This window comes from Shouchella phoenicis (assembly GCF_047238345.1).
Taxonomy (GTDB): domain Bacteria; phylum Bacillota; class Bacilli; order Bacillales; family Bacillaceae_D; genus Shouchella.
Window position 1 is genome coordinate 1,831,824 of sequence record NZ_JBDFMQ010000001.1, and the last position, 115,343, is coordinate 1,947,166.

At 40.0% G+C, this 115,343-nt stretch carries 121 protein-coding genes, 1 other RNA gene and 1 riboswitch (1 of these 123 only partly in view); of the genes, 30 read left to right on the forward strand and 92 right to left on the reverse strand.

The features are described 5' to 3' along the window. Window positions 1–181: 181 nt before the first annotated feature. Window positions 182–601, reverse strand: coding sequence for a hypothetical protein (locus ABC361_RS09885; protein WP_375078528.1), 420 nt, complete (start codon window positions 599–601; stop codon window positions 182–184). 54 nt (window positions 602–655) lie between these two features. Next, on the reverse strand, window positions 656–949 hold the full coding sequence (locus tag ABC361_RS09890; RefSeq protein ID WP_413073827.1) for a hypothetical protein: 294 nt from the start codon (window positions 947–949) through the stop codon (window positions 656–658). 53 nt (window positions 950–1,002) lie between these two features. Here ABC361_RS09890 and ABC361_RS09895 point away from each other — a divergent pair, with 53 nt between their 5' ends. Continuing rightward, window positions 1,003–3,075, forward strand: coding sequence for an autotransporter outer membrane beta-barrel domain-containing protein (locus ABC361_RS09895; RefSeq protein ID WP_413073828.1), 2,073 nt, complete (start codon window positions 1,003–1,005; stop codon window positions 3,073–3,075). Between the two features lie 21 nt (window positions 3,076–3,096). Here ABC361_RS09895 and ABC361_RS09900 read toward each other — a convergent pair whose 3' ends face one another. From ABC361_RS09900 to ABC361_RS09920, 5 genes are all read right to left on the reverse strand, one after another. Beyond that, on the reverse strand, window positions 3,097–3,519 hold the full coding sequence (locus tag ABC361_RS09900) for a hypothetical protein (RefSeq protein ID WP_413073829.1): 423 nt from the start codon (window positions 3,517–3,519) through the stop codon (window positions 3,097–3,099). Between the two features lie 129 nt (window positions 3,520–3,648). Continuing rightward, window positions 3,649–4,476 carry a tubby C-terminal domain-like protein gene (locus tag ABC361_RS09905; RefSeq protein WP_413073830.1) on the reverse strand — a complete coding sequence of 276 codons (828 nt, stop codon included), beginning with the start codon at window positions 4,474–4,476 and terminating at the stop codon, window positions 3,649–3,651. Window positions 4,477–6,156: 1,680 nt separating this feature from the next. Further along, entirely contained in the window at window positions 6,157–6,657 is a 501-nt protein-coding gene (locus ABC361_RS09910; RefSeq protein WP_375078522.1) for a tubby C-terminal domain-like protein, read from the reverse strand. An 877-nt stretch (window positions 6,658–7,534) separates the two neighbouring features. Continuing rightward, the gene (locus ABC361_RS09915; RefSeq protein WP_413073831.1) at window positions 7,535–7,750 is read right to left on the reverse strand and encodes a hypothetical protein; all 216 of its coding nucleotides are present in this window, start codon (window positions 7,748–7,750) and stop codon (window positions 7,535–7,537) included. 596 nt (window positions 7,751–8,346) lie between these two features. Beyond that, a complete protein-coding gene (locus ABC361_RS09920; RefSeq protein ID WP_413073832.1) occupies window positions 8,347–8,556 on the reverse strand; it encodes a hypothetical protein in 210 nt (69 codons plus the stop codon). A 383-nt stretch (window positions 8,557–8,939) separates the two neighbouring features. On the opposite strand from ABC361_RS09920, the gene ABC361_RS09925 reads away from it, so the two are divergent. Together ABC361_RS09925 and ABC361_RS09930 are read left to right on the forward strand one after the other, a co-directional pair. Further along, window positions 8,940–10,118 carry a pyridoxal phosphate-dependent aminotransferase gene (locus ABC361_RS09925; protein ID WP_413073833.1) on the forward strand — a complete coding sequence of 393 codons (1,179 nt, stop codon included), beginning with the start codon at window positions 8,940–8,942 and terminating at the stop codon, window positions 10,116–10,118. A gap of 43 nt (window positions 10,119–10,161) precedes the next feature. After that, window positions 10,162–10,827: a nucleotidyltransferase family protein gene (locus ABC361_RS09930; RefSeq protein WP_413073834.1), complete on the forward strand. Its 666-nt coding sequence runs from the start codon at window positions 10,162–10,164 to the stop codon at window positions 10,825–10,827. A 15-nt stretch (window positions 10,828–10,842) separates the two neighbouring features. Here ABC361_RS09930 and ABC361_RS09935 read toward each other — a convergent pair whose 3' ends face one another. Next, window positions 10,843–10,977 carry a hypothetical protein gene (locus tag ABC361_RS09935; protein ID WP_413073835.1) on the reverse strand — a complete coding sequence of 45 codons (135 nt, stop codon included), beginning with the start codon at window positions 10,975–10,977 and terminating at the stop codon, window positions 10,843–10,845. A 115-nt stretch (window positions 10,978–11,092) separates the two neighbouring features. Further along, entirely contained in the window at window positions 11,093–11,488 is a 396-nt protein-coding gene (locus ABC361_RS09940) for a hypothetical protein (RefSeq protein WP_413073836.1), read from the reverse strand. Window positions 11,489–11,763: 275 nt separating this feature from the next. On the opposite strand from ABC361_RS09940, the gene ABC361_RS09945 reads away from it, so the two are divergent. Then, complete coding sequence (locus ABC361_RS09945; RefSeq protein WP_413073837.1) at window positions 11,764–13,872, forward strand: alpha-amylase family glycosyl hydrolase; 2,109 nt, start codon at window positions 11,764–11,766, stop codon at window positions 13,870–13,872. Window positions 13,873–13,950: 78 nt separating this feature from the next. On the opposite strand, the gene ABC361_RS09950 is transcribed toward ABC361_RS09945, so the two are convergent. Beyond that, entirely contained in the window at window positions 13,951–15,249 is a 1,299-nt protein-coding gene (locus ABC361_RS09950) for a homoserine dehydrogenase (RefSeq protein ID WP_413073838.1), read from the reverse strand. Between the two features lie 189 nt (window positions 15,250–15,438). Here ABC361_RS09950 and ABC361_RS09955 point away from each other — a divergent pair, with 189 nt between their 5' ends. Beyond that, window positions 15,439–15,678, forward strand: coding sequence for a hypothetical protein (locus ABC361_RS09955; protein WP_413073839.1), 240 nt, complete (start codon window positions 15,439–15,441; stop codon window positions 15,676–15,678). 273 nt (window positions 15,679–15,951) lie between these two features. Here ABC361_RS09955 and ABC361_RS09960 read toward each other — a convergent pair whose 3' ends face one another. The 4 genes from ABC361_RS09960 to ABC361_RS09975 all read right to left on the reverse strand — a co-directional run bounded on the left by ABC361_RS09960 (window position 15,952) and on the right by ABC361_RS09975 (window position 18,597). Continuing rightward, the gene (locus ABC361_RS09960) at window positions 15,952–16,389 is read right to left on the reverse strand and encodes a PH domain-containing protein (protein WP_413073840.1); all 438 of its coding nucleotides are present in this window, start codon (window positions 16,387–16,389) and stop codon (window positions 15,952–15,954) included. A 123-nt stretch (window positions 16,390–16,512) separates the two neighbouring features. Beyond that, window positions 16,513–16,809 carry a hypothetical protein gene (locus tag ABC361_RS09965; RefSeq protein ID WP_413073841.1) on the reverse strand — a complete coding sequence of 99 codons (297 nt, stop codon included), beginning with the start codon at window positions 16,807–16,809 and terminating at the stop codon, window positions 16,513–16,515. Then, window positions 16,802–17,095 (reverse strand): hypothetical protein, encoded by a 294-nt coding sequence (locus tag ABC361_RS09970; RefSeq protein ID WP_413073842.1) that lies wholly within the window; start codon window positions 17,093–17,095, stop codon window positions 16,802–16,804. The genes ABC361_RS09965 and ABC361_RS09970 overlap by 8 nt, the downstream gene beginning before the upstream one ends. A gap of 68 nt (window positions 17,096–17,163) precedes the next feature. Next, on the reverse strand, window positions 17,164–18,597 hold the full coding sequence (locus tag ABC361_RS09975) for a DEAD/DEAH box helicase (protein WP_413073843.1): 1,434 nt from the start codon (window positions 18,595–18,597) through the stop codon (window positions 17,164–17,166). 146 nt (window positions 18,598–18,743) lie between these two features. Between ABC361_RS09975 and ABC361_RS09980 the strand changes: the two genes are divergently transcribed. The 4 genes from ABC361_RS09980 to ABC361_RS09995 all read left to right on the forward strand — a co-directional run bounded on the left by ABC361_RS09980 (window position 18,744) and on the right by ABC361_RS09995 (window position 21,265). After that, entirely contained in the window at window positions 18,744–18,893 is a 150-nt protein-coding gene (locus ABC361_RS09980; protein WP_413073844.1) for a hypothetical protein, read from the forward strand. A 67-nt stretch (window positions 18,894–18,960) separates the two neighbouring features. After that, window positions 18,961–19,500, forward strand: a complete 540-nt coding sequence (locus ABC361_RS09985; RefSeq protein ID WP_413073845.1) for a ClbS/DfsB family four-helix bundle protein — start codon at window positions 18,961–18,963, stop codon at window positions 19,498–19,500. Further along, on the forward strand, window positions 19,490–20,302 hold the full coding sequence (locus tag ABC361_RS09990; RefSeq protein ID WP_413073846.1) for a GNAT family N-acetyltransferase: 813 nt from the start codon (window positions 19,490–19,492) through the stop codon (window positions 20,300–20,302). Before ABC361_RS09985 ends, ABC361_RS09990 begins: the two co-directional genes overlap by 11 nt. Window positions 20,303–20,485: 183 nt before the next feature. Further along, complete coding sequence (locus tag ABC361_RS09995; protein ID WP_413073847.1) at window positions 20,486–21,265, forward strand: 3-hydroxybutyrate dehydrogenase; 780 nt, start codon at window positions 20,486–20,488, stop codon at window positions 21,263–21,265. A gap of 270 nt (window positions 21,266–21,535) precedes the next feature. Here ABC361_RS09995 and ABC361_RS10000 read toward each other — a convergent pair whose 3' ends face one another. After that, window positions 21,536–22,006 (reverse strand): peptide-methionine (S)-S-oxide reductase, encoded by a 471-nt coding sequence (locus tag ABC361_RS10000; protein WP_413073848.1) that lies wholly within the window; start codon window positions 22,004–22,006, stop codon window positions 21,536–21,538. Between the two features lie 164 nt (window positions 22,007–22,170). Here ABC361_RS10000 and ABC361_RS10005 point away from each other — a divergent pair, with 164 nt between their 5' ends. Next, window positions 22,171–23,385, forward strand: coding sequence for an MFS transporter (locus ABC361_RS10005; protein WP_413073849.1), 1,215 nt, complete (start codon window positions 22,171–22,173; stop codon window positions 23,383–23,385). A 39-nt stretch (window positions 23,386–23,424) separates the two neighbouring features. Here ABC361_RS10005 and ABC361_RS10010 read toward each other — a convergent pair whose 3' ends face one another. Both ABC361_RS10010 and ABC361_RS10015 read right to left on the reverse strand, forming a co-directional pair. Then, a complete protein-coding gene (locus tag ABC361_RS10010) occupies window positions 23,425–24,012 on the reverse strand; it encodes a YdhK family protein (RefSeq protein ID WP_413073850.1) in 588 nt (195 codons plus the stop codon). Window positions 24,013–24,152: 140 nt separating this feature from the next. Continuing rightward, window positions 24,153–25,034: a YitT family protein gene (locus ABC361_RS10015; RefSeq protein ID WP_413073851.1), complete on the reverse strand. Its 882-nt coding sequence runs from the start codon at window positions 25,032–25,034 to the stop codon at window positions 24,153–24,155. Window positions 25,035–25,195: 161 nt separating this feature from the next. On the opposite strand from ABC361_RS10015, the gene motA reads away from it, so the two are divergent. The 3 genes from motA to ytvI all read left to right on the forward strand — a co-directional run bounded on the left by motA (window position 25,196) and on the right by ytvI (window position 28,019). Further along, window positions 25,196–26,002, forward strand: coding sequence for a flagellar motor stator protein MotA (gene motA / locus ABC361_RS10020; protein WP_099300768.1), 807 nt, complete (start codon window positions 25,196–25,198; stop codon window positions 26,000–26,002). Beyond that, entirely contained in the window at window positions 25,980–26,750 is a 771-nt protein-coding gene (locus ABC361_RS10025; protein ID WP_099300769.1) for an OmpA family protein, read from the forward strand. The genes motA and ABC361_RS10025 overlap by 23 nt, the downstream gene beginning before the upstream one ends. A 138-nt stretch (window positions 26,751–26,888) precedes the next feature. Then, entirely contained in the window at window positions 26,889–28,019 is a 1,131-nt protein-coding gene (gene ytvI / locus ABC361_RS10030) for a sporulation integral membrane protein YtvI (RefSeq protein WP_413073852.1), read from the forward strand. Window positions 28,020–28,059: 40 nt separating this feature from the next. On the opposite strand, the gene ABC361_RS10035 is transcribed toward ytvI, so the two are convergent. The 9 genes from ABC361_RS10035 to fadH all read right to left on the reverse strand — a co-directional run bounded on the left by ABC361_RS10035 (window position 28,060) and on the right by fadH (window position 39,085). After that, a complete protein-coding gene (locus tag ABC361_RS10035) occupies window positions 28,060–28,596 on the reverse strand; it encodes a TraR/DksA family transcriptional regulator (RefSeq protein ID WP_413073853.1) in 537 nt (178 codons plus the stop codon). Between the two features lie 82 nt (window positions 28,597–28,678). Beyond that, window positions 28,679–29,443: an ABC transporter permease gene (locus tag ABC361_RS10040; protein WP_413073854.1), complete on the reverse strand. Its 765-nt coding sequence runs from the start codon at window positions 29,441–29,443 to the stop codon at window positions 28,679–28,681. Further along, window positions 29,440–30,363, reverse strand: coding sequence for an ABC transporter ATP-binding protein (locus tag ABC361_RS10045; protein ID WP_413075750.1), 924 nt, complete (start codon window positions 30,361–30,363; stop codon window positions 29,440–29,442). Before ABC361_RS10045 ends, ABC361_RS10040 begins: the two co-directional genes overlap by 4 nt. 134 nt (window positions 30,364–30,497) lie before the next feature. After that, the gene (gene parC, locus ABC361_RS10050) at window positions 30,498–32,930 is read right to left on the reverse strand and encodes a DNA topoisomerase IV subunit A (RefSeq protein WP_413073855.1); all 2,433 of its coding nucleotides are present in this window, start codon (window positions 32,928–32,930) and stop codon (window positions 30,498–30,500) included. Further along, the gene (gene parE / locus ABC361_RS10055) at window positions 32,931–34,898 is read right to left on the reverse strand and encodes a DNA topoisomerase IV subunit B (protein ID WP_413073856.1); all 1,968 of its coding nucleotides are present in this window, start codon (window positions 34,896–34,898) and stop codon (window positions 32,931–32,933) included. Window positions 34,899–35,095: 197 nt separating this feature from the next. Further along, window positions 35,096–35,503 (reverse strand): CoA-binding protein, encoded by a 408-nt coding sequence (locus ABC361_RS10060; RefSeq protein WP_413073857.1) that lies wholly within the window; start codon window positions 35,501–35,503, stop codon window positions 35,096–35,098. 15 nt (window positions 35,504–35,518) lie between these two features. Further along, the gene (locus ABC361_RS10065) at window positions 35,519–37,072 is read right to left on the reverse strand and encodes an ABC transporter permease/substrate-binding protein (protein WP_413073858.1); all 1,554 of its coding nucleotides are present in this window, start codon (window positions 37,070–37,072) and stop codon (window positions 35,519–35,521) included. Between the two features lie 71 nt (window positions 37,073–37,143). Continuing rightward, window positions 37,144–38,190: an ABC transporter ATP-binding protein gene (locus ABC361_RS10070; protein ID WP_413073859.1), complete on the reverse strand. Its 1,047-nt coding sequence runs from the start codon at window positions 38,188–38,190 to the stop codon at window positions 37,144–37,146. A 103-nt stretch (window positions 38,191–38,293) separates the two neighbouring features. Further along, window positions 38,294–39,085 (reverse strand): 2,4-dienoyl-CoA reductase, encoded by a 792-nt coding sequence (gene fadH, locus ABC361_RS10075; protein ID WP_413075751.1) that lies wholly within the window; start codon window positions 39,083–39,085, stop codon window positions 38,294–38,296. Window positions 39,086–39,333: 248 nt separating this feature from the next. On the opposite strand from fadH, the gene ABC361_RS10080 reads away from it, so the two are divergent. Next, window positions 39,334–40,401: a tyrosine-type recombinase/integrase gene (locus ABC361_RS10080; RefSeq protein ID WP_413073860.1), complete on the forward strand. Its 1,068-nt coding sequence runs from the start codon at window positions 39,334–39,336 to the stop codon at window positions 40,399–40,401. A gap of 432 nt (window positions 40,402–40,833) precedes the next feature. After that, a complete protein-coding gene (locus ABC361_RS10085; protein WP_413073861.1) occupies window positions 40,834–41,430 on the forward strand; it encodes a sulfite exporter TauE/SafE family protein in 597 nt (198 codons plus the stop codon). A 34-nt stretch (window positions 41,431–41,464) separates the two neighbouring features. On the opposite strand, the gene ABC361_RS10090 is transcribed toward ABC361_RS10085, so the two are convergent. Then, window positions 41,465–42,961, reverse strand: coding sequence for a carboxypeptidase M32 (locus ABC361_RS10090; RefSeq protein WP_413073862.1), 1,497 nt, complete (start codon window positions 42,959–42,961; stop codon window positions 41,465–41,467). 105 nt (window positions 42,962–43,066) lie between these two features. On the opposite strand from ABC361_RS10090, the gene ABC361_RS10095 reads away from it, so the two are divergent. Continuing rightward, window positions 43,067–43,384 (forward strand): iron-sulfur cluster biosynthesis family protein, encoded by a 318-nt coding sequence (locus tag ABC361_RS10095; protein WP_413073863.1) that lies wholly within the window; start codon window positions 43,067–43,069, stop codon window positions 43,382–43,384. 25 nt (window positions 43,385–43,409) lie between these two features. On the opposite strand, the gene ABC361_RS10100 is transcribed toward ABC361_RS10095, so the two are convergent. The 12 genes from ABC361_RS10100 to ABC361_RS10155 all read right to left on the reverse strand — a co-directional run bounded on the left by ABC361_RS10100 (window position 43,410) and on the right by ABC361_RS10155 (window position 53,211). Next, window positions 43,410–43,688: a DUF2564 family protein gene (locus tag ABC361_RS10100; RefSeq protein WP_413073864.1), complete on the reverse strand. Its 279-nt coding sequence runs from the start codon at window positions 43,686–43,688 to the stop codon at window positions 43,410–43,412. 77 nt (window positions 43,689–43,765) lie between these two features. Next, complete coding sequence (locus tag ABC361_RS10105) at window positions 43,766–45,232, reverse strand: gluconokinase (RefSeq protein WP_413073865.1); 1,467 nt, start codon at window positions 45,230–45,232, stop codon at window positions 43,766–43,768. A 17-nt stretch (window positions 45,233–45,249) separates the two neighbouring features. Next, window positions 45,250–45,534, reverse strand: coding sequence for a hypothetical protein (locus ABC361_RS10110; protein ID WP_413073866.1), 285 nt, complete (start codon window positions 45,532–45,534; stop codon window positions 45,250–45,252). Window positions 45,535–45,669: 135 nt separating this feature from the next. After that, window positions 45,670–46,806, reverse strand: a complete 1,137-nt coding sequence (locus ABC361_RS10115; RefSeq protein ID WP_413073867.1) for a THUMP domain-containing class I SAM-dependent RNA methyltransferase — start codon at window positions 46,804–46,806, stop codon at window positions 45,670–45,672. A gap of 12 nt (window positions 46,807–46,818) precedes the next feature. After that, window positions 46,819–47,082, reverse strand: a complete 264-nt coding sequence (locus tag ABC361_RS10120; protein WP_413073868.1) for a hypothetical protein — start codon at window positions 47,080–47,082, stop codon at window positions 46,819–46,821. Between the two features lie 99 nt (window positions 47,083–47,181). Then, window positions 47,182–47,555, reverse strand: an RNA gene (gene rnpB / locus ABC361_RS10125) — RNase P RNA component class B. A gap of 54 nt (window positions 47,556–47,609) precedes the next feature. Then, window positions 47,610–48,017 (reverse strand): ribonuclease HI family protein, encoded by a 408-nt coding sequence (locus ABC361_RS10130; protein WP_413073869.1) that lies wholly within the window; start codon window positions 48,015–48,017, stop codon window positions 47,610–47,612. Continuing rightward, window positions 48,014–48,340 (reverse strand): cell division regulator GpsB, encoded by a 327-nt coding sequence (gene gpsB, locus ABC361_RS10135; RefSeq protein ID WP_413073870.1) that lies wholly within the window; start codon window positions 48,338–48,340, stop codon window positions 48,014–48,016. Before gpsB ends, ABC361_RS10130 begins: the two co-directional genes overlap by 4 nt. Window positions 48,341–48,442: 102 nt before the next feature. Then, window positions 48,443–48,982, reverse strand: coding sequence for an SLOG family protein (locus ABC361_RS10140; protein ID WP_413073871.1), 540 nt, complete (start codon window positions 48,980–48,982; stop codon window positions 48,443–48,445). A 50-nt stretch (window positions 48,983–49,032) separates the two neighbouring features. Next, window positions 49,033–49,509, reverse strand: coding sequence for a spore coat protein (locus ABC361_RS10145; RefSeq protein ID WP_413073872.1), 477 nt, complete (start codon window positions 49,507–49,509; stop codon window positions 49,033–49,035). 193 nt (window positions 49,510–49,702) lie between these two features. Continuing rightward, window positions 49,703–50,881 (reverse strand): ribonuclease H-like domain-containing protein, encoded by a 1,179-nt coding sequence (locus ABC361_RS10150; protein WP_413073873.1) that lies wholly within the window; start codon window positions 50,879–50,881, stop codon window positions 49,703–49,705. Between the two features lie 77 nt (window positions 50,882–50,958). After that, the gene (locus ABC361_RS10155) at window positions 50,959–53,211 is read right to left on the reverse strand and encodes a DEAD/DEAH box helicase (RefSeq protein WP_413073874.1); all 2,253 of its coding nucleotides are present in this window, start codon (window positions 53,209–53,211) and stop codon (window positions 50,959–50,961) included. Window positions 53,212–53,371: 160 nt separating this feature from the next. Between ABC361_RS10155 and pepF the strand changes: the two genes are divergently transcribed. Then, entirely contained in the window at window positions 53,372–55,171 is a 1,800-nt protein-coding gene (gene pepF, locus ABC361_RS10160) for an oligoendopeptidase F (RefSeq protein ID WP_413073875.1), read from the forward strand. 26 nt (window positions 55,172–55,197) lie between these two features. On the opposite strand, the gene ABC361_RS10165 is transcribed toward pepF, so the two are convergent. From ABC361_RS10165 to ABC361_RS10175, 3 genes are all read right to left on the reverse strand, one after another. Continuing rightward, window positions 55,198–55,890: a hypothetical protein gene (locus ABC361_RS10165; RefSeq protein ID WP_413073876.1), complete on the reverse strand. Its 693-nt coding sequence runs from the start codon at window positions 55,888–55,890 to the stop codon at window positions 55,198–55,200. A 97-nt stretch (window positions 55,891–55,987) separates the two neighbouring features. Beyond that, window positions 55,988–56,602, reverse strand: coding sequence for an alpha/beta hydrolase (locus ABC361_RS10170; protein WP_413073877.1), 615 nt, complete (start codon window positions 56,600–56,602; stop codon window positions 55,988–55,990). A gap of 105 nt (window positions 56,603–56,707) precedes the next feature. After that, complete coding sequence (locus ABC361_RS10175; protein WP_176554230.1) at window positions 56,708–56,869, reverse strand: hypothetical protein; 162 nt, start codon at window positions 56,867–56,869, stop codon at window positions 56,708–56,710. A 694-nt stretch (window positions 56,870–57,563) separates the two neighbouring features. Between ABC361_RS10175 and ABC361_RS10180 the strand changes: the two genes are divergently transcribed. From ABC361_RS10180 to dapA, 3 genes are all read left to right on the forward strand, one after another. Continuing rightward, the gene (locus ABC361_RS10180) at window positions 57,564–58,094 is read left to right on the forward strand and encodes a hypothetical protein (protein WP_413073878.1); all 531 of its coding nucleotides are present in this window, start codon (window positions 57,564–57,566) and stop codon (window positions 58,092–58,094) included. A gap of 97 nt (window positions 58,095–58,191) precedes the next feature. Beyond that, window positions 58,192–58,344 (forward strand): aspartyl-phosphate phosphatase Spo0E family protein, encoded by a 153-nt coding sequence (locus ABC361_RS10185; protein WP_413073879.1) that lies wholly within the window; start codon window positions 58,192–58,194, stop codon window positions 58,342–58,344. A gap of 52 nt (window positions 58,345–58,396) precedes the next feature. Then, window positions 58,397–58,572: riboswitch (Lysine riboswitch) on the forward strand. A gap of 80 nt (window positions 58,573–58,652) precedes the next feature. Further along, window positions 58,653–59,552: a 4-hydroxy-tetrahydrodipicolinate synthase gene (gene dapA / locus ABC361_RS10190; protein WP_413073880.1), complete on the forward strand. Its 900-nt coding sequence runs from the start codon at window positions 58,653–58,655 to the stop codon at window positions 59,550–59,552. Between the two features lie 89 nt (window positions 59,553–59,641). On the opposite strand, the gene kapB is transcribed toward dapA, so the two are convergent. The 6 genes from kapB to gltB all read right to left on the reverse strand — a co-directional run bounded on the left by kapB (window position 59,642) and on the right by gltB (window position 67,429). After that, window positions 59,642–60,034, reverse strand: coding sequence for a sporulation phosphorelay system protein KapB (gene kapB / locus ABC361_RS10195; protein WP_413073881.1), 393 nt, complete (start codon window positions 60,032–60,034; stop codon window positions 59,642–59,644). Window positions 60,035–60,048: 14 nt separating this feature from the next. Further along, the gene (locus ABC361_RS10200; RefSeq protein WP_413073882.1) at window positions 60,049–60,234 is read right to left on the reverse strand and encodes a hypothetical protein; all 186 of its coding nucleotides are present in this window, start codon (window positions 60,232–60,234) and stop codon (window positions 60,049–60,051) included. A 6-nt stretch (window positions 60,235–60,240) separates the two neighbouring features. Further along, window positions 60,241–60,495 carry a hypothetical protein gene (locus ABC361_RS10205; protein WP_413073883.1) on the reverse strand — a complete coding sequence of 85 codons (255 nt, stop codon included), beginning with the start codon at window positions 60,493–60,495 and terminating at the stop codon, window positions 60,241–60,243. Between the two features lie 106 nt (window positions 60,496–60,601). Next, window positions 60,602–61,243: a YpjP family protein gene (locus ABC361_RS10210; protein ID WP_413073884.1), complete on the reverse strand. Its 642-nt coding sequence runs from the start codon at window positions 61,241–61,243 to the stop codon at window positions 60,602–60,604. Between the two features lie 83 nt (window positions 61,244–61,326). Then, entirely contained in the window at window positions 61,327–62,811 is a 1,485-nt protein-coding gene (locus ABC361_RS10215; RefSeq protein WP_413073885.1) for a glutamate synthase subunit beta, read from the reverse strand. Window positions 62,812–62,878: 67 nt separating this feature from the next. Further along, complete coding sequence (gene gltB, locus ABC361_RS10220) at window positions 62,879–67,429, reverse strand: glutamate synthase large subunit (RefSeq protein ID WP_413073886.1); 4,551 nt, start codon at window positions 67,427–67,429, stop codon at window positions 62,879–62,881. Between the two features lie 524 nt (window positions 67,430–67,953). Between gltB and ABC361_RS10225 the strand changes: the two genes are divergently transcribed. The 3 genes from ABC361_RS10225 (at window position 67,954) to ABC361_RS10235 (ending at window position 70,943) form a co-directional block, all read left to right on the forward strand. Continuing rightward, complete coding sequence (locus ABC361_RS10225) at window positions 67,954–68,901, forward strand: toxic anion resistance protein (RefSeq protein ID WP_255225363.1); 948 nt, start codon at window positions 67,954–67,956, stop codon at window positions 68,899–68,901. 20 nt (window positions 68,902–68,921) lie between these two features. Next, window positions 68,922–69,845 (forward strand): hypothetical protein, encoded by a 924-nt coding sequence (locus tag ABC361_RS10230; protein ID WP_413073887.1) that lies wholly within the window; start codon window positions 68,922–68,924, stop codon window positions 69,843–69,845. A gap of 81 nt (window positions 69,846–69,926) precedes the next feature. Further along, on the forward strand, window positions 69,927–70,943 hold the full coding sequence (locus ABC361_RS10235) for a DUF2777 family protein (RefSeq protein ID WP_413073888.1): 1,017 nt from the start codon (window positions 69,927–69,929) through the stop codon (window positions 70,941–70,943). Window positions 70,944–70,966: 23 nt separating this feature from the next. On the opposite strand, the gene ABC361_RS10240 is transcribed toward ABC361_RS10235, so the two are convergent. From ABC361_RS10240 to ABC361_RS10255, 4 genes are read right to left on the reverse strand one after another with little or no spacing between them, the layout of a single operon-like run. Then, window positions 70,967–72,454 carry a PH domain-containing protein gene (locus ABC361_RS10240; protein ID WP_413073889.1) on the reverse strand — a complete coding sequence of 496 codons (1,488 nt, stop codon included), beginning with the start codon at window positions 72,452–72,454 and terminating at the stop codon, window positions 70,967–70,969. Next, entirely contained in the window at window positions 72,447–72,929 is a 483-nt protein-coding gene (locus ABC361_RS10245; protein WP_413073890.1) for a PH domain-containing protein, read from the reverse strand. Before ABC361_RS10245 ends, ABC361_RS10240 begins: the two co-directional genes overlap by 8 nt. A gap of 49 nt (window positions 72,930–72,978) precedes the next feature. Next, on the reverse strand, window positions 72,979–73,194 hold the full coding sequence (locus ABC361_RS10250; RefSeq protein ID WP_413073891.1) for a hypothetical protein: 216 nt from the start codon (window positions 73,192–73,194) through the stop codon (window positions 72,979–72,981). A gap of 13 nt (window positions 73,195–73,207) precedes the next feature. Next, window positions 73,208–74,323 carry a conserved virulence factor C family protein gene (locus ABC361_RS10255; protein WP_413073892.1) on the reverse strand — a complete coding sequence of 372 codons (1,116 nt, stop codon included), beginning with the start codon at window positions 74,321–74,323 and terminating at the stop codon, window positions 73,208–73,210. 143 nt (window positions 74,324–74,466) lie between these two features. Between ABC361_RS10255 and ABC361_RS10260 the strand changes: the two genes are divergently transcribed. Continuing rightward, window positions 74,467–75,192 (forward strand): metallophosphoesterase family protein, encoded by a 726-nt coding sequence (locus ABC361_RS10260; RefSeq protein WP_413073893.1) that lies wholly within the window; start codon window positions 74,467–74,469, stop codon window positions 75,190–75,192. Between the two features lie 42 nt (window positions 75,193–75,234). Here the strand turns inward: ABC361_RS10260 and ABC361_RS10265 are convergent, their stop codons facing one another. From ABC361_RS10265 to ilvA, 6 genes are read right to left on the reverse strand one after another with little or no spacing between them, the layout of a single operon-like run. Further along, window positions 75,235–75,642, reverse strand: a complete 408-nt coding sequence (locus ABC361_RS10265; protein WP_413073894.1) for a TlpA disulfide reductase family protein — start codon at window positions 75,640–75,642, stop codon at window positions 75,235–75,237. Between the two features lie 41 nt (window positions 75,643–75,683). Continuing rightward, window positions 75,684–76,115, reverse strand: a complete 432-nt coding sequence (locus ABC361_RS10270; protein ID WP_413073895.1) for a BrxA/BrxB family bacilliredoxin — start codon at window positions 76,113–76,115, stop codon at window positions 75,684–75,686. After that, the gene (locus ABC361_RS10275) at window positions 76,099–76,425 is read right to left on the reverse strand and encodes a thioredoxin family protein (protein ID WP_413073896.1); all 327 of its coding nucleotides are present in this window, start codon (window positions 76,423–76,425) and stop codon (window positions 76,099–76,101) included. Before ABC361_RS10275 ends, ABC361_RS10270 begins: the two co-directional genes overlap by 17 nt. Further along, a complete protein-coding gene (rnz, locus tag ABC361_RS10280) occupies window positions 76,418–77,359 on the reverse strand; it encodes a ribonuclease Z (RefSeq protein ID WP_413073897.1) in 942 nt (313 codons plus the stop codon). Before rnz ends, ABC361_RS10275 begins: the two co-directional genes overlap by 8 nt. A 1-nt stretch (window position 77,360) precedes the next feature. Further along, window positions 77,361–77,885 carry a type 1 glutamine amidotransferase domain-containing protein gene (locus tag ABC361_RS10285; protein ID WP_413073898.1) on the reverse strand — a complete coding sequence of 175 codons (525 nt, stop codon included), beginning with the start codon at window positions 77,883–77,885 and terminating at the stop codon, window positions 77,361–77,363. A 20-nt stretch (window positions 77,886–77,905) separates the two neighbouring features. Then, on the reverse strand, window positions 77,906–79,150 hold the full coding sequence (gene ilvA / locus ABC361_RS10290) for a threonine ammonia-lyase IlvA (protein WP_413073899.1): 1,245 nt from the start codon (window positions 79,148–79,150) through the stop codon (window positions 77,906–77,908). Between the two features lie 198 nt (window positions 79,151–79,348). Here ilvA and ABC361_RS10295 point away from each other — a divergent pair, with 198 nt between their 5' ends. Beyond that, a complete protein-coding gene (locus ABC361_RS10295; protein WP_413073900.1) occupies window positions 79,349–79,546 on the forward strand; it encodes a hypothetical protein in 198 nt (65 codons plus the stop codon). A gap of 88 nt (window positions 79,547–79,634) precedes the next feature. Here ABC361_RS10295 and ABC361_RS10300 read toward each other — a convergent pair whose 3' ends face one another. Both ABC361_RS10300 and racA read right to left on the reverse strand, forming a co-directional pair. Next, window positions 79,635–80,006 carry a DUF1798 family protein gene (locus ABC361_RS10300; RefSeq protein WP_413073901.1) on the reverse strand — a complete coding sequence of 124 codons (372 nt, stop codon included), beginning with the start codon at window positions 80,004–80,006 and terminating at the stop codon, window positions 79,635–79,637. Between the two features lie 42 nt (window positions 80,007–80,048). Continuing rightward, window positions 80,049–80,567, reverse strand: coding sequence for a chromosome-anchoring protein RacA (racA, locus tag ABC361_RS10305; RefSeq protein WP_413073902.1), 519 nt, complete (start codon window positions 80,565–80,567; stop codon window positions 80,049–80,051). 183 nt (window positions 80,568–80,750) lie between these two features. Here racA and ABC361_RS10310 point away from each other — a divergent pair, with 183 nt between their 5' ends. Then, complete coding sequence (locus ABC361_RS10310; RefSeq protein WP_413073903.1) at window positions 80,751–80,861, forward strand: spore protein; 111 nt, start codon at window positions 80,751–80,753, stop codon at window positions 80,859–80,861. A 65-nt stretch (window positions 80,862–80,926) separates the two neighbouring features. On the opposite strand, the gene ABC361_RS10315 is transcribed toward ABC361_RS10310, so the two are convergent. Continuing rightward, a complete protein-coding gene (locus ABC361_RS10315) occupies window positions 80,927–81,865 on the reverse strand; it encodes a DUF2515 family protein (RefSeq protein ID WP_413073904.1) in 939 nt (312 codons plus the stop codon). 162 nt (window positions 81,866–82,027) lie between these two features. Here ABC361_RS10315 and recU point away from each other — a divergent pair, with 162 nt between their 5' ends. Further along, window positions 82,028–82,621, forward strand: coding sequence for a Holliday junction resolvase RecU (gene recU, locus ABC361_RS10320; protein WP_413073905.1), 594 nt, complete (start codon window positions 82,028–82,030; stop codon window positions 82,619–82,621). A gap of 20 nt (window positions 82,622–82,641) precedes the next feature. Beyond that, complete coding sequence (locus tag ABC361_RS10325) at window positions 82,642–85,359, forward strand: PBP1A family penicillin-binding protein (protein WP_413073906.1); 2,718 nt, start codon at window positions 82,642–82,644, stop codon at window positions 85,357–85,359. Between the two features lie 39 nt (window positions 85,360–85,398). Here the strand turns inward: ABC361_RS10325 and ABC361_RS10330 are convergent, their stop codons facing one another. The 7 genes from ABC361_RS10330 to ABC361_RS10360 all read right to left on the reverse strand — a co-directional run bounded on the left by ABC361_RS10330 (window position 85,399) and on the right by ABC361_RS10360 (window position 93,023). Further along, the gene (locus ABC361_RS10330) at window positions 85,399–88,950 is read right to left on the reverse strand and encodes a dynamin family protein (RefSeq protein ID WP_413073907.1); all 3,552 of its coding nucleotides are present in this window, start codon (window positions 88,948–88,950) and stop codon (window positions 85,399–85,401) included. Next, on the reverse strand, window positions 88,947–89,450 hold the full coding sequence (locus tag ABC361_RS10335; RefSeq protein ID WP_413073908.1) for a YpoC family protein: 504 nt from the start codon (window positions 89,448–89,450) through the stop codon (window positions 88,947–88,949). The genes ABC361_RS10330 and ABC361_RS10335 overlap by 4 nt, the downstream gene beginning before the upstream one ends. Continuing rightward, the gene (gene nth, locus ABC361_RS10340; protein WP_413073909.1) at window positions 89,443–90,102 is read right to left on the reverse strand and encodes an endonuclease III; all 660 of its coding nucleotides are present in this window, start codon (window positions 90,100–90,102) and stop codon (window positions 89,443–89,445) included. Before nth ends, ABC361_RS10335 begins: the two co-directional genes overlap by 8 nt. Before the next feature lie 10 nt (window positions 90,103–90,112). After that, complete coding sequence (locus ABC361_RS10345) at window positions 90,113–90,823, reverse strand: DnaD domain-containing protein (RefSeq protein WP_413075752.1); 711 nt, start codon at window positions 90,821–90,823, stop codon at window positions 90,113–90,115. A 134-nt stretch (window positions 90,824–90,957) separates the two neighbouring features. Further along, the gene (gene asnS / locus ABC361_RS10350) at window positions 90,958–92,259 is read right to left on the reverse strand and encodes an asparagine--tRNA ligase (RefSeq protein WP_413073910.1); all 1,302 of its coding nucleotides are present in this window, start codon (window positions 92,257–92,259) and stop codon (window positions 90,958–90,960) included. An 81-nt stretch (window positions 92,260–92,340) separates the two neighbouring features. Continuing rightward, entirely contained in the window at window positions 92,341–92,835 is a 495-nt protein-coding gene (locus ABC361_RS10355) for a cell wall elongation regulator TseB-like domain-containing protein (protein WP_413073911.1), read from the reverse strand. Between the two features lie 8 nt (window positions 92,836–92,843). After that, a complete protein-coding gene (locus ABC361_RS10360) occupies window positions 92,844–93,023 on the reverse strand; it encodes a YpmA family protein (RefSeq protein WP_413073912.1) in 180 nt (59 codons plus the stop codon). A gap of 130 nt (window positions 93,024–93,153) precedes the next feature. Between ABC361_RS10360 and ABC361_RS10365 the strand changes: the two genes are divergently transcribed. Next, entirely contained in the window at window positions 93,154–93,333 is a 180-nt protein-coding gene (locus tag ABC361_RS10365) for a hypothetical protein (protein WP_413073913.1), read from the forward strand. Between the two features lie 138 nt (window positions 93,334–93,471). On the opposite strand, the gene ABC361_RS10370 is transcribed toward ABC361_RS10365, so the two are convergent. The 14 genes from ABC361_RS10370 to ABC361_RS10435 all read right to left on the reverse strand — a co-directional run bounded on the left by ABC361_RS10370 (window position 93,472) and on the right by ABC361_RS10435 (window position 106,943). Continuing rightward, window positions 93,472–94,776 carry an amidohydrolase gene (locus tag ABC361_RS10370; protein ID WP_413073914.1) on the reverse strand — a complete coding sequence of 435 codons (1,305 nt, stop codon included), beginning with the start codon at window positions 94,774–94,776 and terminating at the stop codon, window positions 93,472–93,474. Continuing rightward, a complete protein-coding gene (dinG, locus tag ABC361_RS10375; protein ID WP_413073915.1) occupies window positions 94,776–97,571 on the reverse strand; it encodes an ATP-dependent DNA helicase DinG in 2,796 nt (931 codons plus the stop codon). Before dinG ends, ABC361_RS10370 begins: the two co-directional genes overlap by 1 nt. A gap of 27 nt (window positions 97,572–97,598) precedes the next feature. Next, the gene (locus ABC361_RS10380; RefSeq protein ID WP_413073916.1) at window positions 97,599–98,525 is read right to left on the reverse strand and encodes a tetratricopeptide repeat protein; all 927 of its coding nucleotides are present in this window, start codon (window positions 98,523–98,525) and stop codon (window positions 97,599–97,601) included. Window positions 98,526–98,590: 65 nt separating this feature from the next. Further along, window positions 98,591–98,974 carry an aspartate 1-decarboxylase gene (gene panD, locus ABC361_RS10385; protein WP_413073917.1) on the reverse strand — a complete coding sequence of 128 codons (384 nt, stop codon included), beginning with the start codon at window positions 98,972–98,974 and terminating at the stop codon, window positions 98,591–98,593. Next, entirely contained in the window at window positions 98,974–99,828 is an 855-nt protein-coding gene (panC, locus tag ABC361_RS10390) for a pantoate--beta-alanine ligase (protein ID WP_413073918.1), read from the reverse strand. The genes panD and panC overlap by 1 nt, the downstream gene beginning before the upstream one ends. Further along, a complete protein-coding gene (panB, locus tag ABC361_RS10395) occupies window positions 99,825–100,664 on the reverse strand; it encodes a 3-methyl-2-oxobutanoate hydroxymethyltransferase (RefSeq protein ID WP_413073919.1) in 840 nt (279 codons plus the stop codon). Before panB ends, panC begins: the two co-directional genes overlap by 4 nt. A 206-nt stretch (window positions 100,665–100,870) precedes the next feature. Next, a complete protein-coding gene (locus ABC361_RS10400; RefSeq protein WP_413073920.1) occupies window positions 100,871–101,842 on the reverse strand; it encodes a biotin--[acetyl-CoA-carboxylase] ligase in 972 nt (323 codons plus the stop codon). A 17-nt stretch (window positions 101,843–101,859) separates the two neighbouring features. Then, entirely contained in the window at window positions 101,860–102,966 is a 1,107-nt protein-coding gene (locus ABC361_RS10405) for a CCA tRNA nucleotidyltransferase (RefSeq protein WP_413073921.1), read from the reverse strand. Next, window positions 102,956–104,107 (reverse strand): N-acetyl-alpha-D-glucosaminyl L-malate synthase BshA, encoded by a 1,152-nt coding sequence (gene bshA, locus ABC361_RS10410; RefSeq protein ID WP_413073922.1) that lies wholly within the window; start codon window positions 104,105–104,107, stop codon window positions 102,956–102,958. Before bshA ends, ABC361_RS10405 begins: the two co-directional genes overlap by 11 nt. A gap of 7 nt (window positions 104,108–104,114) precedes the next feature. Then, entirely contained in the window at window positions 104,115–104,813 is a 699-nt protein-coding gene (bshB1, locus tag ABC361_RS10415) for a bacillithiol biosynthesis deacetylase BshB1 (protein ID WP_413075753.1), read from the reverse strand. Window positions 104,814–104,838: 25 nt separating this feature from the next. Then, complete coding sequence (locus ABC361_RS10420; RefSeq protein WP_413073923.1) at window positions 104,839–105,327, reverse strand: GNAT family N-acetyltransferase; 489 nt, start codon at window positions 105,325–105,327, stop codon at window positions 104,839–104,841. A 52-nt stretch (window positions 105,328–105,379) separates the two neighbouring features. Continuing rightward, a complete protein-coding gene (locus ABC361_RS10425) occupies window positions 105,380–105,793 on the reverse strand; it encodes a methylglyoxal synthase (protein ID WP_413073924.1) in 414 nt (137 codons plus the stop codon). A gap of 12 nt (window positions 105,794–105,805) precedes the next feature. Beyond that, on the reverse strand, window positions 105,806–106,600 hold the full coding sequence (gene dapB, locus ABC361_RS10430; RefSeq protein WP_413073925.1) for a 4-hydroxy-tetrahydrodipicolinate reductase: 795 nt from the start codon (window positions 106,598–106,600) through the stop codon (window positions 105,806–105,808). After that, a complete protein-coding gene (locus ABC361_RS10435; protein WP_413073926.1) occupies window positions 106,593–106,943 on the reverse strand; it encodes a nucleotide pyrophosphohydrolase in 351 nt (116 codons plus the stop codon). The genes dapB and ABC361_RS10435 overlap by 8 nt, the downstream gene beginning before the upstream one ends. A gap of 133 nt (window positions 106,944–107,076) precedes the next feature. Between ABC361_RS10435 and ABC361_RS10440 the strand changes: the two genes are divergently transcribed. Beyond that, window positions 107,077–107,946, forward strand: coding sequence for a YitT family protein (locus ABC361_RS10440; protein WP_413073927.1), 870 nt, complete (start codon window positions 107,077–107,079; stop codon window positions 107,944–107,946). Window positions 107,947–107,979: 33 nt separating this feature from the next. Here the strand turns inward: ABC361_RS10440 and ABC361_RS10445 are convergent, their stop codons facing one another. From ABC361_RS10445 to ABC361_RS10490, 10 genes are all read right to left on the reverse strand, one after another. Then, complete coding sequence (locus ABC361_RS10445) at window positions 107,980–108,675, reverse strand: zinc metallopeptidase (RefSeq protein ID WP_413073928.1); 696 nt, start codon at window positions 108,673–108,675, stop codon at window positions 107,980–107,982. A gap of 75 nt (window positions 108,676–108,750) precedes the next feature. After that, on the reverse strand, window positions 108,751–109,530 hold the full coding sequence (locus tag ABC361_RS10450) for a sporulation protein YpjB (protein ID WP_413073929.1): 780 nt from the start codon (window positions 109,528–109,530) through the stop codon (window positions 108,751–108,753). A gap of 55 nt (window positions 109,531–109,585) precedes the next feature. Then, window positions 109,586–110,188 carry a DUF1405 domain-containing protein gene (locus tag ABC361_RS10455; RefSeq protein ID WP_413073930.1) on the reverse strand — a complete coding sequence of 201 codons (603 nt, stop codon included), beginning with the start codon at window positions 110,186–110,188 and terminating at the stop codon, window positions 109,586–109,588. A 54-nt stretch (window positions 110,189–110,242) separates the two neighbouring features. Continuing rightward, complete coding sequence (locus tag ABC361_RS10460) at window positions 110,243–111,028, reverse strand: menaquinol-cytochrome c reductase cytochrome b/c subunit (RefSeq protein ID WP_413073931.1); 786 nt, start codon at window positions 111,026–111,028, stop codon at window positions 110,243–110,245. Between the two features lie 34 nt (window positions 111,029–111,062). Further along, window positions 111,063–111,734 carry a menaquinol-cytochrome c reductase cytochrome b subunit gene (gene qcrB, locus ABC361_RS10465; protein ID WP_035398380.1) on the reverse strand — a complete coding sequence of 224 codons (672 nt, stop codon included), beginning with the start codon at window positions 111,732–111,734 and terminating at the stop codon, window positions 111,063–111,065. 14 nt (window positions 111,735–111,748) lie between these two features. Beyond that, window positions 111,749–112,240 carry a Rieske (2Fe-2S) protein gene (locus ABC361_RS10470; protein WP_375078484.1) on the reverse strand — a complete coding sequence of 164 codons (492 nt, stop codon included), beginning with the start codon at window positions 112,238–112,240 and terminating at the stop codon, window positions 111,749–111,751. Between the two features lie 123 nt (window positions 112,241–112,363). Continuing rightward, window positions 112,364–112,831: a YpiF family protein gene (locus tag ABC361_RS10475; RefSeq protein WP_413073932.1), complete on the reverse strand. Its 468-nt coding sequence runs from the start codon at window positions 112,829–112,831 to the stop codon at window positions 112,364–112,366. A 58-nt stretch (window positions 112,832–112,889) separates the two neighbouring features. After that, window positions 112,890–113,438, reverse strand: coding sequence for a ReoY family proteolytic degradation factor (locus ABC361_RS10480; RefSeq protein WP_413073933.1), 549 nt, complete (start codon window positions 113,436–113,438; stop codon window positions 112,890–112,892). 114 nt (window positions 113,439–113,552) lie between these two features. Continuing rightward, window positions 113,553–114,806, reverse strand: coding sequence for a tetratricopeptide repeat protein (locus ABC361_RS10485; RefSeq protein WP_413073934.1), 1,254 nt, complete (start codon window positions 114,804–114,806; stop codon window positions 113,553–113,555). Between the two features lie 299 nt (window positions 114,807–115,105). Then, window positions 115,106–115,343, reverse strand: the end of a protein-coding gene (locus tag ABC361_RS10490; RefSeq protein WP_413073935.1) for a prephenate dehydrogenase. Its footprint extends 854 nt past the window's final position; the window shows 238 of its 1,092 coding nt (coding positions 855–1,092); its start codon lies off the right edge, out of view — the gene reads right to left on this strand; its stop codon occupies window positions 115,106–115,108.

Consider the following 115,343-nt stretch of genomic DNA (forward strand, 5'->3'; position numbering starts at 1 on the left):
AGCTAAGCCAGAATAAAACTCTCGTTATGCTAACGATTAACCTGATAAAACCCTGTTCTGCTTCACCAATGTTCAAGACAATATCAACTAAAACAATAACGAAGCTTATGCCAGCCACAACAAATGCTAAAAATACCATGTTAGATCGTTCCTCACTTGTTGACGAAGAATATCGGAGTTGTTAAACGTTACATTTTGATTGAACTTCAATAATACTTGAGTTAAAGCCTGCTTTAATTCCTTGTGAGAATCCGCCCTGGTACGTGGACTCATCACTGTTTATCTTAGCTTCTTGTAAAGAACGATGACTTTTCATGCTATGTACCAATTGATGAATAACCGTTTCATTAATAAGATTCGACGTTTCCATTACTAGCTGACAGTAATTAGCCACTTGTTCATGCGAAAATGCCAACCCATCAAACAGCCCTTTTTGGAAATCGGGAGACAGGGTCTTTAATTCATCCAATGCTTCATGAGGAATGTCTTCTTTATAAAAGCTTTCGTTTACGGTTTGGTATAAATCTTTTTTGCTTTGTTCTCGATTGTTTTCAGCCAATCTCCTAAAGCTTTTTTCTAATTCTTTAAGGCGTTCTTTCAAAAGTAATTTCTCCTTCTTATAATCGAAATCTCTTACCATCCGATTGACAACGAATCAATAAGCGCTATTCATTCCTTTAGCAAAAAGCTGCTGATTATTATCATTATCGCTCAATTGCTTATTTGATGTCTTTTCCATCTCAATAAAGTCAAAGATACAATCTTCAATCTTAGAACCTCTGAACATTCGCTTACGGTAATCTGCCAACGGTACACCTCCTAATGTTGATACTCTTAAATTATCAAATGTGTTTACATATGTAAAAACAAATCTTAATTTTCTTATTTTTATTATTGCCGACTTCAATGACATCAGAAGCTTGATCTCGCTCTCCACCCATACAAGCATTCCTCCCCTCCCAAGCATAAAATGAATGGAAAAAATAATGAAAGGAGTTTTTTATGGCTACAGTAACGACTTTTGCAGAACTGCAAGCGGCTGTCACTGCACTAGACCCTGATATTACGATTGCTGAAAACCTTGCCTTCCCTGCGACGATTTTTCTTAATTACCAAACCATTATCCGTGGCAGTAGTTCGGCTATTACGTTAACCCGCGCTCTCGGCTTTGTCGGGCCATTATTTGCAATTCAGCCCGCCGGCATTGTCACACTTGATTCGTTAACGATTGACGGTCAGGGAGCAACCGCCTCCCCGTTAGTAACATCAACCGGGAATTTAACCATTTCTAATTCGATTCTACAAAACAATAACGCTACTTCAGTTGGTGGCGCGGTCTTTGCCGATATTGGAACAACACTAACTTGTACCAATTCAGTTTTTACGACAAATTCATCAAGTGCTCAAGGTGGTTCCATTTTTGTCAACGCAAACGGAACAGCGACACTTACGGATTGCACAGTCGCAAACAGCACAGCACTTGAAGGCGGCGGTATATATGTAAATGCCAATGCGAGCATGACAGCTACTGGTTGCTCGATTTTAAACAACACTTCTCAACAGAATGGTGCTGGTCTTTTCTTAAATACGTCGGTCGTTGGAAACATAACAGACTGTACGTTCACAGGGAATAACGCTGTAAACGGGTTTGGAGGCGGTTTGTTTTCAAATAATAATGTCTCAACAACTCTTACAGGATCATCCTTCGTCGGAAATCACTGCGCCGTTGATGGTGGTGGCTGTTATCTAAACGGCGGTGGTATCGCAAGCGTCGCTAACACGACGTTTCGCGAAAATTCAGGAGGCGGTGATGGCGGCGGTCTCTATTTGAACCAATTAATTGGCAACACCTCAATCACAGGTTGTGCGTTTGAAAGTAATTCCTCTACTAATGGTGGTGGATTATTTATTAACGGCAGCGATACAACGCTTACTGACAGCTCGTTTATAACAAATACAGCAAGCCAAGCTGGTGGCGGCTTGTTCATCAACATTGACTCTAATTTTAGTGGAAACAACAACATTTACCAAGGGAATCAAGCAGGAGATGGTGGTGGCGGTGGGGTTTTCCAGAATGCCAACACGGTAGCAAAATTTAGCAACTCTTCTTTGACGAACAATTCCACAACCGGTGGAGGGGGCGGCTTATTCATTAACGAAGGTGCCACCGCAACCACAACTTCCTCTTTACTCGCCCAAAATCAATCCGCTGTTGGAGGCGCCATTTTTATCAACAATGGCGCTACACTAAACAGTTCTAACAATACTCAATTTATCGGCAATACAAGTACAGGGGATGCTGGTGCGGTGCAAATTAATCCAACTGGCACATTTAATGAGCAAGATGGCACATTTTCTGGTAATTCGGCCGCTCAAACAGGAGGCGCGATAAACAACCTCGGGACGTTGACTATTTCTGGAACAACATCAATTGGTGTACCCGTCAACAATACTGCTGCAATTGCACCAGGTATTTTTAATGGTGGTACTTTGAATGCACAAGATACAACAAATGCGACAAGTGGCGTGTTTATTCCTAGTATTGATAACGTTGTCCAGGTTACACAGCCACTCTTACCTGGATCAACCATTCAGCTTGATCAAACCGACTATGTTTTTCCAGACCCGGCTAAAAGTCCGATTGTTGTTGGTGTTCCGACACCTCAGTATCCGGTATTAGCGCAAAGCGACGCCGATCAATTCGCGAAACCAGTAACGGGATTTGACGATTGGGTTGTTCGCTTGCTGAACAATCAAGTCGTGCTCGTATTTGATCCAGCCTTTCGCATCACCTATTTAAATTTAATGGGCGCATCTAATCCAAATCCAACAAGTTATCGACCAGAAGATTTACCAATCGTCCTGCAAAACCCAGGCAGAGTACCAGGGTTCCGCTTCGTCGGCTGGTTTGATCAGGCCGGCAACCAAGTAACAGTCATTCCAGCAGGTACAACGGGAGACCTTGTCTTTATCGCTCGCTTCGTCCGTGTCGCGCCACCTTACTCCCCTCAGTTTTTCGCCAGGTGTCGGCAACTGAAGCGCTGCAAGTGTTGTTGCAGATGTAAGTGCCATTAATCATCCGAAAAACCGCAATCCTCAAGGAGATTGCGGTTTTTTGATTCGTTTCCAGATGGATTCAGTCAAAAGATAAACATGAAAATAAAAAATAGCAGCGACAGATCCTATAACAAAGACTGCGATGTAATCCATTAATGACTGGGGCTGACCGAATAGAAGGACCACGATGATCCCCGCCATTCCGCCTGTCAAAGCATAAAAAAATAAGTTCACTGAGTAAGTATTGAAGTCTGGCCATTTGCTTAATAGTTTACGAATGATGTAGGATGCTGGGGCTCCAAGCACAACATAAGCTGGCAAAAAATAGATCGCGACAAAGAAAAACCGTTCAGAGAAATCAAATTGATACACACCGGGTTCGGGTGTGGCAAACAAAGATGGACTCGCAACCAAAAGCCCTATTACGAGGACGGTTACAAAAGCTGCGACAAAATGAATCATAGAAAACTCCTTATAACGAGATAAACGAACCTGGTCCTTTGGCAATATGATAAAAGAGCTTTCCTTTAAAAGAGGAAAGCTCTCGATCGTTAATTAGAATATTATAACCTAATAATGTTTGAAAAGGTTTTATCGACTATTCTCAACTTTAACAATTGCTTGTTGATAGATGCCTACTTTTTCGATAAAAGAAAGGCGTTCAGGTAACTGGTCGTCTAACTCGTGCTTCCGACCACGGTTGCCCTCTCTCCCTTTTCCTTTTATCTCAAGTAACGTACGGTTTGCCATTAAAATTACAGGACCATCATTTATTTCTTTCACCTTAGTTTCTCTGCTAAGTCTTGGGCTTATCACCTCGTACTGAGTCCCATCTTCTGGTTTATAAGAGAATAACATTTGATTTTCCAATTGTTTTCGTGATAGTTTTGCCACTTCGAAGCTTCCATGCTTGTTATTATTTTTGTAGACAATCCACTTGTCGCGCCAAAGCGATTTTCTCATAGGTATATGTTCAAAATAAACGATATCTCCTGAGAGGTGATCTTTGACTTCTACGTTACGATAGTCAATAAAGCCTAATAATGATACCCATTTTTCATAGCGGTTTCTAAACCGAAATTGAAAACTTGCAATGGCTTGCTTACTCTCATTATAAATTTGTACAGGGTGGTTATGCATCATCCAATACGGTTCTTGATACGCATATTCCCCTTGATTCAGCGTCTCAGTTGTTAATTGTTCTAATTGATCTTCCTTATGTGCTCGTTCAAGTGCTTGTTTTCGAGACCGGAATCTAAAGTAAAAACTGATAGCTGTAATAACAATAATGACACCTAATAGGGAGATAACTGTTAGATAAATATCCGAGAGGGGTTCATTTTGTATGAAGGCACGTATTGGCTCTGCTACTATAAATAGGATAGCAGCTATGAATATTGCTAACATTCGTGGGCTCATAAACGACAACTCCTTGTAAATTTTTCCTTCCTCTAAACTATCCCTTTAAATGACCTAGCTCAAACTTCATAATGAAAGGTAATGTGCTATTATAGTGAATCTCAAGGTAATGGTTTTTATTTAAAATGTAAATCAAATTACGCTTTCAACCAGTTTGAAGCCTTCTTGTCTCACTAACGTGTACGATTAGCGACATAAAATAAGGCGAACTTCGCAGTATCCATAAAATGCATGAAAAATAAGACATCTTATATAAATGCCTTTTAGTTCTTGGAAACGTATCCTTTTAACTATGATCATTGGTTCAGAGACTGGAAAGTCCAAGGATGGAGCCTGCTATCCCCAAGAAACATACTGTAGTTAAAAGAGTATTGTTACTTAATGAGGAGAAAATTGAAGAAAAAAATAACATTATAACACTAAGACTGACTGTGAAAACTCCTGAAACTAAGAGTATATTCTTTTTCATACTTACGCCACCTTCTTTTACGATCATTGAGTTTAAAAAGATATGTTACCTATAAGTTGACTAGGTACAAAGAAAGTTATTATCCTGAAAGCTAGCATAAAAAGTTCTGAGAATACGATAAGCCTACTCATCTGCTCTATTTTTAGTTTTCTTTTTACTCATGACGTAATGCAGTAAATAACATATAGATAGTCCAATAAATTGGATATAGATTAAAGGATTAGGATTAAATATTATTATCGTACTACTTAGTAATAGAAAAATGATTAATGCAATTAAATAAGTCTTCCTCATTTGATTGCTCCTTCTGCAAGTTTACCTGATAAATTGATTCTTTTACTTCAGCTTTATTGCTGAACATTAAAAGAATGGTCGGTATTATCCATAGTGATCGTTAAATAAACTGGGTAATCTGAAATAATATGAGCGTTAATTAGTGGTATAGCGTTGTACTTCGACATCTAAACCATCCTTTTAATCATCGTTTTAATAAACAGATTAAGGATATTCTTACTCTACAGGCTGCTTCTGTTTTCATTACTTCCATTCTAAAAAATCGACAAGTTTCTAAATAGTAAGATGTTTATAATTAGTGTCGTAACAGACCCCGCTAATAATAGGAGCATTAATTTTTGCCAGTTTATATCTTTAGATGACTCCATCGCCTCTCTGGATACAAAATACCATACAACAGCTGAAGTTAGAGCTATTAAAGCGATTATACCTTTGGACATAATTTACAACTCCTTAATTAACGAAGTTTTGATATTTTTAATATCCACCATTTTAAGTGATTGGATACAGACGATTCCAGTCCATAAACCGAGCGGTAAAGTTAATCTGTACTAAACCGCTCAAACTGATTGAAGGTACTCTAGTTATTTAAAGAACAAATTAGAACTAGAATAAACTAGGAGAACAACACCAATACCCATGTTGACAGATATCAGATCTGCTCCAAATTTTAGTTTGTAGAGTAAATTCAAACTTATAATTCCTATGCTCAAGAAAAAAACTACATAGAGTAATAAGCTGTTCAATCGGTAGTGGTTTCCAAAGATACTCAACATAAAAGCAACTCCTATGTATATGTTGTTATTTACAATAACATCTTAATGTGGTCCTACCGTACAGTTAATCCCAAAGAAGTCCATAAACTGCGAAGAATATTATATTTATTCTGGCTTTATATTTAAAGTGACTAGCGTTTGCTAATAAGCAATAATAAAAGTATGTAAGCATGCTATCACTAGCTCGATGTCAATCTCTTGATTATAGATTTTGATGTAATGATTTAATGAGAGCCCTTTTCTTTTTATCCTTGATTCTAGTACCTTTTGATTGTCTTTGTATACGATTCTAATGCTATCGTCACTTTTTACAATACTGTAGGTTTCTCTGCCGAATCTCACCTCAAATAGTTGAGGGTTAGCCTTTGCAGAGATTGGTTCAGTAGTAGCCTGAGACTTAATATTGAATTTCCGTTTGAAACTCCAGGATTCTGTAACAGTGACTTGGGATTTACCCAATTCGTCCCTTAATAAGATATTTACACAAGATTTTGGCTCTCTATAAGCCAAGAGCTTATCAATAATATTGTCATTAAACCGTCTGAGGGTATATATTTTTTCAAGACTATCGTTAAAAACAACTTGCTCTGTTTTTGAATTAACATTGACCAACATTTCATAATAATAATCAAAGTCTTCCAACCTAATCACACCTAATTCAAGATTTGCAACAATGTAAGTTGTGCGATAGTCATTCTACAATAAAGTTAGCAAAACTAAAACCTTTCGGACTAAGAATCAGGTTTCACGTATTCATAACACTAGCAAATAAAAAAGCCCCCTATTGGAAGCTTTAAGGTGAAGCCTTTCTACGAAACTTTCGCTGATATTCTCCTGAAACAACTAGCCAATAAAGAAAACTTGCAGTGATGAAAAATGACCAGTCATAGGCTGGAGCAGCGTACTCAAGCATAAAAAAAATGAAAGAACAGAGTAAATATGTAATGAAAGAGATTTTGATATATCCTTTCGGGTTATTCATTTAAAAACGTCCTTTTTGAACAGTTTTGATATTTCGAATAATACCATCTATTAAAAATAAATACCAGTCAATCTATGCGAACGCATCTATTATACCATTTAAATTATTTGTTGCTCTTAAATCTTGAATAATGATAACCAACAGTAGATATTGAAATTATCATTATGAAGAAAAAAATAATTTCAATAAATCGTTCTGAAGACCAGACATCGATGTAGTGCAAAAATACCCATGTAATAAAAATTATGGTTGCTCCTGAGTAAATCGTTAATCGTATGGCATTCATTTTACCCCACCCTTATTGTTAACCTATATTAAATTAAGGTTAACATAACCGTAAGGGTTTTACGAAAAATTTATGGAATTTATAATCAGGACGGCAATAATTACCTTGAAATTGTACCGTTAACATGTCGTTCATTTTTAATAAAAGAGAGATCTGTACGCACGAATGCTATCCCCTCATTACTTATGAATTTGTTTCATGTTCCTTTCTTTTGCGCTGTGAATTGGGTTACTACTTATTGATACTCTTATCTACTTTTTCTGAGAGCGGTTTGCTTTTTTTCTCCTCATAAACAAAGAATAGAAAATCAAAAACACGAGGGCTGAACCAACGCCATATAAAGCGTGTTGAAGCCAGTTGTCAGTAAAACTGTAGTCTCTCCCTTCAATGATTAACATACCTAAATAACTCCCCATCGATACTGCCATGAATGCAATTAGTGCATCAAATAATCGACTCTTTGTCATAGTGAAACCTCCAAACGTGCTCTACGTTTTCAATAACCTTGGAAACGGAAATATAATGCTACCATAAAGGTAAGATGGATTCCGCGCATGATTAAATCGATATTGATTGAAAACAACGAAAAAGTAAGACAACCATCGCTCTCGAGAACTTATTTTTGAACCGATCGCATATAGATTGAATCACGCAAAAAAGGGAGTATTACAAAAGCCAATTTCGTGAGGATTAATGCATCTTGAAAGTAATACTGATTCATTTGTCTGTTCTCCACACCAATTGATCCTTATATAACCGAAGTTACTACATGTCTAAATTTGCAACAGTGATGTAGTGAGAGTCCTGAAAAACTAGCACTTCACGATGGCATACTTTATGTTATTGTAAGTATGAGGTGAAATAAATGTCCGGAAACCAGAAAGCCCTTTTCGTAATTGCTATTGGAGTTATTATAGGTATTTTAGGTTATTTTCTTGTAATAAGAGTATGCTTACCTAATATGATGGGGCCAGTTGAACTGAATTTTTCTTCTTTCCTACATTAAAAATTGCTTGTGATGATTTATAAACTGGGTTGAGAATCAGCTTATAGCTTTTTAACTTTAATTGCTTGTACTCCGTTTTATCTCTTCTTCTAATTCATGTATTTCTATAGTCCAACTATCTTTAGTGCTGTAAAGAATATCTCGTACAAGCTTTGTATACTCTTTGTTTTGCATTAACTCTTCACCCAATTCTTGAAGATCTTTCTTTAACTCGGCAACGACCTTTATTTTTTGTTCAATAGATAGATAATCATAAATTCGTCTCATTAAAACCAACTCCCCCTTTACTTTCATGATACAGCATTACGTTTTTGTTAAGTGCTTATACATAAAGTAAAAACCGATGATCGCTAAAAAACTTCCGGCAATTACCATCATCACAAGTTGAATATCCATCTTTTTAATCCCCTTTACTCATAATGGTATCTATCATTCATTGTATTTACGTTACATTTACGATGAGGTTTCATTAATATGGTAATATTGGAACTAAACAGAATTCTTACCACGTTTACACTTAAAATGAGCAATTCATTTTGAGAAGATTAATAAAAGTTCAAGCGTTCGTTATCAGAATATGCGATACTAACAGGAAGTTGTACATATGCTTTCCGTTTCTAAAATCCTTGTACTATTGGAGGAACTTACATATGACGAAATTTGAACAATCCAAACTTTTGCAAGGATTACCTGACCAATTTTTTGCGAAATTAACAGCAAAAGTGCGAGATCAAATTGCAAAAGGACATGATATCATTAATCTTGGGCAAGGAAACCCTGACTTACCTACTCCCTCTTTCATCGTAAAAGCTTTGCAAGAGGCAGCGTCTGACCCTCTTTATCATCAGTATGGTCCTTTTAGTGGACATTTGTTTCTAAAAGAAGCGGTAGCGACATTCTATAAACGTGAATACAACGTAACCCTCGATCCAGAAACGGAAGTAGCGGTTTTGTTTGGCGCGAAAACAGGACTTGTGGAGGTTAGTCAATGCCTTTTAAATCCTGGTGATGTCGCGTTGCTTCCTGATCCTGGTTATCCAGATTACGCATCAGGTATTGCTTTAGCTCAAGCGCAAAGTGCACTCTTCCCTCTTCTTGCTGAAAATGAGTTTCTCCCTAATTATTCGGCCATCCCCCCAGAAGATGTTGAAAAGGCGAAGCTCTTATTTTTAAATTACCCAAACAACCCTACAGCAGGTGTTGCCACTCATGAATTTTTTGAGGAAACGGTTCAATTTGCTAGCGAAAATCAAATTTGTGTTGTGCATGATCTTGCTTATGGAGCAATTGGCTTTGACGGCGTCAAACCACCGAGTTTTTTACAAGCAAAAGATGCAAAGGAAACAGGTGTAGAGATGTACACCCTTTCAAAAACGTATAATATGGCAGGCTGGCGTGTAGGTTTTGCAGTAGGAAATGCGTCCGTGATCAATGCGATGAACTTGCTTCAAGATCATCTTTACGTTAGTTTATTTGGTGGCATTCAGCATGCTGCTGCAACGGCACTTTTATCCGATCAAAAAGAAACGAAAGAGCTTGCGGCTCGTTATGAGAAACGCCGAAATGTATTTATTAATGGATTAAAACGGATTGGATTAGAAGTGGAAGCGCCAAAAGGATCGTTTTTCGTGTGGATGCCTGTTCCATTTGGGTTTACATCGGAACCCTTTGCAGATTACTTACTAACGAAGGCACATCTTGTCGTTGCACCTGGAAACGGATTTGGAGAACAAGGTGAAGGATATGTGCGAATCGGTTTATTAGCTGATGAAGATCGCTTAGAAGAGGCAATTAAAAGAATGGAGAAACTAGAGTTAAATGCATGTTAACTATAAATATAGTCAGCAAGAATTTAACTACTGAGGTGAAAAAATGGGGAAAATTGCGGCGTTTATTTTGGCAGCTGGGTTTTCAAGGCGTATGAATGAAGATAAATTGATGCTTCCACTTGGTGAAGAACCTTTAGGCTTACGTTCAATAAAAACAGCATTGCAAAGCGATGTTGACTATGTGTATGTCCTTGTGAAAGATAAGGAAATTCCGTTTTACACTCAGGTAAATCATACAGGTCGCTTACAATTCATTACGAATCCTGTTGCGAAGGAAGGACAGTCTGCATCGATAAAATTAAGCGCAAAAATGGCGATGGATTCTCAGTTCGATGGGTTAATTGTTCTACTCGCTGATCAACCTTTATTAACACCTAAACACATTAATCGCTTGATCAAGGCGTTTCATCGTGAGGAAGAACGTGACACGATTGATTTTGTCGTAAGCGAGCATAATGGTGTCATTCAACCACCTATTTTTTGTCACAAACGAAGATTTATCGATTTACTATCGTTAGTTGGAGAAGAAGGGGCCAAAAAGATAATCGTTCAAACGGAAGAAAACAGGGTTACGCGGATTCAATATGAAGATGATGTTGCGTTTCAAGATGTTGATACACCTGAAGATTATGAGAATGTGGTAAACGTGTTAAGAAGACAAGATCTTGAAGTGAATGAAGGAAAAAGAAATGGAACAGATAAGAGATAGCGAAGTGGCTATGCGCTATTGAAGAGATTTCGGTTCTTTACGAAAAACAGATTTAAGTAAAGTAATCTCTGCCCTCTTTAAAGGTCTGCTGAGTTTATTCTCACAATCACGAATGAGGAGAATTAACATCTCATCTTTTGTCTGTTCCATACTTCCCTCCTTTACGAAGGCTTCTTTTATCATAATCATAAGAACGGTTAATTTCAAGTATTATCCATAGGATTTGATCCATCGTTAAAAATGAACATGTACGTAGCGAAAAAGTTTAATAACGGTCTAAAATGATTAATTTCTCCAAATACTCGGCTGGTGAGCTCACGTTTGTTGCTGAAATTTTACTCATTAACTTAGCCACGTGCATTAACTGAAATTTTAATGTCACTTCATTTAAGCTGCATGGTTCGTCCCTTAATTGGAGCCAGTCATAAACCATAACAGAGTGTTTAATGAGAGTATGTAAAGAATAAGTCTCTTCCATTCGCTGCTGATTCATAAATGTTGCACCAATATAATATTCCATGAAGAGTGTTACATCGTTCTTACAGAGATATGTAATAATATCATTTTCAAATACTGTGGCCTGTCCACTTTCATTTAAATGAAAAGGAAGATCATTTAATAACCGAACTTTTCTACTAATAAGAGCCCCCTCCTCCCTCATACATATTCCTTATTTCTCCCTTCCCAACTTTTATTTAATATAAACGTTGCTCGATCTTTTATTTTTGCAATTATGGATAAATTTATGATCCGATTTTGAATTCTAGTTCTAATTACCCATTTACGAACAAATTGTCCATCAACTAAAACTAAAAGAACAACTTTTCTCATTCATAAGGGCAATGCTTTTGGTTACACCCAAACAACCCCGTCTTTTATTCATTTAAAGGGCGGGGTTTGTTTTATTACTTACATTCTTTTAGAGGGGGAACATCTTTGAAAGGTTCTACTATGATTATAAGAGTGGCATCAATCAGCATTTTATTCTTCTTTCTACTTTCTTCACCTACTATTGTTCAGGCTGACGTAACAAACAAAGTCAATTATTCTCAAGATGTAATCTATCAAATTGTCACCGATCGGTTCTCTGATGGAAATTCAGCGAATAATCCTTCTGGAGCAATCTTCAGTCAAACGTGTAGCGATTTGCACAAATATTGTGGAGGGGACTGGCAAGGAATTATTAATAAAATGAATGATGGCTATTTAACAGAGTTAGGCATTACAGCCATTTGGATTTCGCAGCCAGTTGAGAATGTATATGCCCTTCATCCGAGTGGCTATACATCGTACCACGGCTACTGGGCACGTGACTATAAAAAAACAAACCCGTATTATGGAAGCTTTGCTGATTTTGATCGATTAATTCAAACAGCACATAGCAAAGGGATTAAAATCATTATGGACTTCACACCCAATCATTCATCACCAGCTCTTGAAACGAATCCTAATTATGCTGAAAATGGAGCCATCTATAATAATGGCGTACGGTTAGGCACGTATTCAAATGATCCGAACAGGTTATTTCATCATAACGGCGGAACGGATTTTTCATCGTATGAAGACGGCATTTACCGCAATTTATATGATTTAGCCGACTATAATTTAACGAACAAAGTCATGGATCAATACTTAAAAGAATCAATTAAGCTATGGCTAGATAAAGGGATTGACGGCATTCGTGTAGATGCTGTTAAACATATGTCAGAAGGCTGGCAGACGTCCTTGATGAGCGACATCTATACGCATAAACCGGTTTTTACATTTGGCGAATGGTTTTTAGGAGCTGGAGAAGTCGATCCTCAAAATCATCATTTTGCGAATGAAAGCGGCATGAGCTTGTTAGACTTTCGATTTGGTCAAACCATTCGAAGCGTGTTGAAAGATCGAAGCAGCAACTGGTATGATTTTCACGCGATGATTGAGAGCACGGAAAACGATTACGACGAAGTGATCGATCAAGTCACGTTTATCGACAATCATGACATGAGTCGTTTCACTGTGGAGCAATCAAAACGCCAAACCGATATGGCGTTAGCGGTTATGCTTACATCTCGAGGTGTTCCGACGATTTATTATGGAACAGAACAATATTTAACAGGTGGAAATGATCCTGAGAATCGCAAGCCGATGAAGACGTTTGATCGTTCGACGAATTCCTATCAGCTGATTAAAAAGCTGGCTTCTTTAAAACAAACAAATTTGGCTTTAGGCTATGGAGAAACAACTGAACGATGGATTAACGCAGATGTCTATATCTATGAAAGAACATTTGGCAATCATGTTGTGCTAACGGCTGTGAACAGTAGTAGTAAGAGCTACTCCATTAATAGTCTCAACACGTCTTTGCCTCAAGGGAACTATGCCGATGAGCTTCAACAGCGTTTGGATGGTCATGCTATTTCTGTTCAAGCAAATGGATCCGTGAATGCTTTTCAACTACGTCCAAACAGTGTATCTGTTTGGCAGGTCACAAAACCGCAATCCTCCCCTTTAATCGGTCATGTTGGCCCAATGATGGGGAAAGCTGGAAACACGATCACGATAAGCGGCGAAGGTTTTGGAGATAAAAAAGGCAGCGTTCTATTTGGCTCTTCTCCCTCTGAAGTGGTGTCTTGGTCAAATACAAAAATCGAAGCCAAGATTCCCAATGTGACAGCTGGGCACTTCGACCTTTCCGTTGTGAGTGCGACAAACGTGAAAAGTCCTGTTTATAGCAAATTTGACGTGTTAACTGGTGATCAAGTTAGCGTTCGCTTTGCAGTGAACAACGCAACAACAAATGCAGGAACCAATCTTTACATCGTTGGAAATGTTAGCGAGCTTGGGAATTGGGACACAAATAAAGCAATTGGTCCAATGTTTAATCAAGTGATGTATAAATACCCGACTTGGTACTATGACATTAGTGTCCCTGCAGGAAAAAAAGTGGAGTATAAATATATTAAAAAAGATCAAAATGGCAACGTTGTTTGGCAAAGCGGCAATAATCAAATTTTTACAACGCCTCATGCAGGAACCGATACCGTTATAACAGATTGGTAATAAAAAAGTAACCTATCTCCAGTTTCGGAAATAGGTTTCTTTTTTATCGTCCTTTTATGCTAAACAAAACAATGAACATTAGCCTTTTTGTTCAACTCGATAGTAACTTGCAACGTTTGCAACAGCTTCGAGCTGTTTTAATTTCGTTACTAGTTCTTTTACAACAGCTACCGTGGTCGTATGTGTGATTAAAACAACTTCCGCTTGCTCGTGCTGATCTTCTAGAGGTAGCTGAATTAACCGTTCAAAACTAACATCATGTTGAGCGAAAAGAGTGGTAATCGCAGCAAACGTTCCGGCCCTGTCGTATACATGTAAGCGAATAAAATAAGGTGATTGAATGTCATTCTCTTGTTTAAATGCCGTTTGAAACATCGGGGTTTGATAAGACATACCGTGGACACGTCGCTGAATATTTTTTGCTACAGTCACAAGATCACTGACAACCGCTGTCGCTGTAGGTAATGATCCTGCGCCTGGTCCATAATACATCGATTCCCCCATCGCTTCACCTTCTACAAGCACCGCATTAAATTCATTGTGAACATTGGCTAATGGATGAGCATTTGGCAAAAGCGTTGGTTCTACTCGGACTTCTAGTTGGCCCTCGTCTTTTCGAGCTAAACCAATTAATTTCATTGTATAACCGAACTGCTCACAAAACGATAGATCGATATCAGAAACATGTCGAATCCCTTTAACGGATACATCAGAGATATGAACCGGTGTAGAAAAAGCGAGTGTCGCAAGGATGGCCATTTTTCGTGCTGCATCAAGTCCATCAACATCTGAAGTTGGATCTGCTTCCGCATAACCAAGTGTTTGCGCTTCATCTAACACATCATCAAACGTTCGCTTTTCCTCCGTCATCTTAGTCAGCATGTAGTTTGTTGTCCCATTTACAATACCCATTACTTTTGTAAGCTTATCTGCTGATAAGCCATCAGTAATTGTACGAATGATTGGAATCCCACCCGCGACACTCGCTTCATAGAATAGATCGCAATGGTGCTCATTCGCTTTATGTAAAAGGGTTGCTCCATACTCGGCCATTAAATCTTTATTTGCCGTTATGACATGTTTCTTTTGCTTTAAGGCACGCTCAATGAATTCGCGGGTTTCTTCTATCCCACCCATTACTTCAATAATAACGTCAATGGAAGGATCATCAATAACATCATTTGCATTTTCAGTTAGCTCTAGTGATGAGAGCCAAGATTCCCGTGATTTGCTTATGTTTTTAACAAACGCGCGCTTAATTTCAATATGCCGTCCAATTTGATGGGATAATGTTTCTTGATGCTGTTTAATGATCGATGCGACTCCTGTACCAACCGTTCCTAACCCTAACAATCCAATCTGTATCGCTCTCTCCATGACCAAACCACCTTTTGTTCTCTCTATAAATACAAATGTCTATTTATAAAGGACATTATAGCGGGTATTTTCCTCCGTATCAAGGCTTTTTTCCATTAGAGAGCTCAATTATGCAAATGAATTTGTTTAGCTCTTACTAAACAAGGTTATATAAGACTTGTAATATCAATCATGTAAGGAGTGAAGAGCATGGATAAATTGGCTAGTTTAAAGAATGAAAGCTTCGCACAAAAAAAGCTTTTTCAAGACAAGAATTCTCCTGATTTAAATTGGTCTGACCCTGTTTTAGACTCTGAAAACGTAGTCTCAACTTTTGAAGGTATTAATCATGAAGGTTTAGTTGTAAAACGAATTGAAGTCTACCCCTTTAAAAACCTAAATGGGAAAACCACATACGTCGTTAAAGAAACTGAAGTTACTCCCGCATAAGTAGATGCGGGTTTTTCTTGTCTGACACATACTTTCACTATTAATCTTTCTTTAATACGTAGAGTAATAAAATTTTAAATAGAACGATTGTAAACAACACTGGAATCACACCAAACGATAGCAATATCGGTGCCATCATGCCCCAAGGGCCATACAGACCTCCTAAAATCACGCCACTTATAAAGCCGATTCCTATTGGTGCTCTTACGAATCCCTTCTTACGTCCATTCATATTGCCAATGGAAAATGGAAAGGCATTTTTTACGTATTCTTTTAGTGGTTATGAAATCGAATACGACTGTTATAGTTTTGGATTTCATTAATAAACACGTCTATATGTTCCGGTGCAATTCGAACAGTTTTATTCGGCCTATAGTGAACAATGAAGTTCTCTGCAGAAAGCGTCGTATTGTTCACTAGCGGTTGTGAACTTTTCTCTATCACTTCAATATCATGAAGCTCAATGGCTTTACGGATGGGTCCTTGTTTAACGATTAGCTTTTCTTCAGTTAGTATGTATGATGTTCCAAACCACGTCCAAATGGTGTAAATTCCTAGTGGGAGTACGAAACCATATATGAGTAAGACCGTTAAGTCGTCATTATGGTGTCTTGTATGTATAAACGGATAATAGATACTAATGTACAGGCAAATGATTCCGATTAAAAGGATTAACACACTATACCAGTCTTTCCTTGCCTTAAATTTCAATTAAATCGCTCCTCCGACTATATGCGTGTTTATTTTACTACGATGTGTGTGCTAGTAAACATTTAATAATTCTAAGAATGTAGGGATCTTATTTGATTCGTAACTTGTGACAGTACATTATGGTTAAAGATCTTTTTTCAACACGTATAAGAAAAAACTTTTTATAATGACGATTACAATCAATACTGGGACAACGCCGAAAGAAAGCAGTATTGGTGCCATCATCCCCCAAGGGCCATACAGACCACCTAAAATCACGCCACTTAAAAAGCCAATTCCTAGTAAAAGCAAGAAGAATGTGATCCACTCAGGTTTCCAACCTACCTCAAACGATTTCTTTTTCACAACAACAGAGACCACGGTATAGACAATTAGCACTAGCCCTATTCCTAAAATGATTCCAAGCGTATCATCAGACATCGTAGCCCTCATCTTCTACCTCAAAATGGATTAAATACGAAAAATAGGTCGATATGAGTAAACCTATAAGCAACGTAACCCGCCAAACCATTTGCTCAACATATATGAACGTGAAGACCATACTTATAAACCACACACTCGATAAAGCAATGTTTTTCTTTTTGCAGCGCTTACTTAGCTCGTTTCTTTTATGACAATGAGGGCATGTTACTTGGGTAAATTCTCCTTTTAAAACATTCAGCACCGCGATTTCTTCCCTACAATGGTTACATTCTCTATTTTTCATTGACTTCCACCTCTCTCCTTTCCAATTAATGAAGCAAAGAACCGTTCCCCACGAAACGGTTCTTTCTTTTATTTCTTTGCTTGATGAACTTTGAGTTGTTTTCCTTTGACCGTAGATTTACGTAAATGTTCGAGCACATGTGAGCCTTTATCGTTTAAAATTTCCACAAAGCTTGCATTTTGCTCAACTGTAATAATGCCAATATCGTTTGCGTCTACATTTGGAATTGACGTAATCGTTCCGACCAAATCACCAGCGCGAATTTTCTTTTGTTTACCTCCGTTTAAATAAAGCTTCATAATGCCTTCATTAATTTTTTTCTTTTCTTCTGTTGCATGTGTAACGGTTTTATCTCGATAAAAATGCTTTTTTTGTTGAGTCGAAACATGTGGAATGTCTTGAAAAAGAAAGGTAAACCCTAGTTCTTGTTCAAATTCAGTCAAAGCTTCTTGGTCGTCTGTTGTAACAAGTAAAATCGATTTTCCAACTGCGCCATTACGCCCGGTTCGCCCTGTTCGATGAATATAATGTTCAATCGATTGCGGGAAACTTGCGTGAATGACGAGGGCTAGATTATGAACATCAATTCCTCTCGCTGCAAGGTTAGTTGATAGCAAATATCGGATTTGGCCAGATTTAAATTGATTCATTACTTGTAAACGCTCTTCCTGTCTCATTCCGCCATGAAGCTTGCCGAGTGATGGCGTCGTTGCTTTCATTTTTTGAAAAAGGTGGTCAACATCTCGTTGGGTTTCGCAAAAAATGAGCGCATTGTCAGCTCCTTCCTTATGGAGCACATTGAGGATTAAATCGCTTAACGGCTGTGTCACTTGAACTGCCATATGCTGAATGGCAGGGGTGTCCATTATTTCTTCGTTTTTCAAATAGACTGGGTGGTCCATAATGTTTTCTATGAGAGCTTCCACTTCTTCTGGAAATGTAGCAGAAAACAATAAATGGGTTCGTTCTTTCGGCAGTTGTTGAAAAATAGCCTCGACTTGTTCGAAAAACCCTTTATTAAAAAGCTCGTCCGCTTCATCAATGACGACATATTGAAGCTTCGATACATCCAGTGTCCCTTTTTGTAAATGGTCAAGAACCCGACCTGGCGTGCCAACAACAACATGAGTTTTTTGCTTTAGGCTTAATTTTTGTTTTTCATAAGACTGTTTTCCGTAAATGGCTTTAATATGGAGCCGTTTGAAACGTCCGATTGCAGTCAGATCCTCTTTCACTTGATCTGCTAGCTCGCGGGTTGGGGTTAAAATTAAGGAATGTACTTTATTCTCATCCCAATCTATTTTTTCACATAAAGGAATGCCATAGGCTGCTGTTTTGCCGCTTCCTGTTTGCGATTGGGCAACAAGATCCTGTTTTTCTTTATGAAGCAGCAATGGAATCACCATTTGCTGAATAGAAGTTGGACTAGTATAGTGTAAGAAAGATAGAGCACGTTTAATTTCGTTACTTAGTGGATACTTGGAAAATAATTTTTTATTCATATAACACCTCACACCCTTAAGCATACTCTATTTCTGACAAAATAGAAAAGCCAACTTGTCAATTTTAAAATAGTCATGAACAAGATTGGCTTCACGATTTACGTGCGCGAATGACAACGACGTTACAAAAGGTTAGGTGATGTTTAATGGAAGGCATACAATTAGGGCTCTCCTTGCTAGTAGCGATTGCCTTTATCGTTTTAATGTTTGCGCTTCTCCGTATCATTGTTCGAGTCGTTTTTGCTATATTTAAAAAACTAATTCAGTTGTATCAACAATCTCGATCAAACGAATAGTGCAACTTTGTGCATATGTATTTCTTTCCGAATAGTTAAAATTAAATGATGAAAGGTGAGCTTTCAATTGAATGAAGGCATGTTAAAAGAAAAACTACTAGCGGATAATGAAATGCAGTTCGAAGCTCTTCTAAACCTTATAAAATCTGTACCCGCTCGAAAAAGAACGTTATCTGTGGACATCAGTGATCGTGATAAAAATTTTCGCGACGTCATCATGCACGTATATGAATGGCAGGCTATGCTGGAGCGCTGGTATCGTGAAGGTATGGATGGCGATTCCCCTTTCATGCCCGCACCTGGTTACAAGTGGCGCAATCTACACTCTCTCAATCAACGGATTCGGGAGGCGTATCAAGATGTGATGTTGAACCAAGCGCTCAAAAAAGCAACATTAAGCCATGAGAGATTGACGGCTTTAATCAAACGCCACACTGAAGAAGAACTCATGACAAAAAAGTATTACAAGTGGACAAAAACAAGTAATTTGCATACATATTTTGCCGCGAATACGTCGATTCACTATAAATGGGCGTTAAAGAAGTGTGAGCACATCGCGGTGAACATTCAACATCAAGCAGTAGGAGCTGGACGGAATGATTCATGAGTTACAGCGGAATGAATTTTATAAGTGTTATGAACTGATTGATAAGGAAACCTTGCTTGAAGCAGCCGCAGTAATAAATGGGATAAACTCTGGTCGCATTTTTGTCGATTCTTTAGACTGCCCTGCAACTGCAATCGTTTGGCTTGGTAATAACGACGGTTTTCTTTTTATAGGCAAAGCGGAGAATCCTACGTTGGTAAAAGAATTAAACGAATGGATTGATCAATTTTTAAAAAAAGAAGTTTCCCAATTAGGCTTAACGTGGTTTGAAGCAATTGCCACACATGAAAGTTGGTATACCTTTTTCGAGAACGCGTTTACGCACCGTAAAACTGAAAGCTGGCATCAGGAAGTATATAAAATCGATCAAAAGAAAACACATTTCTCTCTAAAGAAGGGATATCATTTGCTTCCTCTTGATCATTCTTTGTTTAACCTTCCAAATGTGTTTCAGAATGTTGCTGAGATTGAGAAGAAAATAAACGAATGCTGGGATACAACGGAGGCCTTTTGTAATCAAGGAATAGGCTATGGGATTGTTTACAAAAATGAAATCGTTAGCATTTGCTATTCGGGTTTTGTGTATAAAGGCGCTCATAATATAAGCATTGAGACAAAAGCATCTCATCGCGGACAAGGTTTAGCTGAGTCATGTGCACGCGCTTATGTGAACGAATGCGTTAGTCGAAACGTCCTTCCGTACTGGGATTGTATGATAGAGAATAAGCCTTCTATTGCATTGGCAAGAAAGTTAGGCTGTCAGAAGGTTCAGCAATACACTGGATATACCTTTCCTTTTTAGTAATTATTCTATTATTGTTACCAAAACATTGTTCAGAGTTTCTTTTTTAGATAGATGCATTCCTACTAATTAATACAATCCCGAAAAACCGTTATGAGCTGAATAGCACAGAACATGATCGACATCACTTTCTACATTTATTTGTTCTACATTCTATGGTAGATGAATCTGGAGGATCTCTCTATGACACGTTCAAATCAAGTTGCCTTAATAACAGGTGCTGCAAGTGGAATTGGTTTTGAAATTGGAAAACGCTTTGCCTCCAATGGTGCAAAGGTGATGTTAGCTGACCGCGATGAAGCTGGATTAGCACGTGCCAAAGCCTTTTTTGATGAGCAAGGCTACACAGCAAGCGTTGTTCTTGCTGATATGACAAAAGAAAAAGACGTACAAAAAATGATTGAAAAGACAGTGAGTCAATTCGGGCGGTTGGACGTTTTAATAAACAACGCTGGTATGCAGCACGTTGCTCCAATTGAAGAATTTGAAGTAGACCGGTACCGTTTGCTCATTGATATTATGCTTATAGGTCCGTTTTTAGCGATTAAATTTGCCTTACCCGTAATGAAAGAGCAAGGTTATGGACGCATTATCAATATGTCTTCCATTAATGGGTTAATAGGTTTTGCAGGAAAAGCCGCCTATAACAGTGCAAAGCACGGTGTGATTGGCTTGTCTAAGGTAGCTGCTTTAGAATGTGCTGAGTCAAACATTACGGTGAACTGCATTGCACCAGGGTATATCGATACCCCTCTCGTGCGTAATCAGATGAAGGATTTGGCACGTGCGCGTGGCGTGGATGAAAAAACGGTGTTAGAAGATGTTATCTACCCGCTTGTTCCCCAAAAACGTTTAATCACCGTTGAAGAAGTTTCAAGTATGGCGGTTTATTTATCAACAGAAGAAGCACGAGGCATTACCGGACAAACGATGGTCATTGACGGTGGGTATACGGTGCAATAAAAATGGAGTAACAGCAAGCATTTGCTGTTACTCGTGTTAATTATAGATGGATTTAAGTTTGTAGCCATGACTTTCTTCTAAACACACCTTCCCATAAGAATACGTCGATTGTCTCCATCTAAACATGTATGCGCTGCTTAAAAATCGTGCCCATAATCAAGCTCTTGAAAGTTGCCGCTTTACACGTACAGCATGAGCTTTTAACTGATGTACTTGATTCATCTGTATGGTACTTCCTACATTCTCATTAATCGTATTAATAAAATTTTCTTACAGATACTTTTTCAAAAGCGTCTCAGGGATATGGCAATAATCGTCTGGACATCGAGTCAATCGATCTTGGTGTTCATCTGCGCTGCGTATGTAATGTGTAAGTGGTAAAACCTCCACTACGATCGAATCTTTATCCTCTCTTGCATCTATAAACGCTTTCGCTTGATCAAGATGAGCAATCTTTTCACTGTAAACCCCAGTGCGGTATTTCCTTCCGACATCCTGGCCTTGTTTGTTAAGGCTATAAGGATCAATGATTTCAAAAAAATCGTGCATTAATTCGTGAACGGTTACTATACAGGGATCAAATGTTGTTCTGACACATTCTGCATAACCATCATAAGGTCCTGCCAACATCTGCGTTGTACCATTCGCTCTGCCTGCTTCAGTTGATGTGACACCAGGTAATGTTTTTATGAATGCTTGCACGCCCCATAAACATCCTCCGGCAAAATAAATGACTTCCATGTTTCTTCCTCCAGAGTTTTCCAAGAATAATACGTCTACTATACATCGTAGAGGATTATTCAGCTACCCTTCATTTGAAATTAATTCCTGTAAAAAAGACTTGCGTGTGACTTTACGTCACACCCTATGCTTAGATATATCTTCTTGTTGAAAGGACGAATAAAATGAATCAATCACTCTTTAAAAATCGCCCCTTTATCTTTTTATTTATGGCAAGTTTTTTAGCGATTATTGGCTATAGCATGTTCTTTATGACAACGACATGGTTTGTGATTTCAGATCTTGGGTCAGCACGTTCATTAGGGATCATTTTAATTGCCATGACGGTGCCAAGAATTGTCATGATGGCGTTTGGTGGGGTCATTGCAGATAAATTTAAGAAAACGACTATTATGTTTAGCACAAGTTTCATTCAAGGGATATCTGTATTAATCGTGTTTTTCTTTCATCAATCAGGTGAATTACGATTTGAATATCTTCTCGGTTTAGGACTCATTTTCGGTACGCTGGACGCTTTCTCAGGACCTGCAGGTACATCGCTTATACCGAAAATGGTTCTAAAAAGCCAAATTAAGCAAGCAAACGCCATCATTCAAGGGCTTGGTCAAATTGGTTTTGTCGTTGGTCCTATCATTGCAGGAAGTGTGATGGAATTTGGTGGGGTAACAACAGGCTATCTTGTTGCTGCAATCATTGTATTATTATCGGCTTTCTTCATGTTTCCTCCCTTCTTAAAAGAGGGACCAGTTGATAATACGGTCAAACAAACACCGCTTAAAGATTTACTAGAAGGGTTTTCTTATGTAAAAGCGAGTAAATTTTTAGTAACGGGTATTCTAATTCTAATTACGCTAAACTTTTTTGCTTTTGGAGCGATTTCCATTGCAATTCCCATTCTTGTAGAAACATATGGTGGAACGCCTATTAATTTGAGTTATATTGAAGCAGGTTTAGGGATTGGTATGCTCGTCAGTACGGCTATTATTGGCACAGTTAAAATCCGGCGTCGAGGATTAACTTCCATTCTTGGCTTAATCGCAACACTTATTGTAGCGATCGCTTTTAGCCAAATTCCAAACTTAACCATTCTTACTGTGCTGGCATTTTTAATTGGGTTTACGATGACATTTGTTTCCATTCCTTTTTTCACGTCAGCTCAAGAAGACACAGATCCACGCATTATGGGTAGGGTCATGAGTATTGTCTTTCTCGCCATGAATGGATTTGATCCCCTGGCTTATGCAGGTGTAACGTTCCTTGTATCAAGAGGGATTGATATTCAATCGATTATTCTGAGCTTTTCACTTATTGGATTATTCATTGCGTTTCTCCTTTTATGGAAAGGCAAAACCTATCGAAAACATAAATCAATCTATTAAAAAAAGTGAGCTTTTGCTCACTTTTTTCTACATCTATCCTTAATCGACAGCCATTAATTCATCTTCAACGACCCATTTGTGATTCTGGACTTCTTCTCCATCTGTTGTGGTAAAATCAACCATATACACCGTTGTACTCTGTGCCGAATCGATTTCCGCTACAGCGCCTTCCATTCCTGGCATATGAGAGGCATTCATCGTTGCTTCCTCACCGATTTCAAGCGGTTCTTCCCCAACTTCAACAAATTCTTCATGTACGACCCATTCATGATCTTCCACTTGCTGCCCACCATCTGCTGGTTCATAAGAAACTGTATAGACGGTCGTATCAAACGCTCCTGTTATTACCACTTCAACACCGTTCATTTCAGGCATATGCCCCTCTTCAATATAGGCTGTAGTTCCTACCGGAAACAACGGATCATCTTCATCTTCTAACCCTTCAGGTATCTCGCCTGAGCTTGACAAATCCATCTCATGCCCTGCATGTTCGTCACCAGCTTCATCATGCATGTCATGATTCTCATCTGATGAAGAGGTATCGTCTGTTTCTCCATTTCCACATGCAACCAGTGTAAAGGCTAGTCCGATAAGTGTTGCCGTTAATAGATGATTTTTTTTACGCATATGTAACACTCCTTTAGTATGTTATTCTCAACCAATATACCATACCCTCGTATAGTATAACAGGGATAGGTTGTGACAACCATCAAAACCATTAAAAATGAGGATTTATCACTAGTACATACAGTCACAAAGAATGTCAGTTAATGATCGTCTTTTCGTTTAAATGTCGATCCTCTGGATTCATGTGCATTAATAATGGTGAAAAAGGCATGCTTATCTACCGCATAGATGGCTTTTTTGAGCTGCATAATTTCCATTCGCTTCACGACAACATAAAGCACGTCTTTTTCGTCACCCTCGTAACCGCCCTGTCCTTTTAACCGTGTAACCCCTTTTCCTAACCGCTGCGTAAGAATTTTTGTTAGTTCATCGTAGTGACTTGACACGATCATGACCGCTTTTGTTGAATCTAACCCTTCTACAACGGTATCAATCGCTTTCGCAGCAACATAGTACGTCAGCACGGAGTACATCGCATTCTCAATGCCAAATACAAAAACTGCCCATGCAAAGACAAAAATATTAAAAACGAGTACGCATTCGCCTACGGTAAACGGCAATCGTTTTGTGATAAGTAAGGATAAAATTTCTGTTCCATCCATGGCACCGCCATTACGAATGACGATTCCCACTCCAATTCCTAGTAGTAGCCCACCAAAAATCGTGGCTAATAAAGGGGTATCTGTAATTGGCGCAAAATGAAACTGATGCAAGATCGCTTCAGTTGCGGCTAATCCAATGATTCCAAGAAGAGAGTAAACGAAGAAAGATTTTCCTAAATGTTTATAGCCTATGTATAAGAAAGGAATGTTCAAGAGAAAGACGAGTAATCCAAAATTAATTGACGTTATGCGGTTTAAGATTAAAGATATCCCGATAATCCCACCGTCGATAATGTTATTTGGTAATAAAAATAATTCAATCGCGACAGCAGCAAAAATAGCACCTACAATGACAAGTAGCCATCGAACTGAAGAGTAAGATCTCAACGTAAACGCCTCCCTCTCTTTTACTATGGTCAATTGGAGAATTATTATGCAATATTACCCATGTATGGATCATCCTTTAGACTCAATTCATGTGAACAATTGATGAAATTCGTGTTCTTACTTCAATGTCGAATGGAATGAACCGATTTAATTAGTAAGGCAAGGTCTTATATTTTTAACTAAAGGAGACATTCATGGATAAGTCGTCGTACATTGGTATATTTTTAGGTTTTTGCACAATCGTACTTGGCATCCTTTTAAAAGGATCAAGTCTTGAAGTATTACTAAATCCTGCAGCAATTGTCATCATCTTATTAGGAACGTTTGCTTGTGTGTTTATTGCGTTTCCTTTTGACGATATTAAACGAATTCCAAAGCTCTTCCGCGTTCTTTTTTCAAATAGAAAAGATGAAACCCAAGAGGAAATCATTGAACATTTTGTTGAGTATGCATCCATATCTAGACGAGATGGCATGCTTGCGTTGGAAGGCAAAATTGACGAGATTGAAGATCCTTTTTTTAGACAAGCGATTCGCATGATGATCGATGGCCAGGACCCTGATTTTATTCGTCATGCGATGCACGAGCGCATTGATGCGATGCAAGAACGACATGCTTCAGGAGCCGCTATCTTTAGTCAAGCAGGCACATACTCCCCAAGCTTAGGTGTTTTAGGAGCAGTGCTCGGTTTAATTGCTGCTTTAGGGAATCTAGACGATATTACCATGCTAGGGGAATCGATTGCTGCTGCTTTCGTTGCTACCCTGCTCGGGATTTTCTTTGGTTACGTACTTTGGCACCCTTTTGCAAATAAATTAAAACGAAAGTCAAAGGTTGAGGTTTTACACCAACACATGATTATTGAAGGTACCATTGCCATTATTAACGGAAGCTCTCCTCGTTCGATCGAAGAATACTTAAGTGTGTATCTAGAAGAGAAGAAACAACATCGCGTAAAGGGAGGAGTCGAGAGCAAAAATGTTGCAGAAGCGGAGATCTAGATCGCGATCTGAAGATGAGCATGTGGATGAATCGTGGCTTCTACCTTATGCCGATATGCTAACGTTATTAGTCGCGTTGTTTATTGTGTTGTTTGCCATGGGTCAAGTCGATCAAGCAAAATATGATGAATTGCGCGTTGTCCTTTCTGAAACCCTCGGTGGCAAAGGCATTCTTGATTATCAAGATTCGATTGTTGAAGACGAAAGCCCTACCGAAGATTCGACCATCTCGACAGAGTTATTAAGCGAAGCAGCGAAAGTTGAGAAATCCGAACTGGAGCAACTGCAATCCCAGCTTAACGGGTACATAGAAGAAAAAGCACTGGCTGACCGTTTGCAAACGGAGCTTGGTGCATCGGGGTTACTCATTACGATTAACGACGGTATTTTGTTTGATTCTGGAAGCGCCGAGTTAAGACAAAACTCTCATGAGCTAATGGAACAACTGTCTGCAATGCTTGCGTCTGACCCCCCTCGCTATATTCAAGTATCTGGACATACCGATAATGTTCCGATGGCTGGAGCAACATTTGAATCTAATTGGGATTTAAGTGGCGCTCGTGCATATAATGTAATGAAGCTATTCTTAGAATCGAATTATTTAGAAGCGCATCAACTCTCTTATACAGGATACGGTGAGTACCATCCAGTAGCGTCAAATGATACGACAGAAGGAAGAGAACAAAATCGCCGCGTCGAGATTTTAGTCCTTCCACTGGAAAACTTAACTGAAGTTGAATCATCGTAATGTAAAACACCTAGATCTCGCTACGTGATAGGATACGTTCGATGTCTAGGTGTTCTTGTATAGATTTGACAGTAAAATAAGCGCTCTTATACAATAAGATAAAAGAAAGCTTACTTGTCGTTGGAAGAAGGTGTGTCTTTGTCTAAAGAAGTTGGTTGGATGGTTTTACGCACATTCATAATCATTCTTTCTCTTATTTTGTTTGGCTGGCTCGTTGCCAGAGTGTTTTCCCTTACATATCCATTCTGGTTTGCGGCATTATTTGCATGGATGCTTCAACCGGTTGCCCGTTTTTTTCAATATAAATTGAAATTTAACAAAGGATTTGCAAGTTTATTTGGTTTATTAGGTGGCATCTTAGCAATAAGTGCCGTTTTAACAGGGATTGTGTTTCTTGTGTACTTTAGTTTGCGCGAGTTTTTCGAACAAGTCCCGACTTGGATTGAAGAAGGTGCTGAAAAGATTCAAATCTTCTTTAATGAAACGATTTTGCCGCTGTGGCACCAATTCCTTCAAACGTTCGATCAGTTCGATGCAGGTGGCACCAGTCCGCTCTCAGAAGGGATTAATCAATTAGGGACTTCGATAAGTAATCTTGTCGGTGATCTTGGACAGGCTGCGTTAGATCTTATTGGAAATATCCTTATTGGCCTTCCAAGTTTTCTAGTTGCCTTTCTGTTTATTATCTTAAGTATTTATTTTATGGGAAAAAGCTGGAGTTTTTACCAATCGGTATACGATCGCCACATTCCCCGTAAAGTTCGTTCTAAAGGAAAAGAGTTTGTACAAGCAACGCGGATTCGTTTATTTGGATTCATTCGCGCTCAGATCATTCTCATGATGGTTACAGCAATCATTGTGTTTGTAGGGTTGCTTATCCTTAACGTTGAAAACGCCTGGATGCTAGCAATTGTTGTTGGGATTGCTGAACTGCTGCCTTATTTAGGAACTGGGACCATATTAATTCCGTGGTTTGTCTATCTTTTTGTAACAGGAGATATTTCAGGGGGATTAGGGATCGCCATTCTCTATGTCATCATCGTGATTATTAGGCAAATGCTTGAACCGAAGATATTGTCGACAAATATGAATTTAAATCCAGTAGCGGTTTTAATTTCACTGTTTGCTGGACTACAGTTGTTTGGTGCTTTTGGGCTTTTCTTAGGTCCGGTTTTACTCGTGCTTATCGTCATCCTCAACGATATCGGCTTTTTTCGAACGGTTATTCGCTTTATTCGTTTCGGTTTTGATGATACAAAAACAAATTAAAAAGAAGCCACTCATTAACCTGAGTGGCTTCTTTCTTTTGTTATTGATTGCTTTGCTCATCTGTCTTATCATCATAATGGTGATCGGCATCTGCTTCACCGGAGTGCTGGTCTGCATCTTGTTCGCGCTCTAATTCTCTTGTTGTTTCTGTATCACGGTCAAGTTGTGCATGATGCAATCCTACTGCTCGATCTTCTTCGCTACTATCTGCGAATGGCTCTTCCGCTTGTTCTTGAGCTTCCGTTGTTCGTTTTGCATAAGGAAGTGCCTCTAGTCGTTCATACGGAATTTCTTTACCAGTATCCACACAGATTCCGTAAGTTCCTTCTTCCATACGCTCTAAGGCTTCATTAATTTCTGAAAGACGTTGTTCATCGGCTTCATTAATCGTCTGCGACTTTACACGGTCTTCATATTCTGAAGCAGTTTCAGCTAAATGATTATCCACACCTCTGGCAATATCACCACGAATTTCAGACATTTCTCCTTCAGGAGTAGAGGTCCGATTTTCTATTGATGCTTTCATTGATTCTAATTCTTTTTTCAAAAATTTAAATTGATCATTCGTTAATGACATAAGCCATCCTCCTATCGTATATAGTCTACTGTTCCCTTATCATTCTTTGTTCAAACAAATAGACATTGGAAGACGACAGACATTAAATGACATCACGCTTTTTGAAAAGCATATGCCCGAGAATGAGGAAAAGGATGCTATGTCCTAGTATAAAGAGAACTGATTGCCATAAACCATCAAACGGCGCTGAGAACATTTGCAGTTCAAAAATGTTAATTAAATCAACATGGGTTAATACAATCCATTTCGGCCATTCAAAAAACTCGTTTAGAGTCGTAAATATTCCACCGAAAAAATAAGGGATAAGCGCAACGACAATTGTAATAGCTGTGTTTCGAGTCAGTGTCGCAATTAAAAGGGCAAGTGTAAAATAAAAGGTCATCCCAGGTAAAGAATACAACATAAACCGAAGTGTTGTGAGAAACCCTTCTCCCCACGATAAGCTAGAATCACCGTTAAAGAGAATCATATGAATTGGGTAGATGACGAGACTCATAGCGATATAGAGTCCTAAACCAATTAAAAGGGTGGTAACCCATTTTGCAAATAATAAAGTGTGACGGGAAACAGGACGAATTAGTAATTGCTTAATCGTTCCAGAGCGAAACTCACCTGCAACAGCACCTGTCATTTGTATTACAACGTATATGTTAATCATTTGGGCAAGCGTCGTAAAACCAAGAACGAGAAAAAGCTGACCTAGTAAAACACTCCCAGCAAATGAGTCTGCCAGTAGCGTAAGGCCGGTTCCTAGCAATAGACTTCCAAAGAGGACGATAAGAAAGATCCATATTTTCCGTCCATACCATGCTTTTTTAAATTCGTTTTTCATTAGCGAAAGCATCATTTTGGCGTCCCTCCTTTTTCTTCTGTTAAGGAGAAGTACGCATCTTCTAAGCGTTTTTTATACGATAAGCTATAGACCGATAAAGATGCTTGACTGAGTTTATGAATAACGTTTGGAATTTCTTGAAACGATACATTCTTAATCTCTAAATGTTGCTCGATCTGTGCCACGTTCCACTCTTCTTTTAAGAGCTGTTCGGCCTCGAATAGTGGCTCTACTTCAATTGATACCGTGACCGTTTCCGATTGTTCTTTCATTGCCTTCACACTTACTTCATCGACGAGCTGGCCATTTTTAATAATGACAGCACGGTCACACAACATCTCAATTTCACTTAGTTGGTGACTTGAAACAAGTAATGTTACTTCATCTTTTGTGGCAAGCTGCCGTAAATAGTCCCTGAGATCTCGTATCCCTTGAGGGTCTAATCCATTCGTTGGTTCGTCTAAAAGCAAGACACTTGGACGATGCAAAATTGAAATAGCAATGCCTAGACGTTGCTTCATTCCTAATGAATATGACTTTACTTTTTTATGTATCGCATGTTCTAAATCTACAAGTTTCACGACTTCTTCCATTCGTTCTTTCGTGATAGGCCGTGGACTCATATCTGCAAAATGCTGTAAATTTTGCATACCTGTTAAGTAGGTATATAAATCTGGGTTTTCAACAATGGCACCTACATGTTCTAGCGCTTGCTCGCGATTTAAAGATAGGCTGTTTCCTTCAATATAAACCTCCCCGTCATCTGGTTTAATGAGTGAAACCATCATCCGAATTGTCGTTGTTTTTCCAGATCCATTCGGTCCTAAGAACCCATAAATTTTACCCCGTTCCAGCGAAAAGGATAAGTCTTGAATCACCGGCTTTCCGCCGAGCGACTTACTTAAATGTTCAACGACTAAAGGGTACGCGTTCATTTCCATCATGTACACTCCTTTCACTTCCAATTAGAGTCATTATACGCACACTTTTCACTTAACGTACAGAGAGACGGCTCAAAAAAGCACGACTGCAGCTTGTCACTACAATCGTGCTTTCTGTATATTTATTCTTACTCTGTCGTATCAATGACGATTTTTAAATGTTGTGCTTTTCCACGCTCATTCTCATCATATGCGTATGAACCGTTCGAATAGCGATCGGCTCGACGATACGTACTCGGGTCAACAAGCACACGCTCGTCTCGATCGGTTTGAATGATAAATTGTTTTGTTTCTGATGTAATCTTTTTAAAGCCGACTAAGCGGTGTGGGTTTGATTTTAATTCTCGCAGTAAAACAGAACCGCGTTTGTTTCGACTTGATTTTTCAAATTCAGTAATCGGCATGCGTTTAACGGACCCTCTTTGCGTGACACAAAGGAATTCAACTGAATCTTCAAGTTCAAACGTTTCAAAGCCAACAATGAAATCATCAGGTTTGACGTTCATCCCCTTCACACCAGCTGCTCGCTGTCCAACGAGAGATACATCGGTTTCTGAGAACCATAAGCCATAGCCTAAATGTGTTGCTGCAAAAAGTTCTTTCTTGCCATTTGTTTTTTCTACAGATGCTAACGCGTCATCTTCTTTTAGTTTAAGCGCCATAAGTGGCTTTGAGTGGCGTTGAGCTTGATATAACTTTAATTCTGATCGTTTAATCATCCCATTGCGAGTCATAAACAGCAACGACTCTCCTGTATCAAACGATGAAACGATCATCGATTCAACCAGTTCGTCATCGGAATCGATCGGAATTAAATTGGCAATGTGCTGACCGTCATCTTTCCAGCGTATATCCGGGAGCTGGTGAATCGGCAAATAGAGATAGTTGCCTTTTTTCGTAAAGAGAAGCAGGACATCTGTCGTGGATGCGACTTGGGATTGCAGCACCGTATCACCTGTTTTCATACCAGGTGCATCCTTGCTTGATGCTGTATGAGATCGAAGGCTTGTCCGTTTCACGTACCCTGAATGAGTAATTGTGACGCGAACATCCTCTGTTGCAACGAGCTGATCCATATCAATCTTTATTTCTTCAATTTCTTCTTTAATAACGGTTCGACGCTCAGAATGAAATTGTTTCTTTACTTGTAGCAGCTCTTTTTTAATGACGCTAATTAATTTTTTCTCACTTGCAAGAATCGCTTCCAGTTCAGCGATTCGCTTTTTTAATTCATCTGCTTCTTGCTCAAGCGTTGTAATATCTGTATTTGTTAAACGATAAAGTTGCAAATTCACGATCGCTTCGGATTGCGGTTCGGTAAAGGCAAACTGATCTTGAAGGTTTTGTTTTGCATCTTTTTTATCTTTTGATGCGCGAATGACCGCAATGACTTCATCTAAAATGGAAACAGCTTTGATGAGGCCTTCGACAATGTGGGCACGCTCTTGTGCTTTTTTTAATTCAAATTGCGATTTTCTTGTGAACACATCTTTTTGGTGGTCAATATATGCTTGCAACAGTGCTTTAAGGCCCATAAGTTGTGGCGTCTTTTTGTAAATCGCAACCATATTGAAATGATACATCACTTGCAAGTCGGTATGCTTAAACAAGTAGTTTAAGATGGCGTTTGGTTCCGCTTCTTTTTTCAATTCCACGACAATCTTCATGCCTGTTCGATCGGTATCGTCTCGTACTTCGGCGATGCCATCTACTTTTTTATCAAACCGAATTTCGTCCATTTTCTTAACAAGGTTGGCTTTTACGACTTCATAAGGGAGTTCGGTTATCACGATTTGCGTGCGACCGCCTCGTACTTCTTCAAAAGCAGTTTTCGCACGGACAACGACTTTTCCTTTTCCGGTTTCATACGCTTTGCGAATACCATCCAAGCCTTGGACGATTCCGCCTGTTGGAAAATCAGGCCCTTTAATAATTGTGAGAAGATCATCAATTGTTGTTTCTGGCTTTTCCATTAAGCGAACAGCGCCATCAATGATTTCTGGTAGATGATGAGGTGGGATATCCGTTGCGTACCCTGCGGAGATACCGGTTGAACCATTCACTAAGAGATTTGGGTACATGGCTGGCAACACGACCGGTTCTTCAATGGAATCATCGAAGTTCGGAATGTAGTCTACCGTTCCCTTGTCCAGATCCCGCATGAGTTCTGCGCTAATCTTTGACAAACGAGCTTCTGTATAACGCATGGCTGCAGGGGGATCGCCATCAATTGACCCGTTATTTCCGTGCATATCAATTAAGAGTTGACGTACTTTCCAATCTTGACTCATACGAACCATCGCATCATAGACAGAACTATCACCATGTGGATGATAGTTCCCAATAACATTTCCGACCGTTTTTGCTGCTTTTCGATAAGGTTTGTCCGCAGTATTTCCATCTGTATACATCGCATACAGAATACGACGCTGCACCGGTTTTAACCCATCCCTTGCATCAGGTAGTGCTCGTTCTTGAATAATGTACTTACTATATCGACTAAAGCGATCTCCAATTACATCTTCTAGGGGGAGATCAAGGTACTTTTCTGCTTTTGCCATTTATGCTTCCTCCCCAACATGAAGGTTTTCATTTTCTAGGATGTTCGTCTCTTCTTCTAAACCAAATGCTACGTGGCTTTCTATCCATTTCCGTCGAGGCTCTACTTTGTCACCCATCAAAGTTGCTACATGTCTTTCTGCACGAGCAGCATCTTCTAATCGAACACGAATTAATGTACGTGTCTCGGGATCCATCGTTGTTTCCCAAAGCTGCGTTGCGTTCATCTCACCTAAACCTTTATAGCGTTGTACGGTTGAGCCTTTCCCAATCGTCTTTAACGCTTTTTGGAGTTCGGTTTCTTCCCACGCATATTCGACTTTCTCTTTCGCCCCTGAACCTTTGCTCACTTTATACAGAGGTGGCAGTGCAATGTAAATTTTGCCACTATCAAGGAGAGGTTTCATATAGCGATAGAAGAACGTTAATAGCAATACTTGGATATGCGCTCCATCTGTATCTGCATCGGTCATAATGACAATTTTGTCGTAATTACAGTCTGATAAGTCAAAATCAGCGCCAACACCAGCGCCAATCGTGTGGATGATTGTGCGAATTTCTTCGTTTTTCATAATATCATCAAGTTTTGCTTTTTCCGTATTAATCACTTTGCCTCGCAGTGGTAGTACAGCTTGGAATTTCCGATCCCGTCCTTGCTTTGCTGAACCACCGGCTGAATCCCCCTCGACTAAATAAAGCTCATTTCGCTCAGGATTTCGGGATTGTGCAGGCGTTAACTTCCCACTCAATAATACATCTTTTCGCTTGTTTTTCTTTCCATTTCGAGCATCTTCACGAGCTTTGCGGGCGGCTTCCCGTGCTTGAGCTGCTTTAATGGACTTTTTGATCAAAGAAGTCGCAACTGTTGGATTCTCTTCTAAATAGTAGGAGAGCTGCTCTGAAATAATGGCATCAACTGCTGGTCTGGCTTCTGCAGTACCAAGCTTGCTTTTCGTTTGACCTTCAAACTGAAGTTTCGCTTCTGGTACACGAACCGAAATGACAGCGGTAAAACCTTCACGAATGTCTGAGCCATCAAGTTTTTTGTCTTTCTCTTTAAGCAAGCCGACTTTTTTCGCATGTTCGTTCATCATTCTTGTGACCGCCGTCTTTGCGCCAAGTTCATGAGTACCTCCATCACGCGTCCGAACATTATTGACAAAGGATAAGACGTTCTCTGTATACGCATCATGAAATTGAAAAGAAAAGTCCATTTCAATCCCGTTTGTTTGTCCTGAAAATGACACAACAGGATGTAGCGGTTCTTTTCCTTCATTTAAATAATCAACAAACGCTTCCAACCCCGTTTCGAATTGAAAGAGCTCTTCCATCTCTTTTCCTGCTCGTTCGTCTTTTAACGTAATTGCAACGCCACGTAATAAAAACGCCGCTTCTCTTAAACGCTCGGAAAGCATCTCGGTATTAAAATTAACGTTTGAGAAAATGGACTCATCGGGTTTAAAGCGAACAATCGTTCCAGACCCTCTTGTTTTGCCTTTTTTTTCTAACGTTGTGACTGGTTTCCCACCCTTTTCGAATCGCTGTACATACCGGTGACCATCTCGTTTAATATCTACTTCTAACCAACTCGAAAGGGCATTAACAACAGAAGCACCTACACCGTGTAAACCGCCACTTGTTGCATAGCCCCCTTGACCGAACTTACCTCCTGCGTGCAAAACGGTAAAAATGACTTCTGGCGTCGGTTTGCCAGATCGGTGCATGCCGACTGGCATCCCTCTTCCTTCATCTTGGATGGACACGCTCCCATCTTTATGGATTGTGACATAGATTGAAGCCCCATGCCCTCCTAACGCTTCATCTACGGCGTTATCGACAATTTCATATACGAGGTGATGCAACCCACGTGCATCGGTAGAACCAATATACATTCCTGGTCTTTTACGGACTGCCTCGAGCCCCTCAAGTACCTGGATGGAATCATCATTATATTCATGTTGTTTTGCCATTCCGTTCCCCTTCCTTATTAGCAGCCCACATATGAGTACAAGTGTTCTGTAAAAAGAATATACTCCATCTTTATTTTAGTCAATGTTTTCCTTGATGCAACAGTTTTTTTCTATTAAAACCTTATCACGACTGTTTGAGCACTGCAAATTTTTCCATAAAAAGCCCGTACCACAACCATTTGCAGTACGGGTATTGTTTATTTAAATTTTGCGTGCTCCACTTTAATACAGCGATCCATAACGGTTTCCACGTTATGTTCTTGCAGGTAGTCATATGCCCCTTTATCAACAACACCTAACTGTGTCCAGAATATAGGAATGCCAGCCTCTACGGTTTCCTTTGCGAGTTCAGGTAAAAATTCGCTTCTGCGGAAGATGTTTACCATATCAACTTCTACATCTAAGTCTGAAATCGAGCGATAAGATTTTTCGCCTAAAACGTGCTCGACATTAGGATTAATCGGTACAATTTTATACCCTGCATCTTGCATGGCTTGTGTAACCATGTAGCTTGTACGATCTGGATTATCTGATAATCCAACTACTGCAATACGCTTTTTCGTGTCTAATATTTCTTTTATTCGTTGATCAGTTGGGTTTTTCATGTCTGTACACTCCTTTTATTGGTTTAGTAGTCCTTTTTCTTGTAAAAATTCACGTGCAACATCAGCCGGATCTTCGTCATTAATGTCGACACGGTAATTAAGTTCAGAAATTTCGTCTTCGTTACCAACACCAGCTAATTGATTTAAAATATCCTCAAGTTCGGGATACTGGTTCATCGCAAAGCCACTAACAAGCGGCGCAGCTTGATAAGGTGGGAAGAGTGTACCGTCATCTTCTAACACAACCATATCATACTCCACAATTTGTGGGTCAGTTGAAAAGACATCGCTCAATTGAATGCTGCCATTTGAAATTGCTTGATAGCGGGTAGAAACATCAATGGTTGTGACGTTGTCAAATTCAAAACCATACACTTCTTCAAAGCCACCATATCCATCTTCACGATCAGCAAATTCAAATGTAAAGCCGACATCTAATTCGTTGGCATAAGGAGCAAGATCAGAAATCGTCTCCACTTCTAGCTCTTCTGCCAAGTCACGTGGCATGGCAAGCGCATACGTATTTTGGAAACCCATTGGTTCGAGCAAGATGTCACCAGTTTCCTCGAAAATCCCATCGCGAGCTTGCTCATAAGATTCACGCTCATCATAACTAAAGTCTTCAATATTCAATAAATCCGCTAGTACAGTTCCAGTGAATTCAGGGTAAATCGCGATATCATCGACTTCAAGCGCATTAAAGTTTACACTCGTTGTTCCAAGTGGTGCTATAACTTCGACTTCTAAATCGGTTTTTTGTTCAATTAAATGCTTGTACATATTTGCTAAGATTGGTGGCTCAGGCCCCATTTTCCCACCGATGACGATATCTGCTTGTCCTACACCACGTACGGCATTGACCGTTGGCGGAACGAGAACAATTAATAGTGCTAACACAACAACTGCCATTATAGGCTTATAAGATCCAGCTCCTTTTTTCTTTGTGCGACGTTCTGTAAAGCGCAAAATAAAGTCAAAGAAGAGCGCGAGTAAAGCAGCTGGTAATGCACCGAATAAAATATACTCATTGCTTGTACGCTGGATTCCGAGCATAATAATCTGACCAAGTCCACCTCCGCCTACTAAGGCAGCTAGCGTGGCCGTTCCTACTATTAAAACCATGGACGTACGAATACCTGCCATGACGGTTGGCATTGCAAGAGGTAGCTCAACTTTCAACAATCTCTTACGTCCGTTCATCCCCATTCCTTTTGCTGCTTCAATTAACGCAGGGTCAACTTCTTTTATCCCTGTATACGTATTTCGCAATATTGGCAAGAGCGCATATGCTGTAAGCGCAACAATTGCGGGTGTAATCCCAATCCCTACAAATAGAACTAAAAATCCGAGTAAAGCTAGCGAAGGAATGGTTTGCAAAACCGCTGCAATGCCGATGACAAATTCAGAATAACGCGTATACCGTGTAAGTAAAATCGCAATTGGAATCGCAATGGCAACGGCAATTAATAACGAGATAAGTGAAAGTTGTAGATGTTCCCAAAACGATTGTAGCAATAAGTCTGATCGTTCTTCAAAAAGTGTAAAATAAGATTCCCAAAAAGATGTCATACGTGAATTAAGTGGAATCGATCGTCTGCACGAACCCTAACGATTCACTTATCCTTTCAATTACATTAGGGTTATGCGTGATGAAGTGATGGTTGAATTGCTAATTTAGCTAGGTTTTGATACGAGACGGTTCCAATGCATCTTCCATTCTCAATGACAGGAAGTGCTGCAAAATTTCGTTCTTCTAATTGTTGAAATGCTTCTTCAATCGTTGCGTCAGCAGCTACTGTTTGATAGTTAATAATTGGTTGTCCAAAGTAAAAGACGCCCTCTAATTCACCAGATCCAGAAACAACAAACTGTAACTCTTGTCTTCCCTCGTCAAGGGTTTCTTTGACATACTCACTTTCTTCGTTAGAAGAAAGAACCGTTTTAATTGTTGGATTGTGTTCCGAGCTCGCTTTCGCCAAAAATTGAGCGACTGATTCAGAAGCGGGATTTGCTAGAAGTTGCTGAACGGTACCGATTTGTAAGACACGACCGCTTTCCATCATCGCGATACGATCACCTAGCAATTTTGCTTCATCCATATCGTGCGTAACAAACACGATGGTTTTTTTAATTTCTCGTTGCAGTGCTTTAACATCCTTCTGTAGTGATGCTCTGGAAATAGGGTCGAGCGCACTAAATGGCTCGTCCATTAACAAAATATCAGGATTAGCAGCTAATGCTCTTGCCACACCGACACGTTGTTGTTGACCACCGGACAGATCTTCAGGTAAACGGTCTCGATACGTTTCTGGTTCGAGTCCAACTAACGTTAACAGTTCATCAATCCGAGCAATCGTTTCGTCTCGTTTCCATCCTTTTAATTCTGGAACAATAGAAATGTTTTCAGCTACGGTCATATGGGGGAACAATGCGATTTGCTGCAACACGTACCCTATATTCCAACGCAATTGATGAATATCACCATGTCCCGTATTTTTATTATCAATTAAAATATCTCCTGTAGTTGGCGAAATTAATCGATTGATCATTTTTAAAGTGGTTGTTTTGCCGCACCCGCTTGGTCCGATCAAGACAAAAAACTCTCCTTTTTCAATCGTGAAATCTGCTTCAGCTACAGCCTTTGTTCCATCGTCGTACTCTTTTGACACATGATTAAATGTAATCAATACTCCCTACACCCCTTTTAACAAAAACGCTCTTTATTCTTACCCGTTATCATGCCTAGTTAACCTTATTATCATGAAAAAAACACGCGAATAGTTTCGCGTGTTATCGTTGAAATGCTGCGGCTCCCGTAAGGAACCCAGATTGGCCGATCGACTGTCCGCCGTCTATTGTAACGCACGTTCCATTTATATACGATCCTTCAGGGGAAAGTAAGTATTGCGCTAAACGAGCGACTTCTTCTCCTTTACCGAAGCGCTGCAAAGGAACGCTTTTTAATGCCATTTTGTGTGCCTTTTCACTTTGGATTAGCTTGTCAACCCCACCAGTATTTTCGATAGGCCCTGGCGCGATCGCATTGACGCGAATGCCGTAAGATGCGCCCCACTCAACCGCGAGGGTTTTCGTCATCGCTAACACCCCAGCTTTGGCACTGGCTGAATGAACAACTCCTGGTCCTCCTGTTTCAGCGTAGGTGGCCACAATATTTACCATTGATCCTGTTTGCTGGTCGGTAATCCAGCGTTTTCCAATTGTTTGTGTCATATGCCATGTTCCGTTTAAAACAATATCAATGACAGCGTGCCAACCATTTTCACTTAAATCTTCGGACGGACAAAGAAAATTTCCAGCAGCATTATTCACAACGCCTGTAATTGGCCCAACATGCTCATAGACGTCTTGGACCATTCTTTCGATATCTTCGCGGTTTCGTACGTCTAAAGCAAACGTTTGAATTTGCTCAGGGAATGTTTCGAGCTCTTGCTTTGTTTGTGCAAGTCGTTCTTCATTTCGCGCGCAAACAATAACACGTGCTCCTGCTTGGGCAAATTGTTTAACCATAGCTTTTCCCATTCCGCTGCTACCGCCAGTAACAACAATCACTTCATTTTCCATATTGACCTGACCTCCTGCCTCATGCAATCCGTTCTCCTCCCTTTCATTATGAAGAAGATCGCAGAAAATTGAAAGGGTTTGCAAAAACAAATTTTCGCTTATTTTTCAGCTGAACGCAAGTATTGGATTTTTGCAATGAGAAAGACAATTACTCAGCCTTTCATTAATAACTGCAAAATAAACGTTCCATGAAATAATCATTTCACAGAACGTTTATTTTACGTTAAACTAGAGTTGAGGTGACCAAGATGTCGATATTCGCTAAAATTAATCAACACGATTCTCGAAAGGATCAGCAGCAGATTAATCGTGACAAGCACACGTTCCGACGTTTAGATGATATGCCTGATTTTATCCAAGGCTATGTCCAATATATTTTGTCGTTAGGTTATAGTCATTCAACGATTCAACGCTATATTTATGATTACGTAGATTTTTTTAATTTTGTCCAGCGGCAAAGTGATGAAGAAATGTTTTCATCAACAGCAATCAAGCTAAATGACTTTGCCCAATTAAATCAACAAGGTATTGAACATTATGTTTCGTTTCTAGCAATGGAGTTAGAAAATGAAGCGAAAACGATCAACCGAAAACTATCTGCTCTTCAATCGCTCTTTCATTATTTAATAAAACAATATGGACTTTCAGAAAACCCTGTTTTATCCGTGACACGGCCAAAAGTTAAAAAACGGGAACCGATATATTTGTCGATTGAAGAAATGAAAGCAATTGTAAACCTAGCATTAAGTGAAGAAGGGTTAAGCGCAAGGCAAAAAAAATATCACGAGTTGCTGCGGATGCGGGATTATACAGCAATTATGCTTCTTGTACGCACCGGATTACGGGTGTCTGAACTAGCGTCCCTTGAACATGCCGACATCCATTTCTCTCACCAGGAAATGCGAGTACTTGGCAAAGGCAATAAACAGCGGACGATTCCGTTGTCGGAAGAAGTTTTGCAAGTTATTCGACAATACGTCGATAGTCTACCTGTTGATGTTCGACCTAACCAACACGACGCTCTTTTGGTCGGCTTTGATTTTCGGACGATGGCGTATACGCCTTCTATCGGTGTAAGTGCGCTGCAAAAAATGATCCAACGATTAATAGATCGAGCAAAAATGACGATCCCTTCTCTTGCGAACCGAACCATCACGGCACATAAACTTCGTCATAGTTTCGCGACGGCGCTTATTCGGAATGGTGTAAATGTATTGACGTTGCAACAGTTATTAGGCCACGAATCTGTTGCCACAACCCAAGTGTATGCACATGTAGACTATGAAGCGAAAATTAAAGCGATTCATTCGTGGTAGATACGAGGATGGGACACGTGCTGAAAAGACGGTTAATCAAGAGATTAATCGTCTTTTCTTTGTTCTTTATCATGCTGGTATAAGAGCTTAAGAGTCCGCAACAAAGAAGATATGGTTAACGGAAGTAAAACGGATTTTGTGCTTGTAACCGCGGAAAAGCGAGAGTGGTACTCATAACTAATTGTCATTATCGGTGTTTCAAACGACAACATACGTTTAGTCCCATTCCTTTTCGTGTATACGGAACAAATTAAGTATACATATTAATTATTATGTAAACTTAATAAGTGCATGGTTTTATTACACAATCATACATAACTTATTCCAATTAATTTTTTTATAAATCATGTATAGTCTCTTTTTTCTCGGACAAACTACAAGCAACTTCCAAAGATAACGAACGTAGAATATGCGCAAAAAGGAGTGAGTCTAATGTTTTCCTTTTTTATCCATTCTTTTGCATCGATTTTTTCTGTCACTTATCCGATCTTTTTTAATCATATGAGTAAACCGAAACAAACGGTTGATGGTGAAGAATATGTATCGGGCACAGTCTTATTTACTGTAGCCATAAGTATCTTTATTCTTCTTGTCGCACAAGTTATATTCTCTTGGGCTTATGTCCCTATTGGATTTATGCAAATGCTTGGCGGTCTTGTTATTTTATCAATTGCCATTACCTTAATGCGGAAGAATAGTCCGATTTCATCCAATTGGAAAGACTGGTTTCACACGTCGGTTGAAGATGGATTTTCAAGCATTGAAGAAATGCTTCATTCTGTTAAACAATTAACGGCAAATCAGCCTAAATCCATAACGGCTTACGTTACATACTTGGCTTTTTTTGCTGTATACTGTGTATCTTATGCCCTTCACTTGCTAATATGTTGGGTATACGGCCAGTTAAACAATCGTGCCCTTTTCTTTGTGACGAAATTTACAGGGCTCATTTTAACTTTCTTCGCACTTGAAATGCTGCTGTTTGGCTTTATGGACGTGTTAAGTGTCATTGATCAGCGTGCTTCATAATGAAAAAGACTTGGAACATTTCCAAGTCTTTTTTTTATAAGCGATAAAGCTTTGTGTATTTCTCTGTTAAATACTGAATGAGAGGTGTTGGATCAATTCCACCACCTGTGATGCTTTCAATAAGGTCTTTTGGCTTTTTCACTGCACCATATTGGTGAATTCGTTCCGTTAGCCATACACGGATTGGTTCAAGTTGTTTTGTTCTTACTAATTCCTCAAAGTTCGGGAATTCTTGTTTTAACACTTCGTTTATTTGTGCTGCATAAATAAATCCAAGAGCGTAAGACGGGAAGTAGCCAAAGTCTCCAGATGACCAGTGTACATCTTGTAAAACCCCTTCACCATCGTTACTTGGCACAATCCCTAAGTATTCTTCCATTTTTTCGTTCCAAAGCTTTGGTAAATCCTCAACCTCTATTGATCCTTCAAATAACCCTTTTTCAAGTTCATAACGAAGAATAATATGTAAACAGTATGTTAATTCATCTGCTTCTATGCGAATCATCGACGGTTTTGCTTCGTTTAAACCGAAATAAAAGTCTTGTAACGAGACATGTTTAAATTGAGCTGGCGCGAATGTCGTTAAATCTGCATACATAGCTTCCCAAAAAGGATACGATTGTCCAATAAATTTTTCCCAGAAAAGGGATTGGGATTCATGAATGCCCATTGATGTGCCACTTGCTAGACCGTATGGGATCAACTCTTCTGATATGTTTTGCTCATATAGCGCATGTCCTCCTTCGTGAATGGTTCCCAACAGTGCAACACGAAAATCTTGTTCATTGTATTTCGTTGTTACGCGCACATCACTTGGGTTTATGCCGATTGCAAAAGGATGTACACTTTCATCTAAACGACCTTTGTTAAAATTGTAGCCCATCGTGTTTAAAAAAGATTTGCTTAGTTCTTCTTGTTTTTCTTTTGGAAATGATTTAAAAAGAAACGAAGTATCCGGTTGGTCAGATGCATGTATGACTTTCTGAATCAAAGGGATAAGGTGTTCTTTTATTGTTGCAAATACGGTATCAAGGGTGTCGGTGAAAACACCAGGCTCATATTGATCCAATAGGGTATTGTATGGATGTTGTTCATAGCCTAAGTATTGAACAAAACGCTTTTTAAATGCGACAATCTCTTGTAAATAAGGTTTGAAGATTTCAAAATCGTTTTTTTCCTTTGCTTCTTCCCACTTGACTTCTGCATTCGTTTGCAACTTCACAAATGCTAAATAATCATCAACTGGGATTTTTGTATTCTGATTATACGCTTTTTCTGCTTCTTCAATAGCTCTACTTAATATTTCCGATTGCTCTTGTTCTTTTTTTAATTCATCAATTAAATCTTTTAAATCACCTGAAGTTGTCATCTCGTACAATTCACTTGATAACGTCTCCATTATTTCAGCACGCTGCGTAACGCCACCAGCTGGAGCCCCAGTTCGTGCATCCCAAATTACTAGACCAAGCATTTGTTCAAAATGATTTTTTCGTTTTAAATATTCAAGAAATTTTTCTTCGGTTTGAGTCATGTTATCGCCACCCTTCCGTTCTAGCATACGTCTAAATTGCTTGTAGGACAAGACAAAAGACGAGAGATTGAAGTTATGATACACTAATCTCGTAGGAGTGATAAGATGAATGTTGAAATTACCGATGCGGCAGTAGCGTTTTATCAAAATGAAATGAATTTAACACCAGGCGATCAGCTTCGATTGTTTGTACGAGTTGGCGGAGTAGGTTCAGGTGGTTTTTCTGTGGGTATTACGAGAGAAATTGAAGGGCATAATTATGAGATGCTTGAGAAAAAAGGCATTCAGTTCTTTGTTGCTAAAGATGATTTATGGTACATCGATGGCATGAAAATTGATTATGATGACGATCGTGACATGGTCATGTTTACCCAATCAAAATTTGATAATTTAGATCATCCTTTATTCATAAAAGAAACATGAGCCAACGTTGGCTCATGTTTTTCATTTAACTATAGTCGTTGTCCTGCGCTTCATCCAGCTGATGACTAGCTTGATCGAGAAGCGCTGAAGAATGGGCAAAAAAAGCTTCGTCTATATTCCCTTGGTAAGCCAGTGCTTGCTTAAATTGTTCTTCCGCTTGTTCAAGTGCTTGCGTTGCTGCTTCTAATTGCTGCCCGTCCATGCTTCGTGTGGCTTGTCCGATCATATGTTGAGCGGCTTTAATCGCCAGTTCAATTTGTTCTAAATTGCGATAGCCATCTTCTTGGTTTGAATACTGATTCATGAAGTCAACCTCCCTTTTGTTTTACTATAAACAAAAGAGTTGTTTTTTATACATAAGTTTACATAATATTTATATGGTTAACTACCTTCATGAGAATTTAATTTTGGAAAAGCTGGTTCCAATTGCTTATAGAGCATCTCATACAAATTAAATTGCTTCTTATAGATGTGGTGATCCGTTTCGTTCGGTTCAAATTGCTCACTATATGCTTGATTCTGTTTTTCTAACGCACCACGTGCTAGCCTTACTGCACCTAATGCAGAAGCATGATATGTTTCTTGCAGGCGAACCGGTTTTCCTGATATATCAGCGAGAAGCTGGACCCATTTTTTTGATCGGGCAAACCCTCCAGATGCTTGAATTCGTGTAATAGGTGCAACTGATTCTTCCAAAGATGTTAAAACGGATTGTAAACTGTAAAGGATCCCCTCTAACACAGCACGACTAAAGTGAGCACGGGTGTGTGTTCGTCTCATCCCAATAAAAGCTCCACTTGCCTCTCCATTCCAGTGAGGTGCTCGTTCACCATTTAAAAATGGTAAAAATAGTAGTCCGTCTGCGCCTGGGCGTACGGTAAAAGCTTCTTCAATGATCTCATTTACAGTGGCACCTTTTGCAAAGTGCTCAATAAACCATTCCAACGCAATACCACCGTTATTTGTCGCTCCACCAGCAATCCAAGTTGAATCATTTAGCACGTAGCAAAACGTTCTCATATCTGCATCGGTTAACGGTTGTGAAGTTGTCATTCGTACAGCGCCACTTGTCCCAATCGTCAGTGTTGCAACGTTTTCAATTAGCCCTCCAGCGCCAACATTCGCAAGCACACCATCACTGGCACCTATTGTAAATGTACATGATTCTGCAAATGAAAACGCTTGAAGAATTTCCGTTCTTTTAGAGAAGCGATAGTCTGTCGGCACAATTGGTGATAGTTTCTCTTGGTCGAGCTGCAAGAATGATAGAATACTAGCGTCCCACTGCTTTGTGTGCAGGTTATATATCCCTGTGCTACTTGCTAAAGATTGATCTACCGCGAATTCGCCAAATAAATGAAAACATATAAATTCTTTTATAGAAATAAATTTATAGGTGCTTGAAAAAATCTCTGGCCAATGTTCTCTTATCCATGTTAATTTCCCAATCCAAGACATCGGATGAATGGGTGTTCCTGTTTTTGTATAAAATTGTCTTCCTTGTTCCGTATCTTTTAACGTATTTGTAATCGTTTGTGAGCGTGTATCTGCCCAAGTTAGTAAGTTTGTTAATGGTCTACCTGTTTTGTCTATAGCCATTAAAGAATGCATGGCTGAAGAAAAAGATAAGCTTGTTATATCAGCTGGAGCGATTTCCGTCTCGGTAAGAATCTGTCTCATACTATGTAAAGCAGCTTCACGAATGGCGACTGGATCTTGTTCTGCATAAGAAGGTTTTTCTTGAATTAACGGATAGCTTGTTTCGTGCTCAGAGATCTGAAGGTAGTCCTGAGAGAATAAAACGACTTTCGTGCTTGTTGTTCCAATATCAATAGCTAGTGAATACATGTTGTAACCCCTTTACGTTAAAGCATCCGTTTATACCCTAAGTCATGAAACCATAAGAAATCATTGCGGTCTAATGCCACTAACTGTAAGGCTTGGTAATCGATATCTAATAGATGACTGTCCACGGGCATGATGTCTTTATAATAGATTAAAATCGGTTCCTTAGAACGACTCTTGTCTATTGTATAAAAAAAATACGTTTGATACATTAATTCTTGGCAAATGCATGAAGGATTTTTTTCAATCCATCCTAAAATTTTGTTCATCCCTCTTTGAATATAAATCCAAGAACCATCTTTCAATTTACTCACTCCTTATATGCCTTTTTGTTAGTTTATCTGTTTAGTGAATTTTTATGAATTCTAATACGGTGAATGAAATTATTTTATTTTGATAAAAAAGGCAACCCTTTTTTGTAATTGGGTTGCCTTCTAACATTAGATACGTGGTGGTCTTGGTCCGAAAAATTGATAATAATCGGTTTTAATATTTCCGTTATATAGTTTGCGCTTTTTACTCGCTTTTTTTCCGTATAATGTTTCAAAATCTTCATGCGACGTCAATACATAAACGGACCACGTTTCAAACGATTTCATGATTTGACCCATATCTTTGTACATGGCTTCGACTTCTTCTTGTTCACCTATCCGCTCTCCATATGGTGGATTTGCAACAAGCACACCGTAACGTCCTCGGTGACTAAAATCACTAATTTGCATTTGTTTAAACGAAATAAGATCGGCAAAACCTGCTTCTGCAGCATTGTTTTTCGCTAATTCAATCGAGCGGTGATCAATATCTGAACCGACGATATCTAGTTTTTGATCATACTTTGCTAAATCTTCTACTTCTTGCCGCGCTTTATTCCAATGATCTTCTCCGACCCAGTGCCAGTCTTCCGATACAAAATCACGATTAAATCCAGGAGCAATATTTTGTCCAATAAGTGCTGCTTCAATTGCCAATGTTCCAGATCCACAAAACGGATCTGCAAATGGTCGATCTACATTCCACGTGGTGAGTTGAACCATCGCAGCCGCTAACGTTTCTTTTAACGGTGCCTGGTTATGTAACGCTCGATAACCACGTTGATGTAGCCCGACGCCACTTGAATCAATCGTAAGTTGCGCCTGATCTTTCAATAACGCGACTTCAATTCGGTATAATGGACCATCTTCATCAAACCATCCACGTTTGTATTGTTTTTTCAAGCTTTCTACAACCGCTTTTTTTACAATAGCTTGGCAATCGGAAACGCTAAATAATTGTGATTTAACCGAGCGGCCAATTACCGGAAATTCTGCATGTGGTGGTAATAGGTCAGCCCACGGCAACGCTTTTGTTTTTTCAAACAGCTCATCAAATGTCAATGCTTTAAATGAGCCAACTAAAATTTTTATACGATCTGCAGTTCTTAACCATAAATTTGCGCGGGGAATCGCTTCAACTGATGATGTAAAGACGACCCTGCCGTTTTCAACCGTTACATCTTCATAACCAAGTGCCTTTACTTCACGGGCACATATCGCTTCTAACCCCATTGTCGTTGTTGCTATTAACGTGACCTTACTCATTCTTATCCTCCCTTAGTACCAAATGACGCCACCTTGCGATTCTGCATAAAATGCACCGACAATCGCTACAAGTCCAAACGCCAAGACAAGTAAAGTGCCCATTTTTTTTGCTGATTCAGAACGATGATAAAGAAATACAGCAAGTGTATAAAATGCGAACACCGTTAATAAAAAGATTCCTCCTAATCCAAACAAGTAGCCTTGTATGCCGAAACCAATTACGTTTAAAAGAAACAAAACGGCCCCTAGACCGTACATCACTTTTTCTTGTGTCATCTGCTTCCCTCATTTCTGTCTTTTTTGTTAGTGTACCAGAAACAAAATAAAAAAACCCTCAAAAGGGTTTTTACACGTTTATAAATTCATCATCATGTCACTCATAAGCCATGTTCTGTCCTTTTGTACTGCAAACGGTGATGAACCTCGTACTCCAGTAACAATCATCTATCTACGAATTACCGTCCTTATAGTTCCGTTCAATTTCGGACTACAAAATGCCCCTACCATTGTTTGGGTTTCTCGCTCGTGGGGTTTACCTCGTTCCACTCTACTCGTTTCCAAGCAGACTTCGTCACTGTGGCACTTTCAAAGAGTGTATCCCATGTCGTTAAACGATTTAGGGAAGCCTCTTGCCGTCAGTTATGCAACTGCCCTAGCTTATTTATTGGCTAGGCACGATCACTACTGGCTTCGCAGCCAGTGCGAGCATGGACTTTCCTCTACACATTGTGCAGCGATTGTCTCATGACATGACTATTCATAAACGACTTGTTCATTATAGCGCAAAATCTTAGATTTTACAATCATTCTTTAAACATGCGTTTTGGTTCTCGAATAGCTAGCCGAGCAAGTTCATCCGCTTTCTTGTTTTGCTTACTAGGGACCCATTTAATAAAAAATAACTCAAATGAATGGAGCAAGTGCTGAACCTTATTCATATAAGGTTCAAACTGTTTCCGTTTCACGTAGCCTTTTTCGACAGCTTCACTTACAAGTTTTGAGTCGGTTTGAATGAATAAATGTGATAACTGCTTTTTCTTAGCTAACGATAAAGCAATCACTAATGCTTCAAATTCAGCCTCATGATTATTTTTTAAACCAATATGATAGCGGTGTTCATCTGTTTGTCCATCATCGTAAACAATCAGTATGCCTACACCTGATGGGCCAGGATTTCCTGCACTAGCTCCGTCAATTGCTAGACGGTTCATTCGTACATTTTGCTTCCAAATACTTTTTTCTCTAAATTTGAAAGTCGTTGTAAAATATCGTAGTTTGTACTTCCTGCTGATTGTGGTTGTGGTTGTGGCGCACTTTGACTTCTTGATGGCCGATCGCTTTGACGTTTCATTTCTTGTCTTAATTCTTCATTTTCTTTTATTAACTGATCGACTTTACGTTGATACGCTTCATAATCTTGGATGACAACATCTAAAAACTTATCAACCTCGTCTTGGTTATACCCTCTCATGCCAGTTTTAAAATCTTTATCTAGGATTTCTTTGGCATTTAACTTAATCTCAACTGAACTCATTTCTATCACCTCTTGTTCGATTCCACCTACAGTCTATTTTTCCAAAATACTTACGTAAAGTCAATTTAAACAGTACGGTTTTGATATTTTTAAGAAATCTGTTTAAAAATCATCAAGTGCTTCTCTTCTTGCTTCTTCGATTTCTTCTGGAGAAATCATGTAGATAGGCTTGTCCAAAGATCGCGCCACGTTTATGTAATATTTTGGCGACCCTTCCTTTTCTTCTTCATACAAAACAAGAACGGCATCTGTCTTTTGAACTAAATATTCATTTTTCACTTTTAACTGTGTCGGATTTTCATAAGGACGTTTTGATATAGAGTCAACGTAATCTGCTTTTACTAACCGTTCATGGTAGCGTTCCTGTAGACGCTCATTCCACTTAGACTCTTGCTCTTCAAAAGGTGTTAATAGGCCGAGCTGAATGGTTGGGTAGTCAGATTCCTGTAAATCACTCACTACATCCATTGCCCACTGTTCTACGCCAAGCTGTCCACTTGTAATAAACCACGTTGCCCCTTCTTCAATGAGCGCAATAATCCGTTTTTTTAGCACGAGCTTAATCCATTGAACGCCTTCATGTGATTCATTAAAGACGCCAAGCTCATGCATTTTATATCCTGTTACTAGGACAGCATTCATGTTGTTCCTCCTTAATAAAAGAGCGAGCCAATTAGCCCGCTCGCTACTACTTATTTCTTAAAGCCGTTATACGGTGATACATTTGAAGGTTTCATATTGCTCATAGGCGCTGTGTTGTTCGGTTTCATATTGCTCATTGGAGCTGTATTGTTCGGCTTCATGTTGTTCATTGGCGCCATATTGTTTGGCTTCATATTAGATGGTGATACATTTGCAGGCATATTATTATTCATCGGCTTTTCACAATACTGCTCGTTCATCACGTGCTCTTGCACGCTATCCGTATGTGGATAATGATGAATGTGCTTATAAACATGGTTTTTCACATGAGTTGTGTGAGAAGGATGGATTTCTGGAACAATATACTCTTGCGTACTTTCGACAACATTATGCTGAGTTGGATGAACAACAGCAGGTAATTCTTGCGAACAAGTTGGCATCGTCATGTTTGGCTTATGGTTGCCACCACACGGGTCACACATAGGTTTTGGTGGGCAACAATGATGTTGTGGTCTTTTATGAAACATAAGTTAAAGTCCTCCTTTAATTTTAAGTCACTATTACCTTATGTTCATACCCACCTAGGTGTACTAGTTGATTGACCCATTTTTTGCGTTAATTTCTTCATCCATTTTAAATTAGCGTGCACGAATGTCGTCGATTCCCTTACTAAATCACACGATTTTAGTCGAGTTATGCGCTTCCCCAGGAAATAATTCATTATTTCTTATTCAGTCGCTCCACTCGTTTTATTGCGTCGCTTCGTTCTCGCTCATTTTTTGCAAAAGATAGAGCAAGATGAGCATAATGAGCCGCTTGATTGATATCTTTCACATAGTGTTCATACATAAGAGCCAGTTCAATGGCGCTTTGCCACCTGAATGGTTCACTCATTAAACATTCTTTAAAATCGATTGTTGCTTCTTGATAATGTTGGCCTTTTTTTAATCCATATCCCCTCAAATACCGCGCCTCGAGGACCTCATTATGATCAGTTGTCTCATGATTAATGATGCTCGTAAACATGTCATGTGAAAGTGGATACGCACCATTCGCTTGAGCCCACTTCGCCAACTGCAACCGTTCGTGTAGTGACGTCTCTTCTTCCCAATCCGTGATTTTTTCAGTTAAGCGTGCATAAAGCGCGATTAATGACAGCACATCTTTTTCATGATGTTCCAAAATACTTGTGATGTATTCAAGCTTCTGCTCGCGTACAAAATCAAAATATAATAACGGAATCAAATGAGAAGGCGTATCTTCCGTCCGTTTTATTCCAAGAATCTCATCTTCCAACACACCTAATCGGCAAGATGGTAAGTGATGTTTCCATAACCGCCTCGCCGCATGCAACAGATCATAATGTCCAAATTGAGGAAGTTTTGGCACCGTATCACGTAAATACGCATGCCTCGTTTTTAAACGAGGCCAGTCAAACGCCTTGCCGTTAAAACTAACTAAATGGTCAAGTTTTCCAACATCATGGAGAAAATAATGATATAAAGCAGACTCCGCGTCAGGAGACGGTAAAAAATATTGACGTACAACAACCGCATTTTCTTCAAAACACGCAAAGCCAAGTAAAAACATTTGTGTCCCCGCACCTGCACTTAAGCCCGTTGTTTCAGTATCAAAGAAAATTAATTTCTTTAACGAAATTCCTTTGCTTGATAATGGGTGAGCAAATGACGTTGACTCCCATTTCAGTAAGTCATCTTGATACTCGCGAAACGTTTTTTTACCGTATGTTCGATCAAGAGTATGCTTTGTTTCACGTATGTAGCATACTTGATCCTCAAAATGATGCGGGATCAATCCAAATTCATGCCAATCGCTTGCACTTTTTTCTACTTTTGTAGCAGTTTTTATTGACTCTCTCTGCGGAGGTTCTTGTTTCATATGAACTTCCATTCGTTTTAGCTTTGCTTTTAATGACATGTTTATCACGTTCCCTTTTAATACGGTATGTGAAATTATTATACGTTTGTTTTAAGACTATGAATAAACTGGCTTAATTTTTTCTTAAACGATGGGTCTTCTTTTACTTCTCCAATGCACGCTGGGCATCCATAAGAACATTGACAGTGTGCGATTAAATTTTGCATATGGTCCAATACACTGCCCATATGGGAATAAAGCTCTTTTGCTAAACCTATCCCACCAGGATAAGCATCATAAATAAACACAGTTGGCTTTCCCGTAACATCTGCTTTTACTTGTGGTGTCACGTGAATATCATTGCGTTCACACATCAAATGAAGCGGTGCAACGTGATGGATAAGTGTCGCAAAGCTAACAAGAAACGCTTCCGTTGCCTTTCGTTCCATGTTTAAAGAATGGAATGTAAGCCACATACTATTTGTATGCATTTCTTCTTCTGGTAAATGAACCGGTCCTGAACCGATGTTTTCCATTGTAGCAAGACGGATTTTTTTAAAGATCGTTACTTTTCCTGTAACCATGACATCGCCGTATGACATTGTGACTAGCTCCAGAGGCTTTTCATTGTCTTCTTCAAGGATCGTTAACGACACGGCTAAATTAGCATCTGTGAAATAATCGACTTTCACTTCGCGGACAAAGGCTTTTTTCTCATCCCAATCCAAATATTCGACTTGGAATTGGATTCCTTGATGGAGATAAATCGCTTCGTCATGAAGCAGTGTCATTGCGCTAAATCGATCCATTTCCCCAATGACTTTGTGAGCTGTTACATCGCTCTGATCAATAATAACAACATTTTCTTGCGATGCCGACCGTAAACTGATCCCGTGAGCTGGAAAAGCATCGGTCATCCAATACCAGCGATCTTTTTTTTGTAAGAGAACTTGTTTTTCTGTTAGATAATCCAAATATTCGTCAACAACTTCTCCTACAAACGTTTCTCCGGTTCGGAAAGGAAGTTCATAGGCAGCGCATTTAAGGTGATCCAAATAAATAATTAAATTTAGCGGGTTTACTCGTGCTGTTTCAGGACTGCGTTCAAAAAAATACGCAGGATGGTTCATAATATATTGATCAATAGGCGTGGACGCAGCTACCATGATCACGACCGCTTCATTTTGCCTACGACCAGCTCGTCCCGCTTGCTGCCATGCACTCGCAATTGAACCTGGATAGCCAGTTAGAATACAAACTTCTAATTGTCCAATATCTACACCTAATTCAAGGGCATTTGTTGACACAACGCCAATTACTTCACCGGAACGTAAGCCTTTTTCAATGTCTCGACGCTGGTTTGGTAAATATCCTCCCCGATAGCCAGCAATCGTTGCTTTTCCGAACCGATGTTTCGTTAATTGTTGGAGTTTATTCAACATTATCTCAACGCGAACACGGCTTCTTGCAAACAAAATGGTTTGAATGCCTTCTCGTAAAAAACCTTCTGCTAATTCTTGCGCTGATCGCATCGCACTCTGTCTAATTTGCAACGGTTCATTCACAATAGGAGGATTATAAAAAATAAAATGCTTTTTTCCACTCGGCGCTCCACTTTCCGTTATTACTTGAAACGGTTCGCGAATTAATGTTTCCGCTAATTCTCTTGGGTTAGCGATTGTAGCCGATGTACATATAAAAGTTGGGTTTGACCCGTAATAAGCACAAATTCGTTTTAATCGCTCCACGACATTCGCGACGTGGCTACCAAACACACCACGATATGTGTGAAGTTCATCAATGACGATATAGTCTAATTGCTCAAAAAAAGCAACCCACTTCGTATGATGAGGTAAAATCGCCGAATGAAGCATGTCAGGATTTGTAATGACGACATTGCCCGCCTCGCGAACGCTGGTCCGAATTTGCGGTGGCGTGTCGCCATCATACGTATGACATTTTAAATTGATACCAATATCAGCAATCATCTCATTTAATTCCGTCATTTGATCTTGCGCAAGGGCTTTTGTCGGAAACAAATACAATGCTCGACTTGAAGGATTCTCTACAAACGTTTTTAAGACAGGTAAGTGATAGCATAACGACTTGCCAGATGCTGTCGGCGTGACGGTTACAAAATGCTTACGCTCATGACCGTAAATAAGAGCCTCTCGTTGATGTGTATATAGTTCACTAATGCCGCGTTTTCGTAGACCGTGACAAATCCGAATATCAAGCCAGTCTGGAAATGCTTGAGTCCGTGCCTCTTTCGGCTCAATCTCGCGCCAATAGGTGACATTTTGATCTTGTTTTAATTCTTGTAATTTTTGTTGGAGTGTTTGTTTAAACATGATTTCCACCTCAAGAAGGATCTTTCTTCTATTTTAGCGAATGGTTGTTCTGTTGGCTACAATGAATTTCATGACACTTTTTGCTAGACTAGTGCCAATCATTGAAATTTAATGTATAATAAAAGATATTTCGATTTACGAAGTTTAGGAGGTAAAAAAGATGGAATTAACAAAACGCCAAGACATTCCAACTGAAGAAACGTGGAACTTACACGATCTTTTTTCTTCAACGGAAGAATGGAACGACGCACGCGAAAAGGTCGAACAAGCAGCAGCTAAATTATCTTTATTTACTGAAAAAATCGGGGAACGTGCGGAAAACCTTCTGCATGCTTTAGAAGCACGAGAAGCAGTTTTAGAGAAACTTGTGCCAGTCATGACGTATGCCTCACTTTCTCTCTCAAGTGACGGTACAGATGCAACCTCTCAAGGCAATTCTAGTTTAGCCCAAGGTACGCAAGCGCTCGTCCAAGCAGAATTGGCTAAAGTTGATGCCGAAATTTTAACATTGCCGCCTGCTATTATGGAGCAATTTCAAACAGAAAAAGAAGAGCTACAATTGTTTCGTGTATTCTTAGATAAATTGGCTGACACTCGCCCCTACGCGCTATCAAGTGAAACAGAAGAAGTGCTTGCTTCCTTATCTCCTATTCTCACAAGCCCTTATTCAACATATTTAACAAGCAAATCAGCGGATATGACCTTTCCCAATTTCACTGGCGCAAACGGCGAAGAACTTCCTCTTTCTTTTGCCCGCTTTGAAGATCAATATGAATTGTCGCCACATACAGAAGAGCGAAGAAACGCATTTATTACGTTTGACGACACGTTAAAAAAGTACGAGCATACATATGCAAAGCTATATGCTAGTGAAGTCACCAAGCAAGTGACGCTCGCACGGTTACGCGGTTACGAGTCGGCAGAACATATGTTACTTCACTCGCAGAACGTCACGCAAGCGATGTACCACAATCAACTTGATACGATCTATCAAGAATTAGCGCCGCACATGCAACGTTATGCAAAATTGAAAAAAGACGTTTTAGGGTTAGACACATTTGGCTTCTCAGACTTAAAAGCCCCTTTAGACCCTGATTTTGAGCCGGTTACATCGTATGAAGAAGCATATGACACAATTATTGAAGCCCTTAAACCATTAGGTGATGAATACGGTAAGATGTTAAAACGAGCGAAAGAAGAGCGCTGGGTTGATCGGGCTGACAACGTCGGGAAGGCAACTGGTGCGTTTTGTGCAAGTCCGTACGGCTCGCATCCTTATCTTTTGCTTACGTGGAAAGATACGATGCGCGGAGCATTTATTCTAGCCCATGAGCTCGGTCACGCTGGACATTTTTATCATGCTAACGCAGCTCAGCCTCTGCACGCGACACGGCCATCTACTTATTGTATTGAAGCCCCATCTACGATGAATGAATTATTTCTTGGCAATCATTTATTAGCACAAACCGATGATCCACGAATGAAACGCTGGATTACGCTTCAATTTATTGGTACGTACTATCATAACTTTGTTACACATTTACTAGAAGGAGAATTTCAACGACGTGTTTATGCCCTTGCGGAAGAAGGGATCCCACTTACCGCAATAAAATTACGCGAAACAAAGCAAGCCGTTTTAACTGGTTTTTGGGGTGACTCTGTGGAAATTAACGAGCGAGCAGGACGTACGTGGATGCGTCAACCGCATTATTATATGGGCTTATATCCGTACACGTATTCAGCCGGTTTAACAGCTGCAACAAAGGCTTATACCCTTTATCAAGAGCAAGGGCAACCGGTTGTTGATCAGTGGCTAGACATGCTTCGAGCTGGTGGAACGCTCGCTCCCCTTGATCTATTTAAACAAAGTGGCGTTGATATGGAAAGCAAAAAAACCATACAAGATGCTGTTGCATATGTTGGAGCCCTTATTAACGACCTCGTAAATAGTTATAAATAAAAAAAGTGTGCTACGGCACACTTTTTTTATTTATCTTCTTCGTTAGCCTGCAATAAAGCTTTGTAACCAGACCTCGTAAGCTGATTGTCTTCGTCAATAAAATTTGAATTTGCCAATGATTGGTTGCTATCTTTTGATAGACGAGGTAATAAACGCTGAATTTCATGGTTTAATGCAGCGAACGATCCTGACTCAAGAATATCAGGATCCATTGAAGCAGCGATTTCTCGCATGGGTGATTGTTTAACAAACAGTTTCTTTGTTCCTTTTACTACATTCATTAAACGACTTGACGCATTTAACCATTCTTGACGAACTTTTGACGTTTCGGTATCCGTTTGTTCTAAACGCTCGCGAATTCTTTCTTTTTCTAGTTCCTCTAATTCCGTTTTACTTAATAATTCTTCAAACAGCTGTGTACGATCAAGATCAAGCTTTTGTAGTTGAAATTCTTTTTCCTGCAAGGCTTCTAGGTCATGTTCTTTTGTTTTCTCTTGTTCTTGGTCCAATTGTGTCTGTTTCACTTCATCTTCTTGTAAAAATTGATCGAGCTTTTGCTCCAATCGTTTTGTTTTCAACACAAGAAAGACAAACAAAGCAATTAACGCTGAAAGGACGACAATTTGGTACCAAAGATTGCTAAGTAATGCTAAAGAAAATACACCAACTAACCCAACACCAGCAAGTGCATATAGCCAACTGTTTCTTTGTTCTTTCAACTTAGATTCAACCTTTCCATGCTGCTTTTCTTAAAAGCAGTGTAACGAAGTTTCGATTTTTTGTCCACTTTCAATAGAAAGGCTTCGCCCTACCCGATTATGCTTTTAACGCTTCATACCACGTTTTTGCTGCTTCAAGCTCTTCTCTTAACAATTGATGACCGCCATTTGTCCAGTAGCTTTCAACGGCCGCACCTGCATGTGTTAAATCTTGAATCAATGTCTCAGTTTCCGGAGCAGGAATCATCGGATCATTTTTTCCAGCACCTACGAAAACAGACGTGTTTGACAATGATGGTAGATCGTTTTTTTGTTGCGGTACCATGGCGTGAAATAAAAAGGCTCCTTTAAATACTGAACCATGTTCGTACATCATATTCGCTGCAATATTTGCTCCATTTGAATAGCCTAGCGCATAAATCTCTTGATCATTAAACTGATATTCTTGAGCAGCTTGTTTAATAAATTGATGAAGTTCATCTGTACGCTTTTTTAAATCTTCCATATCAAAGACACCTTCTTGAAGACGGCGGAAAAAACGCGGCATGCCATTTTCTAGCACATTTCCTCGTACCCCAAGGACATTCGCTTGCGTATCAATGATGTCCGCGAGGGGAAGCAAATCTTCTTCATTTCCACCAGTGCCATGTAAAAGAACAAATGTAGGTCCTTCTTTTTTATTTTCTTTATACATATGAATATGTTCCGTCATCTAAATCCCTCCATACTGCGTTCTTGCTTTAACTATAACAAATCCTCAAACAGTTTACCATGAAACTGTATTCTTTATTCAAGCAAAAAAGAACTAGCCACCAGACTAATTCCTTTTTTCTTCTTGCAGCTGTTTAATTTCTTTTTCTAGCACAGAAACATACTCTTCATAAATCTCAATGAAAGCTTCACGTCGATATTGTTCTTCTTCTTTTCTCATTTCATCAATTTTATATCGGTATTCTTCTTTAGAAGGCGTTACGCTCATTATTTTTTCCTCCTTCATTTTTTTCAAACAATAAGTGCCCTACCTCTCACCTATCGTTACGGTTCCTTGACCGAGCCACACGATTGAAAAAAATACACCGCAAGTTATTGAAGTCAAAATAGCACCTCTCCTTTTTCTGTGGACACTCTTCTTTACCCGTTCTATCTGTTTTAAAAACAAGAAATTAATTAAATCTGTACTAGCACAAAAAAAAGAGCCAAGAGGCTCATTAGGCATGATACGTATTAATCATATCTAAAATTGACATTTCCTCTTCTTGATGATCAACATGTTGCTGTTCTTTTTCTGGTACCATGTCATCTCCTCCTCAAATTGTTTTGTGCTTACTACTTACTATATGCCATTGTAGTATAACAGTCAACAGTTTTTTTGTTTGTTTTATAACAATATGTCAGTTTAATCCTTTTCACAACCCCTACACCGTCTCAAAACGACCATTCCCGCTCAATTGGCACCACAGGCACAAGGGCGACTTCGGTTTGCTCTGCTCTATTACTTACGCTCACGGTCTCGTCTTTATCCCGGCACGGTCTCAGCCATTTTTGCGTGAAATCTCGCTTCAATGCCTTTAAACACCTGCTGTTCTCGAGGGGCTCGTCGCCAATTTTATGTTGGATAACCCGCATAAAAACCGTTGATTCACGCACACTATCGTAAAAAAGGAGCGAGTCCCGTGAACAAGATGATAAAAATAACCCTTGTCTTTTCTGTTCTATGTCTACTTATGACTGCTTGCGTAGACGGGAACACACCTCAAGCCCAAGATGATGAAATAAAGAAATTATCAAATCGCCAAGATGTGAACCATTATAAATTAGAACAAACACCTGAAAGTGAAGCATATGCGTATGAGATTTCAACATATTTAGGAACAATCTTTCCCTATTTTTCAGATTTAGGTAAGAACATTGAAGGACATTCTGCTAAAGCAAGTGAACAAACTTCCGAACTAATTGCTCACGCCGAATCATTTGAAACGTCTCAACCTGTTGAACCGTTTAATGAGCTCATTGATTTGCACCACTCTTATCTCGTCGCTCTTCAAGAGCTTGACCATGCCATTGCGAATGAAGATTTAAACGATGAACGTTTGCATTATAGCTATGCAACACTAACCGCTCGATTGTATGCAATGGAGTATCAATCATTACTGTCTGAATATGGAATAAAAGCAGAAGCTCCGAACTTGTCGAGAATTGACTAAGAAAAGAAGTATTTGACTAGTTTTGAATAAAGCTTTTTCTTCTGATCAATTCACGCTATAATACTCCTTGTACTAATTCCATGGGTGGAGTGAAACCATGATTCATATTGATATAGAAGTCAAACGAAACGAAATGCATCTGATCGCAAAAAAATTCGGTCTCGGTGCAAGAAAAACTGTTAAATGCTCACAGGAACTTGATTTATTGTTAAATTGTTTACAACAACATAGAGGGAAATTCAGACGTTAACCTTGATTTTTAGGAAAAAATTTGATATGGTAAATCCATAATAATTGAACAGAATTACAGTAGAGGTGCATACGCAATCAGTACATTCACTAAGGGTGTAGGCCTGTTGATGTGAAATGGAAAGGTGCGACTGCCGAAATAAAGAGTGACCTATGTCCATTCTTTATTGGGGCTGTTTCTTAACAAGAGCAGCACTGTCATACATTTGTATGGGGGGCTACATGAAAGAAGTAGGTACGACCTATGCAGCAATGGATTTTTCATTGTTGTTTTTTTATTCCTCTCAACTGTTCATAAGGAGGATTTTTATGCATTTTGGCCAATTACTAACAGCAATGATTACACCGTTTTCTAGAGATGGTTCGATCGACAAAGAAGGAACGTACTCTCTTATTCAACATCTTGCAAACACAGGTACAGACACGCTTGTCATTAACGGAACAACAGCAGAAGCGCCTGTACTCACTGCTGCAGAACGAAAAGAAATGCTCGCTTTAGCCATTCAAGCTGCAGATAAGCGCATGAATGTGATTGCCGGTGTTGGTTCAAATAATACAACCCACTCGATTGAAATGGCCAAAGAAGCAGAGGCACTTGGTGCGGATGGGATTATGGTGGTTACACCCTACTATAATAAACCTTCTCAAGAAGGCATTTATCAACATATGCTACAAGTTGCAACAGCTGTTTCCCTCCCTGTGATGCTTTACAACGTACCAGGTAGAACAGGAGCAAACATGTCCGTTGAAACAACCATACGTTTATCTCTTGTACCCAATATCGTTGCATTAAAAGAAGCAAGTGGAGATGTCGATAAAGTAACAGAAATTGTTGCGCAAACCGCTGATCATTTTCTTGTTTATAGTGGAGATGATTCGTTAACGTTACCAATGATGGCAGTCGGTGCTACAGGAGTCGTTTCGGTTGCCTCTCATATCGTAGGCAGCGAAATGAAAGAAATGATGACCGCATTAACAAGCGGAAATCTCAAGCACGCACAAACCATACATCATAGTCTTTACCCGATTATGACCGGTTTGTTTATGGCTCCTAACCCTACCGCAGTAAAAGCAGCTTTAACAGCTTTCCAATTACCAGCAGGTTCTGTTCGCCTTCCGCTCATTCCACTAACGGATGACGAAGAAACGCGCCTTTACCATCTATTAGAGCCGTTTTTACCACAGACAACTTTATATGCAAATTCATAAACAAAAGCGTAGCTCTTTATTCATTTAAGAGCTACGCTTTTTTTATAAGTGAATCCATAATAAGATGTTATCATTCGTAAAAATGATAATTACGATTTATCATGAACGTCATTCAAATGATACTCCATTTTTAATTCTTCAAGCAGGGGCACGCTTTTTTTCGCCCATTCTGAATCGTCTTCTAGTAAAGCTTTATACGATGAGCGCCACGCACGTTCCAAGGATTCCTTGTAATCTGGAACGTCGTCATATTCATACGGTTTAACTGTTGTATAGGGCACCCATGTTTTTTCTAAGTAAGAAAGCGCTTTTCGTTGATGAAAATATGGTACGTCAACTTGCTTTGGGTTGTGCAGATCTCCTTGTTTTGGATGATTTTCAACAGCAAACACTTGGAACAATGCTCGGTTTTGTTCTTCTTCAACTTGAATGATTTTTCCAATATAAATACCTGTTTTATACTTTGCTTTTACGAAACTCATTTCACACCAACCTTTTATAAGAGCGTGACAAACATCATAATAATAAATAAAATAGCGCTAACGATTGCTAAAGGAACACTCCAGTATAGGGGTTTTTTCTTTCCTCTCATTACTGCTGCCAACCCAATTCCGCCAAAAATCCCTGCAACAATAAAGCAGAGCATAAAAAGACCAACGACAAGCAACTCTTGACTATCCATACTCGTCTATAGCCCCGGCACGAGTCGCGTGAATAAACCCCATAAAAATTCAGACGCAGGAACAAAATAATTTTCATTAATACTTCTTAATCCATCATGATCAACAAATAATTCCAATACAATTAGCGTAAATGTTCCCGTCATTGTCACGATTGCCGAGGCAAGAACGAGAACTAATAAACCGATATAGGCAAATAAAATACGCAGGAGCCATTTAAGCCACATAGGTTTTTGATTTTTGCCTCTATTTTCCGCTTCCATGAACCATACTCCTTTAAGTTGTTATAACTCTACTTTAACAAAAGTTCGTGCAAAGCGAGAAGAAAAATGCGAAAAAAGAACGACATTTTTTTTACAAAAAGGAACCTCACGCCCGAAAAAGCGGAGGTTCGTTCTTGCCCCAGTATATAGAACCAAGATTATAATGCCCGTGAAAATTATCTTCATAGGAATGATAGTGAAATTGAAATACATGACCGGTTTTCGGTGGTCGGTCTAATCGAACGTGAAAACGAAGAAGATCATCACCTGTTTTGCCATTAATAAGATGTAGAATCTTTTCTCCACGTCCTGTTAAGGAAGCCTCTGTCATTCGAATATCTTGCCATGAATACTGATCATCTGTCTCCAATACTTGTGAGACCACTTGCTTTAATTCAGGCAAAATCTCTTTTTTGTAGGCCGTTTCAATTTTATCACCAATTCGCTGACCGAATTTCTTCATGCCTTGGCGATACGCTTCATCCATAATCATAATTTCGGTTAACCAATGCGGTTCTAACTGAATATGTTCATACTGACTCGGTGCCCCAATTACAAATGGCAAGAGCGTGTACTCTCGGTCATTTGTTAAATAGACGTTTGCTTTTGTATCGCTCCACTGCATCGTTTTTACAGATGACCCATTCTCAGCTTCAGCTTTATCCAACCAATGATCAACAATTGAGAGATTAATAGAAAAGAAGCCGATGAGGACCATCATGAGTTGTTTCACATAAATCATTATCATGCGCATCATCCCTGCGTCAATGTTTTCTCTATTATGCCATGACTAGCGCGGGATGGTCTAGAACATTTTTGAAAAATGAAACATTATGGTAATTGACTGCTACCCATTAAGTAACGATCACATTCCCGAGCTGCTTCGCGGCCTTCGTGAATGGCCCATACAACTAAACTTTGGCCACGACGATTATCACCTGCTGCAAAAATATGCGGTTTATTCGTTTGATAGTGGCCATATTCTGCTTCAACCGTTTGTTGAGCGGTTTGTTTTACTTGCATTTGGTCAAGCAATTTCCCTTCTGTTCCTGAAAAACCAACAGCGAGAAGTACAAGATCTGCATTCCACCTTTTCACTGATTCTTCAATCGGTGTACGGACTTTCTTTCCGTCTTTCCAAGCAGTATTAACTTGAATGGTTTCCAAACCTACCAATTGACCGGATTCGTTGCCGACGAATTTTGACGTTTGCAATTTGTAACTACGAGGATCTGCCCCATATATGGCTTTTGCTTCTTTATGCGCATCTTCTTCTGCATAAACATTCGGATATAACGGCCAAGGATTGTTAATTTGGCGAATCGCTTGTTTTTGTTCATTAATATCAAATTGGGTTACGGATCGAGCACCGTGACGGATTGATGTGGTAATACAGTCTGCACCTGTATCTCCTCCACCGATCACAATGACGTCTTTATCTTTTGCATTAATGTATTCACCATCTTGGTGTTTAGAATTAAGCAAGCTCTTCGTATTGGCTGTCAAAAAGTCCATCGCGTAATGAATGCCGCTTAATTGGCGCCCTTCTTGATCCACTTCTCTTGGTTTTGTCGCACCTGTCGCTAAAATGATGGCGTCAAATTGTTCATCTAGTTCTTCAGCCGTAATGTCTTCTCCAACTGATACATTCGTTCGAAACAAAATTCCTTCTTCTTTTAATAATGCAATGCGCCGATTCACGACTTCGTAAGCTAATTTCACATCGGGAATACCATACGTCAGTAAACCTCCAGGTCGATCTTCTCGTTCAAAAACGGTGACCGTGTGCCCTGCTTTATTTAACTGGGCTGCACTCGCTAAACCTGCTGGACCAGAACCAATAACGGCAACATGTTTACCGGTACGTTGCTTAGGCGGATTCGGCTGAATCCAACCTTCTTTAAATCCTTTTTCTACAATACTAAACTCTATTGATTTTATGGTAACCGGGTCATCACTAATCGCTACCGTGCAAGATCCTTCACAAGGGGCTGGGCAAACCCGACCAGTAAATTCTGGAAAATTGTTTGTTTTATGCAGTCGATCTAATGCTTCTTTCCATTTGCCTCGGTAAACAAGATCGTTCCATTCTGGGATTAGATTATAAACAGGACACCCGATTTCACCGGAACCTGCCATTGACGTTCCTGCTTGACAGAAAGGAATGCCACAATCCATGCAGCGCGCGCCTTGTCGCTGAAGTTGCTGTTCGGGTACGACAATTTGAAACTCTTGCCAATTTTTCACCCTTGCCATTGGATCTTTTTTCTTAGGTACTTCACGTTTATACTCCATAAATCCTGTCGGCTTCCCCATTTTGCGCTCACTCCTTACATCATTTTTAGAAAGGACGCTTTGATCAAACGCCCTTCTTTCTCTCTATTTATACATTTGAAAGCTTTGTAATTTTTTCGTCGAAAGCCGCTAACGCCGCATCAGCTTCATTAAGGCCTTCTTGCTTTCTTCGTTCAATGGAAGCAAGCATTTGCTTGTAGTCTTTTGGAATGACCTTAACAAAATGAGGTTTTGTCGTTTCCCATTCCGCTAAAATGGTCTTTCCTTGAACGCTGTCCGTGTAGTCGACATGTTCTTCTATTAAGCTTTTCAGAATGACTTCATCTCCAGTGGTTAACGATTCAAATAAAATCATTTCATGATTACTTTTTTCAGCAACTATCTGTTCTGGGTCATAAACGTATGCTGTTCCGCCCGACATACCAGCGGCAAAGTTTTTGCCCATCGAACCAAGATTGACACAGATGCCACCGGTCATATATTCAAGCCCGTGATCACCCATCCCTTCAATAACAACTTGAGCACCAGAATTTCGAACCCCAAATCGTTCGCCTGCTTGGCCAGCTATAAACGCTTTTCCACTCGTAGCACCATAAAAAGATGTATTTCCAATAATGACATTGTCTTTTGCCACAAACGTCGTATTTTTTGGTGGACGGACCACGAGTTGACCACCAGATAATCCTTTTCCAGTATAATCATTGGCGTCCCCTTCAAGGGTTAGCGTCATACCTTTAGGGATAAACGCGCCAAAGCTCTGACCAGCAGATCCTTTAAATTGAAAATGGATCGTATGATCTGGTAAACCATTTAATCCGTGTGCTTTACTTACTTCACTTCCAACTATGGTTCCGACAACACGATCCGTGTTACGAATTGAGGTTGCATAGGTAACTGGTTGTTGCTGTTCGATTGCTGGTTTAGCTGCTTCAAGCAATTCACGAACATCGAGTGATTGCGCTAATTTATGATCTTGTTCCATTTGTTTCGTTTGACGCGATTTTGTTTGGATCGGTCGGTACAATAGGCTTGTTAAATCAAGCTTGTTCGCTTTTGTATTGATTGTTTCTTTATTTTGGTGTAACAGATCCGAACGACCAACGAGTTCATCAACTGTTTTCACACCTAACTGGGCCATGATTTCGCGCATTTCTTCTGCTATATACGTCATAAATGTCACGATTTGGTCAGCTTCCCCTGTGTACTTTTTTCGTAATTCAGGGTTTTGTGTCGCAATGCCAACAGGGCATGTATCAAGATGGCACACACGCATAACGACACAGCCAAGCACAACAAGAGGGGCTGTAGAAAATGCATATTCTTCAGCGCCTAATAAAGCTGCAATCACAACATCTTTACCAGTCATGAGCTTGCCATCAGTCTCAAGCGTAACTCGATTTCGTAAGTTATTTAATAGTAACGTTTGATGCGTTTCTGCAAGCCCAATCTCCCAAGGTAAACCAGTATGTTTAATGCTCGTTCGCGCTGCTGCACCGGTTCCTCCATCATAGCCACTAATAATAATGCCATCTGCGCTTCCCTTTGCTACACCGGCAGCAATTGTTCCAACCCCTGTTCCTGCAACAAGTTTAACGCTAACCTTTGCTGAAGGGTTTGCATTTTTCAAATCATGGATTAATTCTGCCAAGTCTTCAATCGAATAGATATCATGGTGTGGAGGTGGCGATATTAAACCTACTCCTGTTGTAGAGCCTCGAACTTCAGCTACCCACGGGTAAACTTTTTGACCAGGTAATTGCCCACCTTCGCCTGGCTTAGCCCCTTGCGCCACTTTTATTTGAATTTCGTCTGCATTCACAAGATAGTGACTTGTAACACCGAATCGACCAGAAGCCACCTGTTTAATTGCACTTCTTCGTAGGTCCCCATTTTCATCTGCTAAAAACCGGGCCGGATCTTCCCCACCTTCACCAGTGTTGCTTTTAGCACCTAAACGGTTCATGGCAATGGCTAATGTTTCGTGGGCTTCTTTAGAGATTGAACCAAACGACATTGCTCCGGTTCGGAATCGCTTCACGATCGTAGACGCTGACTCAACTTCTTCTATCGGAATAGCCGTTGTCGGTTTAAACGTCAATAAACCTCTAAGGGTTGTTTGTTTTTTGTCTTGCTGATTGATGGCTGCCGTATAATGCTTGAATAGTGAATAATCTTCTGTTCGACAAGCTTGTTGCAGCATATGAATTGTATGTGGATTGTATTGATGCGGCTCTCCGTCTCTTCTCCACTGTAAATCATCTCCTGAATCGAGCTGATCGTCATCACCGAAGCGATCTGTGAAAGCACGGGAATGTCGTAACAACACTTCTTTTGCCATATCTTCTAGCTTTATTCCACCAATACGAGACGGCGTCCACGTAAAATATTTATCAATGACGTCTGTATGAATCCCAACAGCTTCAAAAATTTGTGCCCCTCTGTAACTATGAATGGTCGAAATTCCCATTTTTGACAAAACCTTCATTAGTCCTTTTGTAACACCATTCACATAGCGACGACACGCTTCCACATAATGATACTCCGTTAACAAGCCCTCTTGAATCCATTCATCAATCGTATCAAAAACAAGGTAAGGGTTAATTCCCTCTGCTCCGTATCCAATTAAAAGCGCATGGTGGTGCACTTCTCTTGGCTCCCCAGACTCAACGAGAATGCTTACATCCGTTCGTTTACCAGTACGAATAAGATGGTGGTGCAGACTTGAAACAGCGAGCAAAGCCGGAATCGGTGCATTGTTTTCCGTTACGTCGCGGTCACTTAAAATAAGAAACGTTTTCCCGGCTTCAATGGCTTCATCGGCATGGGCAAACATGTTTTCTAGCCCTTGCTCTAGAGCTTGTTCATTCGCTTCAAACAGCATCGGAATCGTTTCCGCTTTAAATTCGCTTATTTGATTAAACCGTAGTTTTGCTAACTCTTCATTATTTAAAATCGGCGTGTCCAACTGAATATGCCGACAGCTGTCTTTTCTTGGATCTAATAAATTGCCCTCTTTACCAATTGTCGTGCTTTGCGCCGTAACAATTTTTTCTCTTATTGCATCAATTGGCGGATTCGTGACTTGAGCAAACAACTGTTTAAAATAGTTATAAACCAATTGTGGTTTTTGAGACAGTACGGCAAGAGGAGAATCATAGCCCATTGAACCAACAGGATCATTTTCTTCTTTCACAAGCGGCATCATCATTTTATTTAATTCTTCGTACGTGTAGCCGAAAATAAATTGACGTAAGCGAATTTGTTCAAACTCTGTTTCCTTCACTTCCGCTGTTTCTCGTACATCGTCAATATGCAATAACCCTTCATTTACCCATTCTTCGTAAGGGTGGGCTGAGGCAATCGTTTGCTTCACTTCTTCATCTGGAATAAGGCGGCCTTGTTCTAAATCAATTAATAGTAACTGCCCTGGATGAAGTCGTTCTTTTTTGACAATCGTATGAGAAGGAATGTCAAGTACTCCAACCTCTGAACTCATCACAATCATGTCGTCACTCGTTACGTAATAACGTGATGGTCGTAAGCCATTCCGATCGAGGGTTGCGCCGATTTTCTGTCCGTCTGTGAAAACAATAGCAGTCGGCCCGTCCCAAGGCTCCATTAACGTACTATGGTACCGATAAAACCCACGGCGCTGGTCGTCCATCTGTTCGTTATTTTGCCAAGGCTCAGGCACCATCATCATGGCGGCGTGAGCAAGTGATCGACCTGTTAACGATAAGAATTCAAGTGTATTATCAAACATGGACGAATCGCTTCCGTTTTGATCGATAATCGGATGGACTTTTGCTAAATCGTCACCAAACGTAGGGGTAGCAAATTTTGCTTCTCGTGCATGCATCCAGTTAACGTTGCCTTTTATCGTATTAATTTCCCCATTATGAATCATGTATCGATTAGGATGCGCTCGTTCCCAACTTGGAAAGGTATTGGTACTAAACCTTGAATGAACAAGCGCTAATGCGGATTCAAAAGAAGGATCACTTAAATCTAAATAGAACATTGTTAATTGTGCCGTTGTCAACATCCCTTTATACACAATAGTCCGACTAGAGAAACTAGCAAAATAAAATGAATGCTCAGACGCCACATTTATTTCATGCTCCGCTCTTTTACGAACAACATATAATTTTCGCTCTAAATCAATGCCTTTTAGTGGCGATATTGGTTTAACAAACAGTTGCTCAATAAAGGGCATTGATTTTAATGCCGCATTTCCAAGCATGGAAGCATCTGTCGGAACTTTACGCCAGCACAATCGCTCGAATCCTTCTTGTTGCAGAAGGGTATCAATACTCTCTTTTACTGCATTTCTTGTTTCTTCATTAGAAGGTAAAAACACCATACCCACTGCATACGATCCTTGCTCCATCTCAATAATGCCTTGCTTCTGAAAGAACGAATGAGGAATTTGAGTAAGAATTCCTGCGCCATCACCAGTGTTTTCTTCATCTCCTTGGCCCCCGCGATGCTCAAGATTTTCTAATAATAAAAGCGCATCTTTGACCGTTTTATGGGTGGCCTTTCCTTTGATATTTGCTAAAAAACCAATGCCACAGTTGTCGTGCTCAAAATCCGGATCATATAACCCTTGTTTACGCGGTAAGTGTGTACCTCGCATGGTTTCACCCTCTCTCTTCATACTCTCTCCAACAATCTTCTTTTTTGACAAGCGGTCATCGCTTTGTCCTCTTCTGAGTTTGCATAATAAACAATTAAAATGAATAAAAATTCAAGCTTGCTTAATAAAATACTTGTTCGCCTTGAATACACAATTGTGTAAAGACGAACATTTCAAAATAACCTAAAAAAATATTCCGTGTTAGAAGTTTAGCGATTATTTTGTTATTCGTCAAGATTGAACTTCTTTTTTGTTAAGAGAAACCGCTATTTGCCTTCAAATAAATTGCTTAACAATCCATTTTCGTTCATAATAGAAAGCAAGAGATTGAAACGTTTTTAATTCGTTAAACGTATATAAAAGTAATCGAATCTATTATTCTGTTGGAGGTTCCATTCATGAGTGATAAACAAATACAGCATCAACATACTGAGGAGTCCCTTTCCTCCCCTTCAAACACTGCTGAAGATAAACAAACAAGCTCGCCTACTTCTGATGTTCCATCATTAGAAACCGAGACCGACATGAATGAACTTCTAAAAAAACTTGATAACTTAGGTGAGGTAGAACAGCGTGAAGCTGGGGAATCTTTGGAAGCATTAAAACGTCCAGTACGTGAAATGATGGGTGACGATTCCAACACCTTGCCAAAACAGCTACATGAGTTGAGAGAAGTTGTCGGTCAACTTGAGCCTGACCACCTAAAAGATTCACAGCTCAAAAAATTATTTAATCGCGTCATTCGCCGTAACCCTGTTGAGCAGTATGTTCGTCGCTATCAAACGGTAGAAGCTCAGGTCGATCATATTGTTGAAGGCTTGCTCACTGGTAAAGATAAATTACAAGAAGATAATGTCATGCTTAAAGAGCTAAAAGTCGTTGCCAAAGAAAGAATCACGAATTTAAACGAACAAATCTCTATGGGGCAAGAGCTTCATGAGATGTTAGAAAAAGAAATGACGTCCGAAAAATGGGCAGATAACGCCAATGAATTGAAAAAAGGCCAAGTAAAAGTGACAACAAGAATGAAAAATATGCAGCAAGCAGTGATGGTGCTTCAGCAATCTCTCGCGTCTGTTGACCTTATAATGGAAAACAATGAAAAGCTTGAAGAAGCCATTTTTAATGCGATTACCATGACGAAAAATATTATTACGGTTACTGCTTCGATTCAGCTTGCGTTAACAAACCAGAAAAAAGTGATATCTGCAGTACAAAACGTCAACCAAGCAACCGAATCAATGCTGCTTTCAAACGCAGAATTATTAAAGCAAAATACAGAAGAAACATTAAAAACATTAGAAGAGCCAGCAATTGCTCTAGACGCATTTCGAAAAGCGTACGATAATGTGTACAAAGCAATTGAGCTAACTGAAGAATCGAATGAGCGCATTGTTACGAGTGGAAAACAATTTATTGAAGAGATGGATAAATTAAACTCAGAGATGCAAACGAAGCTTTTAAACCGATAAGCAACAGGAGGTAGAGATGTGTGAAATTATTTTCTACAACGGGATTACTTGATTTCTTCACACCTGCTTATAAAAAGCCTGTTGACGATCATATTATTCAAGACGAAACAACGACCCGCTTAATTAATGATACGGAACGATTGTTAAAACGAATGACTGATAATGCAACAGGCAAGAATGAGCGTAAAAATATCCGCCGGCGTCAAAAAGACTGGGATATCAGAGTCAAGATTAACTACAACTACATTCGATTGATTGTTTCTGACACAAAAAATTCCCGCTCTCCGATTCATAAACGGCTTCGGATCGTTTGCCATCGAAAATATATCAAGTCTTCTAACGGCATGGGAAAAGTGAAAGAAGCGACGATCCATTATTTAAAAGATGGACGGATGCATGTGCGCTCCCTTTTGAACGTCTCGCACTTTAAAGGCATATTATACGGTATACACCAGTTAGACCTTGCATATGTTGGTACGAAAACGTCAGAAGTTTCATTAGAACGACTGAGTGGGCATGAACAACAATTAAAAAGTGAACAAGCGAACGACATTCGCGTACTTGTACAAGAAGCGAATCGATATGTGCAAGCCATGGACACACTTTCAATCGACCCCATGCTTGATAATCGATTACAGCGAATTTTAACGCATGTTGGCAGACTTGAAGATGATTTTCACCTCTTTGATTTTGAAGACAAACATACAGTACGTCGCTTGTTACGAGAAGATATGCCAAATTTAATGGGTGCCTTCTTTGCTCTATCAAAAAAGAACCAAATGGAACAGCGTGATAATGTATTTGTCTCGCTTTCTAAAATGGAGCTGTCTCTCATTCGCTTAATTGAGCATTTGGAAAAAACCAAAGTGGAGCGCATGGATCACGTCATGCGTTTACAAGAATTACGCTACGGATCAAAAACAGATTCGCAAGATGAAGAATAAAGAATGAAGCGCTACACTTGCAGGAGTGTGGCGCTGTTCGTTATAATAACGTTAAGATTACTTGATAAAGGTGAGGATGAAATGGATCGGTATGAAGCGCAACAACATATTGGCAAACTTCTCGTCATCGATCTCGGTGAAAAAGGAATGTATTTAGGCGAATTGCTTTCGGTCCTAGCCGAGCCAAAGAAACCTTGGCGTGGAAACGTTCGAATTAAGGCTGTATTAACATTGCCTGAATTTATTTTCCAAAACGAAACGATCGCCATTCACGAGATTCCATACGCGGAAGATGATGTGGATACTTTTGCTAGTCAATATTTAAAAACAAAATCAACGCACACTCATAATGAATCCTATATCGATTCAATTTTAACAGACTTAAAACGCCGTCACATTCGCTTAAAGAATGACGGATCTCCGTCATCAGCTGAACTTGAAGCATTAGAAGTATATATTAAAACAATGACTAGCCAAAAGCGGAAGAAAAATCGCTCCTTAACACAAAACGAACAATTGGAAGAAGCGACCATTCCAGCTTATATTGAATATACGTTTCACGCTGATGGCCACGACTACTTTCTGAAAGATTCTAAAGGAGATCAACTCCCTTTAACTGCTACACATTTCGATTATACGTGGGATCAACAAGGTCATCTCGTATCAGGAAAATATGAAGGAGATGGCATCTTCATTCGCGAAAATGGCAGTCGATTTATCCCGAATGAAGGGGACTTCATTTTAGTCGATAAGGATCAGTTTAATCCTTATTCTATTTTCAAAACTGAACTCGAGCCAGCTGCTTTACAAGGGTTTGAACACAATCTTGCTTTGCATCATGTCTCCCATAAAGATTTGGTACACTGCTACAATTCCCTAATTGATCAGCTGTTTCATTCAGATGCCATCTCTACGTTTCAAGGTGTTAATTTTTTAACCTATCAAACCGATGATCAATTTGTCTTGGTGCAGCACCACTTTAAACGTGAACTTGGTTCAGGTTCTGGCAACAAGCAAGATACGGTGTACGATCGCTTTGAATTTACAACCGATAAAGGAAAGCGTACGATTGCCCTTTATACAAATGCGTATCAATAAACAAAAAGTGTAATCCGGTTGGATTACACTTTTTTTATGTCGTCATGTTCGTCTTGATAAGAATACCATCCATAGAGTTGATCGCCTGTTTCTTCACTTATATCTTTTACCGCGAACGATTTCCCTGCCATGCTTGATTGTACATTTAGCTCAAACGTGGCCAAGTCTTTCCTTCTTTGTAACAGTGAAACTTGCTTTGTTGCGGACTGGATTTTTCGTTTTCGTGAAATAATTAATGACTGCCCAATGGTTCGGTATCGCATCCATACGTACGAGCCACCAGCACCAGCACCGGCATCTTTGTATTGCAACCAAGCTAATAGTGCCGCTAGTGCAACGACAATGAGTCCAATAAGTCCGATTAATCCCCAAAGATAAATTGCTACACCTGTTAGAATCACTGGAAAACTAAGCATACGAATGAAAAATCGAATCGCCGCACGTTTTGGGGCGGAAGCTAACGGTGTATCAATCGCATAGTCTGGGACAATCGTTTGTAGAAATTGATGCAGATCACGCTTATGAATCAACGGAACGAGCAACGTTGAACCCTGTTCACTGTTATTGCCACCGCCAGCTGATTCTACATAGACCGAAACGAAGCCAAATGGTTGACGAATGACGCTACGAATCACCCGTATCGCCGTAATGCGGCTATAAGCAAGCGTAAGTTGACGCTTTTCGAGTAAACCTCTTTGTATGACTAACTCTTTATCGTATGTCTCGATTGTGAAATTTCCGTACGTTACGATTGTAATCAAACTCGATATAAGCCATGAAAGCAAAATGACTGCTATCGCGATAAAAATGAGAAATAAAACACTTAAACTGACTACTGCATCAAATGTGTCTTCATAAAAAGAGTCTGGAATAAACTGAGCGGTTTGTGAGAGAAGCGCGGCTACAGCGGAAAGCACAATTCCGACACTACTTGACGTTAATGCAGTATAGATGAGTCGTTTCTTACCTAAACGCCAAACAGAATGAGGTTCTTGTTCAAAAAACGTCGCTTCTTCCTCTTGTTGTTCTTCGCCGAACGCTGATTCCTCTTTATCGGTCTCAGTAGGTTCAGCCGAACGTACTGGTTCTTTTAATAACAGTGAACGGATATGGTTCGCTTCTGCTCGTGTTACAGCAACAAGTTCAGCCTCAGCCTCCATTCCCCCGCCAGCCGTATCAATGTTTACTTTCACTAAGCCAAACATACGCTGCAACAATCCAGCCGAAATATTTATGGCTTGAACACGTTTTTTTTGAATGTAACGTTTCTTTTTTATAAACACACCTTGTTCAATATACAACTCGCCTTCAACAAGCGAATAGCGGAATTTATACCAGCCTAGCCAGCTAAATCCGACAGAAATAAGAATGAGTGCTGCAAATGCGATAAAAAAGATCCATAAAACACCTTGAAAAAAAGCGATAATGGCAAACGGAACCGCAAGCTGAACTAAACCTCGAGCAGCGTTAATAAAGATGGCCGCGGCATGTTGGCGTTTTAACTCATTCATCTTCATGCACCGATGCAAGCGACGCAATTTGATCCCTCAACGCGTCTGCATCATCAATAAAGAGAGTTGGAATCTGGTGAGTTGTAGCGGCTGTTGTAATGGAGACTGCCGACATTTTGTAGCGTTGTAAAATCGGTCCTTGCTCTGTATCAACATGTTGAACGCGGACCATCGGTACAAGGGTTCTTCTAACAATAATCACACCTTGTTGAATATCAATTTCGTCTTCAAACACCTCATAGCGAAACCGATACCATTGTATTTTTGGCCAAATAAGAATACGAACCGTTCCATATAAAACGACAAAACCAGCAAAAGCCCAAGTTAGCCAAGCGTAAAACGATTCAAATATGTATAACTGAACAAAATAATAAACAACTGGAACGAGAGCAAAAAATAACGTATCAATCGAATTTTGAATGCGCCATACTTGAACAGCTTTTTTCGGTAAGCGTAATTCCGGTTGCTTTCGCATGCCATCCCTCCTATAGATAATGGAAAGAATAACGTGTCGTTACGACACGTTATTCTTCATCTGTTATATGCGTAATCGTAACGCCTTTTTCTTCAAGCCATGTTAACAGCTGTTTATTTTCTTCTTGATCATAAAGCAAGCCGATTGAGGGCACAATCTCCACTTCTTCTAAATGACCTGAAGAAGCGTCGTCAATCATTTCAACAAGATCCTCTTTTCCTTCTTTTTCTAACTTTTCTCTAAGAACCGTAATGGTTGGTGTCATGATTGTGCTCCTTCTATTTGTTTCGTGCTTCCGTCATTTGTTTCCAAACAGAACCTTTTGCAGCTTCCCCACCTTGAATTCGTTCTAACGCCATTTTCACTTGCAACGCTACTTCAAATTCTGGGTCGCCTTCGGCTGCTTGTAAAGCTGGAATCGCTTCTTCTGTTCCCACTTCATACAAAAACATGGCTGCGCGCCAGCGAACAATTTTGCTTTGATCTTGTAAAGAAGCGACCATCGCAGGGATGCCTTTTTCAGATCCAATATCCGACATGCAGTCTCCTGCAGTTCGACGTACGGTCACAGATGGATCAGTTAAAGCTCGTTCTAGAAGCGGTAGCACGCTTTCTGTTTCAATCATACCTAAATACATTGTTGCTAAACGACGAATCGATGCTTTTTCATCCTTTAACGCCACCTCTAAAACAGGGATATCTTTTTCTTTCGGATCCATTTGTTCTAACGAAGCATAGCGGTTTTTCCAATCAGGATCTTGGAGCATCTCTATCGTTACTTCTTTAAAACGAGCTGCAAACGCTTCTGCAGCTTCTTTTTCCCCTTGTGCAAGTTTCACTAAGCTATGAAGGCGACTTTCTGTATACGCTGCTTCAAGTTCTGATGTCACTTCATCCGCAACGTACTCAAGTTCTCCATAACGAGGTGCTTGGTCAGCCCACTTCCGCTCTAACACCACGTTATCGCCAGGTTGCTCTGCATCAGCAATTGCTTGAACAAATCGGTCTGGCAACGCACGTCTTACCTCACGTTCATCATCGGTTACTTTCACTTGCATCGGAATGTTCTTAAACATTTGCACTTGAACTTGCACTTCACCGAAGCCATCTTGAACAACCGCCTCTTGGCTCTGTTCAGATGCTTCTCCGAATAAAGCACGAATTTGCGGAAGGACCACTTTCCAATCCGCTTTTGGGTAGCGATCAACTGCTAAAAAATCCCCCACATGGTAGACGGCTTTAATTCCTTCTAGCCCAAGAATTGCTTGGACAAATGAAGGCGCTTGATCTTTGTTCTTTTCGTTATACGTTGTACTTGCGCCTCCATGTGATTCACTTAAATTTAATTTCATCGTATTCGGACTCGGTGTTGGTTCAATCGAACGGATAAACATGATTTTCCTCCTTGAGGCTTTATTCTCAGCTAAATCTTAACATGTCTATTTGCCCTTTACCAGCCGAATGCCTCCTTCTGTTCATTCTAGTTCCCTAACTGCTCCTGCATCTGTTACAATACAAGAAAGGAGGCTTCATAACGATGAGATTTGCTTTTTTATCTGATATTCATGGAAACGCAACCGCTTTGGAAGCAGTCTTAAATGACTTGCAAACCCAACAAATTGACGAGATTTACATACTAGGTGACCTATGCTTTCGAGGTCCAGAACCAAAGCGTGTCATCGAACTAATCCAAGGTTCAGGGGCAAAAGTGTTAAAAGGAAATGCGGATGAATGGCTCATTCGTGGATTTAAAGATGGCGAAATTCCTAAAGAACGCCTTGACCTATTTCAAAAAGAACGAGATTGGACATTAAGCCGTTTAGATCAAGAAGATTTAGACTATCTAAAGAATCTTCCAACGGAATTTGTTATTGATGATGGTCAAGATTTAATCGTTCATGCCTTTCATGCAACGCCATCTAGCCTTTTTGATGTTGTTCCATTAGACGATTCTAGTAAGATTGAAAATGAACTCATGATTCGTGATGAAGCGGATATTTATATTTATGGTCACACGCATCATCCATACGTTCGTAGTATTCACGGAAAGAACGTTGTCAATACAGGATCAGTTGGTATGCCGTTTGACGGACATCCTCTTTCTTCTTATATTATCATCGACATTGAAGACGGGAATCACTCCATTCAATTAAAGCGTGTGCCCTATAATCGTGAACATGTTGTAGAAATTTATAAACAAAGTGGCTACCCTAATATTGAAGAAATGGGTGCGGTGATCTACTACGCTGTGCAGCCAAAATAATAAAAACAAAGCTTGTCCCTTATACGGACAAGCTTTGTTTTTTTAAATCATTGCGGCTAGTCCTGTCATGATCTCTGAAATAAGCGCATCTTCTCCATACGTTTTCGTAACATTCCCTTGCCGATCAAGCAACACCGTTGTTGGCACACCTCTGCAACCAAACTGATCATACACCTTTGTTCCTTCATCTTGTAAAACAAGAAAGTCATGATCATGCTGCTTTAACCATTGCTGTAGGTCAACATCCCCTTCTCGTCCGGTAACATTAATGGTCACAAAACAAAGTTGATCTTCATCCAACGTCTTGTATAGAGCACGTTTATCATGTAAATCCCGATAGGAATCAGGACACCAAGACGTCCAAAATGTAATCATAACCGGACGACCTTTCGCTTTCTCGTGAAGACTCCATATTTGATTGCTTCCTAACTCTTTTAATTCAACATTCATAATTACACTCCTAAGAAAAAAACGTTCTTATAAAAGAACGTTTAGCAATGTTCATTATACGCAGTAGCAAGATTACGAATAATGTCTTCTGGCTCTACACCTTCAATTTGTTCACGAGGAATAAAATGAACCACTTCATTTCCTTTAAGCAGTGCCATTGAAGGTGAAGAAGGGGCGTATTCAGGAAATTTCTCCCGCATTTGAGCCGTCGCATCACGATCTTGACCTGCAAATACCGTCACAAGTTGATCTGGCGTTCGGTCATGTTGAAGTGAATAAATGGCAGACGGACGAGCAAGCCCAGCTGCACATCCACATACAGAGTTAATAAATACAAGGGTTGTACCTTCTGCGTTACCCATGTACTGATCGACTTCATCAGCTGTTTTCAACTCCTGAAAACCTGCATCTGTTAATTCTTTTCTCATTGGTAATACAACTTGGCGCATATATTCTTCATAGGCCGTTGACATCTCGTGTTCCCTCCTTTAAAAGTCTCTGTAAATCGACAACAGAATCAAACCGATACGTTCGATTTTGAAGTCTTCCATCTTTATAATAAATCATCGCAGGCACACTTTCAATTTGATTGCTTTGAGCAAATTGAGGTGCAAGCTGAATGTTTAGTTTGGAGATTGCTTCTATATCTTCTAGCTGTTCCACAATTTGTAGCATTTGTTCGGCTAATTGACACGTACCACAAAATGGAGATGAAGCATATAGCCAACCTGTCCAGCCGTCTTGTAACTGACTCGCTAGCTGCTCGACCGTTACGTCATTCATGACAAGATAACTCACCTTTCTTAGATAACGTTAAAACAAGAAAATCATAGGCAACGAACACCTTCTCAAACGACGATTTTGCTTCCATAACATATTCGTTTTCATCTCGAGCATATCGTGAAGAAATATGAGTGAACACGAGGTTGTGGACGTTTGCGGCTTTAGCCATTTTGGCGGTATCTTGAATCGTGGAATGACCAAAATCACTCGCATGTGCTTGTTGATCAGATGCAAATGTCGCTTCATGAATAAGGGCATCTGCATTTTTTGCATAAGAAATCACCGTTTCAGTCGGAGCTGTATCCCCACAAATCACAACAGTCCTCCCTGCTGATGGTGCCTCTACATACTCTTTGCCATTTAACCACTCACCTGTTTCGAGTTGAACCGTTTCCCCTTTTTTTATTGCTGCATACAAAGGACCAGGAGACACGCCTTTTTGTTTTAATGCTTCAACATGAAGTCGACCAGGCTTTGCTTCTTCTTCAATTCTGAAACCAAAGCTTTGAACAGGATGCTGTAGCATAAATACAGAAACCGTACATGCCCCTATTTGAAACGAACTCGCTTCCTCAAGTTCGATAATACGAAGCTCATATTTAAGCGTCGTATTTGTTGTTGCTAGGGACATTTGAATATACGCTTTTAACCCAACTGGTCCATAAACTGTAAGAGGCATCCTTCCTCCTTGAAAAGAGCGACTACTTAACAGTCCTGGTAACCCATATAAATGGTCGCCATGGAGATGACTAATAAAAATTGTTGAGATCGCCGGAATACTTAATTTTGAATGTAAAAACTGGTGTTGTGTAGCTTCTCCACAATCAAATAGCCAGACGTCTCCTTTATGTTCCAAGAAACGGAGCGCAAGTGCACTGACATTGCGTTTTTTTGCTGGTACACCTGCTCCTGTACCTAAAAAGTGGAATTCCATCTTAGCGCGCCGCCAACCTATCTGCAAATGCTTTTGCGTAAGGTGGCAAATCAGGTGGTCGCCGACTCGAAACAATGTGGCCATCTTCAATAACCGCTACATCATGCCATTCTGCACCAGCATTTACCATATCATCTTTAATACCAGGTGTACTTGTTACTCGTCGACCTTGTAAAATATTCGCTGAGATTAACACCCAGCCGGCATGACAGATTTGACCGATTGGCTTCTGGTCTTTGTCCATCTTCTTTACAATTGTTAACAGATCCTCATAACGTCGAAGTTTATCTGGTGCCCATCCTCCCGGTATAAGAATGCCATCATAGTCATCTGCTTGAACATCCGCAAATGCGTAGTCAGCTTTTGCTGGTACACCGTATTTTCCAATATACGTTTTTCCTTTTTCTAACCCAACGAGGTCAACCGTTGCACCTTCTTCTTGCAAGCGTAGAATTGGATACCAAAGCTCTAAGTCTTCAAATTCTTCATCAACAGCAGCAAGAATGGTTTTTCCTTCTAATCTCATTTTTTCACCTTTCCCTCTCGTTAAATCAACAAGCTAAACAAACTTTGATTTTTATTTACTTCTTCATAACCAAATCCGAGCTCGTCCATTCGTTGAATTAACCCATCATAATCTTGATTTGACTTTAGCTCAATCCCAATCAATACCGGTCCATTGGATTTATTATTTTTCTTTGTGTATTCAAACCGTGTGATATCATCTTGGGGTCCAAGAACATTTAAAATAAATTCTTTTAACGCGCCTGCTCGTTGCGGAAACTGAATAATAAAGTAATGCTGCAAACCTTCATAAACGAGAGAGCGTTCACGAATTTCCTCCATGCGTCCAATGTCATTATTTCCGCCACTTACGACACACACAACTGATTTGCCTTTTATCTGATCTTTATAGAAATCAAGCGCGGCGATTGGCATTGCCCCTGCTGGCTCAGCCACAATAGCATTTTCGTTGTAAAGCTTTAAAATGGTCGTGCAAATTTTCCCTTCTGGCACTAAGACAATGTCATCCAGATATTGTTTACAGATTTCATAAGTTTTTTCACCTACTCGTTTTACTGCTGCACCGTCCACAAACTTGTTGATTTCAGGTAGCTCTACGACGCCCCCTTGTTTAAGAGCTTCTTTCATTGAGGCAGCTCCAGCTGGTTCACAGCCAATCATCTTCGTAGCAGGACTTATGCTTTTAATATATGTAGAAATTCCGCTAATCAATCCGCCTCCACCAATGGAGGAAAAGATGAAGTCTGGTGTTTCTTCTAAATCATTTAAAATTTCCAATCCGACCGTTCCTTGCCCAGCAATAATATGGTCTTGGTTAAAAGGATGAATAAACGCCATATGATGCTCATCGCGATAGCGCATCGCTTCAGCATAAGAATCATCAAAAGTATCTCCAATTAAACGAACGTCGACATAATTACGACCAAAAAATTCTACTTGTGCTACTTTTTGTTTAGGCGTTGTTGAAGGCATGAAAATCACACCTTTTATTTGAAGCGCTTGACACGAATACGCGACACCTTGTGCATGATTCCCTGCACTTGCGCAGACCACGCCTGCCTTTAGCTCTTCTTTAGATAATGAAGAAATTTGATAATAAGCCCCTCTTATTTTAAAAGAACGAACAACTTGAAGATCTTCTCGCTTTAAATAGACCGTGCAATCATACCGTTCAGATAAGACTTGATCTTTTTGTAATGGCGTGTGAGTAATAATATCTTTTAGCATTTGATTTGCTCGAATAATGTCTTGTAAGTTTGTTGCCATTCTATACGTCCTTTCAGCATGAACATCCACACACATAAAATACTAGTAATAATGAAATAATCTTAACATAGTGTCGTTCAAATAGAAAAGGAATAGTCCGCTTGCACATGGGATTGACATCTTTTATAATAAGATGTGTGAACGTTTGCACGTCCCTTATACATATTTTTTCAAACGGACGATAAAGGAGGTCATACAATGTTCAAAAAAAGTTTGTTTGCTCTTATTATGATTGCAGTTCTTTCCATTGCCGTATTTGAACCAAACGCTTTAGCAGCTGCTGCAGAAGCTGGAGAGGGCGATAGCCCTGACACATTTTTACGCTGGACACTAAATATCCTTTCAGTGGCTACACTTGGATTTTTGTCGTACCTAATCATTTTTGACCGCAGCTAAAACGAACAGAACAACCAGCTAGCTAGCTGGTTGTTTTTATTTTCCCATAAAAAAAAGCGCTGTTTGCGCTTTTTCGTGTTCATCATGATCAATCCACTTGTGCGATTTTAATTTCTTCCAATACATTTTCCAGTACAAACCGAACCGATTTAAACGTCTCTCTTTGACGTCGCATCCCTGATGATGGATAAAATGACTTAATGGCTACAACATCCAAATTTTCTACCGTTTGCTCCACTTGACTTATGTGAACAAGCTTTGTGTAATGTTGCATCAAGAATGGTTTCACCTCACTCGCCCATTCCTGTGCAAGAGGTTGAACACGATCAGCAAATGGTTTTACTTTGCCATAAAAGTCTACCTCATACGCTTTATCTTGCTTTACAACATCAATATAAAATGCTTCCGCCTCTTTTGTTAAAGACAATAATGCAGTTGTTAACTGTTTAAGCTTTTCCATTTTCTACACCTCATTTTCGAGTGTAGCAAGGTTAAAGGAATTTTAAAAGCTAAAAAACGATAGGATCGCTTTCCACGTCTTATTTGGAAATCGTCGTTGCCCTCGCTGAGGTTCTTCAAAGCCCTTTTTTTCCGTTTGATAGCGGTCTTCCATTTGATTCAATCGTTGTTCAAGTCGATTAAGCACATTCACCATATCATCTAATTCAGAGCGGTGTTTTAATAACTGATAACTCACAACATCATCTGCTTTTGTATTGAGTCTTTGCTCTAACACACTCACTTGATGATACATTTTTTCAAGCTTCGCGTCATATTGCTTTTTCGGTACAGATGGAACGACCTTCGATTGTTTCTGCTGAATTGTCACATCTTTTAATTTCTTTCCGTCTTTTAATTGTTCTTGTATCGTTTTAAATAAAGGCACGTGTTCGTCCGTATATAAGAAATGACCTTGTTCATTCACTTCGCACGAGATTTTGAAAAATTTTGTCCACCGTTGAATCGTCGTAGGATTTACACCAAGTTCGACTGACATTTCTTTTGTTTTATATTGAGCCATTTTCGTTCACCCCTCAACATGATTTCGTTGCTATACATGTTCTCTAATCAATTTCTTTTTCCTACACGACTGACAAAACTAGTTTCCATTCAACAAAGATTGTAGGAATGCATAGAACTCCCCTTTTTTCGACGGATAAACGGAACCAGAATGCCTCATACTGTTAAGAAGGGGGTGATTTTGTTGAAAGAGAATAAACAACGACAAAAAGGTACAAAGAAAACACCTAAACGTGAAAATACAGTTCCCGGATTAGACAAAAAATTAGGTGGGCCAAATCGACCTGCTGAATAATTTACAAAGAAAAACGGTTATGTAACAATTAGCTCCCTCCAATAGATCCACTTGAAAAAGTGACTTTATTGGAGGGAATTCTTATGAATAAACGGATTTCGATGACTCTTTTTCCCAAACCACTCCAAACATGCGAGTTCTGCTTTAGCAAGCACCACATTTATCTTTTTCGGTTGATACTCCTTCAATGGTTGAAACAGTTTTTCAATTTCGTCTTTGTCGTACTGTTCATACCAATCTACGGCGATGATCGGCTTGTGCGAAATTCGTGGGTACACAACGCGTAACGGTAAACTCTTCTCCGATTTATCATAATCCTTACGAGAGCCTGTCGGTTCAACTTCTTCCATAAATTGCAGAAAACAATAATGTAAGTCTGGATCATAAAGCAAATGTGCTAAGTTTACGCCTAATTGAATTCGTTTTTTAGGTTGCGCAAAATGCTGAACAACTTCTCCGTATCTGATTTGATTCGTCAGTGGCCAGTGCGGGAAAAGAACATAGCTAAAATGAAGCAACTCTTCCATTTTATAAAGGGCTGATTTAAAAAACAGCTTTACTTCAGGACTTTTAAACAATTGTTGCTCAATCATCATCTGCTCGTTAATGATAAGGGCAATCATTAATCGCCACTCATCTTTTTCTTCTAGAAAACGTCGCCATTCGTTGTACATAAAGATGGACACGCCATATGGCTTTACGTTTGACCAATCCCAAACCCCTGTTGTTTTATAATGTTGATAGCAAAGTAACTGCGGGTATGCATCTCGAAAGATTAACCAGTTTGCTCGTTCATAAATCCAAGCGATTTTTTGACGGGTCGGGTATGGCAACACGGTCTGAAACGCTGACGTTGTTAAATCTGTTAAATTCCAGCCTGCATTTCGAGAAACGATCCCTGCTAATCGCGCCCAGCGAATCTCCGGTTGACGCTTTCCAAATTGCTCGTACGCTTTTGTTCGTGCAATATTATCTACATTTGCCCATAAAACTTGCCGGTCCATTTCATGTTTTCCCTCATTTTTTCATTAAATTTTCAACAGATCGCGTGTTCTCTTCCGCTACTTTTTTCCATTGTGTGTTAAACTATATATTGGCTCATTATTTACCTTTCCTCGATTAACTCAAAAACATGCGGACAAATTTATTGGAAAGGTTGTGAGAACATGTCCATTCAGTACCCTAATGGCAAACGCTATCGATCAAATTCGTCTCCACACTCTAGCAAAACATCGATTGCGTATGGTGGGAGAGGTATGTCTTTTGAGTCTGATATTGACGAATCAAATACGTTTTACTTACTTAAAGAACAAGCGGTTATTCATAAAAAACCGACGCCGATCCAAATTGTAAATGTTGATTATCCTAAACGTAGCGCGGCGGTCATTAAAGAAGCGTACTTTAAACAAGCATCGACAACAGATTATAATGGTGTATACAAAGGTCACTATATTGATTTCGAAGCGAAGGAAACGAAGAATAAAACATCCTTTCCCTTACAAAACATTCACCAACACCAAGTTGATCACATGCGTAATGTGGTGAAGCAAAACGGGATCTGTTTTCTCTTAATTCGGTTTCAAGATACGAAAGAAGTTTTTTTACTAGATGCAGCTGTACTCATTTCTTTTTACGATCATCAAAAAGAACGAAAATCGATTAAAAAAGCGGATATTATGACGTATGGACACCATGTCCACACTGGCTATCAGCCATTTATTGATTATTTACGGACAGTTGATGAACTCTATATTAACTAGCACCAAAAGGGGAGAAAAATATGGCAGATGAATATAAATCACGCCAAGAGCGCAAACATGCGCAAACGAGCGATAAAAAACCAAAGAAGCCAAAAAATGATGGCAGCGGCGGCGGGAAAAAACCTAAAAAACCACTGTTTAAAAAAATCCTCATTACGTTACTCATTCTCTTTGGGGTTGGTTTAATTGGTGGCGGAGTGGCAATCGGTGTGATCGTTGCAAACGCACCAGATATTGAGCGCGAGAAACTAATGCTTCCGCAATCGTTACAAGTGCACGACATGGACGATGAACTCGTGTTCACCTTAACAGGTGGCGAAAATCGAATTAATGCAGATATTAACGATATGCCCGATCATCTGCAAAACGCTTTTCTGGCGATTGAAGATCACCGCTTCCGCGAACATTTTGGCGTAGATGTACGTCGATTAGGTGGTGCTGTTGTCGCCAACTTACGTGAAGGCTTTGGCGCTGAAGGTGGTTCAACCATTACCCAGCAGCTTGTGAAGAACTTATTCTTATCTCAAGATAAACAGCTAACGAGAAAGATTCAAGAAGCGTATCTCGCCATTCAGCTTGAGCGCATGTATTCGAAAGATGAGATTTTAGAAATGTACTTAAATCAAATTAATTTAGGACCTTCTGCTGGCTACGGCGTTCAGCTTGCTTCAGAAGCGTACTTTGATAAACCGAACTTAGAAGACTTAACCGTTGCGGATGCCGCTGTGTTGGCTGCTATCCCTCAACGTCCAAGAGACTTTGATCCCGTTCGAAATCCTGAGAACAATGAACAACGTCGAAACGTCGTTATTGATCGAATGGAGCGAGAAGATTTCATTACTGCCGAAGAAGCGGAAGAAGCTCGTAATACAGACATCAATGAACAAATTAACTATACAGAAACAGAAGACTCTGGCTGGTACACGTTTTATGATGAAGTGTTAAAAGAGCTTGATGATTTAGGGTTTACAACAGACGAAATTTACCACTCTGGCCTACGTGTGTACACGACTCTTGATACACAAGCACAAGATTTAGTCGATTCTGTACTAAAATCTGGTGAATACGAAGGATTACCGTTCCCAGATAATGAAGACTTCCGCGTTGGCGTTACGCTCCTTGATACCGAATCCGGTGCTGTACGTGCGATGGGGAACGGAACAGAAGAAAACGATGCGCGCGTTAATAACTACGCATCCATTCAAACGAACCATGGTTCTGTGATGAAACCTCTTCTCGGCTATGGCCCTGTTATTGAAAACGAACAATGGTCAACCGGTCATATCATTGCCGATGAACCATACAATTATGAGACTGAGAGCGATACAGCTGTTCGAAATTTTGACCGTCAATATAAAGGCAATATGCGCATGCGTCAAGCGTTAGCAGAGTCTCGTAATGTACCAGCGGTTAAAGCACTAAATGAAGCTGGACAAGAAAACGCCTATGAATTTTTAGAGCGAATGTTTGAACCTGGTGGCGATCAAGTTGAATCTGGTATATTAGGGCCAGCAGAAGGATCGACAAAAGATATTGCCGGGGCTTATGCAGCGTTTGGAAATAACGGAGCTCACACGGAGCCGTATACCATCCGAAAAATTGTTTACCCAGACGGTCGTGAAATTAACGTTCAGCCGGAAACAGAACAAGTGATGGAAGACTACACTGGTTATATGGTTACGGACATGTTGAAATCAGTCATGACTGATGGCACAGGGACAACAGCTCAAGTACCAAATGTTCCTATTGCAGGTAAAACAGGAACATCAAACTTTGCACCAGCTGATTATGCAAATTTAAATATAGGCGAAAATGCTGGCGCGTTTCCTACATCTGCATTTACCGGCTACAGTACGGAATACACCCTATCCACATGGATTGGCTTTACCGACCGACGCGGCGACAACTATTTAACGAGTGAGCACAATCAAATTACCCGTAATTTGTTCCGCCATATTATGACGGGCATGCATGAAGGGGTTCAAGCGTCTGATTTCACGATGCCTGATTCTGTTGAACGGATTAGCGTTGAGCGTGGAACCGGTCAATTGCCAAGTGCAGGAACACCGAGCAGTGAAATCGTTTCGGAACTATTTGTGCGCGGCTCTGGTCCATCTCAAGTATCTGAAGAATTTGCGCAAGATATTCCAGATCCTAGTGGACTTGACTACAGTTATAATGAAGAAGCGGAAACCATTACATTCACATGGTCCTATCCTGCTGACGTATTAGATGACGTAGAATTTGAAACGAGTGTTAGCTCTGGTTCTTTAGATGTTTCACCTGATTCCTTAAGTGCCACTGTCTCAAATGTAACACCTGGAAGCTATACATTTAGCGTGAGGGCCCGAGCAACAGACGGCACCGATGGTGAAAGCTCTTCTGTTTCCGTAACAGCAACCATTGAGGAGGAAGAAGAGGAAGAAGAGATTGAGGAAGAAGAGCCAGTAGAAGAAGAACCGGTCGAAGAGGAACCAACAGAAGAAGAGCCACAACAAGATGAAGATACAGATGGTGGCGATGACAGCAATGGTGGCGATACGGGTGATGATTCTAACGATGAAGACTCTACAGACACTGATACATCTCCAGATGAAGGATCTTCGGATCAAGGCGGCAATGTAGAAGACGACTCCGGCAGCCCTGATGATGACTCAGGAAGCTCCGAAGACACCAATCCAGACTCTGGAAATGGCAATGGTTCGGATTCTGAACCTGATGAAACCGATGAAGAGTAACGAATAAAACAGAGAAAAAGCGTAGGGGTTTTACGAACCCTACGCTTTTTTTGCTTGCAGCCAAGCTTTTATAACGTTTATTTCCGTTTGTAGATCCTGCTGAATTGCTTTCGTATTTAACTGCTTTCGCTTTGCAAGTTCAAGGGTTATTTGCTGATCAAGCATTGCTTTACACTCTTTGAATACATCATTTGTTTCATGCTTAAGCCAGTCCTTACTCCTCCCTTCTTCTTCTCTTAATCCTGTACGGATTTGTTGGACAAGCTCATCAATCAACTGTTCTTTTACTTGCTTTACTTGCTGCTGTTCGAAAAACGTTTTTAATGACGTAAATTGACTTACATGTGACTGAATAGGAAGCGTACTTGTTAACAAATCAGGCGACAGATGAGAGGCAAAGCTCTTTTTCATTTTTGGAAATGGGAAGCCTGGTATATCTGTCTGAAAGGTTTGTTGCCACACCTTTTTCCACTGCTCAAACGAACGCTGTAACTCAAGGGAAAGTCGAATTCTCGTCGCTTTTAGCTCTTGATTCACATAAAACACACTGTCTTCATTCCACGACAGAAGCTGCTGTTCAAGTGCTTCTTTTTGTTTTTTTCTTGAAGAACCTACAATGGTCGCTACATTTACAAATTCAATGAAACGGTCCCGACTGATATAGGGGGTTCGTTCACGTAAGTAAGCAAATAATTCACTTGCCTCTTGCTCTACTTCCATCAATAACGACGCTGCTTCATCCTTATAAAACCCTTGCTGCGCCTTTGACAGGCTTTCTTCATACCGAATGAGCTGTGTGGATTTTTCATGATCTGTTAAAGAAGCAAAAGTTTGCGCGTCTTGTAAATAAATCAAATATTGCTGAACATGTTCGACAAATTGTGTTCGATTCGCATCTTTCAAAGCACGAAGCATCGGTCCATATAATTCTTGTTGAAATTGTTGAAAATCAGTTGATGAAGACACTTTCATAAGAGCTTCTTTGCTTGAAAGCGAAAATAATGCAGGTCGATCGATGCCCGCTTCTTCTAATGAACGGGATACAAAAGACTCTACCCCTTGCCGCTCTTCTTCGTTTGCGGCTAGGTCAATGGCATTTAAAACAAAGTAAAGCTTTTTAGAAGAAAAGTGTTGATTCATCTTTCCAAGCTGCTCGATAAACTGTGCATCTGCTCGTGAAAATGAATGATTGTAATAGGTTACATACAGAATCGCATCTGATGCTTTAACTTGTTCGTAAGCAACATTCGTATGTCGTCCATTAATTGAATTTACCCCAGGCGTATCGACTAACGTTAACCCTTTTGCAGTCCATTCGCATTCATAATAAATCGTTACTCGGGAAATAAAACAAGCAACTTCTTCATGAACAATTTTTTCATTCAACTCATTCATTGATACCATTTCTTCTTGTTCTAACCACGATTCATATTTTTTCATGCTATGTTGCAACGTTTCAATGTATGAGAGGGCTTGTTTTTTTGCTGCTGTCGTCACCCGATACGTTTGCGTTCGGAATCGTTGAAGTTGTTCAAGGCTCACAGTTACTTCGAGCAGTTGCGAGATTGACGCGAGCTCTCCTCTAAGTTGTTCGTATGACTTATATTGAATATGAACGTCGCCATGGCCGTAATCATCAGTAGGACGGGTCACAGTCGTCACAGTTGCCGTTGTTGGATGAGGGGATGACGGCAAAACAATTCCGCCTAACAAAGCATTGGCCAGACTTGATTTTCCTGCACTGAAAGCTCCGAATAGCGATAGGGTAAATTGTTCTGTTGTAATGTGTTCAGCTTCTATTTGAAGTCGCTGATGCCAATCTTGTGTGACGTCGCTTTTGTTTAACCGCTTTAATTCAGTTTGCAAATGATGAATATCTTCGTCTGAAATACCTAGCGGTCGCTCAGCAACATGTTCTTTTTTTGCTACTGATGTTAAGATCGTCTTGCCAACACTTGCTTTTACTTGGTTTTTCCACGTCGTATCTTCTTCTTCAAAAATAACGTTTTGGTTTATTTTCTCTTTTAATACTTTGGCAAACGCCCCGCGATCATCTCGTTCATTTGCTTCTTTGTCTGCTAAGCGCTTTAATGCTTCCTTTTTGTCTTTTTTCGCAACGTAATGCGCTACATATGGTTCAAGCTCTTTCATTTCCCGATATTGTGCTTGTGCCTGCTCGCCTTGCTTTTGATCATACGCTGTTAATTGTTCATTTGCATCGTCAAGGGCATCAACTGCACGCTGTTTTAGTTGTCGTTTAATCGCTTCTGTACGATCTTTCGTAAATTGATACACAAAAGAATCAGCAAAAGTTGAGTCCGGGACTCCTTCATCTAAAAAAGCAGGAGAAACCGTAAACGCCACATTATGAACCAAACTTAAAAAACGCTGCTGGTTTGACATTTCAGAAAGTGGAAACGATTGCAATGTTTGTTTTAAATGAAACACGACTTGTTTGTTGATCTGATCATTTAATTCCTCTATGACTTCTGCTTGGCGCCGTTGTCGCTCCTGCATGACTTTCCGTTTTGACGACAAGAAACCAATTTTAAAATTTGGGCGCATTGCGTGCAACCAGTGGAGCGTTTTTTCTGTTAGCATCGAATTAAAAAGCGTTGCTTGCCGAAATAAATCGTCCCATTCTTTTAATACACGCTGCTGCCGATTTTTTGATCCAGCTTCCGTCTCTTCTAATGCTTTCAAACGTTGACGATACATTTCTATATCATCCAGCTCAAACCCGATTGATTGAATTGTTTCTTCAAGGGAGGCGCGCTCCTCTTCCCAATCATCTTCAATTCTGCGCTGGATCGATTTATAAAAGCTATATTCAATCTTTTGTTTGCCAGCTTGAACTAAGTCACGCCCATAGTAAAAAAGCGAAAATAACGCATTCTTCAAGCGATCAAGCTCATCATAGGGAGAATCTTTAATTGTTGTTACATAGAAGCCTTGATACTGGATCGACCAATTCGCCAACGTTTCAATAATGCTGTCTTTATAGCTTTGAAAAGAAAGCTCCTCTTCATTGTGTTTATCGATTTGATTTACAACAATGAACAAAGGCTTTCCTTCGTCTGATAATTGCTTTAAGAAGCCGAGGTTGGTTTCGGACTTCACATGATTATAATCCATGACATAAAGCAAAATATCTGTTGTAAAAAGCGCTTCAAGCGTCATATTTTGGTGGGTTGGGTCCGTTGAATCGACTCCTGGGGTATCGACTAAACTACCGGCGTGTTTTAAAAATGGAATCGGTGCATAAATATTAAGCTTTTCAACATTGGCTCCATCCATTGCATAGCGTTTAATTGCTTCCCAATCGATTTCTCCACGAAAAGATTTTTCTGAACCGTCAACATGAACAACGATTACCTCTAGATCCCCGTATGCGATCGTGATTTGATTTGCACTCGTCGGAATTGGGCTAGTTGGTAAAATGGAGACACCTGTTAGATGATTAATAAGCGATGATTTCCCAGCAGAGAAATGGCCACTTAACGCAATCGATAATGTCTGTTTTTCCTGAATTCGATGCCATTGCTTGATTTCATATTCCGTTAAATCCAGCTGCTCTTTCGTATTATTCACAGTTGACTTCCTCTCTTTAACAGATTGACTCGTTCATTCAATTTCTTAAGGTCATCCATAAAGGAACATAATTGAACGAATGCTCGATCATTTTGATGGGATAAAATAAAACCCAATCGATCTTGCGCATTCAAAGGCGTGTAAGCAAATGAAGATATGGCTTGCTTCAGATTCATTAAATCAACGTTTTGACCGTTTAGCCAAAATAGTGCCTGCACCATCATCGCTTTCATGACATTTTGTTCATGCGCAATTTCTTTTGCTTTGCCTTCTTTAAAGTAAGCCTTATACGTAGCTTGATTATTCTCAAACGAGTCGACTAAAATACGAATCGCTTCCGTTGCACCCGTTTGCCAAGGTTTCGTTAACATCGTAATATCTTCAGAGAATGGATGCGCCCACTGACGCTCCAAAAATGTATGAGACGGATGAATAATTATGTGCGCACCATTTTTATAAAACGGCTGGACACAGAAAGACAGAGGAACGACTTTATCCATGTTCCTCTACCCCTTTCAATCGTTTTTTTCCTTCTCGACACATAAATGCTAATGGACACTGTTGACATTGTGGGTTTTGCGCCTTGCAATGATAGCGCCCAAAGAATATCATTCGATGATGGGCGTCGGACCAATCAGGTTTATGGATCTTTTTCTCGAGCGTTTCTTCTACTTGTTTAACCGAATCTTTCCAACGACAAATGCCTAGTCGCTTTGACACTCGCTCAACATGTGTATCAACAGCAATTGCCGGTATATTAAAGGCAACGCTTGTCACAACGTTTGCCGTTTTTCGACCTACCCCAGCAAGCGCCTCTAACGCCTCTCTTGCAGCAGGTACGTCACCACCGTGGTCGTTAATAAGAGATTGCGCCATTTTCTTAATGTTTTTTGCTTTATTTCGATACAACCCAATAGAGCGAATATCCATTTGTAATTCCTCTAAATCAACGGCGATATAATCTTCTGGTGTTTTATATTTAGCAAACAAGCCAGGCGTAACACGGTTCACTAGGGCATCTGTACATTGGGCCGATAACATAACAGCAATGAGCAGTTCAAACGGATTTTTATGAATCAGTTCACATTCGGCTTCTGGAAACATCTCTCCCATTTGATCAACCGCGTATTGGGTATCTTTTTTTGATAACATCTTCTGCTCCTTACAAATTTTCTAGCCAATTAAATCCAGGAATGTTTTCGGATTGTGTTGGTGCTTGTCTGCGCTCTTTTTCTTTCGTTGGGATTGGTGTTTTTTTTCTAAAACGCTCACTATGAGCATGTGCCTGCTCTACGGTTTTAATTCCATTCCGTTGCCATTCAAATAAAATACGGTCAATATAACGGAAATTTAGTTTACCCGAAATGACCGCTTCTTTTAAGGCAGCTTGAATGAGTGCCAAAGTATGCGTATCTTGATCGATCCACATGGAAATGGTCTCTACTTCAATAGGGGATAAAGGGCGTGCGAATTCTTGTTCAAACTGCTGAAACAGTTGGCCTTCCTGTTCAGCCGCTTTGTTTCCATATTTTTCGCTTTCCTTTGTTTCCAGATGCTGAATGAGCAGCACCCAAAGTGGTTCGAGCGAACAGTATTCATACATCATATTCGTTTCTTCGTCGCGACTATTTTTTATAAGTAAAAGCCGTTTCCGTACAAGCTGTCCAATTTTTTCGGCACACTCTTCTACTGAAAGCGTCATTTGTTCACTTAACGTTTGTGGCGTCGGAAATGAATCGCCACTATCAATTAAGCGTTGAATTTGTATTAAAAGAACGAGCTCTGTCTCGTTTATGTTCAGTTTTGCATAATGTTCTAAAAGAAGATGAGGCACAGTTACTTGTTTTTGCTGAACCCATTTCAATGCTACCATTTCATTCACAGTTACCACCTCTAACTCCCTAAGTATAACACGTTTTTCTGCCTCTAGGCAGTAGAAAAGCAGAGCATGATGAACATGAAAAAACCCTTCAACGTAAGTAAATACGTTAAAGGGTTTGTCCATTTTTATGGATATAGACGATTTAATAATCGTGGAAACGCAATCGTTTCACGTACATGTTCAATGCCTGACATCCATGCAACGGTTCGCTCAAGACCTAAACCGAAACCAGAATGGGGCACAGATCCATATTTTCGAAGATCTAAATACCATTGATACGCTTCTAACGGTAATCCATGTGCTTCAATTTCTTGTTTTAATAAATCATAGTCATGGATTCTCTCAGAGCCACCAATAATTTCACCGTATCCTTCAGGCGCAATAAGATCTGCACATAGGACAACATCATCACGATCTGAAGCCGGCTGCATATAAAACGGTTTTAACGATTTTGGATAATGCGTAATAAATACAGGCTTATCATAATGCTCTGCAAGTGCCGTTTCATGTGGTGAACCAAAATCATCGCCCCACACAATGTCATCAAAGCCCTTTTTATGTAAAAGCGCAAGGGCATCATCATATTTTATACGTGGAAACGGCCCTTTAATTGCAGCAAGCTTGTCTTTATCACGTTCAAGAAGATCAAGCTCCAGCTCACAATGAGTTAACACATGCGCTGCTAAGTGACACACATACGCTTCCTGAATGTCTAAGCTCTCTTCGTGCTCCACAAATGCCATCTCTGGTTCAATCATCCAGAATTCAATTAAGTGGCGACGGGTTTTTGATTTTTCCGCCCGGAACGTTGGTCCAAATGTGAACACACGGTTCAACGCCATTGCACCTGCTTCAGCATAAAGTTGACCACTTTGGGAAAGAAACGCGTCTTCTTCAAAGTATTTTGTGTGAAACAATTCCGACGTTCCTTCTGGTGAACTCCCCGTCAAGATGGGTGAATCTAATTTTGTAAAGCCATTCGCAAAAAAGTACTCGTAGGTTGCTTTTATGATCTCGTTTCGAATTTTCATGACCGCATGCTGTTTTTTTGAACGAATCCATAAATGACGGTTATCCATTAAAAATTCCGTTCCATGTGCTTTCGGTGTAATTGGATACCCTTCTGCTTCATGAATGACTTGAAGATCGGTCACAGTTAATTCGTAGCCGAATGCAGATCGATCGTCTTCACGAACAACCCCCGTTACATAGAGCGATGTCTCTTGTGTTAACCCTTTTGCTTTTTGAAAAAGTGCCTCTTCTACATCGGCTTTCACAACGACGCCTTGAATAAAGCCCGTTCCATCGCGAAGTTGTAAGAACGCAATTTTGCCGCTCGAGCGTTTGTTGGCGAGCCATGCTCCGATTGTTACTTCTTGTTCTACATATTGACCCACTTGGGAAATGGTTGTTTTCAAATCTTTCATTCCTCCTGAACGTACAATTCGTCCTTTATTTCCGACTAACATTATAACTGAGCGCTTCTTAAAAGTCGATAGCACTCCATTTTAAGGCGCTGTATGAATGCTGTAACTTTTTAAATACTCACCTGTCTCAAACAACGTATAATAAAATACTCGTGAGCCATTTGTCACGTAGGTAAATTCATAAACAGGCTGTCCATTTTCAATCCCCAGTTGGATGGATTCAAACGACGCCACATTTAACTCTTCTGCTACAGTATCAACCATTTCATTTTTTTCTACACCATCTTCTTGGTTAAACAGATAGTATTCTTCTGTTTCTTCCCAATCTTGGTTCATAAATAACAGTTGATTTTCGTTTTCTTCATTCGCACCAGATAAGACCCAGTAGCTTTCTCCGCCATGGTAGTAGGTAACATCATCAACTTGCGTTAACATTTCTTCACTTAAAGCAAGAGATGCACCATCTTCCGCTTCCGCTAACAAAGGGGATCGGATCGTTTGGTACAGCCAAATACTTAACCCGCTTACGAGAAAAATGCCTGTTATTAAAGCAATATAAATGCCTTTACGTCTCATAGTTCCCTCTACACTTCATAAATGGTAAACACAATTTTTTCTTGATCTTTTTCATCGAGCGCAAACCCAAACGTTAAGCCTTTATCTTTTAACGTGCGATTTAATTGATCAACCACCTTATAAAAATCATCTGTACGGTCAACCGTAACAGTTGATAAAACTTTCATTTTTGTATCTGCATTTTCCATTTTTTCTTCACTCGCCTCTCTACGTTAAAGTATACCAACCAATATCTAGACTTCTCCACAAACTTTACTAAACATAGCCTGTCTTCTTCGTGGCAAAATAGTACTACGCCAGCAGAAGGGGGGCGTTCAAATGGAACAAAACGGCTTAGCCGATTGGTTTCAGCAACATAAGGACGAGTGGTCCTTACTTCGCAGAGGAAACCAAACGTTGGAAGACATTTGCTGTTTTCCATTAAAGCAAACAGTGTTTCCTGCTGTCTTTTATCCAACAACTGCAAGTGCAGAGGATATGCAGGCTGAAATCGATTAAAAACCTTCTACCTACACCTCACGACGCTGCCGTATGTAGCGTTTTGCTTATCGACAAGATCGATAAGCTTTTTTTTATAACGATATATGGAAAATGTATCAAAGGAGCTCATGCTTTTCAAGCTAAACAGCAAGAACCTCACCCTTTTTTTGTTTGAATATGGCGTTTTGCTTCAAACAAAACTTTTTCTTTATCCATCGTAGTAAACGATTTGTTTTCATAAAGTGGCTTTCCTTGCACGTACATATCAGTTACATCTGTTCCTTTCGCAGAGAAAACAAGATGAGAAACAAGATTTTCTTCTGGTAAAAAGTGAGCTTGATGTGGAGAAAGCATAATAAAATCGGCTTCATACCCTTCAACTAACGCACCCACATTCTTTTGAAACAAAGCTTTTGCACCATTTACCGTCGCCATTTGTAACCCTTCGTACGTTGTAACAAGATCTGCTTGTTCGTTAACCCCTCGTTGTAGCAAGACAGCGAAACGCATTTGCTCAAACAAATCTAAATGGTTATTTGATGCAACAGAATCTGTTCCGAGCGAAACGGGAATATCATGCTTTAGCATTGACGCAACTTGCGCGACGCCAGAACCTAATTTTAAATTGCTCATCGGGTTATGAGAAATCATGGCACCATGCTTCTGAATGAGTTCAAAATGTTGCTCGTACATATGAACACAGTGAGCGAATAACCAGTCTGTACCTTCTAATAAACGCCGCTCTTCTAATAACTCTAACGGGTGCATACCGTGTTGATCCATATAATCGTGAATTTCTTTTCTTGTTTCAGCAAGATGCATATGGACAGGCAAATGTTCATTTCGTGCAGCTTCCACAATTCGTTCAATGTAATCCGGCGGGCATGTATATGGCGCATGAGGCGCTAACATCGTTTGAATACGACCGTTTCCTGCTCCACGATAAGAAGTCGCAAATGCTAGTGACTCCGCTAATTTTTCATCTTGTTCTTCTTTTGAACAGAGTCCAATAACCGATCGCATTAAAGTAGCACGTAATCCTACTTTTTCAATTTCCTCAGCAAAAGCTGGTAACCCTAGATGATACATATCAACAAATGAGGTTGTACCCGATTCGATCATTTCAATCATGCTGATGTCTCTGGCCACTTTTAAAGTCTGCGAATCAAATTGCCTCTCATTCGGCCATATTGACTGTTCTAACCAATCTTGTAATGGCTGATCGTCATTTATTCCTCTTAGCAAAGACATGCCAGGATGTCCGTGGGTGTTCACCAAACCTGGCATTAGCCATTTTCCATTCGCATTTATAACGGATGTAGCTTCTTTTTCTTGAGCTGAAGGGTCGCCTGAACGAATTGTGACGATTTCTGTGTGATTGAACCGAATGTAGCCGTGATCAATCACCGTTTCCTCATTATCCATCGTAATGATTTTTGCATTAAAAATGAGTGTATCCACTATCGTTCCTCCTGATTATTGACATGCTCTTGAAGTAGCTGCTCAAATTTCCCTTCATAAACCGGTGTTGTCGGCAATGACTCTAAAAATGTCTTTCCATATCGCGTTGTGACAACACGTCTATCAAAAATGAAGAAATTACCTCTGTCAGTCGTTGTTCGAATTAAACGGCCAAACCCTTGGCGAAAACGAATAACGGCTTGGGGTAAAGATAGATCTGTGAACGGATTCTCACCATTTTCTTTTGCCGCATTAATTTGTGCACGGGTTAACGGTTGATTTGGAGGTGAAAACGGCAGCCGCACAATAATTAAGTGTTCGAGTGCATCACCTGCTAGATCAATGCCTTCCCAAAAGCTATTTGTACCAAATAAAATACTCGAACCACTTGTTTGTTTAAATAATTTCAATAGACGTGATCGAGAACCACTAGTGATCCCTTGACCGATCAGCGTAAAACAATGATCTTCATCTAAATCTTTTACGTACTGATAAACTTGTTTGAGCATATCGTAAGACGTAAACAGAACAAGTGACTTTTTATGTGTCGCATCCGTTAACCGCCACAGTTTTATGGCAACATCCTGAATAAACAGTTGATCATTTTGACCTCGAACATCAGGAATATCTGTCGGAATAAGCACGTTTAGTTGTTTGTCATAAGAAAACGGCGAAGCAATTTGCTTCGTTCGCACGCCGAAATCCTCTAGCCCCAAGCGCTTTAACGCATAATCAAATGATTGTTTTATCGTTAACGTTGCTGATGTTAAAACAACACTTTTCTTTTTCGCAAAAAACTCATCTGCTAAGCGATCATGAATGCGAATTGGCTTAGCGTACAAATACGTCGCATTTTTTGCCCCTTTTGGCTCTACTTCAATCCAATACACATAGTCCTCATCGTATTCCAATAACAACTCATAAAGCTGGGTAATTTCTTCTTCGAATGAAGCCATCATTGATTTAAAGTTAGCGAAAGATGATTGTTGTTGATAGTCAAGCTCATCATTCGTTTCTTGATTGAGCTGCGTTAAAAATTGTTTAAGAACAGATTGACTACTCATTTGAACCCGCATCGCGCATTCTAAGATGCCTTGCCAAAGCAAACCTTCTTCATTAAAACTTTTATACACATAACTTACTCGCCCAATGTCGGTTGCTTCTGTTTGCCTTTCGTTCACAAAAGCATGAAGCATGCGAAATAATTCTTCAACATCATCTTTTATTTCTGTTAAGACAGCCATGCTGTCCTTCTCCATTTGTGCAAAAGTCTCATTTTGCTGATGTTGGCTAAAGAACTGCAACAAACGCGATAACGAGAAACCGATGGATAAATGATTAACAGACAACCCAAAATAATCAATGGCGGTTTCTTCGAGATGATGGGCTTCATCAATGACAGCATGACTATAGGTTGGGATTATCGCTCTTTTTTGATGAACATCTGTCATTAACAACGCATGGTTAACAATAATGACATCTGCTTGTTTTGCTACTTTTCTAGAACGATGAAAGAAGCACCGTGAAAACCAAGGATTGAACCGACCTAAATCAGAGGAGGCATCGCTTTGCACCGTGCGCCAAAATAATTGACCACCGCTTGATAAATTTATTTCTTCTACATCACCTGTAGACGTTTCTAAAAGCCAAACAAGAATTTGTGCTTTGGTTAATTGAACATCGTATGACCCGTCTTCACGATCTAAAATCGCCTCTTCAAACTTTCTTAAATCTAAATAATGCTGTCTTCCTTTTAACACTGCTACATTTACTGAAATGCCTAATGCATTTTTTATTAGCTTAAGGTCTTTTTTCAACAGTTGCTCTTGTAAAGGGATCGAATAAGTGGAAAGAACGACTGGCTTTTGAGTCTGTTTCGCGTAGTAAATACTTGGAATTAAGTACCCTAATGTTTTGCCTGTACCTGTTCCTGCTTCAATTAGCGCATGCGCGTAATCTGAGAACGCGTCATAGACAGCACTCGCCATTTCTTCTTGTCCAACACGGACTTCATAATGCTCAAACTGGCTTGCAAGGGTCCCATCTTTTGAGAAGAGTTGTTTTTCAAATGCTTCGAATGTATCCGGCAAAGCTTCTTTCTCTTTTTCTTTCTCATCATGTATGACACGCTTTAATGCAAGTTGCCTAAACACATCCACTGTTTCATCTTCTTGGTTCAGTTCTTTTAAAGCACGGTCTATGCCTTGGTCAATTAAAAAAGCCCAATCACTCTTTAAAGACAGCGTTACTTTTTTTAACACTTGTAACGTAATTAATGGAAGCTGTAAGAGCTTTTTATGTAAAAAGATAAACAGTTCCGCCGTCATTTCAGCGTCACTGTCAGCTTGGTGAGGCCTTGAATGATCCATATCAAAATAAACGGTTAGATCAGACAATTTATAACTATCTAATGTAGGTAACAAGGCTCGACTTAATTCCACCGTATCAATGGTAAAGCAGGTTGGAAATGAATAGCCAACACGTTCCAACTGCTTCTTTAAAAATCCTTTATCAAACGGAACATTATGCGCAACAAAATGACTTCCTTCTAAAAATGCAAGGACCTCCACAGCTACTTCTTCAAATGTAGGGGCACCTTTTACATGTTCTTCAGAAATTCCCGTTAACTCAGTGATAAAAGGGGGAATATCACAAAGCGGATCGACAAACGTTGAAAATCGATCTGTAATTCGATGACCTTCCACCTTTACAGCTCCAATTTGGATAATCCGTGCTCCTTGATCAGGAGAATTCCCTGTTGTCTCCAAATCAAGCACGACATAAGACTGTGACACTTCTACACCTCAATTCAAAACCCGGCCTTACTTCATTGTTGCTTGAATCCATTCATACGATTTTTTCGCTTCCGGGTCGGTATGGCCAAGTTCACTTAATAAATGAACCGCTCTTTCATCGCCAGATAATGCTTTATTCCAAGCAAATCCATGTAGCCAACGTGGTTCTTTGCCTGATTGTATCATTAAATGCTCATATGCATAACACGCTAGCTCATGTTCGCCTATCCATTCCATTAAGTGCGCTACAGCGACTAACGCTGTTTGCTCATGAAGATTTTCAATGACTTGTAAAAAAGCTGCCCGAGCTTCTTCCAACTCACCTCCTTGCACAAGAGACAGAGCTAATGCGTAAAGACCATCAATATCCTCTACGTGGTAAGCATAGTGTCGAAAACATGTAGTCGCGTATTCGTAATTCCCTAACGTAAAATAGCAGACACCTAAATTATACATGAGTTCATGATTTTCTGCTAAGGGTTGCGCTTTTTCTAAATACTGAATAGCCGTCTCGATATCATTTTGAACAATGGCAATCAACCCTAGTCCTTTATACGCCAAATGCGTCATTAACGCTGGTGTTTCTAAGAACAGTACATACTGGAATTGCGCTTCGCTCTCTGCTAAATCATTTTGATACAAGGAAGCATAGCCTACATACAAACAGCGTATTCCGTCCTTTTCCACATGCTCTTCTTGTTTTAATTGCGCACACGCTTCTTGAAACTGACCTTGATCAAACAAGATTGTTCCTTTAGATTGATACTGATATAAGTGAGCTTCCTCTTTGACTTTACGCTTCAACTCCTGCATAGATTCATCCAATGATCCCCATGTCGTCAACAGCAGCTCAACCTTTTCCTCTAACGTATCCATTTGCTTCGTTTGTTGTTTAAGCGGTAACGCCCATACTGATTCATACAAGCTGTACCATTCGTTTAACCATTCTTTCAAAAAAATCCCCTCCCAGCAATATGCTCTACTCACAGTTTGCATGTTTATGGGAGGGAATATTCGATTTATAAGACGGTAGAAGCTGGTTCTGTTCCTAACATTTCTACAATCGTATTGGTTTCGTCTAAAATGGCCACTTTAGGAGTGTGCACAAGGGCTTCTTTATTTTCAAGCATGACGTAACTCAAAATAATAATCACGTCCCCAGGCTGAACTTTTCGTGCAGCTGCACCATTTAAACAAATTTCTCCTGTGCCACGTTTTCCTTTTATGATATATGTTTCAAATCGCTCACCATTGTTGTTATTAACGATTTGTACTTTTTCATTCTCAATCAGATCGACGGCATCTAGAAGATCTTCATCAATCGTAATACTGCCAACATAATTTAAATTTGATTCGGTTACACGCGCGCGGTGTAATTTTGCTTTCATCATTGTTCGATACATTACGCTTCACCTCGGTTGCTAAAGTCAATTTGAACATGGTCAATGAGTCGAGCGTGCGAGAACTGATAAGCAAGAGCTAAAATCATTTGTCCTTGCGCAATCTCTACTTGTTTTAATGATGGATATTCATATGCTTCTACATAGTCAATGGAGCCGATTGGAATTTGAGCTAACGATGCACGTACTTCCTCAATTAACTCTTGGACGTTTCGCTTGTTAGACGCTTTTGCTCGTTGTAACGCGTCATATAAAAGCGGCGCATACTGTCGTTCTTCGTTCGTTAAATGAACGTTTCTAGAGCTCCGAGCTAATCCATCTTCTTCTCGAACCGTTTTACAGCCTACCACCTTTATTGGCATAAAAAACTCGTTTACAAGCTGTTTAATGATGGCTAGTTGCTGTGCATCCTTTTCTCCAAAATAAGCAGCATCCGGTCTAATAAGTGAAAACAGTTTTAACACCACAGTTGCAACGCCATCAAAGTGACCAGGCCTGCTCTTTCCACACATGACATCCGCACCTTGCTGGACATGAATGATTTGCGAAAATCCATCTGGATAGATGTCTTCAACAGAAGGACAAAAAAGAACATCACAACCTGCTTCACGGGCTATCTTTTGATCGGCTTCAAGCTGTCTAGGGTACGAGTCAAAATCTTCATTTGGTCCAAACTGCAGCGGGTTAACAAAAATGGACACAACGACAATTGAATGATTTGCTTTCGCCGCCTCCATTAATGATACATGCCCTTCATGCAACGCGCCCATTGTCGGCACGAAGCCAATTGAGTGAGTTGGTAAACGGAATTGGTTTAACGCCTGCTGCAATTCTTGCTTCGTTCTCGCAACAATCATTCGCTTCCTCCACCGTATACCGACAGCCAGTCCGAATCTTTCATCGTATATTGGTGCTTTTCCGTCGGGAAATCCCGTGCTTTTACTTCTTGGACATACTGTGCAAGACCATCCTGAATCGTATGCGAGATGTTCACATATTGTTTAACAAATTTAGCGACTCGCTCTGATTCATAGCCAATAACGTCGTGATACACAAGCACTTGGCCATCTGTTTGATTACCAGCGCCAATCCCAATTATAGGAACTGACAGTTGATTAGATAATGCTGTGCCAAGTTGATGCGGTATACATTCAGCCACGATTGCAAATGCTCCTGCATCAGCAATCGCTTTCGCATCAGCAAGCAGTTGTTCTGCTGTTTCTTGATCCTTACCTTGAACAGCGTAACCGCCTAGCACGCCAACGGATTGTGGAGTTAACCCGATATGACCGACGACAGGCACACCAGCGGAAACAAGATTTTTTACCGTATCAGCAATTTCAACGCCACCTTCAAGTTTCACAGCATCGGCCCCTGCTTCTTGCAACAATCGTCTTGCATGATGCGCAGTTTCCGAAAACGAACTGTGATACGTAAAAAATGGCAAGTCTGTTACAACAAATGTGTCTCTAGCACCTCGTTTTACCGCTTTCGTATGGAGGACCATATCGTCAAGCGTAACAGGTACTGTAGAATCGTACCCTAATACAACCATTCCTAAAGAATCACCAACTAAAATCATATCTACGCCTGCACGTTCTGCAAGCTTAGCTGATGGTGCATCATAAGCGGTGAGCATAGCAATTGGTTCTTGCTGTTGTTTCATTTGTAAAAATTGTTTTGTCGTTTTCATGTTTAATGCCTCCAGTTTCATGTGTTCAAATTTGAACTGCATGAAACGGCTTTACCCCCCTGCTCATCGCAAGGGGGTGTGTAAAAGCACATCGCGCTTAGTCTCCGTTCTTCGTTCGAATCGAAGCTAACGATGGCTCTTTCCCATCCATTTATCGGGTGCCGTTCTAGCAGATACAGCCCTTGCATCCATTAGTATAACAAGGGTCAGGAGGTTGTGTCGAGTTCAATATCTCCTGAGTGAATTAGGTGAGTGTTCCCATTTAAATCTGTTATACATAACTGGCCTTCATCTGTTAGCCCACTAGCATAACCTGTAATCACTTGTTTAGCTGTTCGTGCATGAATTTTTTTGTGCAGAGAAATGGACCGAGCTTCCCATAAAGGTTTAATCACATGGAAACCTTCTTCTTGGTAACATCGATAGAGCCATTCAAACTCATTCATCACTTCTGCAATTAAAGTCGCTCGATGAACTTTTTTTCCAGTTTCTTGATAAATGGATGTAGCAATGTCTTTTACATCCGCATGAAAGTCATCTCCGGACTGTTGGCAATTAATACCCATCCCGACAATGACATAATGAAGTTGGTCAGGATCTGCCGCCATCTCGGTTAAGATGCCGACAAGCTTTTTCCCATTAACCAATAAGTCGTTTGGCCATTTAATCTCACAATCGACTCCGGTCACGCTTTCGATGGCTCTCACTACAGCAACGGCAGCGACTAATGTAAGTTGGGGCGTTTGTGCAATTGGAATAGTCGGTCGCAAAATTAAGGACATGGAAATGGTTTGTCCTTCTCCTACGAGCCACTTACGACCAAGTCTCCCTCTCCCTTGGGTTTGTTCATTCGCCACAATAAGCGTTCCTTCAAACCCTTTATTTGTAGCCACTTGATGGGCTAACGGTTGCGTGGATTCTACAGAATTATAAGCAAATACGGTTTTACCAAATGCTTCCGTCGACACTCGCCCTATAATATCATGTGCATGAACTGTATCAGGGCTCTGGAGCAAACGGTACCCTTTATTCGTCGTCGATTCAATTTTATAGCCTTGTTCTTTTAGTGCCTTAATCTGTTTCCAAATTGCGGTCCGGCTAACATTCAACTTTGAACTTATGGCTTCCCCTGACACGTACTCGCCTGATCGTAACAGCTTTACTAATAATGCCTTCATCGTTTGTCCTTTCTCGTTCATACTTGCTTTAACAAACAAGCTCGCTTATTTTCAAGCACTCCCTCAACGACCCCTTTTTCTAATTCTTCCAGCTTTTCTTTAATCCAAGGTCCTGGTTTTGCTGCTGTTTGCTCTAATAAATCTGCTCCCGTTATCGCAAGTTCGTCCTTAGAGTGAATCGCCAATTCATCATGGGCTTCTTTAAGTTGAGTGCGACTGAGAGAAGGCCAGTCTCGTCCTTGACGCATGCGCTCTACATCAAAGGCAACAGAAACCCCTGCTCGATAAAGCATCCAAGGTGTCCAGTTAGATCGTTGTCGTTCTTGAAAAAAACCATATCGCTGTTTAACTTGTTTTTTTAATTGATTCGAAACAGGAAACGAGGAAATGACATGTTCACTTCCTACAAGTACGCTGTACTCTGCCCACGCCCTCTCATCAGTGTCCCATACCACAGAAGACAAACGATGAAGGTACTGATAAATCGTCTCATTTAAACGAAGAGACGGAAGCACTTGTTCCAAGTGAATATATTGTAGAAACGAACCTGCTTCTCCTTTATGAGTCCCTTTTAACACGCCTAACCATTCATGGGCAATTCGCTCACGGGCAATCGTTGAAAAGAGAGGTAGCGCATCGATACAAGCACGTACAGTTTGATCATCTACACTAAAGCCAAGATCACTAATAAACCGCGCTGCACGCAGAACCCGTAAAGGATCTGCTTGGAACACGATATCTGGTTGATACGCACGAAGAATACACGCCTGTAAATCCTTTTGTCCATTTGTATAATCAATCACGTCACCAGAAGCAGTCATGGCTAAACTATTTATCGTAAAATCTCTTGCCTGTAAGTCTTCAACAAGTGACGTTCCTTTAAACGTTGAAATTTCAACTTGAACAGTGTGAAGATGCACACTTACTGTTTGAAACCGTTCGTTAATCCGAAACGTTTTCTTAAAATAGGCTTCAATTTGTTGCGGGGACGCACTCGTTGCAATATCATAATCATGAACATCCCGCTTTAATAACAAATCTCGAACCGCTCCACCAACAAGATAGGCTTCGTGGCCTGCTTCGTTTAATTCACGTAAACACGCGATCACTTCCTTAGGAATCATTGGCGGTATCCTTAAGAAGCATCTTTTCGTACAAGCGCTCGTATTCACTCACAATTCGTTGTGAATAAAATTCTTGCCTCGCTCTTTTTAGCGCCTGCTCTTTAAAGCGCTGATGATTATGAGAATCTGTTAAAAGTTCGAGAGCCCGCTCTGCCACCTGCACCACATCACCAACAGGGACGAGAAAACCACTCTTTTGATCTTCAATCACTTCAGGAATGCCGCCAATTTTCGTACCAATTACAGGAACCCCACAAGCCATCGCTTCTAACGCCACTAGACCGAAGCTTTCTTTTTCACTCAGTAAAAGCATGACATCGCTCATTGATAACAATTCGGCAATATGCTTTTGATTGCCCAAAACAAGCACATGATCGTCCAATTTGTTCTCTTTAATATACTGCCTAGCAATCGGTAGCTCTGGACCATTCCCAATTAATAAAAGCTTAGCCTTCGCCCTCTGTAAAATGAGTGAAAAGCTTTTTAACACATCGAGAATTCGTTTCACAGGACGGAAATTTGAGATGTGAATGACGACATGTTCATCTTGAGCAATCCCATAATGACTCGCTAGACCTTCAACAGGCTTAGGGTAGTAAACCTCTTCATCAACAAAATTATAAACCGTTTCAATTGGCTTAACTGTACCCACTAATTCCTGAGTCTGTCGAACAAGATCTTTTGAAACGGCCGTAACAATATCCGACTGTTCAATGCCAAACCGAATTAAAGGCTGTAAAGAAGGATCAAATCCGAGCACCGTAATATCTGTACCATGCAGCGTTGTCATAATCTTTATGTCTCTGCCGCTCATTTGTTTTGCTAATATCGCACAGACTGCATGAGGAACCGCATAATGCACATGAAGAAAATCAAGTTCATGGGTACGGATAACTTCAGCTATTTTGCTCGCAGCAGACAAATCATGCGGTGGATGCTTAAATACAGCATATTGATTCACTTCCACCTCATGGAAGAAGATATTTGGATACACTTTATCATCAAGGCGAAAGGGAATTTCAGTTGTGATGAAATGGACCTCATGCCCCCTTGAAGCAAGCTGTTTCCCTAATTCTGTTGCTACCACACCAGATCCACCAACCGTAGGATAACAGCTAATCCCTATTTTTTTTGGTTTCAATATCCATTCACCTTTCAAATAAATTTGTTACGTTTAAAGGACGATAGGTCTTAAATCCCTCTGCGTATGTTAAACCCACTTCTTTTGCATACATGCGGTCTCGAGCGATAACAGACTCAATATATTGATCCGTTAGCGGGGTAGGCACCCCTCCATGCGGCTGAAACTGACTCTGATACGCCTGTAAAGCTGCAATCTTTTTTTCATAAACATGCGCGACATCGATGACGAAGTCTGGGTTTGAAAAGCCATTTATGAAATAACTAAAATGCGCATCCACTTTATGCGGTTCGTACTCCGGTAAAAGGTTTCGAATCCCAGCGTCAAAAAGTACGTCCTTCATGATCGCAGCACACGCACCATGATCAGGATGGCGGTCTGGTAGTGGAGTAAATACAAACCTTGGCTTCCATTCCCGAATCCGACGAACAAGATCCAACTTTTCCGCCGGTGAAATCGATGCCAAACCTCGATCCTTTATGCTTAGCTGCTCGCGCTTTTTAACTCCTAATGTTTCAGCAGCTGCTTGAGCCTCTAGTTGACGCGTTTCTACATCACCATTAGAAGATAATTCTGCTTTCGTTAAAGTGAGAAACTGACACGTATAGCCTTCCGCCACATATTTCGCAATTGTTGCGCCCATGCCAATTTCAATATCATCTGGATGCGCACCAACTGCTAACAAATCACACGAATTGTTCGTCATACGAATGCGGCTCACATCCTCTCTTTTAATACCTTGATTCATCTCTACTCATTTTAACAGTATGAAATGTATGATCAAACATCGTCTCGGAAAACGTCTCTACATGCTGGAAACCATGCGTTATGTAAAATTGTTCCGCGCGGCAATTTCCTTCTTCCACATAAACAACTAAACGTTCCTCTGGATGTAAATTGGCGACAATCTCTTGAAAAAGAGATGTGCCTACTCCTTTACCGAGAGCGTCTGGATCAACATAGATTGCTGCTAATTCTGTTTCTTTATCAGTACGTATTAACTGTGCAAATCCAAGCAATTGTTGCTTTTCTGAATGAGCAGTTAAAAACAAAGCTGATGTCGTTAATTTCTGTTCCAGCATCTCAAAAGAATACGCTTTTTCGAGAAATGTTTGTTGAACGTGCTTAGGAATAAGCGTTTCATAAGCAAAACCCCATGATCGTACAGCGAGAGACGCAATGTCCTCACAGTCGTTTAACGCTGCTTTCCTTATCTTCATTAAGTCACCTCTTCACGCATTCTTTAAAAAAAGGAGTCTAAAAACAGACTCCTTACAAAGACGTTCGATTCTCTTTCTGAACAGAACGGAATTGAAAATCGCCTCGCTCAAGCCCTTTTATGAGCACCTCTGCTGTTCCAATATTCGTTGCCAACGGCACCCCTTTTACGTCACACAACCGTATGAGAGCCGTGACATCTGGTTCATGAGGTTGAGCTGTTAACGGATCGCGAAAAAACAAAATAAGATCAAATTCATCTTCTGCAACGAGTGCACCGATTTGTTGGTCTCCACCGAGTGGTCCAGATTTAAATCGTGTCACTTGTAAGGAGGAGGCCTCCATGATTCGCGTCCCAGTCGTACCAGTTCCATATAGATCATGTTCGCGTAAAATTTGTTCATACGCTACACAAAAATTCACCATCTGTTGCTTCTTTTTATCATGAGCGATTAACGCCACTTTCACTGTGATCACCTCTTAATCAATTAAGTTTTCAAGCCCATAAACGAGCGTATCAAGTTTTAATACGTGTTCAATTGAAAGTTTGACACCTGGCATAAAACTTTGTCGATTAAGAGAATCGTGCTTAATGGACAACAGCTGTCCTTCTCCACCAAAAAGAACCTCTTGATGTGCTACTCTGCCTGGAAGCCGGACACTATGAATTCTCATCCCCTCAAAGTCGGCGCCTCTCGCACCTGGTAAATCTTCTTTTTCATCTGGATGCCCTTGCAGCTTTTGCTCACGTTCTTGTGCTATGAGTTGAGCTGTTTTCATAGCCGTCCCTGATGGTGCATCCAATTTGTTATCATGGTGCTGCTCAATGATTTCCACATCTGTTAAATAACGAGCGGCTAATTGTGAAAACTTCATCATTAAAATCGCACCAATCGCGAAGTTCGGCGCAATAATCGCTCCAAGCTCTTTTTCTTCAGTGAGCTTTCTTAGTTGCTCAATATCATCGTTTGTAAATCCTGTCGTTCCTACAACAGGTCGAACTCCGTGGGCAAGGGCAATCTCCATATGTTTCTTGCCAAACGCAGGCGTTGTTAAATCTACCAGCACATCCACATCATGATTTGAAAAACAGTTTTCCATATCCGAATAAATCGGTGTATCTAAGTCTCCATAGCCTTTAAGGTCTTGGAGCGTCTGACCATCATGCTTTGAATCAACAACCGCCACGAGCTGGAGTTCTTCATCACGCTCACAAAGCTGAACCGCTTCGTACCCCATTTTTCCTCTTGGTCCTGCAACGACAATCTTAATCATGGTTTTGCTCTCCTTCTTCTATCCTTGTCCAGCGATCTGCATCGCGTGTAGTAAATTTAGTCATCACTCGTGAGTGGGCTTCATCTAGATCAATATTAAGCGAGTTCGCTAGGCAAATTAACACAAACAGTACGTCGCCCATCTCTTCTTCCATCGCTTTTTCTTTTTCCGTTGCTTTCTTTGGTTTCTCTCCATATGTATGGTTCACTTCACGTGCTAATTCACCTAACTCTTCTGTTAATCGAGCCATCATCGCAAGCGGACTAAAATAACCTTCTTTAAATTGGCTTATATAATCATCCACTTCTTGTTGCATTTGAGCCATTGATTTTGGATGTTCCATCAGTCCACTTCCTTTCTTCTTTCTTATCGTAGCGAATCCACAATAAATCTGCAATTAAAATTCACTGACTTCTATCTTTTTTTATTCAGGTTGAGTACACTAATAAAGCATTGACTGTAAAGGAGAACTGTTTATGGCCAGACACGCTAAAAACATTTTATTTATTTTGTTCGGGACAGCGTTAATGTCTTTCGGGTTAGTTTATTTTAATATGCAGTACAATTTAGCAGATGGTGGCGTTACCGGGATTACATTATTGCTCTTTTTTCTTTTTTCTTTTAATCCAGCTATTTCCAACTTAATTATTAACATTCCATTATTTTTTATTGGTTGGAAAATGCTAGGTCGAACAACGTTTGTGTATACGTTAATCGGTACGTTTAGTTTGTCTCTTTTTTTAGATTTATTTCAGCGCATTCCGATTGCGATCGATCTCGCTGACGACATCATGCTCGCAGCCTTGTTTGCTGGCGCTATCGTCGGAGTCGGCCTCGGCATTGTATTCCGCTTTGGCGGCACAACCGGAGGCGCAGATATTCTGGCTAAACTATGCTTGCGTTATTTCGGTTGGAGTATCGGCAAAACGTTTCTACTGTTTGATTCATCCGTTATTGCAATTTCTCTTATTTTTGACCTCAGTTTACGTGAAGCGATGTATACAATTGTCTACGTTTTTATTGCAGCAAAAGTCATTGATTTTATTCAGCAAGGCTCTTATTCCGCCAAGGCCGCATTTATTATTTCAGACGACTTGGAGAAAATTTCCGAAACGATACTGAGAGAAATGGGTCGCGGTGCCACTGCATTAAAAGGAAAAGGTTCCTTTACTGGCAACGAAAAAGAAATTTTGTATTGTGTCGTAGCAAGAAATGAAACGGTTCGCCTGCGCACCATTGTTCATCGCATTGATCCCCACGCCTTTATGGCGATCAATGACGTCACTGAAGCTGCAGGAGAAGGCTTTACTCTTGATGATAATAAAAAACCGCTTCGAGTTGATTAAAAAACGTGCCTACACGATGTAGGCACGTTCTTTTTAGTCTCTTTGTGATAAATAAATTAAAATCAGTCGCGCAAGCTCCATAACAGCTACAAGCGCTGCGGCAACATAAGTCATTGCTGCGGCATTTAGAACTTTTTTCGTTTCACGCTCTTCATCATTACGAATGATTCCGCTTGAAACCATTTGCGCCATCGCTTGATTTGAGGCGTTAAATTCAACTGGTAAGGTAACCACTTGGAATAATACGGCTGCAGAGAACATAACGATACCTGCTAACAAAATGACTGGTGAAAATGAACCAAAAAAGGTAATAAGTAACCCAATCATAATGAGCCATTGACCTAACGACGTTCCAATTTGTGCGGCTGGAACGAGCGCACTACGAAACTTTAAAAATGCATACTCTTCCGCATCTTGGATAGCGTGTCCCACTTCATGTGCAGCAATTGCCGCAGCGGCAACAGATGGCTTATGATAATTATCTGTTGATAAACGAACGGTCTTTGCTTTTGGATCATAATGATCGGAAAGCTCCCCTTTTGTTTCTTCAATCGTCACATCATTTAAGCCATTATCATTTAATATTTTTCTTGCAACTTCTGCTCCCGTCATTCCTGACGAGTTGCGAATTTGTGAGTATTTATTATAGGCGCTCTTCACTTTCCCTTGCGCAATCATCGGGATGATAAGAAGTAGCGCGAGGTAGATCAAATATCCAGTCAAACTCACGTTAAAATCACCTCTTTATTGATTATATACCCATCATAAAGTGAACGTCAAAATAAGTCAAACAAGAGGCCTTGTCTATTCTTCTTGCTTTACTTTTTTTCGCTCACCTTTAAATTTTCTAAAGCCTACGTAGCCGAGCGACACCACAACCGGTGTGCCAATCATAAACATGACCAAGTATAAGGTTGGATCAACTGTCTCAACAGATGTAAAAGCAAACAAAGACAAGTATTCATGGCGCATTGTATCCAAATGATTGTCGATTTCTGCCTCTGACAACTGCTGTTGCTGCAAGCGATTGTGCATGTCGTCAAGTTCATTTACTTGCTCGTAACCTTTTGAAATTAAAACAGCTGGACGAACGGTTTCATACAACTGTTGGGATCGATTCACCTCATAGCTAAATTGTTGCGATTGGAATGGATCATTAACGGCACCAATCCGGTCTAAACTATCAAGCATTTGTCGATCCATTTGGTTCCATAGCGGCTGATTCACTTGTTGAACAGCGTCGGTACTCAAACGAAGTGCCATCGCTAAACGTAACTGCTCTTCAGGAGAAACATCTTCTGTAAACAGCGCATCATAAGCAGACTCAAACGTTGTCATTAGTGTACGCATGGAAGACAATGTCCATTCTTCATCTGAAAAAGGAAACTGTTCCATTTCATTCGAAAAGGCTTCAGCTGTTTTTTGCGCTTGATCTATTTCTCCTTGCTGAATTTGATGAAGTAACGTTCCAGCTAACCCATCAAATTCACGCCAAGTCGGGTCATTGTCCTCTACTGCGTAGCTATACACAGGCAACACCAATATGACGCTTAAGGCCATTATGAATAAAAACATTCGCCGCATCACGCGTTCCCCCCTCTGATTTTTCATTATATGAGAGGGAGGACAAGAGTAGACCTTATTTAGGCAAGTTTAAACGTAATGCATTTTTTCGAACGTTTAACAGATAAACAAGGGCGACCGAAGTCAAACCTAACAGGAATGTAAAAATCCCGATTTGATTGATATACGGCATAATGACGGTGCTTAACCATGGATGCATGCCAAAAAAATAATCGATGACATCATTTAATACTGTCCACGCTAATGCGACAGCCAAATGCCAACGTTTAATACGCATAAAAGGCAAGAACAAGAGCGCTTGCAACGCCATACCAGCGTGAGATAGATTGAGCATAATGATTTGCCAGTGCATCGGTGCCCCTTCCATCACTTGAAACGTATTCATAACAACCGCCCAAATGCCGTATTTCATAAGCGTTACAGCTGCTAAAGCCTCAATTAACCCAATGTTTTTCTTCATGAGAAAAGCAATTAACACAAAGACAAAAAAGAAACTAGCTGTCGGACTATCTGGAACAAATATCACAAACTGCCATGGCGTTTGCTCTAGTTGATTGCCATACCAAATAAATCCATAAACCGTTCCAACGACGTTGATCATTAATAACAATAGTAGTGTTGACTTTCTCGTTAAAAAACCAAATAAATATGCGAGCATTCGTATCACCCTTATGTAAAAAGAGCCACCTTTGTGGTGGCTCTTTCATTGTACTTATTCCTCAGGCTCTTGACCATGGTTTGCAATAAATTCAGCTAGAATCTCTAGCTCTTCATCCGAACCTTCAAATTGATCAGCAGGCATTGCGCCTACACCATTTTGGATAACATCTATAATTTCTTCCGTTGACCTTTCCGTTTCAAGAAGACTTGGCGCACCTGCTCCACCTGTCATTTGGTCACCGTGACACTGGATACACGTGTCATTATTTGAATAAATTTCGTATCCTTCCGCTTCTACATCAATGTCTGCGTCTTCTGCAATAACAAGCTGACCTTGTTCAGCAGCTGTTTCCCAATCGTGTTGATCGACTGATTCCCATGTTAAGAAAATAACAGAAGCAACACCAAGCAACATAAGAGCTGTTGCAATCGGACGCTTGTGCGGACGACGTTCTTTTGATGTATCGAGCCAAGGTGCAAGTAGCAACGCACCAAATGCCACACCAGGAATAACAACCGTTCCTAATGTATTAAAGTCACCAGAAGCAAACTCATATTTAAGCAACTGATACAAAAACAAGAAATACCAGTCTGGTAGTGGTATGTATGCTTCTAGCGGATCGGCAATTGCCTCAAGAGGAGCTGGATGGGCAAGGGTTAAACATAAGAACCCCATTAGAAAAACTGCACCAACCATCCATTCTCGAAGTAAAAAGTTCGGCCAAAATGCTTCTGTTTTCCCCGGGTACTCCGAGTAATCTTTCGGTACATTCGCTTTACGGCCATCTGCTTTCACACGAGAATCACCGACAAATTTCATCCCTTTGCCTCGATGCATGAATTTCCCTCCTTTTTATCAAGTGTTGTTTACCTTATAGAGGTCCAGAGATCCCCTGTCTACGAATCATAATAAAGTGTGCACCTAAAAGACCTAGTAATGCAGCTGGTAAAAAGAAGACATGAATTGCAAAGAAGCGAGTTAGTGTTGCTGCACCAACAATGTCCCCACCAGCAAGCAAGGCTTTTGTAAAATCGCCGATTATTGGTACACTTTCAGCAATTTCAAGTGTTACGACAGTTGCAAAGTACGCTTTCATATCCCAAGGCAACAAATAACCAGTTAAACCAAGTGCAAGCATAACAAAGAAAATTAATACACCAACAACCCAGTTTAATTCACGCGGCTTTTTATATGATCCCGTAAAGAATACACGTAAAGTATGTAAGAACATCATGACAATAACTAAGCTCGCGCCCCAGTGGTGCATCCCTCGAACGATTTGTCCCATTGCCACATCATTTTGTAAGAAATAAACTGACGCGTGGGCATTAACAATATCTGGTACGTAATACATCGTCAGGAACATCCCTGACAGGATTTGGATAACCGTTACGAAAAACGTTAATCCACCAAAACAATAGATGAACGCCGAAAAGTGATGAGCTGGGTTAACATGCTCTGGCACTTCGTGATCCGCAATATCACGCCACATAGGAGTAATATCTAGACGCTCGTCCACATAATCATAAATTTTTTGTAGCATTTTCTGCGCCCCTCCTAGTCTCTTCGGTTGACCTCTCCAAGATATACGGTTCCATTTTCAACACTGACTTCAAAAACATCCAACGGACGACGCGGTGGCGTACCAGCCACATTTGTACCGTCTTCAGTGAATCGACCACCATGGCAAGGACATGCGAATTCACTCTCATCCTCATTATAGGCAATTGTACAACCTAGATGCGTACAAACAGATGAAAGCGCAATAACATCATCGCCATCTAAATAGATGTATGCCTCTTGCTCAACAGTTGATTCATACCAAGAATCTTGTTGGCTAAAGCTCCATGTGAATCGCTGCGGCGTATCGGTTAAATCATCCAGCTCGCATACCGGTTCCAAAGAAGACTCAGCCCCTGCTTTCAAAGCAGGATCAAGTGCAAATCGAACCATAGGCATTAACATACCAGCTGCCATAAATCCGCCTACTCCTGTGAGCGTGTACGATAAAAATTGCCGTCTCGAAACTTTGTGCTCTCTTTCGCTCACTTCTAAACCTCCTAACAGTTCAAAATCGACCAAGTCAAGCTTGGACTCATACAGATTAATACTAGGACGTTACTATCATACTATAACCGCATACATTAAGCAATATGAGTTAGAATAGCGCTTTCAGCGATTTTGTTGCCACAACCCTGTAATTAACGGTAAAATTTGCTGCATTTGATCATCAATGACTTTTTTTCTGTTTTTTTGATCAATATATTCTAGAGCAATTGAAGGGACAAAAAATAATTGCAGTGGCTTTAATTGGTCCTCAATCGGTTTCCAAGCAGAGTCCGAAGTTAATAAAATAATATGTTTGAATCCAGCGTTCCCTAAATCTTTTTCCCACATACGTAACCGCTCTCGATTTGCTTCAACTGACTCTTCCTCACTATAACTAAATGGTGGAAAAAGCATCACACGTCCTCTAAACTGGCGTTCCATTTCATCACTTAAGATCGTTGTGAATTCTGCAGCTTGGATGGTTGATTTTAATTGGGTGGATACAGACGCTTTAATTAACGGGACAATTGCTGTATCGACGTAATCACGTGATTGTAAATAGGTATCTGTATCTGCTGTTTTAAATCGCATGGTTCCACTTCCTTTCAGTCTTATTATAACAAAAAAAACAGAGCTCTCGGGCTCTGTTTTACGAGTTTTTTAGTAAATCGTTTAGTTTTGAAGTTAACGTCAAAAACAATTCTTTATCATTATCATCAAGCGCTTTGTTAATATCGCCATGTAATTGGTCTAACTGAAAACGTCGAATGCTTTCGTCTAAAACTGCTTCTGCCTCATGTTCAAAACGTTGCTTCCGTTCTTTTGTTTCTGGCAAATACGGATTGTCTTCAAGGACAGCCAAATATTGTGCATACAAGTCTTGATCTTTAAAGTGCAGCTCAATATAAATTTCTTCTGTATGATTAAGGCGTATGTCATGAAATGCTTTTTCACAATCAGTCGTCACATGGTGTTGCTTTCGAAACGAGAACGGGATTGTGTCAATTCCTTGAGCGGAAATAACAAGTGCTTTCGGCGTCTCATCTGAACGATCTAAGAAATGGACACGCTCCATCAGCCCATCATCGTTCATTAGATAATTTAATAGCCAAGCACACTCACGGCGTTTTAACTGATGTCGTTTGAGGAAACTTCGCAAAAAAGACTTTTTATCCATCACAGGAATAATGCTACCCAATTGCTTTCTCCCCTTTCCCTATTTTAAAGCACCACATTTAAATCTTACTGTACTTTTCGCCTTATGTTAGAGCATTCCCTTTTATTCAAGCTTGAATTCTTTCAACAAATCTTGTCATTCCTCGTAATTTAGTTCTTCAATAAGTTCCGGTAAGTCTGATCGTGTCGGATCAAGTAGCAGTGCCTGTTCAAGCAAGGATTTTGCTTGCTTTCGATCTCCTTCCTCTAATAAGAAATAGCCGTATTCAATTAGAAAGTCGGCGTCTTCATTAAAAGATGGCATGGCTTCTTTATAAAGCAATCGCGCTTCTTCAAATTCTTCTAAGTGCGCTTTTGCAAACGCTTGGAACCATGTTAGAAGTGGATCACTTTCGCCATGTTCTTGCACATACTGAATCAATTCGTCTAAATCATCTGCTCGCTCTTCATCTTTTAACAACGCTGCAAACGCTTGAACACTTTTGACATTAGATGGATTTAAGGCTAAAGACTGTCGGAAAAATTGCTCTGCCCCTACAAGATCATTCATTTTCGTTAGGACTTGACCAGCCATCATTGGAAGCTGATCATTAAATTCATCCATTCGAATGCCGTCTTTCAATGTTTCAAACGCCTCGTCAAGACGATTTTCAGCTTCGTACGCTTTCGCAAGGGGCATATAAACACTTGTAAAATCAGCATCAAGGCTTTTTACAGCGCCTAGTTGTTCAATAACGACTGGATAATCCCCCTGTTGATACGCGGTAAAACCAAAGCTAAACAGCTGATCTGGCGTCATTTTATTCGTTTCTTGCTGATGATAAAGCTGCAAGGAATCTTCAAATTGACCGTTTCCGCTATAAGCTTCTGCTAAAGACAAGCCTACGTTCACTTCACCTAAATCCGCATACAATGACTGTTTTAAATAAGGAATTGCTTTATTGTAAGCCCCTTGGTTTAAATAAAATTCTCCTAAAGCATAGACGAGAATCATTTCATCAGGATTTTTTTGCAGAGCAGCTAATAATTTTTGTTCTGCTACTTCATCTAATGCTTGTAGTTGGTATAAGTCAGCTAACAGTAATTGTGCTTGTGCGTAACTGTCATCTTCAACGCCTACCTCTAAAAGCACTTCTATGGCTTCATCCTCTTCATCTTCATCAATCATCATTTCTGCTGAAAGAATAGCAAGGGATCCTTCATCGGGATAGAGCGCACGAAGATCTTCAACAATGAGCCTTGCTTCTTTTATATGACCAAGTTCATAATACAGCTCCGCAACTTCAAATCGAACTTGGTGATCATCAGATGTGGAACGACTAGCAAGCATGCTTAACGCTTCTTCAATATTCCCTGCTTCTATTTTTGAAAATACATCTTCTTTCAACATAAATAGGTTGGCTCCTTCATTTACAATCGTTACTATCTATAGTTTATATGATGGACCGTTTCATGATCAACCATTGGGTTTCGTAAAAAAAACAAAAGATTTTTATGAATAGTATTGACTTTGAAAGCGTTTTCTTTTATATTCTAATTAGCGTATGGTTTCTCTCCACTCCTATCCATACATTTTAGCTTTTTATAGCTAAACTCCTTTGAAAACGCTTACGTTTTCAAAGGAGTTTTTTTTACGTAAAAAACACCCCTAGCTGCTAGATTCTCGTCTAACATGCAAGGGGCGCATTTTTATGATTGCTCATAAATGGCATAGTGCCGTTCAATAAGCACCTGTTTCGCTTGTTCACGATCGTTTTCAGAGCGAAAACTCAATCGCAAAACACCCATAATATCTTCTCTTGCCTCTAATATGCGAATGTTTGTAAGATGAATTTTATTCTCAGCCAGTACATACGTAACATCTGAAACGACACCAAGATGATCTGGTACATCCACATACAAATCATAAAAGGCAGGAATAGCTCCA

Excerpts from the sequence above, each read along its gene's own strand:
- ABC361_RS10105 (WP_413073865.1), bottom strand. The coding sequence starts at position 45,232 with ATGTATTCACTAGCTATTGATATTGGAACAACAAGCACGAAAGTCGTT.
- ABC361_RS09895 (WP_413073828.1), top strand. The coding sequence starts at position 1,003 with ATGGCTACAGTAACGACTTTTGCAGAACTGCAAGCGGCTGTCACTGCA.
- pepF (WP_413073875.1), top strand. The coding sequence starts at position 53,372 with ATGGAATTAACAAAACGCCAAGACATTCCAACTGAAGAAACGTGGAAC.
- ABC361_RS09940 (WP_413073836.1), bottom strand. The coding sequence starts at position 11,488 with ATGAGGGAGGAGGGGGCTCTTATTAGTAGAAAAGTTCGGTTATTAAAT.
- ABC361_RS10040 (WP_413073854.1), bottom strand. The coding sequence starts at position 29,443 with ATGATGCTTTCGCTAATGAAAAACGAATTTAAAAAAGCATGGTATGGA.
- kapB (WP_413073881.1), bottom strand. The coding sequence starts at position 60,034 with ATGAGTTTCGTAAAAGCAAAGTATAAAACAGGTATTTATATTGGAAAA.
- ABC361_RS10035 (WP_413073853.1), bottom strand. The coding sequence starts at position 28,596 with ATGTCATTAACGAATGATCAATTTAAATTTTTGAAAAAAGAATTAGAA.
- ABC361_RS10485 (WP_413073934.1), bottom strand. The coding sequence starts at position 114,806 with ATGTTGAAAGAAGATGTATTTTCAAAAATAGAAGCAGGGAATATTGAA.
- ABC361_RS09950 (WP_413073838.1), bottom strand. The coding sequence starts at position 15,249 with ATGGAGAGAGCGATACAGATTGGATTGTTAGGGTTAGGAACGGTTGGT.
- ABC361_RS10260 (WP_413073893.1), top strand. The coding sequence starts at position 74,467 with ATGAGATTTGCTTTTTTATCTGATATTCATGGAAACGCAACCGCTTTG.
- ABC361_RS10300 (WP_413073901.1), bottom strand. The coding sequence starts at position 80,006 with ATGGAAAAGCTTAAACAGTTAACAACTGCATTATTGTCTTTAACAAAA.
- ABC361_RS10400 (WP_413073920.1), bottom strand. The coding sequence starts at position 101,842 with ATGAAGGCATTATTAGTAAAGCTGTTACGATCAGGCGAGTACGTGTCA.
- bshB1 (WP_413075753.1), bottom strand. The coding sequence starts at position 104,813 with ATGACGAACAATTCGTGTGATTTGTTAGCAGTTGGTGCGCATCCAGAT.
- ABC361_RS10295 (WP_413073900.1), top strand. The coding sequence starts at position 79,349 with ATGTTCAAAAAAAGTTTGTTTGCTCTTATTATGATTGCAGTTCTTTCC.
- ABC361_RS09925 (WP_413073833.1), top strand. The coding sequence starts at position 8,940 with ATGACGAAATTTGAACAATCCAAACTTTTGCAAGGATTACCTGACCAA.
- motA (WP_099300768.1), top strand. The coding sequence starts at position 25,196 with ATGGATAAGTCGTCGTACATTGGTATATTTTTAGGTTTTTGCACAATC.
- ABC361_RS09955 (WP_413073839.1), top strand. The coding sequence starts at position 15,439 with ATGGATAAATTGGCTAGTTTAAAGAATGAAAGCTTCGCACAAAAAAAG.
- ABC361_RS09930 (WP_413073834.1), top strand. The coding sequence starts at position 10,162 with ATGGGGAAAATTGCGGCGTTTATTTTGGCAGCTGGGTTTTCAAGGCGT.
- ABC361_RS10240 (WP_413073889.1), bottom strand. The coding sequence starts at position 72,454 with ATGAATGAGTTAAAACGCCAACATGCCGCGGCCATCTTTATTAACGCT.
- ABC361_RS10450 (WP_413073929.1), bottom strand. The coding sequence starts at position 109,530 with ATGCGGCGAATGTTTTTATTCATAATGGCCTTAAGCGTCATATTGGTG.
- ABC361_RS10460 (WP_413073931.1), bottom strand. The coding sequence starts at position 111,028 with ATGCATCGAGGCAAAGGGATGAAATTTGTCGGTGATTCTCGTGTGAAA.
- ABC361_RS09970 (WP_413073842.1), bottom strand. The coding sequence starts at position 17,095 with ATGAAAAATAGAGAATGTAACCATTGTAGGGAAGAAATCGCGGTGCTG.
- ABC361_RS10325 (WP_413073906.1), top strand. The coding sequence starts at position 82,642 with ATGGCAGATGAATATAAATCACGCCAAGAGCGCAAACATGCGCAAACG.
- ABC361_RS10420 (WP_413073923.1), bottom strand. The coding sequence starts at position 105,327 with ATGAAGATAAGGAAAGCAGCGTTAAACGACTGTGAGGACATTGCGTCT.
- ABC361_RS09975 (WP_413073843.1), bottom strand. The coding sequence starts at position 18,597 with ATGAATAAAAAATTATTTTCCAAGTATCCACTAAGTAACGAAATTAAA.
- ABC361_RS10475 (WP_413073932.1), bottom strand. The coding sequence starts at position 112,831 with ATGCGATTTAAAACAGCAGATACAGATACCTATTTACAATCACGTGAT.
- ABC361_RS09890 (WP_413073827.1), bottom strand. The coding sequence starts at position 949 with ATGCTTGTATGGGTGGAGAGCGAGATCAAGCTTCTGATGTCATTGAAG.
- ABC361_RS10005 (WP_413073849.1), top strand. The coding sequence starts at position 22,171 with ATGAATCAATCACTCTTTAAAAATCGCCCCTTTATCTTTTTATTTATG.
- ABC361_RS10255 (WP_413073892.1), bottom strand. The coding sequence starts at position 74,323 with ATGTTTATCCGTTCGATTGAACCAACACCGAGTCCGAATACGATGAAA.
- racA (WP_413073902.1), bottom strand. The coding sequence starts at position 80,567 with ATGGCTCAATATAAAACAAAAGAAATGTCAGTCGAACTTGGTGTAAAT.
- ABC361_RS10045 (WP_413075750.1), bottom strand. The coding sequence starts at position 30,363 with ATGAACGCGTACCCTTTAGTCGTTGAACATTTAAGTAAGTCGCTCGGC.
- ABC361_RS10130 (WP_413073869.1), bottom strand. The coding sequence starts at position 48,017 with ATGAACCGTCTAGCAATTGACGGAGCTAGTGCAGGAAATCCTGGCCCA.
- ABC361_RS10000 (WP_413073848.1), bottom strand. The coding sequence starts at position 22,006 with ATGGAAGTCATTTATTTTGCCGGAGGATGTTTATGGGGCGTGCAAGCA.
- ABC361_RS09980 (WP_413073844.1), top strand. The coding sequence starts at position 18,744 with ATGGAAGGCATACAATTAGGGCTCTCCTTGCTAGTAGCGATTGCCTTT.
- ABC361_RS10060 (WP_413073857.1), bottom strand. The coding sequence starts at position 35,503 with ATGAAAAACCCAACTGATCAACGAATAAAAGAAATATTAGACACGAAA.
- ABC361_RS10345 (WP_413075752.1), bottom strand. The coding sequence starts at position 90,823 with ATGGTAGCATTGAAATGGGTTCAGCAAAAACAAGTAACTGTGCCTCAT.
- ABC361_RS10245 (WP_413073890.1), bottom strand. The coding sequence starts at position 72,929 with ATGCGAAAGCAACCGGAATTACGCTTACCGAAAAAAGCTGTTCAAGTA.
- ABC361_RS10225 (WP_255225363.1), top strand. The coding sequence starts at position 67,954 with ATGAATGAACTTCTAAAAAAACTTGATAACTTAGGTGAGGTAGAACAG.
- ABC361_RS10360 (WP_413073912.1), bottom strand. The coding sequence starts at position 93,023 with ATGGAAAATGCAGATACAAAAATGAAAGTTTTATCAACTGTTACGGTT.
- dapA (WP_413073880.1), top strand. The coding sequence starts at position 58,653 with ATGCATTTTGGCCAATTACTAACAGCAATGATTACACCGTTTTCTAGA.
- gpsB (WP_413073870.1), bottom strand. The coding sequence starts at position 48,340 with ATGAGTTCAGTTGAGATTAAGTTAAATGCCAAAGAAATCCTAGATAAA.
- panC (WP_413073918.1), bottom strand. The coding sequence starts at position 99,828 with ATGATTGTTGCGAGAACGAAGCAAGAATTGCAGCAGGCGTTAAACCAA.
- ABC361_RS10270 (WP_413073895.1), bottom strand. The coding sequence starts at position 76,115 with ATGTCAACGGCCTATGAAGAATATATGCGCCAAGTTGTATTACCAATG.
- ABC361_RS10315 (WP_413073904.1), bottom strand. The coding sequence starts at position 81,865 with ATGGACCGGCAAGTTTTATGGGCAAATGTAGATAATATTGCACGAACA.
- ABC361_RS09935 (WP_413073835.1), bottom strand. The coding sequence starts at position 10,977 with ATGGAACAGACAAAAGATGAGATGTTAATTCTCCTCATTCGTGATTGT.
- dapB (WP_413073925.1), bottom strand. The coding sequence starts at position 106,600 with ATGATTAAGATTGTCGTTGCAGGACCAAGAGGAAAAATGGGGTACGAA.
- parE (WP_413073856.1), bottom strand. The coding sequence starts at position 34,898 with ATGGCAAAACAACATGAATATAATGATGATTCCATCCAGGTACTTGAG.
- ABC361_RS10170 (WP_413073877.1), bottom strand. The coding sequence starts at position 56,602 with ATGACGGAACATATTCATATGTATAAAGAAAATAAAAAAGAAGGACCT.
- fadH (WP_413075751.1), bottom strand. The coding sequence starts at position 39,085 with ATGGAAAATGAAGTGATTGTTGTTACTGGCGGTAGCAGCGGAATGGGA.
- ABC361_RS10365 (WP_413073913.1), top strand. The coding sequence starts at position 93,154 with ATGGAACAAAACGGCTTAGCCGATTGGTTTCAGCAACATAAGGACGAG.
- asnS (WP_413073910.1), bottom strand. The coding sequence starts at position 92,259 with ATGAAAGATTTGAAAACAACCATTTCCCAAGTGGGTCAATATGTAGAA.
- ABC361_RS10025 (WP_099300769.1), top strand. The coding sequence starts at position 25,980 with ATGTTGCAGAAGCGGAGATCTAGATCGCGATCTGAAGATGAGCATGTG.
- ABC361_RS09965 (WP_413073841.1), bottom strand. The coding sequence starts at position 16,809 with ATGTCTGATGATACGCTTGGAATCATTTTAGGAATAGGGCTAGTGCTA.
- ABC361_RS10090 (WP_413073862.1), bottom strand. The coding sequence starts at position 42,961 with ATGACTCAAACCGAAGAAAAATTTCTTGAATATTTAAAACGAAAAAAT.
- rnz (WP_413073897.1), bottom strand. The coding sequence starts at position 77,359 with ATGGAATTCCACTTTTTAGGTACAGGAGCAGGTGTACCAGCAAAAAAA.
- ABC361_RS09915 (WP_413073831.1), bottom strand. The coding sequence starts at position 7,750 with ATGACAAAGAGTCGATTATTTGATGCACTAATTGCATTCATGGCAGTA.
- ABC361_RS10085 (WP_413073861.1), top strand. The coding sequence starts at position 40,834 with ATGTTTTCCTTTTTTATCCATTCTTTTGCATCGATTTTTTCTGTCACT.
- ABC361_RS10355 (WP_413073911.1), bottom strand. The coding sequence starts at position 92,835 with ATGAGACGTAAAGGCATTTATATTGCTTTAATAACAGGCATTTTTCTC.
- ABC361_RS10065 (WP_413073858.1), bottom strand. The coding sequence starts at position 37,072 with ATGACATCTTTTTGGGAATCTTATTTTACACTTTTTGAAGAACGATCA.
- ABC361_RS10275 (WP_413073896.1), bottom strand. The coding sequence starts at position 76,425 with ATGAATGACGTAACGGTCGAGCAGCTAGCGAGTCAGTTACAAGACGGC.
- ABC361_RS10115 (WP_413073867.1), bottom strand. The coding sequence starts at position 46,806 with ATGAGTAAGGTCACGTTAATAGCAACAACGACAATGGGGTTAGAAGCG.
- ABC361_RS10175 (WP_176554230.1), bottom strand. The coding sequence starts at position 56,869 with ATGAGCGTAACGCCTTCTAAAGAAGAATACCGATATAAAATTGATGAA.
- ABC361_RS10440 (WP_413073927.1), top strand. The coding sequence starts at position 107,077 with ATGGCCAGACACGCTAAAAACATTTTATTTATTTTGTTCGGGACAGCG.
- ABC361_RS10205 (WP_413073883.1), bottom strand. The coding sequence starts at position 60,495 with ATGGAAGCGGAAAATAGAGGCAAAAATCAAAAACCTATGTGGCTTAAA.
- ABC361_RS09990 (WP_413073846.1), top strand. The coding sequence starts at position 19,490 with ATGATTCATGAGTTACAGCGGAATGAATTTTATAAGTGTTATGAACTG.
- ABC361_RS09920 (WP_413073832.1), bottom strand. The coding sequence starts at position 8,556 with ATGAGACGAATTTATGATTATCTATCTATTGAACAAAAAATAAAGGTC.
- ABC361_RS10150 (WP_413073873.1), bottom strand. The coding sequence starts at position 50,881 with ATGAAACAAGAACCTCCGCAGAGAGAGTCAATAAAAACTGCTACAAAA.
- ABC361_RS10155 (WP_413073874.1), bottom strand. The coding sequence starts at position 53,211 with ATGTTTAAACAAACACTCCAACAAAAATTACAAGAATTAAAACAAGAT.
- parC (WP_413073855.1), bottom strand. The coding sequence starts at position 32,930 with ATGGCAAAAGCAGAAAAGTACCTTGATCTCCCCCTAGAAGATGTAATT.
- qcrB (WP_035398380.1), bottom strand. The coding sequence starts at position 111,734 with ATGCTACAAAAAATTTATGATTATGTGGACGAGCGTCTAGATATTACT.
- ABC361_RS10285 (WP_413073898.1), bottom strand. The coding sequence starts at position 77,885 with ATGAGATTAGAAGGAAAAACCATTCTTGCTGCTGTTGATGAAGAATTT.
- ABC361_RS10080 (WP_413073860.1), top strand. The coding sequence starts at position 39,334 with ATGTCGATATTCGCTAAAATTAATCAACACGATTCTCGAAAGGATCAG.
- panD (WP_413073917.1), bottom strand. The coding sequence starts at position 98,974 with ATGTATCGAACAATGATGAAAGCAAAATTACACCGCGCGCGTGTAACC.
- panB (WP_413073919.1), bottom strand. The coding sequence starts at position 100,664 with ATGAAAACGACAAAACAATTTTTACAAATGAAACAACAGCAAGAACCA.
- ABC361_RS10185 (WP_413073879.1), top strand. The coding sequence starts at position 58,192 with ATGATTCATATTGATATAGAAGTCAAACGAAACGAAATGCATCTGATC.
- ilvA (WP_413073899.1), bottom strand. The coding sequence starts at position 79,150 with ATGGCAACAAACTTACAAGACATTATTCGAGCAAATCAAATGCTAAAA.
- recU (WP_413073905.1), top strand. The coding sequence starts at position 82,028 with ATGTCCATTCAGTACCCTAATGGCAAACGCTATCGATCAAATTCGTCT.
- ABC361_RS10265 (WP_413073894.1), bottom strand. The coding sequence starts at position 75,642 with ATGAATGTTGAATTAAAAGAGTTAGGAAGCAATCAAATATGGAGTCTT.
- ABC361_RS10010 (WP_413073850.1), bottom strand. The coding sequence starts at position 24,012 with ATGCGTAAAAAAAATCATCTATTAACGGCAACACTTATCGGACTAGCC.
- ABC361_RS10140 (WP_413073871.1), bottom strand. The coding sequence starts at position 48,982 with ATGAATGCTGTCCTAGTAACAGGATATAAAATGCATGAGCTTGGCGTC.
- gltB (WP_413073886.1), bottom strand. The coding sequence starts at position 67,429 with ATGCGAGGTACACACTTACCGCGTAAACAAGGGTTATATGATCCGGAT.
- ABC361_RS10145 (WP_413073872.1), bottom strand. The coding sequence starts at position 49,509 with ATGTTTCATAAAAGACCACAACATCATTGTTGCCCACCAAAACCTATG.
- ABC361_RS10405 (WP_413073921.1), bottom strand. The coding sequence starts at position 102,966 with ATGATTCCTAAGGAAGTGATCGCGTGTTTACGTGAATTAAACGAAGCA.
- ABC361_RS09905 (WP_413073830.1), bottom strand. The coding sequence starts at position 4,476 with ATGAGCCCACGAATGTTAGCAATATTCATAGCTGCTATCCTATTTATA.
- ABC361_RS10455 (WP_413073930.1), bottom strand. The coding sequence starts at position 110,188 with ATGCTCGCATATTTATTTGGTTTTTTAACGAGAAAGTCAACACTACTA.
- ABC361_RS10215 (WP_413073885.1), bottom strand. The coding sequence starts at position 62,811 with ATGGGGAAGCCGACAGGATTTATGGAGTATAAACGTGAAGTACCTAAG.
- ABC361_RS09995 (WP_413073847.1), top strand. The coding sequence starts at position 20,486 with ATGACACGTTCAAATCAAGTTGCCTTAATAACAGGTGCTGCAAGTGGA.
- ABC361_RS10335 (WP_413073908.1), bottom strand. The coding sequence starts at position 89,450 with ATGGATAAAGTCGTTCCTCTGTCTTTCTGTGTCCAGCCGTTTTATAAA.
- ABC361_RS09900 (WP_413073829.1), bottom strand. The coding sequence starts at position 3,519 with ATGATTCATTTTGTCGCAGCTTTTGTAACCGTCCTCGTAATAGGGCTT.
- ABC361_RS10250 (WP_413073891.1), bottom strand. The coding sequence starts at position 73,194 with ATGACACCAACCATTACGGTTCTTAGAGAAAAGTTAGAAAAAGAAGGA.
- ABC361_RS10210 (WP_413073884.1), bottom strand. The coding sequence starts at position 61,243 with ATGATAATGATTTATGTGAAACAACTCATGATGGTCCTCATCGGCTTC.
- ABC361_RS10100 (WP_413073864.1), bottom strand. The coding sequence starts at position 43,688 with ATGAATCAGTATTCAAACCAAGAAGATGGCTATCGCAATTTAGAACAA.
- ABC361_RS10435 (WP_413073926.1), bottom strand. The coding sequence starts at position 106,943 with ATGGAACATCCAAAATCAATGGCTCAAATGCAACAAGAAGTGGATGAT.
- ABC361_RS10095 (WP_413073863.1), top strand. The coding sequence starts at position 43,067 with ATGAATGTTGAAATTACCGATGCGGCAGTAGCGTTTTATCAAAATGAA.
- ABC361_RS10200 (WP_413073882.1), bottom strand. The coding sequence starts at position 60,234 with ATGGATAGTCAAGAGTTGCTTGTCGTTGGTCTTTTTATGCTCTGCTTT.
- ABC361_RS10235 (WP_413073888.1), top strand. The coding sequence starts at position 69,927 with ATGGATCGGTATGAAGCGCAACAACATATTGGCAAACTTCTCGTCATC.
- ABC361_RS10120 (WP_413073868.1), bottom strand. The coding sequence starts at position 47,082 with ATGACACAAGAAAAAGTGATGTACGGTCTAGGGGCCGTTTTGTTTCTT.
- nth (WP_413073909.1), bottom strand. The coding sequence starts at position 90,102 with ATGTTATCAAAAAAAGATACCCAATACGCGGTTGATCAAATGGGAGAG.